The sequence below is a fragment of the Burkholderia sp. ABCPW 111 genome, assembly GCF_000773065.1.
In the GTDB taxonomy this organism is placed as follows: Bacteria; Pseudomonadota; Gammaproteobacteria; order Burkholderiales; family Burkholderiaceae; genus Burkholderia; species Burkholderia savannae.
On the sequence record NZ_JPWT01000056.1, the window covers coordinates 1 to 86,938 of the forward strand.

75 protein-coding genes and 2 pseudogenes are annotated in these 86,938 nt (G+C 66.6%); 33 read left to right on the plus strand and 44 right to left on the minus strand.

Annotated elements, in window-relative coordinates:
* Positions 1–185: 185 nt before the first annotated feature.
* From X946_RS33550 to tssJ, 7 genes are all read right to left on the minus strand, one after another.
* Positions 186–773 (minus strand): hypothetical protein, encoded by a 588-nt coding sequence (locus X946_RS33550; RefSeq protein ID WP_052145045.1) that lies wholly within the window; start codon positions 771–773, stop codon positions 186–188.
* A 454-nt stretch (positions 774–1,227) separates the two neighbouring features.
* A complete protein-coding gene (locus tag X946_RS09660) occupies positions 1,228–2,829 on the minus strand; it encodes an alginate O-acetyltransferase AlgX-related protein (protein WP_152611671.1) in 1,602 nt (533 codons plus the stop codon).
* Positions 2,830–2,836: 7 nt separating this feature from the next.
* Positions 2,837–4,288 carry an MBOAT family O-acyltransferase gene (locus X946_RS09665; RefSeq protein ID WP_200886426.1) on the minus strand — a complete coding sequence of 484 codons (1,452 nt, stop codon included), beginning with the start codon at positions 4,286–4,288 and terminating at the stop codon, positions 2,837–2,839.
* Positions 4,289–4,707: 419 nt separating this feature from the next.
* Positions 4,708–5,040: a hypothetical protein gene (locus X946_RS09670; protein WP_052145046.1), complete on the minus strand. Its 333-nt coding sequence runs from the start codon at positions 5,038–5,040 to the stop codon at positions 4,708–4,710.
* A gap of 297 nt (positions 5,041–5,337) precedes the next feature.
* Positions 5,338–6,123, minus strand: a complete 786-nt coding sequence (locus tag X946_RS09675; protein ID WP_038746362.1) for a DotU family type IV/VI secretion system protein — start codon at positions 6,121–6,123, stop codon at positions 5,338–5,340.
* On the minus strand, positions 6,120–7,466 hold the full coding sequence (tssK, locus tag X946_RS09680) for a type VI secretion system baseplate subunit TssK (protein ID WP_038746364.1): 1,347 nt from the start codon (positions 7,464–7,466) through the stop codon (positions 6,120–6,122). Before tssK ends, X946_RS09675 begins: the two co-directional genes overlap by 4 nt.
* 108 nt (positions 7,467–7,574) lie before the next feature.
* Positions 7,575–8,189, minus strand: coding sequence for a type VI secretion system lipoprotein TssJ (gene tssJ, locus X946_RS09685; RefSeq protein WP_038746367.1), 615 nt, complete (start codon positions 8,187–8,189; stop codon positions 7,575–7,577).
* A gap of 375 nt (positions 8,190–8,564) precedes the next feature.
* On the opposite strand from tssJ, the gene X946_RS09690 reads away from it, so the two are divergent.
* From X946_RS09690 to tssA, 9 genes are all read left to right on the plus strand, one after another.
* On the plus strand, positions 8,565–9,236 hold the full coding sequence (locus X946_RS09690) for a tetratricopeptide repeat protein (RefSeq protein WP_052145047.1): 672 nt from the start codon (positions 8,565–8,567) through the stop codon (positions 9,234–9,236).
* Between the two features lie 39 nt (positions 9,237–9,275).
* Positions 9,276–9,794 (plus strand): type VI secretion system contractile sheath small subunit, encoded by a 519-nt coding sequence (tssB, locus tag X946_RS09695; RefSeq protein ID WP_038746373.1) that lies wholly within the window; start codon positions 9,276–9,278, stop codon positions 9,792–9,794.
* A gap of 16 nt (positions 9,795–9,810) precedes the next feature.
* Positions 9,811–11,301, plus strand: coding sequence for a type VI secretion system contractile sheath large subunit (tssC, locus tag X946_RS09700; protein ID WP_038746376.1), 1,491 nt, complete (start codon positions 9,811–9,813; stop codon positions 11,299–11,301).
* Between the two features lie 72 nt (positions 11,302–11,373).
* Positions 11,374–11,877: an Hcp family type VI secretion system effector gene (locus X946_RS09705; protein WP_038746378.1), complete on the plus strand. Its 504-nt coding sequence runs from the start codon at positions 11,374–11,376 to the stop codon at positions 11,875–11,877.
* A gap of 57 nt (positions 11,878–11,934) precedes the next feature.
* Positions 11,935–12,417 carry a type VI secretion system baseplate subunit TssE gene (gene tssE / locus X946_RS09710; RefSeq protein WP_038746381.1) on the plus strand — a complete coding sequence of 161 codons (483 nt, stop codon included), beginning with the start codon at positions 11,935–11,937 and terminating at the stop codon, positions 12,415–12,417.
* Between the two features lie 78 nt (positions 12,418–12,495).
* Positions 12,496–14,334 carry a type VI secretion system baseplate subunit TssF gene (gene tssF / locus X946_RS09715; RefSeq protein ID WP_038746384.1) on the plus strand — a complete coding sequence of 613 codons (1,839 nt, stop codon included), beginning with the start codon at positions 12,496–12,498 and terminating at the stop codon, positions 14,332–14,334.
* Positions 14,298–15,398, plus strand: coding sequence for a type VI secretion system baseplate subunit TssG (tssG, locus tag X946_RS09720; protein WP_038746387.1), 1,101 nt, complete (start codon positions 14,298–14,300; stop codon positions 15,396–15,398). The genes tssF and tssG overlap by 37 nt, the downstream gene beginning before the upstream one ends.
* 33 nt (positions 15,399–15,431) lie before the next feature.
* A complete protein-coding gene (tssH, locus tag X946_RS09725) occupies positions 15,432–18,095 on the plus strand; it encodes a type VI secretion system ATPase TssH (protein WP_038746391.1) in 2,664 nt (887 codons plus the stop codon).
* 85 nt (positions 18,096–18,180) lie between these two features.
* Positions 18,181–19,305: a type VI secretion system protein TssA gene (gene tssA / locus X946_RS09730; protein WP_038746394.1), complete on the plus strand. Its 1,125-nt coding sequence runs from the start codon at positions 18,181–18,183 to the stop codon at positions 19,303–19,305.
* A gap of 192 nt (positions 19,306–19,497) precedes the next feature.
* On the opposite strand, the gene X946_RS09735 is transcribed toward tssA, so the two are convergent.
* The 4 genes from X946_RS09735 to X946_RS09750 form a co-directional block, all read right to left on the minus strand.
* A complete protein-coding gene (locus tag X946_RS09735; protein ID WP_038746397.1) occupies positions 19,498–20,424 on the minus strand; it encodes an OmpA family protein in 927 nt (308 codons plus the stop codon).
* A gap of 4 nt (positions 20,425–20,428) precedes the next feature.
* Complete coding sequence (gene tagF, locus X946_RS09740) at positions 20,429–21,418, minus strand: type VI secretion system-associated protein TagF (RefSeq protein WP_038746400.1); 990 nt, start codon at positions 21,416–21,418, stop codon at positions 20,429–20,431.
* A complete protein-coding gene (gene tssM, locus X946_RS09745; RefSeq protein ID WP_038746402.1) occupies positions 21,415–25,338 on the minus strand; it encodes a type VI secretion system membrane subunit TssM in 3,924 nt (1,307 codons plus the stop codon). The genes tagF and tssM overlap by 4 nt, the downstream gene beginning before the upstream one ends.
* Before the next feature lie 297 nt (positions 25,339–25,635).
* Complete coding sequence (locus tag X946_RS09750) at positions 25,636–26,487, minus strand: M15 family metallopeptidase (RefSeq protein ID WP_038746405.1); 852 nt, start codon at positions 26,485–26,487, stop codon at positions 25,636–25,638.
* Between the two features lie 125 nt (positions 26,488–26,612).
* Between X946_RS09750 and X946_RS09755 the strand changes: the two genes are divergently transcribed.
* Positions 26,613–27,590, plus strand: a complete 978-nt coding sequence (locus X946_RS09755; protein WP_038746408.1) for a hypothetical protein — start codon at positions 26,613–26,615, stop codon at positions 27,588–27,590.
* Positions 27,591–27,792: 202 nt separating this feature from the next.
* On the opposite strand, the gene X946_RS09760 is transcribed toward X946_RS09755, so the two are convergent.
* The 6 genes from X946_RS09760 to X946_RS09785 all read right to left on the minus strand — a co-directional run bounded on the left by X946_RS09760 (position 27,793) and on the right by X946_RS09785 (position 37,158).
* Positions 27,793–29,241: a TolC family protein gene (locus X946_RS09760; RefSeq protein ID WP_038746411.1), complete on the minus strand. Its 1,449-nt coding sequence runs from the start codon at positions 29,239–29,241 to the stop codon at positions 27,793–27,795.
* Complete coding sequence (locus tag X946_RS09765; RefSeq protein ID WP_038746414.1) at positions 29,238–31,475, minus strand: peptidase domain-containing ABC transporter; 2,238 nt, start codon at positions 31,473–31,475, stop codon at positions 29,238–29,240. The genes X946_RS09760 and X946_RS09765 overlap by 4 nt, the downstream gene beginning before the upstream one ends.
* Positions 31,476–31,489: 14 nt before the next feature.
* Positions 31,490–32,758 (minus strand): HlyD family secretion protein, encoded by a 1,269-nt coding sequence (locus X946_RS09770; RefSeq protein ID WP_038746416.1) that lies wholly within the window; start codon positions 32,756–32,758, stop codon positions 31,490–31,492.
* A gap of 626 nt (positions 32,759–33,384) precedes the next feature.
* On the minus strand, positions 33,385–33,615 hold the full coding sequence (locus X946_RS09775) for a hypothetical protein (RefSeq protein ID WP_038746419.1): 231 nt from the start codon (positions 33,613–33,615) through the stop codon (positions 33,385–33,387).
* Positions 33,616–33,719: 104 nt separating this feature from the next.
* Positions 33,720–33,956, minus strand: a complete 237-nt coding sequence (locus X946_RS09780; RefSeq protein WP_038746422.1) for a hypothetical protein — start codon at positions 33,954–33,956, stop codon at positions 33,720–33,722.
* Positions 33,957–34,998: 1,042 nt separating this feature from the next.
* Entirely contained in the window at positions 34,999–37,158 is a 2,160-nt protein-coding gene (locus X946_RS09785; RefSeq protein WP_038746424.1) for a M1 family metallopeptidase, read from the minus strand.
* A gap of 606 nt (positions 37,159–37,764) precedes the next feature.
* On the opposite strand from X946_RS09785, the gene X946_RS09790 reads away from it, so the two are divergent.
* The 4 genes from X946_RS09790 (at position 37,765) to X946_RS09805 (ending at position 42,206) form a co-directional block, all read left to right on the plus strand.
* On the plus strand, positions 37,765–38,271 hold the full coding sequence (locus X946_RS09790) for an LEA type 2 family protein (RefSeq protein ID WP_038746544.1): 507 nt from the start codon (positions 37,765–37,767) through the stop codon (positions 38,269–38,271).
* Positions 38,272–38,716: 445 nt separating this feature from the next.
* Positions 38,717–39,835: an acyltransferase family protein gene (locus X946_RS09795; protein ID WP_038746426.1), complete on the plus strand. Its 1,119-nt coding sequence runs from the start codon at positions 38,717–38,719 to the stop codon at positions 39,833–39,835.
* A 202-nt stretch (positions 39,836–40,037) separates the two neighbouring features.
* Complete coding sequence (locus X946_RS09800; protein WP_038746547.1) at positions 40,038–41,177, plus strand: methyltransferase; 1,140 nt, start codon at positions 40,038–40,040, stop codon at positions 41,175–41,177.
* 135 nt (positions 41,178–41,312) lie between these two features.
* Positions 41,313–42,206 (plus strand): class I SAM-dependent methyltransferase, encoded by an 894-nt coding sequence (locus X946_RS09805; protein ID WP_038746429.1) that lies wholly within the window; start codon positions 41,313–41,315, stop codon positions 42,204–42,206.
* A gap of 75 nt (positions 42,207–42,281) precedes the next feature.
* Here the strand turns inward: X946_RS09805 and X946_RS09810 are convergent, their stop codons facing one another.
* On the minus strand, positions 42,282–42,887 hold the full coding sequence (locus tag X946_RS09810; protein WP_038746433.1) for a DUF1415 domain-containing protein: 606 nt from the start codon (positions 42,885–42,887) through the stop codon (positions 42,282–42,284).
* Positions 42,888–43,040: 153 nt separating this feature from the next.
* A complete protein-coding gene (locus tag X946_RS09815; protein ID WP_038746436.1) occupies positions 43,041–43,670 on the minus strand; it encodes a TetR/AcrR family transcriptional regulator in 630 nt (209 codons plus the stop codon).
* A 161-nt stretch (positions 43,671–43,831) separates the two neighbouring features.
* On the opposite strand from X946_RS09815, the gene X946_RS09820 reads away from it, so the two are divergent.
* From X946_RS09820 to X946_RS09830, 3 genes are all read left to right on the plus strand, one after another.
* Positions 43,832–45,115, plus strand: a complete 1,284-nt coding sequence (locus X946_RS09820; protein ID WP_038746439.1) for an MFS transporter — start codon at positions 43,832–43,834, stop codon at positions 45,113–45,115.
* A 230-nt stretch (positions 45,116–45,345) separates the two neighbouring features.
* On the plus strand, positions 45,346–45,951 hold the full coding sequence (locus X946_RS09825; protein WP_038746441.1) for a nitroreductase family protein: 606 nt from the start codon (positions 45,346–45,348) through the stop codon (positions 45,949–45,951).
* Between the two features lie 639 nt (positions 45,952–46,590).
* Positions 46,591–47,853 carry an Hsp70 family protein gene (locus X946_RS09830; protein ID WP_038746445.1) on the plus strand — a complete coding sequence of 421 codons (1,263 nt, stop codon included), beginning with the start codon at positions 46,591–46,593 and terminating at the stop codon, positions 47,851–47,853.
* A gap of 214 nt (positions 47,854–48,067) precedes the next feature.
* Here the strand turns inward: X946_RS09830 and X946_RS09835 are convergent, their stop codons facing one another.
* The gene (locus X946_RS09835; RefSeq protein WP_038746448.1) at positions 48,068–48,271 is read right to left on the minus strand and encodes a cold-shock protein; all 204 of its coding nucleotides are present in this window, start codon (positions 48,269–48,271) and stop codon (positions 48,068–48,070) included.
* Between the two features lie 431 nt (positions 48,272–48,702).
* Between X946_RS09835 and X946_RS09840 the strand changes: the two genes are divergently transcribed.
* Positions 48,703–50,304 (plus strand): APC family permease, encoded by a 1,602-nt coding sequence (locus X946_RS09840; protein WP_038746450.1) that lies wholly within the window; start codon positions 48,703–48,705, stop codon positions 50,302–50,304.
* 165 nt (positions 50,305–50,469) lie between these two features.
* Here X946_RS09840 and X946_RS09845 read toward each other — a convergent pair whose 3' ends face one another.
* From X946_RS09845 to hemA, 6 genes are all read right to left on the minus strand, one after another.
* On the minus strand, positions 50,470–51,258 hold the full coding sequence (locus tag X946_RS09845) for a DODA-type extradiol aromatic ring-opening family dioxygenase (protein ID WP_038746453.1): 789 nt from the start codon (positions 51,256–51,258) through the stop codon (positions 50,470–50,472).
* 266 nt (positions 51,259–51,524) lie between these two features.
* Positions 51,525–52,121 carry a UbiX family flavin prenyltransferase gene (locus tag X946_RS09850; protein ID WP_038746456.1) on the minus strand — a complete coding sequence of 199 codons (597 nt, stop codon included), beginning with the start codon at positions 52,119–52,121 and terminating at the stop codon, positions 51,525–51,527.
* 13 nt (positions 52,122–52,134) lie between these two features.
* Positions 52,135–52,443, minus strand: a complete 309-nt coding sequence (grxD, locus tag X946_RS09855; RefSeq protein ID WP_004186955.1) for a Grx4 family monothiol glutaredoxin — start codon at positions 52,441–52,443, stop codon at positions 52,135–52,137.
* A 79-nt stretch (positions 52,444–52,522) separates the two neighbouring features.
* Positions 52,523–53,380, minus strand: a complete 858-nt coding sequence (gene prmC, locus X946_RS09860; RefSeq protein WP_038746459.1) for a peptide chain release factor N(5)-glutamine methyltransferase — start codon at positions 53,378–53,380, stop codon at positions 52,523–52,525.
* A gap of 22 nt (positions 53,381–53,402) precedes the next feature.
* Positions 53,403–54,485, minus strand: coding sequence for a peptide chain release factor 1 (prfA, locus tag X946_RS09865; protein WP_038746461.1), 1,083 nt, complete (start codon positions 54,483–54,485; stop codon positions 53,403–53,405).
* Between the two features lie 66 nt (positions 54,486–54,551).
* Positions 54,552–55,850 carry a glutamyl-tRNA reductase gene (gene hemA / locus X946_RS09870; RefSeq protein WP_038746464.1) on the minus strand — a complete coding sequence of 433 codons (1,299 nt, stop codon included), beginning with the start codon at positions 55,848–55,850 and terminating at the stop codon, positions 54,552–54,554.
* Between the two features lie 550 nt (positions 55,851–56,400).
* Here hemA and X946_RS09880 point away from each other — a divergent pair.
* The 5 genes from X946_RS09880 (at position 56,401) to X946_RS09900 (ending at position 60,168) form a co-directional block, all read left to right on the plus strand.
* On the plus strand, positions 56,401–56,655 hold the full coding sequence (locus X946_RS09880) for a hypothetical protein (RefSeq protein WP_038746469.1): 255 nt from the start codon (positions 56,401–56,403) through the stop codon (positions 56,653–56,655).
* Positions 56,656–56,673: 18 nt separating this feature from the next.
* On the plus strand, positions 56,674–58,488 hold the full coding sequence (locus X946_RS09885) for an aminopeptidase P family protein (RefSeq protein WP_038746472.1): 1,815 nt from the start codon (positions 56,674–56,676) through the stop codon (positions 58,486–58,488).
* Positions 58,489–58,632: 144 nt separating this feature from the next.
* Positions 58,633–59,184: an isochorismatase family protein gene (locus X946_RS09890; protein ID WP_038746475.1), complete on the plus strand. Its 552-nt coding sequence runs from the start codon at positions 58,633–58,635 to the stop codon at positions 59,182–59,184.
* The gene (locus X946_RS09895; RefSeq protein WP_038746478.1) at positions 59,181–59,804 is read left to right on the plus strand and encodes an HAD family hydrolase; all 624 of its coding nucleotides are present in this window, start codon (positions 59,181–59,183) and stop codon (positions 59,802–59,804) included. The genes X946_RS09890 and X946_RS09895 overlap by 4 nt, the downstream gene beginning before the upstream one ends.
* Before the next feature lie 58 nt (positions 59,805–59,862).
* A complete protein-coding gene (locus X946_RS09900; RefSeq protein WP_152611672.1) occupies positions 59,863–60,168 on the plus strand; it encodes a hypothetical protein in 306 nt (101 codons plus the stop codon).
* Here X946_RS09900 and ettA read toward each other — a convergent pair.
* Both ettA and X946_RS09910 read right to left on the minus strand, forming a co-directional pair.
* Positions 60,158–61,825: an energy-dependent translational throttle protein EttA gene (ettA, locus tag X946_RS09905; protein ID WP_038746484.1), complete on the minus strand. Its 1,668-nt coding sequence runs from the start codon at positions 61,823–61,825 to the stop codon at positions 60,158–60,160. The genes X946_RS09900 and ettA overlap by 11 nt on opposite strands.
* 510 nt (positions 61,826–62,335) lie before the next feature.
* Positions 62,336–62,650: a DUF3761 domain-containing protein gene (locus tag X946_RS09910; protein ID WP_038746487.1), complete on the minus strand. Its 315-nt coding sequence runs from the start codon at positions 62,648–62,650 to the stop codon at positions 62,336–62,338.
* A 134-nt stretch (positions 62,651–62,784) separates the two neighbouring features.
* Between X946_RS09910 and X946_RS09915 the strand changes: the two genes are divergently transcribed.
* The 4 genes and pseudogenes from X946_RS09915 (at position 62,785) to gabP (ending at position 66,567) form a co-directional block, all read left to right on the plus strand.
* Complete coding sequence (locus X946_RS09915) at positions 62,785–63,780, plus strand: glycerophosphodiester phosphodiesterase family protein (RefSeq protein ID WP_038746490.1); 996 nt, start codon at positions 62,785–62,787, stop codon at positions 63,778–63,780.
* Positions 63,781–64,175: 395 nt separating this feature from the next.
* A pseudogene (locus X946_RS36120) lies at positions 64,176–64,307 on the plus strand (MFS transporter); the annotation flags it as partial.
* A gap of 3 nt (positions 64,308–64,310) precedes the next feature.
* A pseudogene (locus tag X946_RS36125) lies at positions 64,311–64,648 on the plus strand (MmcQ/YjbR family DNA-binding protein).
* Between the two features lie 515 nt (positions 64,649–65,163).
* Positions 65,164–66,567 (plus strand): GABA permease, encoded by a 1,404-nt coding sequence (gene gabP / locus X946_RS09925; protein WP_038746491.1) that lies wholly within the window; start codon positions 65,164–65,166, stop codon positions 66,565–66,567.
* Positions 66,568–66,732: 165 nt separating this feature from the next.
* Here the strand turns inward: gabP and ychF are convergent, their stop codons facing one another.
* The 3 genes from ychF to X946_RS36535 all read right to left on the minus strand — a co-directional run bounded on the left by ychF (position 66,733) and on the right by X946_RS36535 (position 69,269).
* Positions 66,733–67,827: a redox-regulated ATPase YchF gene (ychF, locus tag X946_RS09930; RefSeq protein WP_038746494.1), complete on the minus strand. Its 1,095-nt coding sequence runs from the start codon at positions 67,825–67,827 to the stop codon at positions 66,733–66,735.
* Between the two features lie 479 nt (positions 67,828–68,306).
* Positions 68,307–68,672, minus strand: coding sequence for a hypothetical protein (locus tag X946_RS09935; RefSeq protein WP_038746496.1), 366 nt, complete (start codon positions 68,670–68,672; stop codon positions 68,307–68,309).
* A 474-nt stretch (positions 68,673–69,146) separates the two neighbouring features.
* Positions 69,147–69,269 (minus strand): hypothetical protein, encoded by a 123-nt coding sequence (locus tag X946_RS36535; RefSeq protein WP_081989481.1) that lies wholly within the window; start codon positions 69,267–69,269, stop codon positions 69,147–69,149.
* 301 nt (positions 69,270–69,570) lie between these two features.
* On the opposite strand from X946_RS36535, the gene X946_RS09945 reads away from it, so the two are divergent.
* From X946_RS09945 to X946_RS09960, 4 genes are all read left to right on the plus strand, one after another.
* A complete protein-coding gene (locus tag X946_RS09945) occupies positions 69,571–70,752 on the plus strand; it encodes a UbiH/UbiF family hydroxylase (RefSeq protein WP_038746501.1) in 1,182 nt (393 codons plus the stop codon).
* 105 nt (positions 70,753–70,857) lie between these two features.
* Positions 70,858–71,586 (plus strand): DsbC family protein, encoded by a 729-nt coding sequence (locus tag X946_RS09950; protein ID WP_038746504.1) that lies wholly within the window; start codon positions 70,858–70,860, stop codon positions 71,584–71,586.
* 97 nt (positions 71,587–71,683) lie between these two features.
* Entirely contained in the window at positions 71,684–73,513 is a 1,830-nt protein-coding gene (locus X946_RS09955; protein WP_038746550.1) for a M61 family metallopeptidase, read from the plus strand.
* Between the two features lie 138 nt (positions 73,514–73,651).
* Positions 73,652–74,248, plus strand: coding sequence for an FMN-dependent NADH-azoreductase (locus X946_RS09960; RefSeq protein WP_038746553.1), 597 nt, complete (start codon positions 73,652–73,654; stop codon positions 74,246–74,248).
* Between the two features lie 393 nt (positions 74,249–74,641).
* Here X946_RS09960 and X946_RS09965 read toward each other — a convergent pair whose 3' ends face one another.
* From X946_RS09965 to X946_RS36130, 9 genes are all read right to left on the minus strand, one after another.
* Positions 74,642–75,430: a uracil-DNA glycosylase gene (locus X946_RS09965; protein WP_038746507.1), complete on the minus strand. Its 789-nt coding sequence runs from the start codon at positions 75,428–75,430 to the stop codon at positions 74,642–74,644.
* Between the two features lie 46 nt (positions 75,431–75,476).
* Positions 75,477–76,118, minus strand: a complete 642-nt coding sequence (locus tag X946_RS09970) for a CYTH domain-containing protein (protein WP_038746511.1) — start codon at positions 76,116–76,118, stop codon at positions 75,477–75,479.
* A 12-nt stretch (positions 76,119–76,130) separates the two neighbouring features.
* Entirely contained in the window at positions 76,131–76,916 is a 786-nt protein-coding gene (gene trpC, locus X946_RS09975) for an indole-3-glycerol phosphate synthase TrpC (protein ID WP_038746513.1), read from the minus strand.
* A 50-nt stretch (positions 76,917–76,966) separates the two neighbouring features.
* Positions 76,967–77,998 (minus strand): anthranilate phosphoribosyltransferase, encoded by a 1,032-nt coding sequence (gene trpD / locus X946_RS09980; protein WP_038746517.1) that lies wholly within the window; start codon positions 77,996–77,998, stop codon positions 76,967–76,969.
* A 17-nt stretch (positions 77,999–78,015) separates the two neighbouring features.
* Complete coding sequence (locus X946_RS09985; RefSeq protein ID WP_038746520.1) at positions 78,016–78,606, minus strand: aminodeoxychorismate/anthranilate synthase component II; 591 nt, start codon at positions 78,604–78,606, stop codon at positions 78,016–78,018.
* A 13-nt stretch (positions 78,607–78,619) separates the two neighbouring features.
* Positions 78,620–80,113, minus strand: a complete 1,494-nt coding sequence (gene trpE, locus X946_RS09990; RefSeq protein ID WP_038746522.1) for an anthranilate synthase component I — start codon at positions 80,111–80,113, stop codon at positions 78,620–78,622.
* 359 nt (positions 80,114–80,472) lie between these two features.
* Positions 80,473–81,189, minus strand: a complete 717-nt coding sequence (locus X946_RS09995) for a phosphoglycolate phosphatase (protein ID WP_038746555.1) — start codon at positions 81,187–81,189, stop codon at positions 80,473–80,475.
* A 5-nt stretch (positions 81,190–81,194) separates the two neighbouring features.
* Positions 81,195–81,881: a ribulose-phosphate 3-epimerase gene (rpe, locus tag X946_RS10000; RefSeq protein WP_038746524.1), complete on the minus strand. Its 687-nt coding sequence runs from the start codon at positions 81,879–81,881 to the stop codon at positions 81,195–81,197.
* 45 nt (positions 81,882–81,926) lie between these two features.
* The gene (locus X946_RS36130) at positions 81,927–82,136 is read right to left on the minus strand and encodes a hypothetical protein (protein WP_081989475.1); all 210 of its coding nucleotides are present in this window, start codon (positions 82,134–82,136) and stop codon (positions 81,927–81,929) included.
* Between X946_RS36130 and apaG the strand changes: the two genes are divergently transcribed.
* Entirely contained in the window at positions 82,062–82,436 is a 375-nt protein-coding gene (gene apaG, locus X946_RS10005) for a Co2+/Mg2+ efflux protein ApaG (RefSeq protein WP_038746527.1), read from the plus strand. The genes X946_RS36130 and apaG overlap by 75 nt on opposite strands.
* A gap of 41 nt (positions 82,437–82,477) precedes the next feature.
* On the opposite strand, the gene X946_RS36135 is transcribed toward apaG, so the two are convergent.
* Positions 82,478–82,621 (minus strand): hypothetical protein, encoded by a 144-nt coding sequence (locus X946_RS36135; RefSeq protein ID WP_038746530.1) that lies wholly within the window; start codon positions 82,619–82,621, stop codon positions 82,478–82,480.
* A 28-nt stretch (positions 82,622–82,649) separates the two neighbouring features.
* Here X946_RS36135 and mltA point away from each other — a divergent pair, with 28 nt between their 5' ends.
* Complete coding sequence (gene mltA, locus X946_RS10015; RefSeq protein WP_052145048.1) at positions 82,650–83,768, plus strand: murein transglycosylase A; 1,119 nt, start codon at positions 82,650–82,652, stop codon at positions 83,766–83,768.
* 304 nt (positions 83,769–84,072) lie between these two features.
* Here the strand turns inward: mltA and paaK are convergent, their stop codons facing one another.
* The 3 genes from paaK to paaG form a co-directional block, all read right to left on the minus strand.
* The gene (gene paaK, locus X946_RS10020; protein WP_038746536.1) at positions 84,073–85,371 is read right to left on the minus strand and encodes a phenylacetate--CoA ligase PaaK; all 1,299 of its coding nucleotides are present in this window, start codon (positions 85,369–85,371) and stop codon (positions 84,073–84,075) included.
* 36 nt (positions 85,372–85,407) lie between these two features.
* Complete coding sequence (paaI, locus tag X946_RS10025) at positions 85,408–85,800, minus strand: hydroxyphenylacetyl-CoA thioesterase PaaI (RefSeq protein WP_081989482.1); 393 nt, start codon at positions 85,798–85,800, stop codon at positions 85,408–85,410.
* A 73-nt stretch (positions 85,801–85,873) separates the two neighbouring features.
* Positions 85,874–86,665, minus strand: coding sequence for a 2-(1,2-epoxy-1,2-dihydrophenyl)acetyl-CoA isomerase PaaG (paaG, locus tag X946_RS10030; RefSeq protein WP_038746542.1), 792 nt, complete (start codon positions 86,663–86,665; stop codon positions 85,874–85,876).
* Positions 86,666–86,938: the final 273 nt, after the last annotated feature.

The following is an 86,938-nucleotide window of genomic DNA, read 5'->3' on the forward strand; positions in this document are numbered from 1 at the left end:
TCCATCACTTCCTGCCTGGTGTTAGTCAAAAACACAGTCTTATGCCTACCCGCTAGTTTAAGTGAGAGGCTATGTCCGGTGTTTCAGGGGGCTGCTCCAGCATCCGAATTCATTGCCTTGCTCTTGGTGGTGTCGACCTGACGAGCGCGGCCGGCGTACGGAACGCATGTTTCCTTGGCGGTGCGTCACGGAAAGGCGAAGGGAAATTCCGCGAAGCAGCCATCGCGCAATTTTTTCGATAGCTGTTCAGCATGCTCCGGCTCACCCTCTTCGTGCGTGGCGAGATCCAAGTAATAGTTCGTGCCATCGTGTTTCGCGTAGATGATCCAATCGCCAGTTAGTCCCCTTTGGGCTCGTTCCTTGAACCCGCCGACTACTAGGCGGTGCGCGAGGTAGGCTTGCCACAGTTCGGGATCTTCGCCGTATGTCTCCGCGACTTCGCGCAGCATTCGATCTAGATCTCTGTTTCCGCCGTCGGCGAGATTCCAGCGGATTCCGATATTTCGGACAAGGTGCCGGCCCGACCAGAAGTGCTTATGCCAAAAGGGTTGGAGGTGAGGTCCCTTGAATGGCGATTCACGCTTTGTTTTGGATGTCGGGCGGATGCCTTCGAGATAGTCGAGTTCGTCCAACACGGCGAACGGGTCGAAGTACCGATCGCTCTTATCCAGAAGCCGGATCGCGAGGGCGATACTGATGCGGGGCGCGTATGGTCGTTCGCGCACTGCCGTTGTCTTGAGCTTGGCGATCGCGTCCGGGGTCAAACTGACCATCGTTCTTGATTTTTCCACTGCCGGTGTGTGCATGACGTTGACGCCTGTAGCATACACATATGCTTCGTGAGGACGCTCTCGCAGGTCTCCCGGTGTATGGGGTACGTTTGGGGGTGTGTCGGATCTTCATATGAGGTGATTCTTATTGGAATCAGACTGTTAAGTCGTAAATCCCATTCCTGCAGCCATACCGAAGCGGGTCCCAGAGATGGGGCCCGTTTTTTTTTGTTCTACAAAATCACGCACGTTCTACAAAACGACAAAAAGCACATCGGGATGGCATACTGCCCATGTAAGTGACCGACCAACAATTGATAAGCGTCATCGACATGGCAGAGACCTACAACATCGGGGAAATCGCGACGCGCGTACGGATAGCAGTCGTCAATGAAATCAAGAAATGAGCGGCAATCAAGACTTCGAATGTCGCCCGAGTTTTGAACGAGCGATCGTTTCAATTGATCGGCATGCCGATGGGCGCAGCCTTATTACCATTCACTGCATAGAGACGGACCTGGGGATGCGTAAAGTCATTAGGAATCTCGAAGGAAAAGCCCGATCGCAGAAGCAAGTCGGAATCGTAGTGAGTGGCGACGTCGCGGCGCTCGAACTGCTGTGAGGGTGCGACGTTGATGACGCGATTTCCCGAGGTGGCGACGATGAACTCGGCGGCTAGCCCACCGTCTCGAAGTGCCGCCCAGCCGGAGTATGTGATGCCTGTTGCCGTTGTGGTCACGGCGTCAATGTTGCCGCCCGCCCCTTGAGTGCCGGAAGCCGACGCTAGCATTCGGCCCCCGGCCAGGAATTTGATCGATCCTCCATTCGAGACGACGCGGACGTCGGCTCCGAGGAATTCGTTGCTTCGGCGATGTGTATCCCTTTCCGTGGTGGTGAACTTTCGGTCGTGATGAATTCTGTCGATCGTTTCGTATAAGTCGGGCTTGGGGACTGCGTACATCGATCGCTCGACGCGTTCTTCAATGACGAGTTCAGGTTTTTCCTGAGCCACCATTTTTGCGAGGATGTCGGAGTTCGGTATGGTCCATGCGTACACGACTCGTCCATAATTCTGCGAAAAATACGGAATGACGGAGTTGAAATACGAATCTCTGAATACCAGCACAGTTCCACTTTTGCCGGGGCAGGTTGTCGCGAAAAGGCTCGTCGGATAGTTCGGCATCGAGAAGCCCAACGGCCATTGAGCTTGGCGATGGATCGTGCATTCGGGCGAAAGGAGCTTCTTCGGCTGATACGTCGTTTCCACGACAGGAATCCGGATCATTCGCGACATATCCGTGCTTCCAATGTCCGATTGAGCCGAGGGCGCCACAGTCATAAAAGTCGTGTTTTCGTACGCATAGGGATGGGGTGATCCGATGGACTGCATGAGATCACGGTATCCAATATAAGCGCCGTACGGGGTCCAATGGGTATCGGTATGGAAGAAGAGATCTGGGTTTCCATCCGATTTGTGGGCAATCAGTGACTGGCTTGGATTGATGAAATAAGGTGTCTCTCCAAGATAGCCTTCGAGTTCTTGCAGTCTGGACGGCCCTTTCCCTTGCACCTGTCGTGGCAGGTATTCCGGATAGATCGTGTTCTTGTCAGGGCCGACCATGAAGCGATAGCCGATACCTTGATCTTTGAGCCACGTGTAACGCTGCTCAAGAGCCAGCTTCCAATCACGGAGCTCAGTGCCCGAAAATCGAGCCCTACGCTCGATATCCGGGCGGCTTCCCACGTCGGAGATAAAAAGCCAGTCGCCGTGGCCGGCGATCACCTGCTGTGTTCCAGACAGATGGAACACCTTATACATCAAGTAGCTGTGCAGGCTGAGGAAGACATTTCGGAACCCGAAGCGATCATTAACGTATGCGTCGAGGTCTTTGGGGAAGCTTTCAAGCCCGTGAGTGCTGAACTCCATGGAAGGAAACGTCGCTAGCCTCCGTTCCTCCGAGTTCTTTCCGTCGCTGAACCACATGGTAACGAACGGGACGGAAATGGCCGCTACGAAGGCGGCGGCCATGATCAGATTGACCAGTCTCTTGCGGCGCATACTCAAGTCAAAAGCGGAAATAGATGAACGGGTTATACGTTCCGGCGGCCATCTCGGCGGCGCAGATCGTCAATATAGCAAGCACCGCGATCAAGCGAATGTAAGCGTAATTCGGATTCTGTGCGAATGCCGATAACGCCAGAATGTTCGCCGGCAGCGGTTCATTCGAATGCGAAGGAAATCTTCGTTCGCGCCAATCTCTCGCAAGCGAAATTGCAAGCGGAGTCGACAGGATGGCACCCAGGGCGATGGTTGCAAAAACCTGCGCATTCAAATAGAAGCCAATTTGCGGAGTGAACCAACTGGCTTTGGTAAATCCGAACATGGCGGCCACGTAAGAGCATGCGTAAGAGAAGCTGTCCGCCCGAAAGAACACCCAGCCAATCATTACCATCATGATCGTGTAAATCCAGCCGACAAATTTCGGCATCGCATCCAGCCATTTACCGATTCGGGTGCGTTCCAGCACAAGCAATGATCCGTGGAACGCGCCCCAGAAGACAAAGTTCCAGCTTGCTCCATGCCACAGCCCGCACAGCAGAAAAACCGTGAACAAATTGATTCGCATGCGCAATGGAGATGTGCGGTTACCGCCAAGCGGGATGTAAAGGTAGTCGCGAAACCACGTGGATAGCGAGATATGCCACCGGCGCCAGAATTCTCGTACCGAGGTTGAGATATAGGGGTAATTGAAGTTCTCGGTGAGTTCGAATCCGAACATTCGGGCGAGCCCGATTGCCATATCGGAATATCCTGAAAAATCAAAGTAGATCTGAAGCGTGTAGCAGACGATGCCGAACCATGCCATGGGCGTTGAGATGCCCTCCGGCGGAAGGGCGAAGATGCTGTCCGCAGCCTGCCCCAGGACGTTTGCGATCAATACCTTTTTGCCCAGTCCGAACGCGAAACGCTCGACTCCCGAACTGAAGCGTTCGAGTGTGTTGCGTCGATGCAAAATCTGCTCGGCTATATCGTGATAGCGAATGATCGGCCCGGCAACCAGTTGAGGAAATAGGGAGATATAAAGCCCCATGTCAAGAGGGTTGCGTAGCGCGTCTGCTTCCTTACGATATATGTCTACAATGTATGAAATCGAGTGAAAGGTGAAAAAAGAAATGCCGATGGGCAATACGGTTTCGACGATGCTGGTATGCTTTCCGAGTAGGAAATTGATTAGACTATCTAAATTGCTTGTTAAAAAGAATGCATACTTATAGTAGATGAGTGCGAGAAGATTGATCGTGACGCCGAATGTCAATATCACGAACTGTATCTTGCGTGAACTAGCACGGGCGATAAGGAGGCCGATGATCCAGTTGAAGATGATGGATGCCGCCATCAACAGCAGATATTTTGGCTCGCCCCATGCGTAAAAAGTCAGGCTTGCAATCAGCAGCCAGATGTTGCGAAGCCGGTATGTCAGTGCCCAATAGAGCCCCAGCGTGATGGGCAGAAACACGTAGAGAAATATTGCCGAGCTAAAAACCACGTGGTCCCCGTATTTCTGAGCTAGGCGAGCGGGCCTCGTTGCCGGACGCCAGCGGTTGAAAATGTTGGCGGATTATAATACACGGCTGGTTCCTGCGACTCGAACCAGGCAGCGACGTATCCGGCGGGCTGTCCCGGACGTGCGATCAAGCGTTTGCCGTCGAGTCTTTTGATTTCCAATAATTGTCGGATTAATGGTGTCCGCTCGAGGTTGCGGCATCATGCATGTCGCTTGATGCGTCGATGCTTGGGACTCCGGTGGTGTTGGACGGAGCGGCGCGCAGTTCAACACAGCAGGAAGTGCAAAAAGCACTCCGTGACCGCCGCACGTACTTTCGCGACCGCCGCGTTTCGCATCGAACTGTTCCGCCAATCCAATTCGATCGGATATTAGGAAAGACTCACCGGACTCGCAACGAGCCGAAGCCCCGTCACGGCCGCGATTGCCGCCGCGGCATGCGCCGGAATGGTCGCGAAGGTCCGCGGTCCTTTGAGCAGAAAGGGCAGCGCGGCAAAGTGCGCCGTCGGCGCGATCACATTTCGCTTGAGCCCGAGCGCGGCGAGCGCTTCGTCGACGATGCCGACCACGCCGCCGGGCGACACGAGAACATGTCCCGGCGAAACGTATTCGTCGAGCGTCAGTGCCTGGCCGACGCTCGAGAGCATGTCGCCGTCGAGCGGGCACGCATAGCCGCCGTACGCCAGAGCCTGATCGCCGAGCAAGCGTGAGCCGAGGCCGCCGTCAAGGACATGGGCGGATACTTTATGCGTGCGGCCCCATGCGGCTTCTGGAAAATCGGGGATTCGGCGGGAAGTGGAAAGGCTCGATGCCGTCGGGGTAGTGTCGACTGCGAGCTATCGTTCAATCATAGACGACGACACGTTAGCGCGCGTCGAACGGCGATTCACGGAGTACGAGCCTTGGTGGTAGCGGTTGCTTTCGAAGACGCGTTCAGTATCGATGGTCGAGAACTTGCGTCGACAGAATGAAAAGCCCGGCATCCCCCGGGCTCCCCACGATCAAGGCAACGAAATCGTCAAATTAGCGGACTCCGGCCCGACCTTGATGACCTGCGAATAAGGCGCGAGCGCTCGCACCGTGCTGCCCTTCAGGTACGTATTGAGCCCGACGAACGCGAGCAATCCGACGAGCGTGAACACCGCTCCGATCGCCCATAGCGGCACCTCGCGCTTGAGCCGATGCGAGATCTGGTCCGGCAGCGGCCAATGCGGCGCGAACGGCGCGCGCTTGCCCTTCATGTTCGCGATTTCGTCGCCGAGCCGCGCGGTCAGATACGCGAGCTTCTCCGGTCCTTCGAGCAGGTACTTGCCCTGAAACCCGAGCAGCAGGCACATGTGGAACACCTCGAGCGATTGCAGCCGCGCCGCGCCCTGCGCACGACATTCTTCGAGGTACTGATAGAACTTCTCTCCCGCGAGCTGCTCGCCGAACAGCACGAGCTGAAGCGGCCGGCGTTCCCAGTCCGCGCGGATCTTGAACTGCGACGACAACACCGATTCGTCGATCGCCGCGCAAAACGCGAACTTCGCCGCATACACGTCGTCGGCGGCGATGTTGAGCTTCTTCGCGCCGCGCTCGAAATCGCCGAGGAATTCCTGGATGCGCGTGCCGAACTCCGACGCGTTGCCGGGCTCGCGGCCGTTCTTCAGCAAGAACAGCATGAAGAAGCCGTCGTACAGCAGATCGAGGAGCGAGCGCGCCTGGAAGCCGGCGTCGGTCGACGACACCGTTTGCGGCGCGGGAGGCGGCGTGTTGCCGCCGAAGAGGGAGGGCGCGTAGCTCATGACGTGACGGCGATCAGTTCAAATTTGAGATCGTTGATTCCGGACGGCGCGTAGATCATCGCCGACTGGGCCTGCAGCATCCGCTCATAGAGCGGGCTGCGCGCATCGAGTGCGAAATAGCATGCGCCCGGGCGCACGGGAATCGCGGGCGGCACCTGCGGCGTGTACGAAAGGCGCACGCCCGGCATCGCGGACAGCACGAGCTTGTCGACGTCGTCCGGCGCGCCCACCTTGAAGCGCGCGGGCACGGCCTCGACGAGCTCGACCGACGGCATGTCGGCCGACACCGCGAGATAGAACGCGGTCTTGTCGTCGATCTTGCCGGAATCGAGCCGCCCGACGTGGAACGACGGCCGCACTTCCTCGAGCGTGATCGCGAAGTAGCGCGTCGAGATCACGGTTTCGAGCAGGTCGCGCAGGATCGTGTCGAGGCGCGCGAAGCCGGGGCCCGGATCGTCGTGCCGATAGGCGGGCAGATCGGCGAGCACGTAGCCCTTCGAAAACGTCATCAGTTGGCCGGCGAGGCGCAACAGCTCCTGGAACAGCCGCTCCGGATGCAGCGCCGAATGCTGATGCAGGTGCGCGAGCGCGGCGAACGCGGCGCTCGCCGTGTGCAGCAGCCAGAACGAGGCGATGTCGCCCGAGCGGAATTCGATGATGTTCTTCGTCGGCTCGCGATGAAAGCCGTACAGCGCGTTCACCTTCGCCTGCAGCGCGTCGATCAGTTGGCGCAGGCGCTGATGCAGGATCGGCGACGCCTCGATCGCGAGGCACGGCGGCACGAAGCTGTCGTCGATCTCGAAGCCGGACGTCGCGGTGCGGCGCACGCGCACGAGCGGAATCGACAGCAACTGATCGCGCGGCTCGCTGTGCGCAATCAGCTTGACGTTGGTCTTCAGGAACGTGATGTCGGCTTCGGCTGCATCGGTGAAGTGGTCTGCGACGCTCGCGCGATCGCTGACGAAGCGCGACACGAAGCCCGCGTCGCGGCTCTCCGCGTAGTTCGAGCCCGTCTCGCGCAGCGGGTGCAGCGCCAGGTAGAACGTGAATTCGTTGATGCCCTCGGGTAGCGTGTCGAGCGCGATGGGCGGCGGCAGCTCGTCGGCTTGCGGCGCCGAGTAGAGCGCGCCATCCGGGAACACGAGCGACAGTTCGCTTGCGCGCAGCACGTTGCTGCCGAGCGCGTCGCGATCGAACCGCACCGAACGCACGCCCCAGTTGTACGGCTGGATCGCCTGAATCGATTCGAAGAGGCGCGCCTCGTGATACGCGTCCTGCCGCTGAAAGTGCTGCGGCCTCAGAAAGAGGCCTTCCCCCCAGAGCACCTTGGCCGAATAACTCATGTCAAATCCGCTTAAATGTGATTGGGCCGTTGGTCGGTTAATTCGCGCCGCATTCGGCGAGCGAATCGTTAATCTTTGTCAAATGACTTTTAAATGTCATCTCGAATTTCACCCGCAGTTCACCGACGAGAGCAAGTCGAGCCGCTCGGTCGGCATGCCTTGCTGCGAAGGAATGACGGTGCCGCCCGTCACGGTCATCGCGCAATTGTGCAGGCCGATGATTATGCCGGATTTCTCGGATTTCGCAGGATCGAAAGTCAGCTTCCAGCGCTGCAGCGCCGGGTCGCGAAAGAGTGCGACGACGCCGAACGCCTGCGCTTCGCGCGACACCTTTTCGGTCGCGTTATAGCGCTGTCCGGGAATCAGCGTGATTTCGCGCACGCTCAGCAGATCGGCGCCGAGCGCGGTCTTTTCCTTCGCCGGATCGGTGAAGCTGTCGAACGGCGCCTGCTGGAACGACGTCGGATCTTTCAGCGCGTAGAGGCGCACGACGAGCGCGAGCGGGCGGCTGTCGTTCGCGGCGTTGAGGTTCGGCGCCGCGTAGAGCGTCAGGCCGAGATTGCGCGGCGGCTTCTGCGAATCGGGCACGTCGGGCTTGCCGACGCCCACCATCTGCAGCGCGGCGCTGCCCGCCGAGCCGAGGAGCGGCACGGCGGCCGCGCAGCCGCCGAGCAGGATGCAGGCGGCGAGCGGCAGCGCGTAACGAGTCACAAGCGGATTCATCGATTTTTCCGGGCGCGGCGCCCTTTGTTCCCTGTCAAAACTATCAGTTGCTTTGCCGATTTGGCGGCACAAAAATTCTGCCTCTTCAAATGCCCGACGGATCGCGATCAATGCCGCGACATTCGGAAAAATTTTCCACTGAATGGGCAAAATAGAATTGCTTTGCGGCAATAATTGCATTGGAAGCGGTACACGTGCGATTCCCCGAGCGTGCGCGGCCGTGTCGGGCGGCGCGCTGCGCGGCTTTTAAAACGGCCGCCCTTCACGCGAACATTGAATTATGAAAAATTGATCGGTACTATACCCGCGCGCTTGTAGCAAAGCAAAATCACGAATTCTCAACGATTTAAAACTCCCGCGCCGGGGATATAAACGATGAAAGACCGTCTCTTCGCAAAATTTTCTGGGGTAGTGTTGGCCTGCGGCATCATCGCCGGTTGCGCGTCGCAGCCGACGCCGCCGACGGCCGAAGCGTTCAACAAGTCGTTGGCGGATGCCGACGCGGTGGCGAAGGCAGGCGATCAGGACCGCGCGATCGGTCTCTACCAGCAACTCGCGAAATCCGATCCGACGCGCGAAGAGCCGTGGTCGCGGATCGCGCAGATCCAGTTCCAGCAGGGTCACTACGGTCAGGCGATCGTCGCCGCACAGGAAGCGTTGCAGCGCGACAAGACCGACCGTCAGGCGAAGAGCGTGCTCGCCGTTGCGGGCCTGCGCATCGCGACCGAATCGCTCGGCGAGCTGCGTCAGGATTCGTCGCTCGCGGGCGACGCGAAGTCGGACGCGCAAGCGCTCGCGAAGCAGTTGCGCGATACGCTCGGCGAGGCCGCGCTGTTCCCGCCCGAGCAGCAGCTGACGAAGCCCGTCGTGAAAAAGCGCCGTATCGTGCGCCGCGCGAAGCCCGTGCACGAGGCCGCGCCGGTCGAGAACGCGACGGCGGCAGCGCCCACGGCGCCCGCCGCCCCCGCCGCGCCCGTCGCGCCTCCTGCCACCACGTCGGCGCCCGCCAAGGCGGCGGGCGGCGATCCGTTCAGCGCGCTGCGTTAAGCCGCCGCGCTCGATCCACACACCAAACGGGAGCCGTCGATGGCGAAGAAAGAAAGCATTCAAAAGCGCTTGCAGAAAGTGCGGCCGCCCCGCGTCCAACTGACGTACGAAGTCGAACGGGGCGACGCGATCGAGATCAAGGAACTGCCGTTCGTCGTCGGGGTCGTCGGCGATCTGGCCGGGCAGTCGGAAGTCGAGCAGCCGAAGCTGCGCGATCGCAAGTTCGTCAACATCGACCGCGACAACTTCGACGACGTGATGAAGGCGATCGAGCCGCGCGCGACGTTCCAGGTGGAGAACCGCCTGAGCGACGCGGGCGGCAAGTTCGCGGTCGATCTGAAGTTTCGATCGATCAACGATTTCAATCCGGACGAGGTCGTCGGGCAGGTCGAGCCGCTGCGCCGCCTGCTCGAGGCGCGCTCGAAGCTCGCCGACTTGCGCAACAAGCTCGCCGGCAACGACAAGCTCGAAGATCTGCTGAGCGAGGTGCTGTCGAACACGCAGCAGCTCGAAGCGCTGAAGAAGAGCGCGGACGGCGGCGATAAGCAGGGCGAATGAGTAACGGGGTGGCGATATGAACCAGCAAACGGCTGCGGCCCAATCGACCGGCGCTCAAGCCGGCACGGAATCCACGCTGCTCGACGAGATCGTCGAGAAGAGCAAGGTTGCGAAATCCGAATCCGAGCATGCGCGCGCGAAGGACCTGATCGGCGAGCTCGTCAATCAGGTGCTCGACGGCACGGTGGTCGTATCGGACAACCTGTCGGCGACGATCGACGCGCGCGTCGCGGAGCTCGACCGCCTGATCTCGTCGCAGCTCTCGGCCGTGATGCATGCGGCCGAGTTCCAGCGTCTCGAGAGCACGTGGCGCGGGCTCGATTATCTGGTGAAGGAAAGCAACACCGGCTCGACGATCAAGATCAAGGCACTGCACGCGCCGAAGCGCGATCTCGTGCGCGACTTCAAGAACGCGACCGAGTTCGATCAGAGCGCGCTCTTCAAGAAGGTGTACGAAGAAGAGTTCGGCACGTTCGGCGGCTCGCCGTTCGGCGTGCTGGTGGGCGACTACGAGATCTCGCGCCAGCCGGAAGACCAGTATTTCATCGAGCAGATGTCGCACGTCGCGGCGGCCGCGCACGCGCCGTTCGTCGCGTCGGCGGCGCCCGAGCTGCTTGGCCTCGAGTCGTTCGCGGATCTCGGCAAGCCGCGCGATCTCGGCAAGGTGTTCGACACCGTCGAGTACGCGAAGTGGAAGTCGTTCCGCGATTCCGAGGATTCGCGCTACGTCGGCCTCACGCTGCCGCGTTTCCTCGGCCGCCTGCCGTTCAATCCGAAGGACGGCGCGATCGCGGAGAGCTTCAACTTCGTCGAGGACGTCGACGGCACCGATCACGACAAGTACCTGTGGTGCAACGCCTCCTGGGCGTTCGCGGCGCGCCTGACGGCCGCGTTCGACGACTTCGGCTGGTGCGCGGCGATTCGCGGCGTCGAGGGCGGCGGCCTGGTCGAGGATCTGCCGACGCATACGTTCAAGACGGACGACGGCGAAATCGCGCTCAAGTGCCCGACCGAAATCGCGATCACCGACCGCCGCGAGAAGGAGCTGAGCGACCTCGGCTTCATCCCGCTCGTGCATTGCAAGAATTCCGATTACGCCGCGTTCTTCGCCGCGCAGTCGGTGCAGAAACCAAAGAAATACAGCACCGACAGCGCCAATGCGAACGCCGTCCTGTCCGCTCAGCTGCAGTACATCTTCTCGGTATCGCGCATCGCGCATTATCTGAAGGCGATGATGCGCGACAAGATCGGCAGCTTCGCGTCCGCGCAGAACGTCGAGACGTTCCTCAATCGCTGGATCTCGCAGTACGTGTTGCTCGACGACGACGCGACCCAGGAACAGAAGGCGCAGTTCCCGCTGCGCGAAGCCTCCGTACAAGTGTCAGAGATTCCGGGCAAGCCGGGTGCGTATCGTTCGGTCGCGTTTCTGCGTCCGCACTTCCAGCTCGACGAATTGTCGATTTCTCTGCGCCTTGTCGCTGACTTGCCCAAACCGGCAAATTCATAAGCGAGCTGAGATCGCCCGGGCGGGCCGCCTGGGTAGGACGTTAAAACCACCTCTTTGGGGAGTCGAAAGACCATGTTACACATGCATCTGAAGTTCGGTAATCCGGCCATCAAGGGCGAGTCCGCGGACAAGGACCACGCCGGCTGGATCGAACTGAAATCCTGGGATCACTCGATCGTTCAGCCGCGTTCGGCAACCGCTTCGACCGCGGGCGGCCACACGTCGACGCGCTGCGAGCACGGCGACATGGTGTTCACGAAGGAAATCGATTCGTCGAGCCCGCTGCTGTATCAGCACGCGTCGGGCGGCACGACGTTCGACGAAGTGACGATCGATTTTCTGCGCGCGGACGGCGAAGGCGAGCGCGTGAAGTATCTCGAGATCAAGCTGAAGTACGTGATCATCTCGAGCATCGCGCCGAGCGTGCATAACGAGGGCCTGCCGATCGAGACCTTCTCGCTGAAGTATGCGGCGGTGCAGTGGAAGCAGACCCAGCAGAAGATCGGCGGCAACCAGGGCGGCAACACGCAGGGCGCCTGGAGCCTCACGAAGAACGACAAGACCTACGCGGTCTAAGTTCGATGCGGGAACGGGGCACGGCGCGTGCCCCGTTCCCGTTTTGCGTGGAGCCCGATGAAACGCTTCGAACCGAGCTTCCTCGACAAGCTGTTCGACGACGAACCGCATGTGCCGGCACCCGCCGCAATGCGGCAATTGTCGCTGGAAGAACTGAAGAACACGGTCGCGCGCGACGTCGAGGCGATCCTCAACACGCGCATCGCGCTGACCGAAGAAGACCTCGCCACGCTGCCGGAATGCCAGCGTTCGGTGTTGACCTACGGGCTGAACGATTTCGCCGGCCTGAGCCTCGCGAGCCACTACGACCGCACGTTCATCTGCAAGTCGATTCAGCAGGCGATCGCGCGGCACGAGCCGAGGCTGCAGCAGGTGTCGGTGACGTTCGAGCTGAACGAGCAGTCGACGAACGCGCTCTACTTCGCGATCCAGGCGCTGCTCGTCGTGCATCCCGCCGAGGAGCCGGTGACCTTCGATGCGATGCTGCAGCCGTCGACGTTGCAATATTCGGTGACGCGTTCGCGCGCCGCCAAGGTTTGAGCCGTGTCGCGTGAGCCGCCGGGCGCCGCGCGGCAGTGAGACGCCCGGCAAGAGGGCGTCAGGTTTCGGGGATCGTCGATGGAAGAGTTGTTGCCGTATTACGAGCGCGAACTGTCGTTTTTGCGGCGCTATTCGCTCGAATTCGCGAACCGGTACCCGAAGATCGCCGCGCACCTGTCGCAGACAGGCGAGCATTGCGAGGACCCGCACGTCGAGCGGATGATCGAATCGTTCGCGCTCCTCGGCGCGCGGATCAACAAGAAGCTCGACGATGAGTATCCCGAATTCACCGAAGCGCTCGTCGAAGTCCTCTATCCGCATTATCTGCGGCCGTTCCCGTCGTGCTCGATCGCGCAGTTCGGCGCGCCGCAGTCGTTCGCCGAACTGGCCGGGCCGCATGTCGTCGAGCGCGGCACCGAGCTGAGGAGCCGCGCGATTCGCGGCGTGCAATGCCGCTTTCGCACCGCGTACGACGTAACGCTTGCGCCGATCAGGCTCGCCGACGCGCGCTACGGATCGATCGCCGCGGCGCCCGTCACGACGCTGCTGCCCGGCAACGCGACGGGCGTGATCTCGATTGCGTTCGAATCGACGTCGCCGCAGTTCGATCTCGCCGCGCTGAAGCTCGGCACGCTGCGCGCGCATCTGCACGGCGAGCAGTCGTTCGTCGCCGCGCTTGCCGATTGCCTGTTCGCGCACGCGCTCGCGTTCTACGTCGAGCCCGAGCGCAGCGGCCGCTGGATTGCGCTCGACAAGGCGCCGTACGAGCACGCGGGTTTCGACGAGGCCGACGCGCTGATCGACTATCCGGCACGTTCGCATCCGGCGTATCGTCTGCTAACCGAATATTTCGCATTCCCGGACAAATTCAATTTCGTCGACTTCGACCTGGGCGCGCTGACGCGCCGCGCGGGCGGTTGCCGGCAACTGACGCTGCATGTCGTGCTGCGCGACGTGCGCAGCGATTCGCATGTCGCGCGGCTGCTCGATCTGCTGACCGCGAGCCACTTGCGGCTGTTTTGCACGCCGGTCGTCAACCTGTTCCGGCAGCACGGAGAGCCGATCCGGATCAGCCATCAGGCGGTGTCGTATCCGGTGATCGGCGATGCGCGCCGCGCGTTCGCGTATGAGGTGTATTCGATCGATTCCGTGCATCTCGTGCGGCAGCGCGCGGATCGCGAAACGGTTGTCGAATTCCGGCCGTTCTATTCGCTGCATCACGGCGAGGCCGCGCAGGCCGGCCACTACTGGTTCGCGCGCCGCAACGACGGCGTCGCGCGCAAGAGCCCCGGCTATGAGACCGAGATTTCGGTCGTCGACATCGATTTCGAGCCCGGCGCGCCGCAGACCGACACGCTGAGCCTCGAGCTCACCTGCACGAACCGCGACTTGCCGGCCTCGCTCGCGACGGGGCTCGACGGCGGCGATCTCTTCATCGACGGCGGCGAGCAGCCGGGCCCGATCGCGCTGCTGCGACGGCCCACGCCGAGCGCGCGCTTCGAGCGCGGCCGCGCCGCGCACTGGCGTCTCGTGTCGCATCTGGCGCTCAATCACGTGTCGCTCGCCGACGAAGGGCTCGCCGCGTTGAAGGAAGTGCTCGTGCTGTACGATCTGAGGCGATCCGCGGTGTCGACGCGCCACATCGACGGGATCGTCGGCATCGAGCAGAAGAGCGCCGTGCAGTGGCTGCCCGGCAAACCGTTCGCGACGTTCGTGCGCGGCGTCGAGATTCGGCTCACGATCGACGACGAGCATTTCGTCGGCTCGAGCCTCGCGACGTTCGTGCGGATGATCGATGCATTCTTCGGGCTGTACGTGCACCTCAACAGCTTTGTTCAACTGATCGTCGTGTCGAAGCGCACCGGCGAGGAGATCATGCGATGCGAACCGCGCAGCGGCGAATCGATCCTGGCGTAGTCGAGCGGCTGCTCGACGAGCCGCATCGCTTCGAGTTTTTTCAGGCGGTGCGGCTGCTCGAGACCTGGTTCGCGAAGCGCGATCCGCAGCGCCATGCGGCGAGCCGGCCGGGCGAGATCGTCGCGCGCCGGATCGGTTTTCGAAACACGCTGTCGCTCGGTTTTCCGCCAAGCGAGATCGAGCGCGCGCAGTCGTACGACGAAGCGGGCGACGCGCTGAAGGACGATGCGCAGCGCAACGCGGCGCTCGCGGCGGGCGCGCTGTCGCGCGTCGAGCTCACGCCGGCGTTCTTCGGGCTGCTGGGCGGCCAGGGCGCGCTGCCGCTGCATTACACCGAGCAGATCATCGCGCGCGAGCAGTTGAAGCGCGATCACGCGGCGCGTGCGTTCTTCGACGTCTTCTCGAACCGCGCGACCGCGTTGTTCTATGCGGCCTGGAAGAAATACCGGCTGCCGCTGCATTACGAGCTCGACCGCGACGAGCGCTATTTGCCGCTGCTGCTCGCGCTCGCGGGCGTCGCGAACGACGATGCGCGCTCGACCGTGCAGGAAGGCCGCGGCGCGCTGCTCGACGAGGCGATCGCGGGCTATGCGCTCGCCGCGCGGCATCGGCCCGTGTCGGCCGCGTATCTGCAGCGCACGCTGTCCGAGTATTTCCGCGTGCCGATCCGCATCGAGCAGTTCGTCGGCAAGTGGTACGACGTGCCGCCCGATCAGTTGAGCGTGCTCGGCGACGTGAACGTGACGCTCGGCGCGACGGCGCTCGTCGGCGAACGCGTGTGGCAGCGCGACATGCGCGCGCGGCTCGTCGTCGGCCCGCTGTCGAAACGCGACTACGAAGCGTTCCTGCCCGGCGAGGAGCGCGCGGTCGCGCTCGAGCGGATGCTGACGCTGCTCGCCGGCGTGACGCTCGAATACGAGGTGTCGCTCGTGCTGCGCCGCACGGAAGTCGGCGCGAGCATCCTCGGCGCGGGCGCGCGGCTCGGCTGGGACGCGTTCCTCTGCACGCGAGAAGCCGAGCGCGATCGCGCCGACGCGCGCTACGAGCTGCACGTTATTCATTGATAACAACGATCGAACCTGAGTGGACCGTAACCGATGAGCACGCCCCTGAAGACCCTGATCGCGAAACTGAATCCGGTGTGCCGGAAGGCCGCCGAGCGCGCCGCCAGCCACTGTTTCGCGCGCGGTCACTATGAAGTGGATCTCGAACACCTGTTTCTCGCGCTGCTCGACGAATCGACCGGCGACGTGCCGCTCGTGCTGCGCGCGAGCGGCGTCGATCCGCACGCGCTGCGCGCGGATCTCGAGCGCGAGCTCGACGGACTGAAGACAGGCAACACGCGTACGCCGGTGTTCTCGGTGCATCTGACGGAGCTGTTCGAGCAGGCGTGGCTGATCGCGTCGCTCGATTCGCAGATCGGCCGGATTCGTTCGGCCCACCTGCTGCTCGCGCTGCTGACGGGGCCCGATCTCGCGCAGTTCGCGCAGCGGATGTCGTCCCAGTTCGCGCGCGTGCGCGTCGACGACCTGAAGCACAAGTTCGACGAGATCACGGCGGGCTCGCCCGAAGCCGAGCCGCGGCACGCGGAGGCCGACGTCGCGGTGCCCGACGGCGCGGCGGCGAACGCGCCGCGCGGCCCGTCGAAGACGCCGGCGCTCGACACGTACACGACGAACCTCACGCAGCGCGCGCGCGAAGGCAAGATCGACCCCGTGATCGGCCGCGATGCGGAAATCCGCCAGGCGATCGACATCCTGATGCGCCGCCGGCAGAACAATCCGATCATGACGGGCGAGGCGGGTGTCGGCAAGACGGCCGTGGTCGAAGGGCTCGCGCTGCGCATCGCGGCCGACGACGTGCCGCCGCCGCTCTCCGGCGTCGCGCTGCACGTGCTCGACATGGGCCTGCTGCAGGCGGGCGCGAGCGTGAAGGGCGAGTTCGAGAATCGCCTGAAGAGCGTGATCGACGAGGTGAAGAAGAGCGCGCACCCGATCATCCTCTTCATCGACGAAGCGCACACGATCATCGGCGCGGGCGGGCAGGCAGGCCAGAACGACGCGGCGAACCTCCTGAAGCCGGCGCTTGCGCGCGGCGAGCTGCGCACGATCGCGGCGACGACATGGAGCGAATACAAGAAGTACTTCGAAAAGGATGCGGCGCTCGCGCGGCGCTTCCAGGTCGTGAAGATCGAGGAGCCGAGCGAGCCGCTCGCCGCCGCGATGCTGCGCGGGATGGCGGGGCTGATGGAGAAGCACTTCAGCGTGCGCATTCTCGACGACGCGATCACCGAGGCGGTGCGGTTGTCGCATCGCTACATCAGCGGCCGCCAGTTGCCGGACAAGGCGATCAGCGTGCTCGACACCGCATGCGCGAAGGTCGCGCTCGCGCACAGCGCGACGCCCGCCGCGATCGACGACACGAAGAAGCGCATCGAGCGGATCGATGCGGAGATCGCGGCGCTCGAGCGCGAAGCCGCGAGCGGCGCCGCGCACGACGAGCGCCTCGCCGCGCTGCGCGACGAGCGCGACGCCGATTCGACGGCGCTCGCCGATGACGAGGCGCGCTACGAAGAGGAGCGCGCGCTCGTCGCCGAAATCGGCGCATTGCGCGCCGAGCTCGACGCCGCGCGCGAGCCGTCCGCCGACGGCAAGCCGGCGGACGCCGACGCGACGCGCGCAAAGCTCGCCGGGCGCGTCGATGCGTTGCGCGCGCTGCAGGGCAACCAGCCGATGGTGCCGCTGCAGGTCGATGGGCATGTCGTCGCGGAAATCGTCGCGTCTTGGACGGGCGTTCCGCTCGGCCGGATGGTGAAGGACGAAATCGAGACCGTGCTCAATCTGCGCGATCTGATCGGCGCGCGCGTGATCGGCCAGGACCACGCGCTCGACGCGATCGCGCAGCGCGTGCGCACCGCGACCGCGAACCTCGAGGACCCGAACAAGCCGCGCGGCGTGTTCCTGTTCGTCGGGCCGTCGGGCGTCGGCAAGACCGAGACCGCGCTCGCGCTCGCCGACGTGCTGTACGGCGGCGAGCGCAAGATGATCACGATCAACATGAGCGAGTATCAGGAGGCGCACAGCGTGTCGGGCCTGAAGGGCTCGCCGCCCGGTTACGTCGGCTATGGCGAGGGCGGCGTGCTGACGGAAGCGGTGCGCCGCAATCCGTATTCGGTCGTGCTGCTCGACGAAGTCGAGAAGGCGCATCCGGACGTGCTCGAAATGTTCTTCCAGGTGTTCGACAAGGGCGCGATGGACGACGCCGAAGGGCGCGAGATCGACTTCCGCAACACGCTGATCATCCTGACGTCGAACGTCGGCTCGTCGGCGGTGATGCAGGCGTGCCTGAACAAGACGCCGGAGGAGTTGCCCGACGCCGAGGCGCTCGCCGAGACGCTGCGCCCGCAGCTCTACAAGACGTTCAAGCCCGCGTTCCTTGGCCGGATGAAGGTGATTCCGTACTATCCGATTTCCGACGACGTGCTCGCCGAGATCATCGAGCTGAAGCTCGAACGCATCCGCGGCCGGATCGAGGCGAACCACAAGGCCGCGTTCGAGTGGGACGAGTCGCTCGTCGACGCCGTGCTCGCGCGCTGCACCGAAGTCGATTCGGGCGCGCGCAACGTCGATCACATTCTGAACGGCACGCTGCTGCCGGAGATCGCCGAGCACGTGCTGTCGCGGATCGCCGACGGCGAAGCGATCGCGCGCATCGCCGCGCGCGCGGCCGAGACGGGCGAATTCGAGTACGCGGTCGAGTAAGGCCGCCGCGCGGCGCGCGCGTCACGCGCCGCGCGTGTCTTCAAGCAACGATGGACGCCGCAACGCACTGACATAGCATTCGACCATGCCGATCAACCTCACCGAGCTGCTGACGCCGATCAGCGAAGCGTCGCCGTGCGGCGACGATCTCCTGTTCTCCGCCGAATTCGACGCGATCCAGCACGCGCGCAAGTTCGACGATCCGTCGCTCGACCAGGGCGAGTGGATCACCGACATCAAGGAAGCGGACTGGGGCTTCGTCGTCGAGCAATCGAGCGCGCTGTTGCGCGAACGCACCAAGGACCTGCGGCTCGCGGTGTGGCTGACCGAGGCGCTCGCGCTCGAGGACGGCATCGGCGGGCTCACGCAGGGCTACGAGCTGCTGGCGAGCCTTTGCCGGCAATTCTGGGATCACGTGCATCCGCTGCCGGACGGCGACGACGCCGAATACCGGCTCGGCAACGTCGCGTGGCTCGCCGGGCGCACCGCCGATCTGCTGCGCGCGGTGCCGCTCACCGACGGCGCGTCGAACGCGTTCAGCGAGCTCGACTGGGACGTCGCGCAGCACGTCGTGCAGGCGATCCGGCGCGACCCCGAGCAGGCGGACGAGATCGCGCGCGGCAAGCCGTCGGTCGAGCAGATCGAGGCGTCCAAGCGGATGACGTCCGTCGCGTTCTATGCGCGCCTGCTCGGCGAGCTGAACGCGTTCCGGACGGCGCTCGACGCGCTCGAGCAGGAGCTCGACCAGCGCGCGGGCGAGGCGGCGCCGAGCTTCAGGCAGGCGCGCGACGCGTACGAAACGGTCTACCGGCTCGCCGAGCGCTTCGCGAAAGAGCAGGGCTACTCGGCCGACGCGCAGCCGCAGGCCGGCGCGCAGAATGCGCCGGGCGCGCCGCCCGAGCGCGCGGAGCCGAGCTTCAGGACGCCGCTTTCCCAGGAGGAGCACGTGCAGAGACATGCGCCGTCAGCGCCCGCGCCGATCGTGATCGCCGGCATTCAGAATCGCGCGCAGGCGGTCGAGCAACTGCGCGCGGTCGCGAAGTATTTCCGTGGGACGGAGCCGCACAGCCCGGTTGCGTATCTCGCCGACAAGGCCGCCGAGTGGGCGGACATGCCGCTGCATCTGTGGCTCGCGTCGGTCGTCAAGGACGACGGCTCGCTCGCGCACATTCGCGAGCTGCTCGGGCTGAAGCCGGACGACAACGCGTGAGCGCGGGCCGGCGCGCGAAAAGCCGGCCCGCAAAAGAAAAAGCGACGGGAGGCTCGAAGGGGCCGTCCGTCGCTTTTTCATTGTGCCGTGCCGCGTGCCGCGTGCCGCGTGCCGCGTGCCGCCGTAACGCCCGTACCATCACATGGATCACATGGCGAGCGCTTCGCCCGCCGCCGTTCGCGCCCGCGCCGCTTACTGCCCCGCGCGGAATTCGATCCGGCGGTTGCGCGCGCGGCCGTCGCTCGTGTCGTTCGACGCGATCGGCTGATCGGGGCCGACGCCCGTCGTCGTCAGTTGCTGCGACGCGATGCCCTTCGTCACCAGGTAGCCCTTCACCGCGTCCGCGCGCGCCTGGCTGAGCGCGATGTTCGACGCGCGGTTGCCCGAGTTGTCGGTGTGGCCGATGATCTCGACCGTGCGGTTCGTCATCTTCGCGAGCGCGCTCGCCATCTGATCGAGGATCGCACGGCCCTGCGGCGTGAGCGTCGCGCTGCCGGTCTCGAACTCGATCGTGCGGTTCGCGAGCGTCTGGTCGAGCAGGCCCTGCTCGGATGCGCTTACGCGCAGCCCGTTCTTGATCGTGTAGGTCGGGTTCAGCGCGTTCGCCATGTCGCTCGCGAGCTGCTGACGCTGCGCCTCGTTGTGGACTTCGCCCTTCACGTCGATCTGCGTGCCGTCGATCTTCAGCTGTCCTTTGCTGATCTGTTTCAGTTGCGGGCCGATCAGCTTCTGCACGTTCGCGGACCAGTTCGGCGGCGTTGCGACGTCGCCGACTTCGATCTGGTCGACGACGTTCGCGGCGCCGTAGGCGTCGCGCAGGCGCTGCAGCACGGCGGCCTTCGTCGCTTCGTCGGCGACCTTGCCGCCCGCGACGACCTGACCCGGCGCCGCGTTCGCGGGCGGCGGCGACGACACGGTCGCGCCGCCGCCCGCGCCGCTTGCCGCGGCGATGGCGGGTGCGGCGAGCGGCGTCGATCGTACGGGCACGCCGCCCGCGTCGATCGGCGTGACGGTCGCGGGGCCGACGTTGTCGGCGAGCGCCGCGCCGTTGAGCGCGCCGCCGAGCATGAGCGCGGCGAGCGCGAGCCTGAAGCGGGAGGAGGCGAGCGGCTTCGTCATTGCGTCACGCTCCGATGAACGCTTCATGGAACGTGTCGATGCACACGCGCAGCGACAGTTGCGATTGTTCGAGATAACTGACGAGCTTGCTGATCCCATGGTCGTTTTGCGCATGTGCGTCGATCCATTCCGGATCGTCGATGTCGATGTTGTGTTCGGCGTAAGTCTGCGGATCGACCACGCTGTGCAGGGTTTTCGCGGATGCGCCGTTGAAGCCGATGATGAGCCGTTCGCGCTCGGCGATCGTGCCGATGAAGATCGCGAGCTCGAAGTCGGCGCGCGACACGAACGGCGCGACGAGCTCGAGCCAGAACGCGGCGACGAGGCTCCGGTAGAACGGATCGGTCGGCAGCGGCAGCGTGAGCCCGCGCTCGATGTGCGACGTGCCGCTTTGCATCACCGGGCGCAGCAGCGAGCCGAGCGCGAGCATCGCGCCGCGCAGCTTCACCGGGTGCCCGCTCGCGAGCAGCATCTGCTCGAGGCCGTACAGGGTCTGGTGCTCGACGAAATCGTTGAACGTGCCGTCGTGCGCGCTGCCGGGGCCGCCCGTGTCGATCGGAACCTGCGTGTCGCCGAGCGCCTGCAGCGCGCCGGGCGGCTCCTGCGGGCCGAGGAGCGACTGCATCTGCGCGGCGGCGCGCGACCAGAGCCGCGCGAACGCGAGCGGGCTGCGCGCGAGGAACGTGAGCGGCCGCTCGACTTCGAGCGCCGTTGCCGCGAGGAACGGGAAGCGCCGGTTCGACGCGTCGTGACTCGCGATCATGTGGCCCGCGATCGCGAGCCGGCTCTTCGAGCCGAGGAACGCGAAGTGCATCGGCTTCGCGCTTTCGTAGACGATCTTCCAGCGCGGGTCGTCGGCGAGGAGTTCCATCGCGCGCGCGATCCAGTGGTCGAGCGTCTGCAGAAGCTGCGGATTGTGCGCGCTCTTGACGAAGTCGCCGCGCGACGGGATCTTGCCGAAGTACGCGATCTGAGCCTGGACCGTTTGCGTCATTGCGCCCCCTGTGCGTTCGATGCGGAAGCCGCCGCGACGGCGGCCTGCGGCGCCGCGGCCACGACGCCCGGGCCCGGCTGCGCGGCCGCGTTGGGCGCGCCGCCCGCGCTCGCGTCGGCGACCGACGACGGCAGGCGCAGGCCGCGCAGGCTCTGCTGCTGCGGCTGGTCGCCGCCGCCGCCCGTCGGCTGCGACGTGCTGATGATGCGCATCGTCACCGACACGCTGACGTTGCCTTGCGTCCACGTCAGATCGAACGTGCCGTCCGGGCGGCGCTTGCGCTGCGCCGAGTTGATCAGCTTCTCGAGGCCGTAGCGGCCCGGCTCGTTGACGAGCTGCACCGTGCGGCCGTCGAACGTCGTCGCGGACAGCGTCGCGCCGGGCGAGCCCTGCGGGTTCGGCCACACGAAGTTCGTCCATTGCGGCGGCGTGTTGCGGTAGCGCAGCTGCTGGCCGTCGATCGCGATCGTGTACTCGGTCGTGCCGCTGCTCGGCTGCGGCAACACCTGGAACACGGTCTGCGGCTCGGACGACGCGGCGGCGCTTGTTGCCGCGCCGCCCGCGAGCGGTGCGACCCAGCGCGCGAAGCCGTTCGTGAAGTCCGGCGTGAGCGCGAGGCCCATGTCGCCCCAGGTGCGCGCGGACAGCGTGTCGCCGCGGCGCACCGCGAGCGGTCCGAGCGTCGTGCCGACGAACTTCGCGATCGAGCCGTCGGGGCCGAACACCTGCGCGATTTCGCTCGCGCCCGCCTCGACCTTGGCGCCGGCGGCGAACGGATACTTGCTCGCGAGCGAGCCCTGGAACGGCTGGTAGACCTGCGCGTTCCACACCTTGTTCACCTCGACGCTCGCCGGCTGGATCACGACCGCGAACGCCTGCATCAGCGGGCGCACGAGCAGCGGGCGCAGCGACTTGCGTTGCGAATCGGTCAGGCCCGTCAGCATCTGCTCGTCGACGAACTTCAGCGAATCGGCGAGCTCCGAGCCGTTGCCGTCGAGCGTCTGCTGCATCAGCTGGCGCGCGCCGGGGCCGGGGTCGCCCTGGTTCTTGATCACGTTGAAGCGCGTGCGGACCTTCGACAGCGTATCCATGTAACCCTTGAGCATCGACGTGCCGTCGTGCGTGGCGACGATCCGGCCGAGCCCGACGAACTCCTGGCCGATCGGGCCCATCGGCGCGTCGGCGGGATTGCCGTTGATGTCGACGTTCGCCGCGATCTGCCCGCCCGGTTGACGCGTGAACCACTGCTTGACCCAGTTCACGACGCCCGTCTGCGCCTTCTTGATCGTCGCGTTCGCGAGCGACGGGTTGTCCCACGACGTCTGGTCGTACGCGGTCTCGAGCACCTTGCGGATCGGCGAATCCTGCGGGTCGCCGAGCTTGTTCATCGCGTCCACCGCCTGCGTGAAGTTGCCGAAGCCCTGCACCGCGATGCCCTGCATGAACTTCTGCCAGTGCTGCGCGTACTCGGTCTTGTACATCGCCACGAGCGTCTTCTGAATCTGCTCGGGGCTGCCCTCGAGCGTGAGGTCGTCGGCCGTCGCGGTGTTCAGCACCCAGTCCTTCGCTTGCAGTTCCTTCGTCGCGGCGTCGCGGATCGCGGGCTGCACGTACTGGAACCACGCCTCGCGCGTGAACGTGCCGGGAATCGCGTAGCTGCCCGCGACGAGGCCCGTGTTGCCTTCGCCGACGATGCGCGCGATCGTCATCGGCGCGAAGCGGGTCGACGCGCGCGCCTTGATCTCTTCATACACGCGCTGGCGGGCCGGCATGCCGCGCACGACGCGGCGCAGGTTCTCGCGGGTCTGGTCGACGAGCGCGAGGTTCGCCTCGATCATCGGCCAGTCGTTGTCGGACACGCGCGACAGGTAGAACGTGATCATCCGCTCCGCGCTCTTGATCATCTCGTCGCGCGGCATGTTGCCGCGATTCGTCTCGAGCCAGCCGCGCCAGAAGCGCGCGACCTGGTCGGTCAGGTGCGCCTGCTCGACGTGCCGCTTGTCGGACAGCATCAGGTAGGTCTTCAGCGCGTTGTATGCGTCCTCGACGTTGGTCGGCGACGCGTCGTTGTAGAGCCCGCCTTGCTGCCGATTCTGCGCGACGGCGGAGGAGGGCGCCGCGCCCGGCGCGGCGGCGTTCGCCGACACCGCCATCGGGCCCGCCGGTGCCGCCCCCGCTCCCGCCTGAACGGCGCCGGATTCCGGCGCGCGCGTCATCGGCGCGAGCTGGTCCGGATGCGTATTCACGTCCTTCAGGAACGATGCGAGGTTGTCCGACACCGGGTTCAGCAGGATTTGCCGCACGCCGTTGTAGTACTCGGTCAGCAGGTGTTGCTCGAGCCGGTCGCCCTGATACAGGCCGAGCGATACGGACAATGGCTTGTCGCGGCGGAACTGCTCGAGCTGCTCGATCCGGTCTTCGAGAATGTCCATCGCCTGAAGGCGCGATTGCAGATCGTTGCGGTTCTGCTGCAAGCGGGTCACGTTGTCGAGATCGGCCTGCACGTTCGACACGAGCTGCTGGTTGCCGATCGTCGACCACGTCCAGCCGCCGAGCGCGAGCGCGAGCGCCGCGACGAAGCCGAAGAACGTCGCGTAGCGCATGCGCGTCTTCGTCGGGCTCGCGAATTGGCGCACCGTCTGGCGGTCCGCGAAGATCACCTTCGAGAACAGATCGCGCAGGAAGAAGCCGTTCTTCGAGAACGCGCTGTGCGGCTTCGGCAGGCTTTGCGCATCGAGGCCGAAGCGATTCGCGATCCGCTGCGCGGCGGCGCTGTTCGTTTCGCCTTCCTGCAACGCGCTCGTGAAGTAGAAGCCGCGGAAGATCGGCTTGTACTGGAACGGATTGTCCTCGAACAGCGTCGCGAGGAACGAGCGCAGCGCGGGCTTGATCGTCGAGAATTCGAGCGGGAAGCTCAGTTGGCCGGGCGAAAGCTTGTTGCCGCGGCTGAGCGACAGTTGCGCGACGCTGATCTCCTTGAGCCCTTCGTACAGTTCTTCGAAACGCTCGTCGAACAGCGCGACCACGTCGCGCTTCTCGTCGGGCTCGTACGGCAGGGTCGCGCCCCACACGCGGTCGTATTCCTGGCGGTCGCTGCTGCTGAAGAATTCGGTGAAGCCCGTGATCAGATCGGCCTTCGTGAACATCACGTAGACGGGCGCGAACACTTCGAGCTTCTCGGTGAGCTCCTGCACGCGCTGGCGCAGGTTCTTCGCGAGGTTGATCGCGAACTCGGGACGGTTGCCGGTCAGCTCGGCGATGCTCGCCGTCACGATGATCCCGTTGATCGGCGCCTTCGGACGATGGCGCTTCAGCAGATCGAGGAAACCGAGCCATTCGCTGCGGTCTTCCTCGTGCACCGAATAGCGGCCCGCTGTGTCGAGCAGAATGCCTTCCGTCGTGAAGAACCAGTCGCAGTTGCGCGTGCCGCCGATCCCGTGGATCACCGCGCTGTTCTTGTCCGCGAACGGAAACTGCAGCCCCGAATTGATGACGGCGCTGCTCTTGCCGGCGGCCGGATTGCCGATCACGATGTACCACGGCAGCTCGTACAGCGCCGAGCCGCCCGACACCTGGCCGATCTTCGACGTCTTGATCGTCTTCACCGTGTCGGAGAGGCGCAGGCGCAGCACGTCGAGATCGGCCGGCTTCGAGGGCTCGGCCGCGGCGGCGGACACCTTGCCCGTTTCGGCCTGCTGCTCGAGGATGTCGCCGAGCTGGCGGTTCGCGCGGCGCACGCGCGAGCGGCGCCAGAGCTTCGTCGCGAGCCACAGCGCGAGCGCGGCGGCGAACGCGGCGGCCGCCCACACGAAGCCGGTCTGTAGCGCATCGGCCGCGATGAACAGAACCGCCGCGAGCGCGGCGAAGCCGACGATCGTGAGCGTGCGAGGGTGAGTCAACACGTTGAGGAAGCGTTGCATAGGACGTTCAGGTTCCGGTGCGATTCAGATTCAATAAGGCGAATTAGGCGACGACGCGGTCCGCGTGCGCGCGCGGTGGGCGCATGCCGCGGCGACAAGCGTGACGGCTTCGAGTGACGTCACGTTGTCGCGAATGCATGTGGGGAGAGGAAAGGCCGCCGCAGCGAGGCCGGCGACGACGCGTTCGTGCGCGGTGCGATCGTCGGCCGGCGCGCGCCGATCGAATGAATGCAGGATTGTGTTCCTGTCGCGATGTTCGGTTGCCCCATGCCGCCCTCATTATTTCCTGCTCGTCCTTTATCGAGCGGACGAGCGCCCGAGCTTGAAGCCGGGCTTATGGTATTCGACGTGTCCGAGGTCCATCATTTTCCATCGGCCACCCCAGGTCAAGCCAACCTCTTCGGCGACTTGTCCGTACAACTGATAGCCTCGCATGGCCCACGGATCTTTTTCCGAGATGACGAGCTTGCCGTCGCGCAGGAACGCGTTGTCGGCCGCCAGACCGTATTGGTGATAACTCTGGAACGCCGCCGCATTGGTGACGTTGCCGCCCATTTGCGCCAATCGGTTTTGCCGCTCGGGGCTGCGATAGCCTTCGAGCAGCGCCATTTCATAGCCGTATCGCTCGTGCATGATCTTGTAGGCGAGCAACAGGCGCGTTCTGAAATCGGTATCGAGCAAATTCCAATCGCGGCTTGCGTCCTTCAGCGCGGGCCGGACCTGCTCGACCTCGCGAGTGGCGAAGACTTCGGGCGGCAGCGGCAACGGCGGAACGAGCTGCTCGCCTTTTAAAAGCGCGGCAATTTTCTCGTCCGGCGCGCGTAAAGTGTCGTCGTATTGGAATAGTTGCCGACCGCGTAACGCGATAGCAATCAATGGAGGCGTCGCAAGAATACCTGTCGTGGTCGCAATCAGCAAGCGCCGCCGCACTAGTAAATTTTGCATGCCGCTTAAAGTCGAGCGCGACATTTTTGCCGATTGCTCGAGACGCGCGCGCGCACGGGCGGCAAGATCGGATGCGCGCCGGCTGATTCGGCCGTGGAATTGGGCGACCGAATCGAATACCGTTGCGCGCACTGCCGGTAATAACAGCAGCGCAGCGGCGAGGACGGCGACGGCGAAATATGCGACTAGAACGACGGCAATCAAAGAAAACCCCGGAATATGGAATCGATTGTAATTTGCAATGCTTGATCTTAGAATCAGGCCTGCTTCCGCGAAGGCCGGGACAATATTATTGCGGCGAATTAAACCAGGATTCAACGAGACACTGAATGAGCGCGCCGGACGATTCGAATTCGAAAGCCCCGCCTAGCCTGCTTTCCTCCGATGCCGGCAAAGAAAGCGGTGCGAACAACTCGCGTATTCTCGCGAATCTTGAAGGTCGCGTCTCCCCCCAGCCCGAAAACGCATCGCGTTCGCGCAAAGGCCCGATCGCGCTCGTCGCGCTCGCAGTCGTCGCCGTAGCCGGGTGGGGTGCATGGCGATTGCAGCAGTCTTCCACTGAACAAGGCGAAGTCGCGGCCGCCGCGTCGGCGCCCGTGGCGGCGGCCGCGCCAGCGAGCCATGCTGCGACCGCGAGCGTGGCGCAGATCGCGCAGGCATCGGCGCCGCAGCCCGCGACGATCGTCAACGACGACAGCGTCGCGAACGACGTGAAGCCGGCCGCGTCGGCGGCGGGCGAGAGCCGTTTGTCGCGCGCGCTCGCGAACGGCGCATCCGACGTGTCGGCGACCGAGGCCGCCGCAGGAGCGGCCACGGCCGCTGCCGCGATTGCGGCGGTGAAGCCGGCGAAGAGCGCCGAGAAGAGCACGCTGAAGAGCAGCACTGCGAAGCAAGATGCGGCGCACGCGAAGGCGGAGGCCGCGGCGCGCAAGCGTCGCGAGAAAGCGCAGGCCGTCGAAGCCGCGCAGGCGAAGAAGCCGCGACGCGAGGCCGTCGCGAAGAAAAGCGGGAAGAACGGGAAGGACGATCCGGATGCCGATCTGCTCGCCGCGCTCGTCGCGCGAACGAAGCCGGCCGATTCGGCGAAGCCGGCCGCCGACGCGGCGAAATCGAGCGCGAATGCGGCGACGAAAACGGTAGCGGCGGCGACGTCCGCATCGGCCGATGCGTCGCTCGCCGCGCGCGTGAAAGCGTGCGGCGAGCGCGGTTTCTTCGAGGATCAGCTTTGCCGCTGGCGCGTGTGCGAGAACCACTGGGGCAAGGACCCGGCGTGCCCGACCTCCGCGACGCAGAACCGTCAACCGTGATGCGCGCGTGACGTCCGGCGTGCTCGCGGCGACACGCATGTAATGTGCCGCGCGTCAGCCCGGAGCCCTGCGGCGGTTTTTCAATCTTTCGTTTTTCAAGATCGATGCCGAATCGCGGCGCGCGTCGTCGCGCTAGGCGATTCGTTCGGCAATCGTTTCGCCATCCTGATCATGCATGCGGCGGCATCGCGGCCGCGTTCGTTCAATGCGCGGACCACAAGCCGATGCTGCCGAGGCTCGCCGCGAGCTTGAGCCGCGCGGTGCGCCATTTCGATAGCGCCTGCACGCGCTGCTTCTGCGCGTCGGCGAGCGCTGTCTGCGCATTGAGCAGCTCCGTGAACGTGCCGACGCCCGCCTTGTAGCGGCCTCGCGCGATGTCGAGCGAGTGCTGCGCGTCGCCGAGCAGGTCCTTCGAGTTATCGAGATTCGCGGTGTCGGTCTGCAGGCTCTGATAGCTCTTCCACACGTCGAGCGATACGTTCAGCTCAGTGTTCTGCACGTCGGCTTCCTGCGCGTCGGCCTGTGCCTGGGCTGCCTCGACGCGGTAGCCGGACGCGAAACCCTCGAAGAGCGGGATCGTCACCTGTACGCCGATCATGCTGCCGTGACTTCCGGTGGTCTGGATACCGAACTGCTGCTGATATGAAGGACTGTTGCGACTGAGGCTGCCGGTCAACGAGATGGTCGGGCGGCCCTGCGCGCGCGCCGCGTCGACGTTCGCGCGCGCCGCGTCGAGCTTCGCGCGCGCGGCGACCAGCTTCGGGTGCTGCCGCTTCGCTTCGTCGATCAACTGCGCGACGCCTTCCGCGAATTCGTTGCGATTGACGGCCGCCTCGGCGGGCGCGATTTGCAGCGGCGTGTTCGCGTCGAGCCCCATTGCAACGGCGAGCGTGCCTGTTGCGTTCTGCACGTCGCCTTCGGCGCTCACGCGATCGAGCACCGCGCGGCGGTAGCTCGTCTGCGCCTGCAACTGGTCGCTCAGCGTGCCCGCGCCGGCGTCGTGCTTCGCTTTGGATTCGGTGAGACTGTCCTGCGCCGCGCGTTCGATCGTGCGCGCCGCATCGACCGACGCCTGCGCGTCGCGCAGGGTGTAATACGCTTGCGCGGCGTTGAAGAGGATCGTCTGCAGCGTGTCGTCCTGCGTTGCATTGGCGGCGGCGAGCAGCTCGCGTGCTTGCCGCAGCGCCGCGCTGCGCTTGCCGAAATCGAACAGCACCCAGCTCAGGTTCAGCGCGCCGTAGCGGCTCGTTTGGGTTTGCCTTTGCGTATCGCTCGCGGTGATGGAGCCGAAATTCGCTTCATAAGTCGTCGATTGCCAGTTGCGCTGAACGCCGGCCGTTGCGTTCAGTGCCGGCAAATACGCGGCTTCCTTAACGCCGACCTGCGCGGCCTGCGCGCGCGCGTTCGCCCATGCCTGGCGCGCCTGCGGATTCGCGCAGATCGCCTGGAGCATCGCGTCTTCGAGTTCGATCGGACGGTTCGCCAGCTCGGGCTGGCACGTGGCGTTCTTCAGCATCGGCGCGGCGGGCGACGCCGACACGTTCTTTCGGGTTCCATAGATATCGAGCCACTGCGCGTGCGCCGCGTGCGACGCGAAGAGCGCGAATACGCCGGCCGTGACGAGGGTGCGTGCGGATTTCATCGCGATCATCGTCCCGTGACGGGTTGCGTTGCTGCCGGCGCGGGCGCCGCGGCCGGAGCCGATGCCGTCGCCGCAGCGGGTGCCGTGCCCGGAGCGGCCGCCGGCTTCGGCGCCGCGGCGAGCGCGGCCGTCGGCTTGTCGAGCGCGACCTTGCCCGCGTCGAGCATGATCACGCGCGACGCGGACGCGATCGTCTCCGGACGGTGCGCGACGATCACACGCGTCATCTTCAGCGCGCTGACCGCGGCGTTCACCTGCCGTTCGCGCTGCAGATCGAGATGGCTCGTCGCCTCGTCGAGCACGAGAATCTTCGGGCGCTTGTAGAGCGCGCGCGCGAGCAGCACGCGCTGCTTCTGCCCGCCCGACAGCACCGTGCCCATGTCGCCGACGAGCGTGTTGTAGCCCATCGGCATCGCGACGATGTCCGCATGCACGGCGGCGAGCTGCGCGCATTCGGCGACCCACTTCGGATCGGCATCCGGATCGAAGAAGCTGATGTTGTCGGCGATCGAGCCCGCGAACAGCACGTCGTCCTGCAGCACGGTGCCGACGAGCGAGCGCAGCCGGTCGAGGCCGAGGCGCTCGACGTCGACGCCGCCGATCTTGATCTTGCCGCCCGTCGGCTCGAGGATGCCGAGCAGCACGTTGACGAGCGTCGTCTTGCCGCAGCCCGACGCGCCGATCAGCGCGACCGATTCCCCCGGCTCGATCTTCAGCGACACGCCGTCGAGCACGGTCGGCTCGCCTTCGGCGTAGCGGAACATGAGGCTGTCGGCTTCGATGCTGGCGCTGAGATTCTCCGCTTCGCCCGGCACGTGCCGCTCGCCCGCATCGGATTCGCTTTTCGCGAATACGATATCGGAGAGCCGCTCGCCCTGAAGCTGCAGCATCTTCACTTCGAAGAACTTGTCGATCAGGCTGCCGACGCGGCTGTCGAACTGCCCTTTGTATGCGTTGAACGCCATCAGCACGCCGACCGTGAATTCGCCGTCCATCACGAGGCGCGCGCCGAGCCAGATGATGACGAGCCCTTCGATGCCGAACAGCAGGCCGTTCAACTGCTGATACAGCAGTTGCAGTTTCTGCACGTGAAGGCCCGCGTTGATCTGCTCGACGAGCAGCGTGAGCCAGCTCGAACGGCGCTCGGTCTGGCGGTTGAACAGCTTGATCGTCTTCACGCCGCGCACCGTTTCGAGAAAGTGGCTCTGCTGCTTCGCGGTGTGAATGATCTGGTCCTCCGTCGCGCGGCGCAGCGGCCGATACCAGAGCCAGCGCAAGAGCGCATACAGCGCCATCGCGCCGAGCGCGACGAATGCGAGTGTGCGGTTGTAGACGAACATCATCGCGAGCGTGACGATCGTCATCAGCCCGTCGATCACCGCGGACAGGAACGACGTCGTCATCGTCTGCTGGATCGTGTCGATCGAGCCGAAGCGCGAGACGACGTCGCCGAGATGGCGGCGCTCGAAATACTGAACGGGCAGGCTCAGCAGGTGCGTGAAAACGTTGGCGCGCCATTGCACGTTGAGCGTCGTGCCGAGATACATCAGCGCCCACGCGCGGATCGCGCTCGTCGCCTGCTGCATCAGCAGCAACAGGCCGAAGCCGAGCGCGAGCACGGTCAGCAGGTCGCGATCGGCGCTGACGATCACCTCGTCGATCACCCATTGCAGGAAAAACGGCGACACGAGCGTGAACACTTCGAGCGCGATCGCGAGCACGATGATCTGACCGAGCGAGCGCGACAGCCCGGACACGGGGCCGAGCAGTTGGCGCAGCTTCACGGCGGGCGACGCCTCGCGCGGCTTGAAGCTGCCCGTCGGCCACAGCTCGAGCGCGACGCCCGTGAACGAACGCGAGACTTCGTCGAGCGACAGCTTGCGCACGCCCTGCGCCGGATCGTGGATGATCACGTGCTTGCCGCTGACTTCCTTCAGCACCACGAAGTGGTTGAAATTCCAGTGCAGCACGCAGGGCACGCGCAGTTGGCCGAGCTGATCGAGTTCGAGCTTCAGCGCGCGCGTGCCGAGATCGAGGCGCTGCGCGATGTCGATCACGCGGCCGAGGCCCGCGCCTTTGAGCGACACGGGGAAGCGGCTGCGCATCGTCGCGAGGTCGACGTGATGGCCGTGAAAGCCGGCAACCATCGCGAGGCACGCGAGGCCGCATTCGGCGGCTTCGGTCTGCAGGAGCATCGGCAGTTTGCTGCCGACGCCGAACGAGAGACGATCGAGGAGTGACATAGGCTGGGATCGCGTCAGAGTTTGCCGGTCAGGCTGTAAAGAGGCTCGAGCACCCACTCGTACAGACGGCGGCGCTCTTGCAGGACGTCGGCTTGCAGCGCCATGCCGGCTTGCAGCGGCTGCGCTTTACCGTAGGCCGTCACGCTTTGCGACTTCAGCGCGACCGTGATCCGGTAGTACGTGCCGCTCGCCGTTTGCGCGGTGGGGCCGCCGCTCGTCGCGAGCTCGGCCGCCGACAGCGCGGTGCGCGCGATCGACACGACGCTCGCTTCGTACTGGCCGAACTTCTGATACGGGTACGCTTGATAGCGAACGAGCACGCGATCGCCGACATGAATGAAGCCGACCGCGGCGCTCGGCACGAACAGATACGCCTGCCAGTGCGCGTTCGTCGGCACGATGCTCGCGAGCGGGTGCGACGTGTCGGCCGTCTGGCCCGGCTCGGCGATCACCGCGGTCGCGGTGCCCGTTTCCGGTGCGGTGACGACGAACTCGCGCTTCGCTTCGCTTTCGATCAGCGTGCGATCGACGTCGATCACGCTGCGGTCGATTTGCGACAACTGGTTCTGCTGCTTGAGCGACAGCCCCGACATATCGTTGAGCGCTTCCTTCAGCGTCTGCGCGGTGCTCGCGCGATCGCGCATCAGGCTGTTCAGCTTCGAACGCTGATCGAGCAGATCCGCCTGGCGCTGCTGCGCCTGATCCTTCGAGATATAGTCCTGCGCCAGCAGGCCGGCGTAGCGCGACGCCGCATCCGCCGCGATCGACGCGCGCGTGCGTTGCGCGGCAATCTGATCGTCGATGCCCGAGAGTTCCGCGCGCAGGCTCGCGATCTTCGATTGCAGCGTGTCGCGCTCGTCCTGCTGCAGCCTCCTGGTCTTGTCGAGCTCCTGCTGCAGCGATGTCTTGCGTTGCTGCGCCTGTTCGATGAGCGCCGCCTGAGTCTGCCCGGCGGCCGCGCTTTGCAGATCGGTGGACACCGTGTAGAGCACCTGTCCGCGCGTGACGTGCTGCCCCTCGACGACGTTCTTCTTCAACACGACGCCTGTCTGCTGCGCATAGACTTTGACGAGGCCCGTATCCGGCGTGAGCACGCCGTCAACCGTCGTGCGGCGCGTATAGGTGCCGAACGTGAAGAGAAGGATCACGCCGAGCGCCATGCTCGCGGCGGCGGTCGCGAGCACGGCGAACGTCACGGGGCGAATCAGCACGATCTCGCCGAGTGTCTGCGTGCGCTGCGCTTCCTGTGCGGCGGTACGAAAGAGTGGAGTATTGGGCGTCATGAAAGGACTGCCGAAAGTAGCGTGTAGGTCGGCTCGAAGTTGCGTCGCGGCGGCGTCATGCCGCTCGAGCGCCGCGGCAAATGGGCGTGCGTTTCGCGTCGAGTGGGCGGTTGCCGCGCGTGGTGGCTTCGAGTCGTGCTCGAGTCGGGTCGTGCATGTCTAGCTCGTCATGGATGTCGTCACGATCTCGCGGCGAACGAAGCCGCAAAGCGATGCGGTGCTCGGCGTGACATCGGCGAATCGTCCGCAGCGGTCGCTCGCTGAAGCGCGCGGCCCTGGCCTCGGATGCGGGCGATTCGAAATTCGGTGGCGTCGCATCAGAAGTTATCGGAGCGGGGCCGAACAGGAAAGCGCGTTGGCCTACGTTTTGACCATCTTTGAAGTCTTTCCCCCAACGTGCGCGATGATTCGAGCGGATGGGCGATGGGAGGGGCGGGTGCGATTGCCGTTGGCTGCGGATCGCGTGTGCGTTGCGCGTGACGTATCGCGCCGGGCGCGATGTGAGGGCGTTCGGACTGCGTGCCCGGTGACGGGACCGGGCACGCACTAAGCATGACTAATCAAGTGGTCGACGACTGTGAATCGTTCGTCGTCGTCGCTTCGATAGTCGTCGCGTCGAGACGCGATCAGTTGCCCGTCAGCACGCCTTGGATGATGCCGACCGTGCTGGTCAGCGCGCCGGCGATGCCGTCGACCGTGTGCGTCAGGATCGCGCCTGCGCTGTCCGTCAGGTTCCCACCGAAGTTGTAGGCCGACTGACCGAGCAGCAGCACTTCGTTGCCGATGGCGCTGACCAGGTTGGTCAGCAGCGATGCGCCGCCGACCATGGCGATTTCTTGGTGATTGAGTTCTTGCATTGTGAATCTCCGAATGATGTGCAGGTGGCTGGAAAATCCATCGAGCGGCCGAGAGAAGGAGAGAAGTGTCCGTCGGCGCTCAATTGATCATCGGTGCGCCGCTATTACGCGGACGGGCCGGTGATGATGCTCGCGATGTTGGCGAGCGTGCCGCCGACGAGCGTTTCGCCGATCTGGACCACGCCCGTCGCGAAGCCAACGAGATCGTTCGTCAGGTTTGCGCCGAGGTCGTACAGCGCGCCGCCGTAAGCGCCGATCAGGCCCGTGAGGCCGCCGATCAGGCCGCCGCCCACCGTTGCGCCGCCGACGAGATCGATCTCTTGTTGGTTGAGTTCTTGCATTGCTTTTCTCCAAGTAATTGCCAGATGGCCCATCTGGCGGGGCAGATCTGCGACGCCGTTCGTGAAGCGCTGCAAATCAATCCGGTCTTCGACCATCGCTCGTCGCGGCGAGCGGATCGATGCATCGTGCACCGATCCGCTCGCGACGCCCGATGGTCGACTCATCTTCGTATCCGGCGCATCGTCGACGCAGGTCGCGATGCGCCTAACGCCTGACCCACGCTGTCTTCCCATGCCTTCGTCATCAGTCGGCCCCCGAACATGCTCTTGGATGAATAGCAACGTTCGTTCGTCGTCGAGCATTGCAGGTCGATCGTCGACGAACGGCGCCGAGCCGGAGGCAACGCGTATCGACCGGTTGCGACGCGGCCGTCGTGCGGCACGTCGCGCGGGATCGAACGAATGCGGTTGCGCAGGTTCAGCGGATTCGCTACGACACGGCGGCATGTTTCGATGCTCGCGTGGTCGTGGGGCAATTATCAAAGTTCGGTTTGATCTGTTAAGTTCGCTAGCGTACTCATCAACGCGGTGCGCTCGGCGGTTTAATCGTTGTTTAAAGCAGGTCAAAAAACACGATGAACGAGTTCTAACGATCGAACGATTCGAGATTACGCGCGGATGAAGTTGCGAGACCGGCATCGGAGCGTCGAGCGTGCGATCCGTGCGGAGCGGCGTCGCTCGGCATCGCCGCGTGTCAGGGCCGTGACGCGTGCGTAGAGGGGTTATTCGAGCGAGTGACCGATAGGGTGGCAGGGAGATTCGATTCACCCGTCGCAAGAATAATTGTTAAATATTTTAAAATAAGATCGTATTCCGAAAATAGGCGAGCGCCGAGTCGATTCGTATTCGCGCGACGCGCGCATCGGTTTTGTTTCGGCATGCCGCTCGAGCGTCGATTTTGACGAAATGGCGAAGATAAAAAACGGGCCTCCGATCGGAGGCCCGCATGGCGCACATTGCGTCGTGCGCCGCCGCTTCGCGGTTGCCGTCGCCGCGTGCTGCGCGGCGACGGGCGATGCAGGCGGCGACGTTCGCGTTCGGCTTATTGCGTCCGTTGTTGCCGCGGCGTGAACTCGCCCTGGTAACGCAACTGCGGACGTTCCTTCGGCGTCTCGAAGATCGACGGCACTTGACGCAGCTTCATCGCGGCCGGCGAGTTGATCGACGAGATGCTCGTCTCGCGCGACGGCGGCGCGAGATTCGACGCGACGAGCAGCGCGGCCTCGCTCTTCAGGTTCAGGAGCAGCACCGGGTCCGTCGACGCGTTGATTTGCGTGAGGAGTGCGCTCCATGCGGCGTCGCTGTAGTCCGTCACGTAGTAGTCGAACCCGCTCGGATTCGCGACGACGGCCGAGCAGCCGTCGAGGCGGATCTGCGTTTGCGTATCCTTCAGCGCGAGCGTCTTGCGATTGACGAGGCCGTTGCCGTAACCGAGCGTCACGGGAATCGTCCATTGCGCGCCCGGATACTTGTTCTTGTTCGGGAACGGCGACTGCTTGAGCGTCACGACGTTCTGGTTCTTCGTCAGATCGCACTGCGTATCGAGCGTCAGGAGCGGCACGCCGGTCTGACGCACGAAGCTGTCGCCGATCGGCCCGACCTGCTGCCCGCTCGCCGCGGAGAGCGTGTCCCACAGACGCTTCGGCGTGCCGTTGCCGAACGCGTAGTCGTTCAGGTATTGCTGAAGGCCCTTGCGCAGCGTCTCTTCGCCGAGATAGCCCTCGAGCATCTTCAGCACCATGCCGCCCTTGTTATAGACGAACGAACTCGCGCTCACGACGAAATCGTTCGACGCCCAGCCGTTGAAATTCGGCTGAATCGGGAACGCGTCCTGGCTGATGTCCTTGTTGATCACGCGATACTTGGAGCGGATGTGGTCGAGCCAGTTGAACTCGTCCGGGAAGAACTGGATCGTCGTCTTCGTTTCGAAGAAGCGCGCGAACGATTCGTTCAGCCAAACGTCGTCCCACCAGTCGGTCGTCACGAGATCGCCGAACCATTGGTGAGCGACTTCGTGCGTGAGCACCTGGTTGCCGTAGCGCGACATCGGCTTGCCCGGTTCGGGCAGGATGTCGTCGGCGAACTCGAGAATCGAGCCCCAGTTCTCCATGCCGCCGAAATTCAGGCCCTTCTGGTCCTTGAAGGCGTCGTTCGCCGCGACCGTGTCGAACTTCTTGAGCGGCAGCGGGATGCCGGTGTAACGATAGTAGTAATCGAGCGCCTGCTTCGTGCGTTGCATCGCGGGGCGCGCCCATTCGCGCATGCCGGGCGGCGTGAAGATGCGCAGATGCAGGCCGCGGCCGTCAGGCAGCGGGCTCGAGAAGTCGTCTTCGAGCACGTCGAACAGGCCGCCGCCGAAGAACACCAGATATGACGGCATCGGCGGCGTCTTCTCGAACGACACCAGCTTGTAGCCGCCGCCGACGTTCACCGCCGGCAATTCGGCCGCGTTCGACACGACGCGCCAGGCCTGCGGCACCTCGGCCGTCACTTCATAGGTCGGACGGAACGCGGGCTCGTCCCAGCCCGGGAACCATTGGCGCGACAGGTTCGTTTCGCCTTGCGTGAGGATCGCGCCGCTCGTCGTGCCGTCGGTGCTCTTCAGATCGACGCGGAAGATCCCTTCCGCCGCCGAGCAGCCCGGATACGGATCATTGCCGCAGCTGCCGCCCGTGTGGTTGACGGGATCGTCGTACGACTTGAAGTTGATGATCCCTTGCCACTCCATGTGCAGCGAATAGTTGCCCGGGGCGATCTGGCCGCTCGCGGGGCGCAGCTGATAGAAGTCGCCCTTGTCCTGCGGCGTCGCGATCAGTTGCACGTTGCCGGGCTGCAGCGTGATCCTGCCGTTCGCGAACTGGATCCGGTGGCCCGCGACGACGATCGCGTTGACGGGCTTGAGCACCTTGATCTCGACGTCCGCGCGGCCGTTGAACTGGTTCAGGTCCGCGTTCGGGCGGAACCATAGCTTGTAGTTGACGGGCACGACGGTGTCGGGCATTTCGACGGGCTTCGTGCTCTTGTCGACCGCGGCGGCGGGCGCCGTCGCGTTGCCGTTCGCGCTGTTGGCGCCGTTCGACGGGCTGTGCGCGGCGCCGAGCGACACGGCCGAGCCGGTGCCGCCGTCGTCGCCGCCGCAGGCGGCCAGCGCGAGCGCACCGAGCAGGGACAGATATCGCAATCTACGATTGTTTATCCACATACTGAACCTCGAATTGAAAAGATAATCATTCGGTCCTGCATGAATTCGACGGGCAATAGTTCGCCTTCGCCGTCAATCGACAGCGAAATGAATTACCCCGGTTATATTCGGAAAGATTGCTGCGTGCTTACGTGAAAGTAATCATGGTTGGGTGCCCCCTTCGGATTCTGGTTTGTGAAGAATGGCCGGTGCGGCGGGAAACGCTTGCCGGCGGCTTTCGTCGCCCGTACGACCCCGCTCGGCCGGGCGAGGCGGGCTTTTCCGCCTCCAGGCGGAACGTCAGCTTCGTCATGCGGCTTTAAGGAATGTCAGGCGATTCGAAAGATTGCTCAATATACTTGATGGATTAACGTAAAGGAATCAAAAAAAATTTGATGGGAAGTGGTTTTTCGATTCCTTCTTCTAATTCCGTTTTTGGAATGTTTAATCCTCAAATAAAGCTAATTGAGTATTCGTAGTGCGCGGCCGGAAGGCGCGGAAAGTCGATCGAAGGACTACGAAAGATGAGCGTTGCGCATCGGGGGCGGCGCGGGCGGTTCGGCGGTCGTCGAGCCGCCGCTGGTTACAATGGCCGCTCCCGTGTCTTGCCCCGAGGAGTTGCCGTCGATGCATGCCTTGCACCGTTCCCACTCGTTCGTTGGTCGATTGTTCGCCGCATTCGTCGTGCTGCTCGCGCTCGGCGGCTGCGCGGCGTTGACCGCGCGTGATCCGGTGCGCGTGAGCGTCGTCGGTATCGAGCCGCTCGTCGGGCAGGGGCTCGAAATGCGCTTCGACGTGAAGCTGCGGCTCCAGAATCCGAACGATGCGCCGATCGACTACGACGGCGTCGCGCTCGATCTCGAGCTGAACGGCAGGCCGTTCGCGAGCGGCGTGAGCGACGTGCGCGGGACGGTGCCGCGTTTCGGCGAACAGGTGCTGAGCGTGCCCGTCACGGTGTCCGCGTTTGCGGCCGCGCGGCAGGCGTTCGGGCTCGCTGACGTGACGGAATCGGGCAAGCTGCCCTACGTGCTGCGCGGCAAGCTCGCCGGTGGAATGTTCGGCAGCGTGCGTTTCACCGATTCGGGCACGCTCGCCTTGCCCGCATCGTCGGGCGGTTACGGGCGCGGCTATTGAAATTGGATGCGAAGTGCGAGAGTCGCGGGCGATTGAGCGCGGGCACGCATCGATTGCCGTGCGCGTGAGAGTTCGTCCGCCGTTCGAGGCCGCCGCAATGCAAGCGCGCGAGTAGTGCGCGCGCTGTTTCGGCAGCGTTGTCCCGATCGGCCGACGTGCGGCGCGCAGCGCGCCGCGAGACGCATCTTACGCAGCCAGTCGTATTGCATGCCCGTATCACGTGATGCGACGTGCCGCGCGCATGCGTCTTCGAACGCGACGCGTCATGGGCCCGCCGATCGATCGCATCGACCGGCTCGCTGCGTGCGGTGCCGCACGGAAAGTGCGCGCGCGGCGCGCTACGTTAGCGTGACGAGGCGGCGATGCCGCTCGGCGCGCTTGTGTGCGTCGGGTTCGCGCGCGTCGCCGTTTTGCGCGCAGCGCCAGCCGTACGATCTATCCTGCCATGTCCGATTCCACCAGCCCGAGCCGCTTCGCGCATGTCGATGCGATGCGCGCCGTCGCCGTGCTGTTCGTCATGTGGACGCACTACGCGGAGCTCTTCGACAAGCTCGCAGGCTCGCAGCACGTGCTCGACGCGGTGCAGCGTTCGGTGAACTTCGGGCGCATCGGCGTCGTCATCTTCTTCTGCATCAGCGGGATGCTGATTCCGACGAGCCTGCGAGGCGCGCCTGCGGAGGGCACGCGCCGCTTCGTCGTGCGTCGCTTTTTCCGGCTCTATCCGGCGTTCTGGCTGTCGCTGCCGCTCGGCTATCTCGTGTACTGGCTATTGTTCGGGCTGCGAATGGAGGCGTCCGGCCTGCTCGCGAACGTGACGATGATTCCGACGGCGTTCGGCAGCGATCCGGTGATGGGGCATTACTGGACGCTCGAAACCGAGCTGTATTTCTACGTACTGTGCGTGCTGCTGTTCAGCATCGGCGCACTGCATCGCATGCGCGACCTTTGCGCGGTGTGCGCGGGGCTGTGCGTGCTCTTCGTCGTCACGTCGGCGCTGCGGATCGTTCCGGCAAGCGCGCTCGGCCAGTACAAGGGGATGCTCTTTCACCTCGCGATCATGTTCTGGGGCGCGTGCTTCCGGCAAGCGTACGAGACGCCGTCGAAGACGTTCGACCTGATGCGCGGCCGCTTGCCGGTCTCGTATCGCGCGGCGACGATCGCGCTCGGCCTGCTCATCGTCGCGATCTCGCTGCTGATGGCGGCGGCGAACTGGCGACACCGCGATTTCGTGCACATGTCCGCATCGTTCGGCTACGTGCTCGGCATCGCGATTTTCGTTGCGCTCGCAACGGTATTGAAGATTCGCCTGCGGTTCTTCGCGTGGCTCGGCGAGATCAGCTACTCCATCTATCTGCTGCACGGCATTCCGCTGTATCTGTTGCTGTGGGTGTGCGAACGATACGGAATCACGGACCAGCCGCTCGGCGTGTACATGGCCTTGCCGATTCTGCCGGCGATCGCGCTGTCGTGGGCGAGCTATCGATTCTGCGAGGCGCCGTTCGTGCGCTTCGCGCATGCGTTGACGCCGAAGCGCCGCGCCGAAGCCATGACGGCGAAGGTCTGAGCGGCGAAGGTCTGAGAAAAGGGGCGCTGCGAGCGACGCGCGTTGCTCGCCTTCGTCGATCGCCGCGCCGATTGTCGACGCACAACGGCGTCGCGATCCGCCGCCGCGCGCCCGATGCATTTTGCCGGCCGGCGCAAAGCGCGGTACTGTGTCGTCCGCGGCGCGTCGCGCCGCCCATCGACTCAACGATTTCCGATTCCTCGTGACCGCTTTTCCCGAATTCCAATGGACCGACGCCGACGGCGTCGAGCACGCCGTTCGCTGGCGCTCCGAAGCCGGCTCGCCGCCGCCGCGCCGCGCGGTCGCGGCCGACGATCGCATGACGGCCGATGCCGCCTACCGCCTCGCGTGCGAAGGCACGGCGCTCGTCTGGCAGGGCGACTTCCAGAACGCGCGCCAGTTGCTGCAGGCGCTCGCGCGCCGCATCGATCGCAAGCCGAAGAAGGCGAAGCCCGCGGCGACGCCCGTCGATGCGTTCAATCTCCACCGGATGGCGCAGGCGCAGCGCGCGCGCACGCTCGGGATGCTGCTGATCCTGCTCGAAGCCGACTATTCGATCGCGCTGCGACGTGCGCCGGATCTGCGGGCCGCATGCGAAGAAGCCTATGGCGCGGCGGGCGGCGAGCGCTCGATCGCGTCGCTGCGCGAGCTGCTCGGCATCGTCGGCGCGCACGAATGGCGCAAGAAGGGCGTGCCGCTCGCCGCGCTCGGCGGCGAGCGGATTCATCCGCACTACGGCGTGTTTTCGCCCGTGCGGGGCGAATACGTGGATCTCGTCGCGCGTGCGCCGCTGCCGTCGACGTCGCTCGCGTTCGACATCGGCGTCGGCACTGGCGTGCTCGCCGCGGTGCTCGCGTCGCGCGGCGTCGAGCGCGTGGTCGCGACCGATCAGGACGCGCGCGCGCGCGCCTGCGCGGCGGAGAACGTCGCGCGGCTCGGCTACGCGTCGCGCATCGAGATCGTCGAAGCCGATCTGTTTCCCGACGGGCGCGCGCCGCTCGTCGTCTGCAATCCGCCGTGGCTGCCCGCGCGGCCGAGCTCGCCGCTCGAATACGCGGTCTACGATCCGGACAGCCGGATGCTGAAAGGCTTTCTCGCGGGGCTCGCCGCGCATCTTTCGCCGGGCGGCGAAGGCTGGCTGATCCTGTCGGATTTCGCCGAGCATCTCGGCCTGCGCACGCGCGACGAACTGCTCGGCTGGATCGACGCGGCGGGCCTGAGCGTCGTCGGCCGCGACGACATCAAACCGGTGCATCCGAAGGCGTCGGACCCCGCCGATCCGCTGCATCGTGCGCGTGCGGCCGAGACGACGTCGCTCTGGCGTCTCGCCGCATGCGGCTGAGCCGGCCGGCGCGCGCGGCTCGGCACGAGGGGCGAGGCGGCCGGTTTTCGGTAAACTGTGACACTTCCACGCACGCTTTGATGCCGTCTGCCGCCGCCTGACTTCGGTCCTGAACGGCAGCCGGCCTGTCTCCCGATGTCGACCAAGACTTACGAAATCCGCCCGAACCAGTCGATCGAACTGCTGAAGGAACTGCACATCCTGACGCGCGACGGCAAGATGAATCAGGACAGCCGCCGCAAGCTGAAGCAGGTTTATCACCTGTTCCAGTTCATCGAGCCGCTTCTCTCGGACGTGGCGCGGGAAAAGGGCGGCGTGACGCTCGTCGATCACGGCGCGGGCAAGTCGTATCTCGGCTTCATCCTGTACGACCTGTTCTTCAAGGAGCGTCCGCTCGCCGGCTCGCACGTCTACGGCATCGAAACGCGCGAGGCGCTCGTCGCGCGCTCGACCGAGCTCGCCGCGCGGCTCGGCTTCGGCGGGATGTCGTTCCTGAATCTGTCGGTTGCCGATTCGATCACGTCGCCGCAACTGCCGGAAACGGTCGACATCGTCACCGCGCTGCACGCATGCGACACCGCGACCGACGACGCGATCCGCTTCGCGCTCGCCAAGCACGCGCGGCACATCGTGCTCGTGCCGTGCTGCCAGGCGGAAGTCGCGGGCGTGCTGCGCAAGAGCAAGGGGAAATCGCTCGCGAACGCGCTGACGGAAGTGTGGCGGCATCCGCTGCACACGCGCGAGTTCGGCAGCCAGATCACCAACGTGCTGCGCTGCCTGCAACTCGAGGCGCACGGCTATCAGGTGAGCGTGACCGAGCTCGTCGGCTGGGAGCATTCGATGAAGAACGAGCTCATCATCGCGCAATACAAGAACCTGCCGCAACGCAAGCCGGGCGAGCGGCTCGGCGAGATCCTCGACATGTTCGGGCTCGCGGAGCTGCGCGAGCGCTTCTTCGCGCCCGCCGCGCAGGCGGCCGCCGGCGCGAGCGCAAAGCCGGACGCCGCCGAATCCGAGCCGCGCGCGTGATCTTCGCCGCGTGACGCGGCGCTCGCGGCGTGCGGGGCGAGCGCACGGTGCGCCGGCGTTTCGCGCCGCATCGCGCTACTTCGCTTCTTTGTTCCCTTCGTTCTCTTCGTTCCCTTCGTCTGCGTCGCGCCGGGCCATCCAGTCGCGCCAGCCCGCATGGCCGAGGCGGCGCATCGTCGCCTGATTGCGTTCGTAGATGTCGGCCGCGTCCGGGAACGCGTCGGCGGCGCGTTCGATGCTCGCCTCGCGCAGCAGGTGCAGGATCGGATACGGCGCGCGATTCGTGTAGTTCTCGATGTCGTCGGGCCCGGCGCCGTCGAACTGATAGCGCGGGTGGAAGCTCGCGATCTGCAGCGTGCCTTCGAGCCGCAGTTGCTGAAGCAGGCGATCGGCGAACCAGAGCGCGTCGTTGTAGTCGAGAAAGTCGTCGAACGTGTTCGGAAAGATCACGAGCGTCGTGTCGATTTCGTCCGGATCGGCGGCCTCGAGGCGCCGCAGCTCGCTTTCGAGATCGGTCAGCGCCGCTTCCAGCGACGCCGCGCGGCTGATCGCATAGCGAATCTGCCGCTTCACGTGCACGCCCTTCGCGAACGGGCACAGATTGAGCCCGATCACCGCGCGCGTGAGCCAGTGGCGCGTGGCGGCGAGGATGTCGGCGTCGGGCGGAGAGACTTCGATCATGGCGGAAACGGCGTGGCGGTCAAGCCGCGATTGTAGCGGGCGCGGGCGGGGCGCGATGCGTCGGCGCCGCCGGCCGCATCGATCGGCTGCGAAGCGGCGATTGCGCGAAGATCGTCGCGCGTCGCGCGTGCGCCTGCCGTGCGCGCCGCCGCATCATGCGCACGCCGCGTCGATCAACTGCCGCGCGGCGCGCGGCGCGCCGCCGATCGGCGATGCGCCCGGCCGGTACGTCTGGCTCGCCGCGTAAATGCCTTCGATCAGCAGCGCGAGCGCGTCGGCGAGCGCCTGCGGCTCGCGCGCGCCCGCGGCTTCAGAAAGCGCGACAAGCCGCGCCATCAGCCGGCCCTTGTTGTCGGCGACCGCGAGCCGCGCCGGGTGCTCGAGATTCGAAAACTCGGTCGCGACGTTGAGGAACGGGCAGCCGCGATAGCCGGGCTGCGACGCGCGCTGCGCGAGGTCGTCGAAATACTGGACGAGCTGCGCCTTCGGATCGCCCGGATGCTTCGCGGCGCTTGCGTCGAAGCGCTCGAAGAAGCATGTGTCCATCCGGTCGAGGTACGCGAGCACGAGCTCGTCCTTCGACGCGAACTGCCGGTAGAGGCTCATCTTGTTGACGCCCGCGCGCTCGACGACCGCCTCGACGCCCACCGCGCGAATCCCTTCCTGATAGAACAGCTCTTGCGCTGCGCGCAGCAGGTGCTGCTGCGCTTCCGAACCCGCCATCTGCGTGCTGCGTGTGCGACGGGCGGCCGGCTTGGCGGCCTTGGCGACGATGGTGGTCATGCTCGATCCCGACTACGAAAATTGAATGCTTGACATGTTACCGATCGGTCACTAGGATCGCAACGACTTGTGACCGACTGGTAACAAAGATCGGCGCGATTTCCCCTCAACCTCCGGCATGCCGATGCGATCGGCGGCGTGCCGCGTCAGGAGCGATTCGAATGAACTGGGCGGCAAAGCGGATAGGCGGGCGTTTCCATTACGGCTGGCTTGCGGCGGCGGTGGTGTTCCTCGTCCTGCTTGCGGCGGCGGGCACGCGCGCGACGCCGAGCGTGCTGATGGTGCCGCTCGAGCACGAATTCGGCTGGAGCCGCGCGGCGATCTCGCTCGCGATCTCCGTGAACATCGCGCTCTACGGGCTCATCGGGCCGTTCGCGGCGGCCGCGATGCAGCGCTTCGGCGTGCGTCCAACGATCCTCGCCGCGCTCGCCGTGATGGGCGCGGGCGTCGCGCTGTCGTCGACGATGACGGCGACGTGGCAGATGGTGCTGATCTGGGGCGTGCTGGTCGGCGGCGCGACGGGCGTCGCGGCGCTCACGCTGTCGGCGACGTTCGTCACGCGCTGGTTCGTCGCGCGGCGCGGCCTCGTGATGGGGCTGTTGACCGCGAGTTCCGCGACGGGGCAGCTCGTGTTCCTGCCGATGCTCGCGGCGATCGCGCAGCGTCACGGCTGGCGGCCCGTCGTGCTGACGGTCGCGATTGCGGTGGCCATCGCGGTGCCGCTCGTCGCGCTGCTGTTGCCCGAGCGGCCGTCCGACGTCGGGCTGCGCCCGTACGGCGAGCCGGCCGGCGCGCCGCGCGCGGACGACGGCGCGAAGCGCAACCCGATCGCGGTCGCGTTCGGCACGCTCGCGACGGCGTCGAAGACGCGCGACTTCTGGCTGCTGTTCTTCAGCTTCTTCATCTGCGGTGCGAGCACGAACGGCTACGTCGGCACGCACCTGATCGCGATGTGCAGCGACTACGGGATGACGGAGGTGCAGGGCGCGTCGCTGCTCGCGGCGATGGGCGTGTTCGACCTGATCGGCACGACGATGTCCGGCTGGCTGTCCGACCGCTATGACAGCCGCATGCTGCTGTTCTGGTACTACGGCCTGCGCGGGCTGTCGCTGATCTATCTGCCGCACGCGTTCGGCATCGACTTTTTCGGGCTGCCGCTCTTCGCGGTGTTCTACGGGCTCGACTGGATCGCGACCGTGCCGCCCACGGTGCGCCTCGCGACCGACGTGTACGGCAAGGACGCGGCGCCCGTCGTGTTCGGCTGGATCGTGGCGGGCCACCAGCTCGGCGCGGCGTTCGCGGCGCTCGGCGCGGGCATGCTGCGCGCGAGCCTCGGCACGTACACGGTTGCGTCGATGATTTCGGGCGGGCTGTGCATCGTCGGCTCGCTGATCGTGCTGCGGATCAATCGCGGGACGGCGCGGGTGTCGGCGAGCGCGGCGTGAACGGCCGGGCGGCGGCGGATGCCCGACATGTTCTTCGGCGTGCCCGGCGTGCCCGGTTTGTCGACGGTCCGACGCCGTTTCGGCGGCCGAGCGGCCGCGCCCGGCGCCCCTTTGCGCAAGCGTCGATTTGCATTTGCGCGCGCGACCCGGCAAGTTCATCGACAAGCGGTTATGCTGGCGTTTCTTTTTCCGGGCGACCGAGCCCTTTTTTCAAATTGGTGAGGAAACGCATGTCCGTCAAACCCGCTCCCACTTCCGTTTCGATCCACGATCTGATCGCCGGCCGCTGGAGCCCGCGCGCCTATTCGAGCGAACCCGTCAGCGCCGAGCATGTGCATGCGGTGCTCGAGGCCGCGCGCTGGGCGCCGTCCGCGTACAACGCGCAGCCGTGGCGCTTCATCGTGTTCGACCGCAGCAAGGACGAGGTCGCGTTCAAGCGAGCATTCGCGACGCTCGTGCCGTTCAACCAGGGCTGGAACGCGCCCGCGCCGGTGCTGATCGCGGTGACCGCGCACACGCTGACGTCGAAGGGCGAGCCGAGCCCGACGGCGCTCTACGACGCGGGCGCCGCCGCGATGTCGCTCGTGCTGCAGGCGCATGCGCTCGGCCTCGCCGCGCACCAGATGAGCGGCTTCGACGCGAAGGCGTTCCGCGACGCGTTCGCGATCCCCGCCGACGTCGAGCCGCTCGCGATCATCTCGATCGGTCACTACGGCGATGCCGACAAGCTCGATCCGGTGCTGCGCGAGCGCGAGCGCGCGCCGCGCACGCGTCATCCGATCGGCGAAGTCATCTACGAGCACGCGTGGCAAAAGCCGTTCTCGTCGGCGGCGTGACGTAGCGGAACGCGTATCGGGCGCGTGCGGCGTGCGCAGCGGCCCGGCTGTGCGCGTCGTGCGTTGCCGATGCGGGGCGGCCGCGTTCGGCGGCGGTCATGACCGGCGGCGGGCGTATTCGCGGCGGGCGTGCCGCGCCGCGGCCCGTGACGGCGGAAGCCGGCGCCGATGTGGCTGGCGGCTTCGGGGCGGCCGATGCGGTGAAGCGGCCGTCGAGCGGCGCGGCAACTTGTTGCGCGCCACGGTTTCGCGCCGCGATCGCCCCGCGGAGGCCGCTGCGCCGATGTCGGGGCAATCCCAGTGGGGCGATTCGGGGCCGGCGGCGGCGCCACGCGCCGCATTTGTCCGATTCCGAGTCCCGATCCGGCTGCGGCCGAGCGCGCGTTTCGCTTTGCGTCCGGGTCCGTCCGGGTCTGAACGGGAAGCCGCCTTCGATTCCGGCGAGCCGCGCGCACGAACGCCGGAACACGGGCTTCCCTCTCTCGCCGCCGCGCGCGTCCGCGCCTGCCCGCCGGCGTCGGGCGCATCGTCCCGCCGCATGCCCCCTGCATCCGGCCGCGCCCCGGTTGTGACGCGCGGCGGTTTCGTGATAAAAAGCCGGTCCTTCCGTTTTCGCACCGCCATCCGGCGGCCCGCCCCATGACTTACTGCGCGATCGACTTCGGCACGTCTAATTCCGCGGTCGCTTTGCCGCGCGACGGCGGCGCGGCCGGGATGCGGCTCGCCCCCGTCGAGGGCGAGCATCTGACGCTGCCTACCGCCATCTTCTTCAACACCGACGAAGGCAACCGGGAATACGGCCGCTCGGCGCTCGCGTCGTACATCGACGGCTTCGACGGCCGCCTGATGCGCTCGATGAAGAGCATCCTCGGCTCGCCGCTCGCGGAAACGACGACCGATCTCGGCGACGGCTCCGCGATCGCGTACACCGACGTCATCGCGCTCTTCCTGATGCATCTGAAGCACAAGGCCGAGGCGTGCGCGGGCGGCGCGATCGGCCGCGCGGTGCTCGGCCGTCCGGTGTTTTTCGTCGACGACGATCCGCGCGCCGACCGCCTCGCGCAGCAGCAGCTCGAGGCGGCCGCGCACGCGGTGGGGCTCGCCGACGTGCAGTTCCAGTACGAGCCGATCGCCGCCGCGTTCGACTACGAATCGCGGCAGGACGCCGAGCGGCTCGTGCTCGTCGCCGATATCGGCGGCGGCACGTCGGATTTCTCGCTCGTGCGCGTCGGCCCCGAGCGGATGCGCCGGCTCGAGCGCAAGGACGACGTGCTCGCGCATCATGGCGTGCACGTCGCGGGCACCGATTACGATCGGCGCGTCGAGCTGACGGCGGTGCTGTCCGCGTTCGGCTACCGCGCGCTCGATCCGGAAGGCCGCGAACTGCCGAACCGGATCTATTTCGATCTCGCGACCTGGCACCTGATCAACACCGTCTACACGCCGAAGCGGGTGGGCGAGCTCAAGCTGATGAAGCATTTGTATGCGGATGCGCGCCATTTCGAGCGCCTGCTGCGCGTCGTCGAGCGGCGGCTCGGCCACGCGCTCGCCGCGCGCGCGGAGGAGGCGAAGATCGGCGTGTCGGCGGGCGGCGAGACGATGATCGATCTGAACGACGTCGAAGAGGATCTGCTGATCGCGTTCGACGCGGACCAACTGATCGACGCGAGCCGCGACGAGACTACGCGAATCGTCGACGCCGCGCGCGAGACGGTGCGGCTCGCGGGGATATCGCCGCACGACGTCGGCGCGCTGTACTTCACGGGCGGCTCGACAGGGCTCGCGTTCCTGTCCGGCGCGCTCGCGGCGGCCTTCCCGGACGCGCAGCCCGTGTACGGCGACCGCCTCGCGAGCGTCGCGACGGGGCTCGGCATCCACGCGCAGCGCGTGTATGGCGGCTGACGCGGCTCGCCGGCGCGCGTTCGACGTCGGGCGTCTCGAGCGCTGAGCGCGCGGCGGGCGTTCGAGCGACCAAAAACGCCGGAACGCCCCGAACACCGCGCGGGCGCGCGTGTCGCGCTGCCCGCAGGCGCGCCGGACACGCCGGCGAGCCGGACAAATAAAAAGCCCCGCCTGAGCGGGGCTTTTTACTGTGCTGCGAAATCTCGTGCTGCGCTTACAGCGGCTTGATGTTCGCTGCTTGCAGACCCTTCGGGCCGGTCTTCACTTCGAATTCGACCTTCTGGTTTTCTTGCAGCGTCTTGAAGCCTTCGGTGCGGATTTCCGAGAAATGCGCGAAGAGATCCTCGCCACCGCCTTCCGGCGTGATGAAACCAAAACCCTTAGCGTCGTTGAACCACTTGACGGTACCGGTTGCCATAACTTGTTCCTAAAAATGTAAAACAGGGCCAAAGCCCGGGGAGCGCATGAAAATCAAGGAAGGGGTAATGGGACCAACCGGAGTACCGTTGATGGGCGAACTACGAAAGAACCTATTCACTCGCCGCTTGAAATCCTGCCCCATCGTTTATACGACTATTCGATTCGGCGGTCAATCCTCTTCCATCATGTCTCAGGGTTATTGCCTAGTAAACGAGACATTAGAGCTTACAAAGCTTGCCATTGTCATGAATTTTTTGTAGGCGCGATCGATTTTTTGCGTCCATCGACCGGTGCAACCGTTAAACTACGCGCCGCGCGCGGATGGGTTGCTCCCGATCGGGCAACCTGTCCCCCAAGAATGCATGCGCGGTGCCGTCCGGCTCGATCCCTGGCGGCGCCGACCTTGCTTGTTGAGACATAGGAGAGGTTGTGAAGAGTTCTATTCAACGGAACATCGGCCCGTTCGCCTTGATGCTGACCGGGCTGGGATCGATCATCGGATCGGGCTGGCTGTTCGGCGCGTGGAAAGCCGCCAAGATCGCCGGGCCGGCCGCCATCTGCGCGTGGATCATCGGCGCGGTCGTGATTCTCGCCATTGCGCTCACCTACGCCGAACTCGGCGCGATGTTCCCCGAATCGGGCGGCATGGTTCGCTATGCGCGCTACTCGCACGGCTCGCTCGTCGGCTTCATCAGCGCGTGGGCGAACTGGATCGCGATCGTCTCGGTGATTCCGATCGAGGCCGAGGCGTCGATCCAGTACATGAGCACCTGGCCGTATGCGTGGGCGCACGCGCTGTTCGTCAACGGCGAACTCACGACACCGGGGCTGCTGTTGTCCGCCGTCCTCGTGGTCGTCTACTTCCTGCTCAACTACTGGGGCGTGAAGCTCTTCGCGCGCGCGAACACCGCGATCACGATCTTCAAGTTCCTGATTCCCGGCGTCACGATCCTCGGCCTGATGCTGTCGAGCTTCCACGGCGAGAACCTCGGCACGTCGGGCGGCTCGTCGAGCTTCGCGCCGTACGGCTGGTCGGCCGTGCTGACCGCGGTCGCGACGAGCGGCATCGTGTTCGCGTTCAACGGCTTCCAAAGCCCCGTGAATCTCGCCGGCGAAGCGCGCAATCCGTCGCGCAGCGTGCCGTTCGCGGTGATCTCGTCGATCCTGATCGCGCTCGTGATCTACGTGCTGCTGCAAGTCGCGTACATCGGCGCGGTGAATCCGGCCGACGTCGCGAAGGGCTGGGCGCACTTCAACTTCGCTTCGCCGTTCGCGGAGCTCGCGATCGCGCTGAACCTGAACTGGCTCGCGATCCTGCTGTATGTCGACGCGTTCGTGAGCCCGAGCGGCACCGGCACGACCTACATGGCGACGACGACCCGCATGATCTACGCGATGGAGCGCAACAACACGATGCCGAAGATCTTCGGCAGCGTGCATCCGCTCTACGGCGTGCCGCGCCCCGCGATGTGGTTCAACCTGTTCGTGTCGTTCATCTTCCTGTTCTTCTTCCGCGGCTGGAGCTCGCTCGCGGCGGTGATCTCGGTCGCGACCGTGATCTCGTACCTGACGGGCCCGATCAGCCTGATGGCGCTGCGCCGCGCGGCGACGGACCTCGAGCGTCCGCTGTCGATTCCCGGCATGAAGCTGATCGCGCCGTTCGCGTTCGTGTGCGCGTCGCTGATCCTGTACTGGGCGAAGTGGCCGCTGACGGGTGAGATCATCCTGCTGATGGTCGTCGCGCTGCCCGTCTACTTCTATTTCCAGGGCAAGTCCGGCTGGAGCGGCTGGGGCCGCGACCTGAAGGCCGCGTGGTGGCTCGTCGCGTACCTGCCGACGATGGCCGTGCTCTCGCTTATCGGCAGCAAGGAGTTCGGCGGCCGCAATGTGCTGCCGTACGGCTGGGACATGCTGGTCGTCGCGGCGATCTCGCTCGTGTTCTACTACTGGGGCGTGAACACCGGCTATCGCACCGAATATCTCGACGAGCGCGAATCGCGCGACGAGATCCTCGAAGGAGTCGGCGCGTAATCGCACCGTCCGCCGCCCGCGATCGGCGGCGGCGGATGCCGGATCGCTTGCGCGAAGCCCGCCTGGGGTGCCCCGGGCGGGCTTCGTCGTTTACGGGCGATTCTCGGAGCGCCGCAGCCCGCAAGCCCGAGCTTTCCGGAACGCCGGAATTCGGCGCCGCGCCCGTCAGGCCGCCGAGTCGAACACGTAATTCGTCATCGCGAGCATGCGCTGGTACGTGCCGAGCGACTGGATGCGCAATCGGTAATCGTCGTCCGCCGCGCCGAGCGCCGCGAACACGGGCAGCAGGTGCTCGTCGGTCGGATGCATCAGCGCCGCGTGCGGCGCCTGGCGGCGGTAGTCGAGCAGCGCGTCGACGTCGCGCGCGGCGAGCTTCTCCTCGAACCAGCCGGTGAATTCGGCGACGCGCGGGTCCGCGTCCTCGGGCGCGGCCGAGAAATCCGCCGCCCGCAGGTTGTGCGTGATCTGGCCCGAGCCGATCACCATCACGCCTTCGTCGCGCAGCGACCGCAGCGCGCGACCGACGCGAAAGTGGTGCGCCGCGTCGGCGCGCGGCTGGATCGACAACTGCGCGACCGGCACGTCGGCGTCCGGGAACATCAGCAGCATCGGCACCCACGCGCCGTGGTCGAGGCCGTGCGGCGTGGCCGCGGTCTCGATGCCCGCGTCGCCGAGCAGCGAGGCTGCGCGGGCGGCGACGTCGGGCGCGCCGGGCGCCGGATAGCGGATCTCGTAGAGTGCGCGCGGAAAGCCGTAGAAATCGTGGATCGTGTCGGGCCGCTCGGCCGTGCTGACGACGGGCTGCTGCGTGAGCCAGTGCGCGGACAACATCAGCACCGCGCGCGGGCGCGGCAGCTCGCCGCCGAGCGTGGTGAATGCGCCCGACGGCAGCGTCGGATCGATCGGCAGCGTCGGGGCGCCGTGCGACAGGTAGAGGGACGGAAGGCGGTTCATGGCGATCGGGACTTCTGCGAAGTGATATTGCCTACGACTATAGGCTCGCACCGTTCATTGATAAATATGAAAAACGGATTTGATTGTGTATTGAGTGTTGTTAATCGCGGGAGGCGATAACGCGGTGGCCAGTGGCGGCGAGTGGTCGCGACGCCGCGACGCGGGATTGCGCGCCAATGAGCGCGATGGGCGCAACAGGCGCGGCGCGCGCCCGCTTGATGCGCCGACGCGGAAAAGCGTCGCCGGGCCGGCCTCCGCGCCCGACGTCAACCGGGCTCGCGCAACCCCTGCCACGGCGCCGTGCGCGGCGCGCCGAGCGCGAACATGTCGAGCACGCGCGCGACCGTGTGGTCGACCATGTCGCCGATCGTCTTCGGCATCGCATAGAACGCGGGCAGCGGCGGAAAGATCACGCCGCCCATTTCGGTGACGGCCGTCATGTTGCGCAGATGCGCGAGGTTGAACGGCGTCTCGCGCACGAGCAGCACGAGGCGGCGGCGCTCCTTGAGCGTGACGTCGGCGGCGCGGGTGATGAGATTGTCGGACAGGCCGTGCGCGATGCTCGCGAGCGTTCTCATCGAGCATGGCGCGACGACCATGCCGTCGGTCGCGAACGAGCCGGACGCGATGCTCGCGCCGACGTCGCGCACCGAATGGACGACGTCGGCGCGCGCCAGGACGTCGTCCTTCGGCAGTTGCAGCTCGTGTTGGATGTTGAGCCAGCCGGCGCTCGAGATCAGCAGGTGCGTCTCGACGCCGCCCGACGCGCGCAGCATGTCGAGCATGCGCACGCCGTAGATCGCGCCGGTGGCGCCCGTGATCGCGATGATCAGGCGTCGCGGCGGCGCCGGACGAGGCTCCATCGAAGGGGATGGGTCAGGCGGTGAAGAGCTGCTGCAGCTCGCCCGACTGGTACATCTCCATCATGATGTCCGAGCCGCCGACGAATTCGCCCTTCACGTAGAGCTGCGGGATCGTCGGCCAGTTCGAGAATTCCTTGATGCCCTGGCGGATCTCTTCGTCTTCGAGGACGTTGACCGTCTTGAACTGGTCGACGCCGCACGCCTTCAGCACCTGGACGGCGCGGCCCGAAAAGCCGCACATCGGGAACTGCGCGGTGCCTTTCATGAAGAGCACGACCGGGTTTTCGTCGACGATTTGCTTGATGCGTTGTTGGGTGTCCATGAGTGACCTTGCTGTAGCGGGGCGTGAGAAGAGAAATGATACTGGATTTCATCTGGAGCGGCGGGCGCCGCCCGCGGCGTCAGCCGGGCAGGCGGCCGCCCGTGGCGCGCTCGATCGACGCGAGATCCGCGAGCGATTCGACGTCGGCGAAGCCCGCCGCGCCGAGGAGCGCGCGCACCGCGGCCGCCTGATCGTAACCGTGTTCGATCCACAGCGCGCCGCCCGGCGCGACGAACGCATGCGCACCCGCAACGATCGCGCGGATCGCGGCGAGCCCGTCGTCGTCGTCGGTGAGCGCGCCGCGCGGCTCGAAGCGCAGATCGCCCTCGGCGAGGTGCGGATCGTGCCGCGCGATGTACGGCGGGTTGCTGACCACGACGTGAAAGCGCAGGCCGGGATCGAGCGCCGCGTACCAGTCGCTTTCGAGAAACTGCAGCGGGCCGCCCGGCCGCGCCGGATCGAGCAGCTTGCGCGCGTTGCGGCGCGCGACGTCGAGCGCCGCGGCCGAGCGGTCGAGCGCCCATACGCGCGCGTCGGGCCGCTCGGATGCGATCGACACCGCGATCGCGCCGCTGCCCGTGCCGAGATCGAGCACGCGCGGCGACGGCACGCCGTCGATCGCGTCGAGCGCGGTCTCGACGAGCAGCTCCGTTTCCGGGCGCGGGATCAGCACGTCCGGCGTCACGTCGAATTCGAGGCCGAAGAACTCGCGCGCGCCGGTGAGCTGCGCGACCGGCTCGCCCGCCGCGCGGCGCGCTTGCAGCGCGAGGTAGCGCTCGAGCGCGGCTGCGTCGAGCGGCTCGTCGGCGCGCGTGATCAGCTGCGTGCGGGTCCAGCCGAGCGCGTGCGCGAGCAGGGCCCGCGCGTCGACCGCGTCGAGCGGCGACGTGCGCAGCAGCTCGGCGGCGGTGGCGGGCGTGGGCTTCGTCGTGGTCATCGTGCGCGCTTGGCGGGCCGCGTCATTCGGCGTCGCCGAGCGACGCGAGCAGCTCGGCCTGATGCTCGCTGACGAGCGCGGCGATCAGCTCGTCGAGATCGCCGTCCATGATCTGCTCGAGCTTGTACAGCGTCAGGTTGATCCGGTGATCGGTCATCCGGCCCTGCGGGAAGTTGTACGTGCGGATTCGCTCGGAGCGGTCGCCCGAGCCGATCAGGCTCTTGCGCGTGGCCGCTTCCTTCGCGTGCTGCTCGTGATACTGCTTGTCCTTGATTCGCGCGGCGAGCACCTTCAGCGCGCGGTCCTTGTTCTTGTGCTGCGAGCGGTCGTCCTGGCATTCGACGACGATCCCCGTCGGGATGTGCGTGACGCGCACCGCCGAATCGGTCTTGTTGATGTGCTGGCCGCCCGCGCCCGACGCGCGGAAGGTGTCGATCCGCAGGTCGGCGGGATTGATCTCGACTTCGCCGATCTCGTCGGCTTCCGGCATCACCGCGACCGTGCACGCGGACGTGTGGATGCGGCCCTGCGTCTCGGTCGCCGGCACGCGCTGCACGCGGTGGCCGCCCGATTCGAACTTCAGGCGCGAGTACGCGCCGTAGCCCGCGATCCGCACGATCACTTCCTTGTAGCCGCCAAGATCCGACGCGCTTTCCGACATCATCTCGACCTGCCAGCGCTGCCGCTCCGCGTAGCGCAGGTACATCCGCAGCAGATCGCCCGCGAACAGCGCCGATTCGTCGCCGCCCGTGCCCGCGCGGATTTCGACGAAGATGTTGCGCTCGTCGTTCGGGTCCTTCGGCAGCAGCATCGTCTGCAGTTCGCTCGCGAGGCGGCCCATCCGCTCGCGCGCGCCGCGCAGCTCGTCCTCGGCGAAGTCGCGCATCGACGCGTCGCCGAGCAGCTCCTGCGCGGCGAGCTCGTCGGCGCGCGCCTGGCGCCACTGCGCGTAATGCTCGACGACGGGGCCGATTTCCGCGTGCTCGCGCGTCAGCTTGCGGTACTGGTCGAGGTCCGCGGTGACGTTCTCGCGGCTCAACAGGTCGTTCAGTTCGGCCAGCCGGGTTGTGAGCTGGTCGAGCTTGCTTTGCATGCTCGTCTTCATGGTGCGGAGCGACGCTCCCGGGGAAGAGTTCGAAAGGGGAAGGAGGGGACGGACTGGCAGGCGCCGCTAACGGCCCGACGAGTCCGACGAGCGGGGCGCGTGCTGGTAGAAGCCGCGCATCAGCTCGATCAGCGAATCGCGATCGGCGCCGTTCGCGCGGTTCAGCGCGCTCGTCGGGCCGTGGATCAGCTTGTTGGTGAGCGCCTGCGACAGCGCGTCGAGCACGGCGGCCGGATCGTCGCCGCGCGCGAGCATCTTCTGCGCACGCTCGACTTCCGCGCGGCGCAGCGCGTCGGCCTGCGTGTGCATGTGGCGGATCACGGGCACGATGCTGCGCGCGTCGAGCCACTGCATGAAATTCTGCACGCGCGTCTCGATGATCGCCTCGGCCTGCGCGACGGCCGCCTGCCGCGACGCGTTGCCTTCGCGAACGATCGCGCCGAGATCGTCGACCGTGTAGAGGAACACGTCCTTCAGCTCGCCGACTTCGGGCTCGATGTCGCGCGGCACCGCGAGGTCGACCATGAAGATCGGCCGGTGGCGGCGCGCCTTCACCGCGCGCTCGACGGCGCCGAGGCCGATGATCGGCAGCGTCGACGCGGTGCACGACACGATGATGTCGAACTCGTGCATCCGCGCGGGCAGGTCGGCGAGCGGCATCGCGCGGCCGCCGAAGCGCTCGGCGAGCTTCGCGCCGCGCTCGGCGGTGCGGTTCGCGACGACGAGCTCGCGCGGGCCTTGCGCGGCGAAGTGCGTCGCGCAGAGCTCGATCATCTCGCCCGCGCCGATGAACAGCACGCGCTGCTGCGCCACTTGCTCGAAGATCCGCTGCGCGAGCCGCACGGCCGCGGCCGCCATCGACACCGACTGCGCGCCGATCTCGGTCGTCCCGCGCACTTCCTTCGCGACCGCGAACGTGCGCTGGAACAGCTGGTTCAGGTAGGTGCCGAGCGAGCCGGCCTCGGACGCGGTGCGCACCGCGTTCTTCATCTGGCCGAGGATCTGGGTTTCGCCGAGCACCATCGAATCGAGCCCCGACGCGACGCGGAACGCGTGGCGCACCGCCTCGGACTGCGGCAGCGCGTACACGTGCGGCGCGAGCTCGTCGGCGGGAATCCGGTGATAGTCGGACATCCAGCGGATCGCGGCGTCGCGCGCCGCGCGATCGTCGGTCGCGCAGTACAGCTCGGTGCGGTTGCAGGTCGACAGGATCGCCGCTTCGGGCGAATTCGGCGCCGGGTGGCCGAGGAGGACGCTCTTGAACGTCGCGAGTGCAGGCTTGATCTGTTCGAGCGGAAACGCCACGCGTTCGCGCAGGGCGACAGGCGCAGTGTGGTGGTTGATTCCGATCGTGAGGAGCTGCATGTCCAAGAGGCTATCGTTTAGTCCCATATTATAGCGTTTTGACGGCAAATCCATGGCCGGCATGCGCGGCGACCCATTTCCGCGGGCCGCGCGGCCCGCGCGCCGTCTTCGCGTCCGCGCGGCGGGCACGGCGAACCGCGCCCGCCGCGCTCGGCCGGGGCCGCGCCTGCCCGCCGCAGGCGGGCGAAACCGCGGTCGCGGCGGCGAATCGTCTGCCGGGCGCGACGTCATGCCGCGCCTTTTTGAAAAGCGACCCCGAAACGGTGCGAAAATGATGGTCTGCGAAACGGGGGCGCCGCTGCGGCGGCGCGCGGCGCGGGATCGAACGAGCGGCTCGGCGCGTCGGCGCCGCCGCAACGAGCGGTGCCGCGATCAGGCCGGATCGCATCGGACGTTGTTCCGTCGTCGCGTCGTGCGGGCGGCCTGCACGGCGGGTGGGCGGCGGTCGTTTCGTGCGCCGCCGCGCCGCCGGCCGTCGATGGCGCGAAGCATGGCGTTTGCCGCGCCGCTCGTGCCGATGGGGCGAGTCCGACAGCAGAAGAGGCGTTGAATGAACTGGTTTGGAATCGTCGTGCTTGGCTTTGCCGTCGGCTTGCTCGGCTGGGCGCTCAACCCGCTGCGCCGCCTGAGTCGCGCGTCGCTGTGGCTCGCCGTCGCGGCGGGCCTGCTGGGCGCCGCGGCCGCGAAGATGGCCGGCAATGTGACAGGACTCTTTTACGACGGCGAGACGCTCGAATGGCCGGTTTGTACGGCCGCCGCGCTTCTCGCCGTTGCCGTGACGGTGGGCCTTCTGGCCCGCCGCTGAACGTTTGCAGGTGAAATCATGAATGCCCGACTCCCCGACCCGTCGCCCGTGCCGGCGCGTCTTGCCCTGCTGCGCGGCGCGATGGCGCGCGAGGATCTGGCCGCCTACGTGGTGCCGTCCGCCGACCCCCATTTGTCCGAGTATTTGCCCGAGCGCTGGCAGGCGCGGCAATGGCTGTCGGGCTTCACCGGCTCGGTGGGCACGCTTGTCGTGACCGCCGATTTCGCCGGCCTCTGGCTCGACAGCCGCTACTGGGTGCAGGCCGAAGCGCAGCTCGCCGGCACGGGCGTCGAGCTGATGAAGATGATGGGCGGCCAGCAGACGCAGCCGCACGTCGAGTGGCTCGCCGAGCACGTGCCCGAGGGCACGACGGTCGGCGTCGACGGCGCGGTGCTCGGCGTCGCGGCGGCGCGCGCGTTGACCTCGGCGCTCACGCCGCGCGGCATCGTGCTGCGCACCGATCTCGATTTGCTCGACGCGATCTGGCCGCAGCGCCCGTCGCTGCCCGCCGACGCGGTGTTCGAGCACGCGGCGCCGCAGGCCGACACGGCGCGCGCGGGCAAGCTCGCGCAGGTGCGCCGCGCGATGCAGGAGCAGGGCGCGCAGTGGCACTTCGTCTCGACGCTCGACGATCTCGCGTGGCTCTTCAATCTGCGCGGCGCAGACGTGAACTACAACCCGGTGTTCGTCGCGCACGCGCTCGTCGGCCTCGAGCGCGCGACGCTCTTCGTCGCCGACGGCAAGGTGTCGGCCGAACTCGCGACGTCGCTCGCGCGGGACGGCGTGGACGTGCAGCCGTACGACGCGGCGGCCGCGGCGCTCGCCGCGCTGCCGGAGGGCGCGGGGCTTCTGATCGATCCGCGCCGCGTCACGTACGGGCTGCTGCAGGCGGTGCCGCAGCAGGTGCGCGTGATCGAGGCGGTGAATCCGTCGACGTTCGCGAAGTCGCGCAAGACGCCCGCCGAGATCGAGCACGTGCGCGCGACGATGGAGCTCGACGGCGCGGCGCTCGCCGAGTTCTTCGCGTGGTTCGAAGGCGCGCTCGGCCGCGAGACGATCACCGAGCTGACGATCGACGAACAGCTCACCGCCGCGCGCGAGCGCCGGCCGGGCTACGTGTCGCCGAGCTTCGCGACGATCGCGGGCTTCAACGCGAACGGCGCGATGCCGCACTACCGCGCGACGCGTGCCGCGCACGCGACGATCGAAGGCGACGGCCTGCTGCTGATCGATTCGGGCGGCCAGTATCTGAGCGGGACGACCGACATCACGCGGGTCGTGCCCGTCGGCGCGATCGGCGACGCGCACCGGCGCGATTTCACGATCGTGCTGAAGGCGATGATGGCGCTGTCGCGCGCGCGCTTTCCGCGCGGCATTCGCTCGCCGATGCTCGACGCGATCGCGCGCGCGCCGATGTGGGCGGCCGGGCTCGACTACGGGCACGGCACGGGGCACGGCGTCGGCTATTTCCTGAACGTGCACGAGGGGCCGCAGGTGATTTCGCACTACGCGCCCGCGGAGCCGTACACGGCGATGGAAGAGGGGATGATCACGTCGATCGAGCCGGGCGTGTACCGGCCGCAGAAGTGGGGCGTGCGGATCGAGAACCTCGTCGTGAACCGCACGGCGGGGCAGACCGAATTCGGCGACTTCCTTGAATTCGAGACGCTGACGCTCTGCCCGATCGACACGCGCTGCGTGCTGCCCGCGCTCCTCGACGACCACGAGCACGCGTGGCTGAATGCGTACCATGCGGCGGTGCGCGAGCGGGTCGGCAAGCACGTGTCGGGCGACGCGAAGGCGTGGCTCGACGCGCGCACGCAGCCGATCTGACGCGCGCGGCGCTTGATGCCGGCCGATGGGGCCGGCGGCTGGCAGTTGAAAACCGGCGATGAGCGATCCGCAACCGGCGGCCGGCAACGAGCGCCCCGCAACCGGCGGCCGGCACGATCGAACGACAACGACGGAGGGCGACGGATGGCGAACGTAGCGGTGATCGTGGTCGACATGCAGCGCGGGCTGCTGCAGCGGGCGAATCCCGCGCATCGGCTGGACGAGGTCGTCGCGGGCATCAACCGGCTGACGGCGGCGGCGCGCGCGGCGGGCGCGCCCGTGTGCTTCGTGCAGCACGACGGCGACGCGGCCGACGACATCGTGCCCGACACGCCCGGCTGGCGGCTGCACGCGGAGCTCGTGTGCGCGGATGCCGACTGGCGGGTCCGCAAGCGCGAAAGCGATGCGTTCCACGACACGCCGCTCGCCGCGCAGCTCGACGCGCACGGGATCGACGCGGTCGTGATTTGCGGTTACGCATCGGAGTTCTGCGTCGATTCGGCGGCGCGCCGCGCGGCGCTCCTCGGCTACCGGACGACGGTCGTCTCCGATCTGCACACGACGAACGATCGGGCGCACCTGAGCGCGGCGCAGGTCATCGCGCATCACAATTTCATCTGGCGCAACTGCACGTTCTCGGGCAACGGCGTCGCGCCGCGGCCGCTCGACGATGTGCTCGTCACGGAGTTCGCATGACCATCAAGGCAGTCGTGTTCGATTTCGGCGGCGTGCTGATCGACTGGAGCCCCGAGTATCTGTATAAGCAGTTGATTCCCGACGAAGCCGAGCGGCGCTGGTTTCTCACGCACGTATGCGGGATGGACTGGGTCATCAAGCAGGACGGCGGCCAGACGCTCGAAGAGGCGACCGCGGAGCGCGTCGCGCAGTTTCCCGAGCACGAGGCGCTGATCCGCGCGTTCTACGCGCGCTGGCACGAGATGATCGGCGGCGTGCTCGCGGGCGGCGCCGCGCTCGTCGACAGGCTCGATGCGCGCGGCATGCCGCTTTTCGGCCTCACGAACTGGTCCGCGCAGACGTTTCCGTACGCGTGGGAGAACTTTCCGGTGCTGCGGCGCTTCACGGACATCGTCGTGTCTGGGCGCGTGAAGCTCGTGAAGCCCGATCCGGCGATCTACCGCGAGATGCGCGCGCGGATCGAGCCGCATCTGCCGGGCGTCGCGCCGCACGAGCTCGTCTTCATCGACGACAACGCGAAGAACGCGGCGGCCGCGACCGCGCTCGGCTGGCACGGGATTCACCATACGAGCGCCGGGACGACGGAGGCGCGGCTGCGCGAGCTGGGCGTGCTCGGCTGACGAAGCGACGGCGTGGCGGCGTGGCGGTTCGGGCCGCTGCCGCGGCGGGCTGTTGCGCGTGGGCGCCGTCGGCGGGCGCGTCGGCGATGCGCATGAAAAAACGGGCGACGTGAATTGCACCTCAAAAAGGTCGATCGCTGATCGAACCTTCGGGTTGCAATTCACGTCGCCCGTTTTTTTGTTCGGCGATGTGTCGCGTTGCGCGCGATACGGCGCGCGCGTCGTGGCGTCGTTCCGTTGCGCATTGCACGCCGGCCGTTGCCGCGGCGTTCGCCGCTCGCCGGCCGCGGGAGCGTTCGCCGCCCGCGCGGCGTCGATCCCCGCGGGCGGCGAACGCGTTCGCGCGCCGTTCGTTACCGGCTGATCGGCCTGTAGCGCAGGCGCTTCGGCTTCGCCGCTTCTTCGCCGAGACGCGCGCGCTTGTCGGCCTCGTACTCCTGGTAGTTGCCGTCGAAGAACGTGACCTGCGAATCGCCTTCGAACGCGAGGATGTGCGTCGCGATCCGGTCGAGGAACCAGCGGTCGTGCGAGATCACCATCACCGAGCCCGCGAATTCGAGCAGTGCGTCTTCGAGCGCGCGCAGCGTTTCGACGTCGAGGTCGTTCGACGGCTCGTCGAGCAGCAGCATGTTGCCGCCCGAGATCAGCGTCTTCGCGAGGTGCAGGCGGCCGCGCTCGCCGCCCGACAGGTTGCCGACGATCTTCTGCTGGTCGCCGCCCTTGAAGTTGAAGCGGCCGATGTACGCGCGCGACGGCGTTTCGTACTTGCCCACCGTCAGCACGTCGGCGCCGCCCGAGATTTCCTCGAACACCGTCTTCGAGCCGTCGAGCGCGTCGCGGCTCTGGTCGACGTACGCGAGCTTCACGGTCGGCCCCATCACGACTTCGCCCGAATCCGGCTGCTCCTTGCCCGTCAGCATCCGGAACAGCGTCGACTTGCCGGCGCCGTTCGGCCCGATGATGCCGACGATCGCGCCGGCCGGGATCTTGAAGCTCAGGTTGTCGATCAGCAGGCGATCGCCGTACGCCTTGCTGACGTTCTTGAACTCGATCACTTCGTTGCCGAGGCGGTCGCCGACCGGAATGAAGATTTCCTGCGTCTCGTTGCGCTTCTGGTATTCCTGGCTGTTCAGCTCCTCGAAGCGCGCGATGCGCGCCTTCGACTTCGCCTGGCGGCCCTTCGGGTTCTGGCGCACCCACTCCAGTTCCTTCTTGATCGCCTTCTGGCGCGCCGATTCCGACGCCTCTTCCTGCTTCAGGCGGTCTTCCTTCTGGTCGAGCCAGCTGCTGTAGTTGCCCTTCCACGGAATGCCGTGGCCGCGGTCGAGCTCGAGAATCCATTCGGCCGCGTTGTCGAGGAAGTAGCGATCGTGCGTGACCGCGACGACGGTGCCCGGGAAGCGCGTGAGGAACTGCTCGAGCCAGTCGACCGATTCGGCGTCGAGGTGGTTGGTCGGCTCATCGAGCAGCAGCATGTCGGGTTTTTCGAGCAGCAGCTTGCAGAGCGCGACGCGGCGCTTCTCGCCGCCCGACAGGTGCTCGATCTTCGCGTCCCACGGCGGTAGGCGCAGCGCGTCGGCCGCGACTTCGAGCTGCTGCTCGGGGCTGCCGCCGTCGCTCGCGGCGAGGATCGCCTCGTATTTCGCCTGCTCGGCGGCGAGCGCGTCGAAGTCGGCGTCCGGCTCGGCATAGGCCGCGTAGATCTCGTCGAGCTTCTTGTGCGCCTGGAACAGGTCGCCCAGGCCTTCCTCGACCGCTTCGCGCACGGTCTTGGTCGGATCGAGCTGCGGCTCCTGCGGCAGGTAGCCGATGTTCAGGTTCGGCATCGGCGTGGCTTCGCCTTCGATGTCCTTGTCGACGCCCGCCATGATCTTGATCAGCGTCGACTTGCCCGAGCCGTTCAGGCCGAGCACGCCGATCTTCGCGCCGGGGAAGAACGACAGCGAGATGTCCTTCAGAATCTGGCGCTTGGGCGGCACGATCTTGCCGACCCGGTTCATCGTGAAAACGTATTGGGCCATCTGCGTGATTGAAAGAGTGGAAGTAGTTCACGCGGCCGCGCGCCGGCTGGCGGCAGGCGGCGGCGTGTGCGATTCGGTTCGGTTCGTGGAAGCGGCCGCGGCGCGTGCCGGCGGTGCCGCCGCAGCTGCGCGGCGCGAACCGCCATTGTACTTCGACGCGGTGCGCTCGCGCGCCGGGCGCGCTTTGGGGCCGCTTCAATCGGGCGCGGGGAGCGCGGCGGCGGCGCGCACGCGCGACGCCTTGCGGCGACGCCGGTGTGATGCGCGAGCGGCGGCGCCATGCGCGGCGGGCGGCTGAATCGGCGTCGAAGTCGGCGTCGAAGGCGAAGGCAAAGGCAAAGGCAGTGCCCATGTCGGCACCGGTGTCGAGAAGATGCGTTGCGGCTGCCGGGCGCTGCCATGATGTCGCCCGTCGCGGATGCGGCGCGTCGAGCGTGCATCGCGGAGCACGATACCGATTCCGCGATGCTCGGACAGCGCCTCGACCGGTTTGCGACGTCGCGCCGCCGCCTAGAGCCAGGCGGCGACGCCGCCGTGCCCCGAGCACGTGCCGCGTCGATGCCGGCTGAAGCTGTATGCGCCGTCGCGACAACGGGCCGTCGCACCTTCGGGGGCGCGGCCCGATTTCGAATGCGCGGGCGCGTGCACGGTTTCTCCGTCGCGGTTTCGGTACGTGTCGTGGCGGTCGAGGTCGGCTTCGCCGCCGACGGCGGGTGCGCTCGGCGAATAAGTGAAGGCGGGGGCGAAGGCGGGGGCGAGCGCAAGCGCCGCGATCGTCAGCGCGACAGCGATGCGCCGCGCCGCGTGCGGCAGCGGATTGAACATGGTCTCTCTCGATTGTCGTTGTCGATGGTGGCCGATGGCCCGACGGCATCTTAACCGCGGCGAAGCGCTGAAGAAAATCCGCCGCGCATCGTCAGATCAAGAGGGGGAGGCATTTTGATGGGGGAAGCAAGCCGATGAGTCGATTGATCAGCTGGATGGGATGGCGGGCGGCGCTCGCGGGCGTCACCATCGGGCTCGCCGCGTGCGCGGGCGGCGGGCCGATCGGCGAAGCGCCCGCGGCGCTGCCGCTCGTCGTCGCGCACCGCGGCGGCACGGGCGACGCGCCGGAGAACACGCTCGAGGCGATTCGCGAGGCCGTGGCGAATCGCGCGGACGCGATCTGGCTGACCGTTCAACTGAGCCGCGACGGCATCCCGGTGCTGTACCGGCCCGCCGATCTGTCGGCGCTCACGCAGTCGAGCGGCCCGGTCGCCCGGTACACCGCCGCGCAGCTCGCCCGGATGAACGCCGGCTGGAATTTCCGCGACGCGAGCGGGCGCTATCCGTATCGCGCCCGTCCGGCCGGCATTCCGACGCTGCGCGACGCGCTGCGCGCGATTGCGCCCGCGCTGCCCGTCGTGCTCGACATGAAGGCGTTGCCCGCCGGGCCGCAGGCGAAGGCGGTCGCGGACGTGCTGACGAGCGAGGCCGCATGGCCGCGCGTGACGATCTATTCGACCGACGCGGCTTACCAGGCGGCGTTCGTGTCGTATCCGCAGGCGCGGCTCTTCGAGTCGCGCGATGCGACGCGAGCGCGGCTCGTGAGCGTGCTGCTCGGCGGCGCGTGCGAAGGCGCGCCGCAAGCGCCCAGTGCGCCCGGCGCGCCCGGCGCGCCCGTGTGGACCGGTTTCGAGATGCACCGGAAATTGACGGTGACCGAGCGCTTCACGTTGGGCGAAGGCGTATCGGACGTGACGGCGACGCTATGGACGCCAGCGACCGTCGCGTGCTTCAGGCGGCGTGCGAACGCGCGCATTCTCGCGATCGCTGTGAACGACGCCGACGACTATCGTGCAGCGGCGTGCCTCGGGATCGATGCGGTGCTCGCGGATTCGCCGCGCAAGATGGCCGAGATCAAGTCGGCTCTGAAGGCGCGGCCTTTGCAGTGCGAGCGGGCGGCATCGCGATAGGCGAGTCGCCCGGCGGCCAGCGGCGCGCGGCTGGCCGCGGCGGGGGCACGCCGGATCGCTCGGTCGGGAGCGGGCCGTATCGCAATGTCGGCAAATGGGCGATTTCGTTGGGCGATTCGATGGTCGTGGCGCGGCGTTGCTTTCCCGATTTTCTCGAACGACGCGCGCTCGCGGCTCGCGAAACGGTCCGGGAAGCGCATGATCCGCACGGCGGCCCGGTCGCGCTCGGACCGATGTTTTTCGACAGAATCGGCCGACATGATGCGGTTCGTTGCGGCTTATGGCTGGTTCCTCGTCTTCGGCGGCTCGTCGTTGCGATGTGGCTGGCGACGGGCTGCGCGCCGGGCGGCCGCGCGATTCGTCTTCGGTCCGTCTCCGTCGCGGGCGTTCGATGGTATGCGCTTTGCGTCGCGCGCTCGTTCGGCGTGTTCGCGGCGTGCGTTCACCTCGCGCCCCATGTGCTCGACCACGGTGTGAAGCCCGCGGCGGCGGTGATGTTGCTCGGCGCGATCGGCGTCGGCAGTACGGAGATCGCGCTTGCGTGGCGCGGCGTCAAGGACGACACGCCGTACGGCACGCCGGCGCTCAAGGCGCGCGGCAGGCTGCTTGCGCGATGGTGTGATGGTGCGTGCGATGACGTGATGACGCGATGACAGCGGCGCGCGTCGTCAAGGGCGTCAGCTCCGACGAGCGCACATGGGTGATCGAGTCGGCGTCGGACGAGTTCCACGTGACCGATCAATACGTCGGATGGCCGATCGTGTGGGTACGCCGGTCGGCCGCGCACCTCGGCACCGTGAAGGCGCTGCTGCTGCGCGAGTGGCGTGCGCTCGTGCCGGTGAAATGGCGCGACGGGATGGTGGCGTGACGAGAGGGTGCGGCGACAGGGCGAGACGACAGGGCGCACGGGTCCGCATGATCGGATTGTCGATGACGCGCGTTTTCCGCTGCTGTGACGTGTGTTTCACGAAACATCGCGCGCGGGCGTCCGGCGCGTTTTGCGCACGGCTTTTCGGGCCGCGCGGCCGCGTCGAACGGGCCGCTCGACGTTCGCGCGCATGGCGATGCGGCAAGTGGTTCTATCGAAATTCGTTAATTGGTTCTTAGTCACAAACCGTTTGATGCTTACACTGCTGCTTCGCTTCGAAGGCGGCCGATCACGATGCCGACGACAGGCGCGCCGCAATGCGCCGCCGCATGCGCGGCGCACTGCAAACGCGGCCTCGCAGCTCTGCGTGGCGAACCTGTCCGAGTGGCCGCAGGCATGACGTCCGATCGACGCGCGACGCCCGCCGCGCCGCGCACGGTTCGATAACAACAAAGCCCCCGCGCCGCCTTCACGCGATGCCCGGCCATACCGGAACCGTTTTTTTGGAGGGAGACATGGAAGGAAGACAGACAGGCCTCGGAACCGGCCTGAAGCCGCGGCACGTCACGATGCTGTCGATCGCGGGCGTGATCGGCGCCGGGTTGTTCGTCGGTTCGGGGCATGCGATCGCGGAGGCCGGCCCGGCCGCGCTGATCGCCTATGCGATCGCCGGGCTGCTCGTCGTGCTCGTGATGCGCATGCTCGGCGAAATGGCGGTCGCGCAGCCGGACAGCGGCTCGTTCTCGACCTACGCCGATCGCGCGATCGGCCACTGGGCCGGCTTCACGATCGGCTGGCTGTACTGGTGGTTCTGGGTGCTCGTGATCCCGATCGAGGCGACGGCCGCGGCGACGATCCTCAACGCGTGGTTTCCCGGCGTCGCGACATGGATCTTCGCGCTCGGCATTACGTCGTTGCTCACCGTGACGAATCTTTTCTCGGTCAAGAACTACGGCGAATTCGAATTCTGGTTCGCGCTCATCAAGGTGGTCGCGATCGTCGTGTTCCTCGTGATCGGCGGCGCGGCGATCGTCGGCGTGCTGCCGGGCTCGAACGTGTCGGGCGTGGCGCGGCTCGTGAACGCGGGCGGCTTCATGCCGAACGGTGTCGGCGCGGTGCTCGCCGCGATGCTGACGACGATGTTCTCGTTCCTCGGCACCGAGATCGTCACGATTGCCGCGGCCGAATCCGAGCATCCGGAGCGCCAGATCGTCCGCGCGACGAATTCGGTGATCTGGCGCATCTCGCTTTTCTATCTCGGCTCGATCTTCGTCGTCGCGGCGCTCGTGCCGTGGAACGACGCGCTGTTGCCCGCGCACGGTTCGTATCAACGCGCGATGGAGCTGATCGGCGTGCCGCATGCGAAGGCGATCATCGACGTGATCGTGCTGGTATCGGTCGCGAGCTGCCTGAATTCGGCGCTCTATACGGCGTCGCGGATGATCTTCTCGCTGTCGACGCGCGGCGACGCGCCCGCGCTTTTGCGCCGCACCGACGCGAGCGGCACGCCGCGCGCGGCCGTGCTCGCGTCGACCGCGTTCGGCTTTCTGACCGTGATCGCGAACTACGTGATGCCCGAGCAGGTGTTCGGTTTCCTGCTCGCGACGTCGGGCGCGATCGCGCTGCTCGTCTATCTCGTGATCGCGATTTCGCAATTGCGGATGCGCTCGACGCTCGACGCGACGGGCGAGCGCCTGCCGCTGCGGATGTGGTGCTTCCCGTGGCTCACGTGGGCGGTGATCCTGTTCATCTGCGGTGTGCTCGTCGTGATGCTGCTGCGCGACGATCACCGGATGGAAGTCGGCTCGACCGCGGTGCTCGCGCTCGCCGTCGTCGCGGCGTCGTGGATGAACCGGCGTGCGCGCGGCGGCGGCGAGCCGGCGCCCGCGGCGTCGCGAGTGTCGGCGAATTTGCGGTGAAGCGACGTCTGGCCCGGCGGCGGCGCGCCGCCACTGCCGGCGTGCCGGCCGCACTCGGCTCGACGATCTGAGTCGCGCGATGCGCGCGAATGCGAAACGGCCCGGCGGCCGCAGGCGGCGGGCGATGTCACGCGCCGCCTGCGGCCGCCGGGCCGGCGATGCGGCTCAGACGTTGAACAGGAAGTTCATCACGTCGCCGTCGTGCACGACGTATTCCTTGCCTTCCGCGCGCATCTTGCCCGCTTCCTTCGCGCCTTGCTCGCCCTTGTACGCGATGAAGTCGTCATAGGCGATCGTCTGCGCACGAATGAAGCCGCGCTCGAAATCCGTGTGGATCACGCCCGCCGCCTGCGGCGCGGTATCGCCGATGTGGATCGTCCACGCGCGCACTTCCTTCACGCCCGCGGTGAAGTACGTTTGCAGGCCGAGCAGCTTGAAGCCCGCGCGGATCACGCGGTCGAGGCCCGGCTCGTCCATGCCCATGTCGGCGAGGAACGCTTCCTTGTCGGCGTCGTCGAGATCGGCGATCTCCGCCTCGATCGCCGCGCACACGGCGACGACCGGCGACTTCTCGCCGTCCGCGTACCGGCGCACCGCGTCGAGGTGCGGATTGTTCTCGAAACCGTCTTCCTTCACGTTCGCCACGTACATCGCCGGCTTCGCGGTGATCAGGCAGAACGGCTTGAGGAGCGCCTTCTCGTCGTCGGACAGATCGAGGCCGCGCACCGCCTTGCCCTGGTCGAGATGCGCGCGCGCCTTCTCGAGCACCGCGACGAGCTTCGCCGCTTCCTTGTCGTTGCCGGACTTCGCCGCCTTCGAATAGCGGGCGAGCGCCTTCTCGACGGTGCCGAGGTCGGCGAGCGCGAGCTCGGTGTTGATTACCTCGATGTCGTCGAGCGGGCTCACCTTGCCGGCGACGTGAATGACGTTCTCGTCCTCGAAGCAGCGCACGACGTGCGTGATCGCGTCGGTTTCGCGGATGTTCGCGAGGAACTGGTTGCCGAGGCCCTCGCCCTTGCTCGCGCCGGCGACGAGGCCCGCGATGTCGACGAACTCGACGACGGCCGGGACGACGCGCTCGGGCTTGATGATGTCGGCGAGCGCCTTCAGGCGCGCGTCAGGCACTTCGACGACGCCGACGTTCGGCTCGATCGTGCAGAACGGGTAGTTCTCGGCGGCGATGCCGGCCTTCGTCAGCGCGTTGAACAGGGTGGACTTGCCGACGTTGGGCAAGCCGACGATGCCGCATTTGAGGCTCATGGGTTCCTTCGGGATTCAATGGGTTGTGCGTGATGCGGGGGCGCTTCGGGCGCGGCGTGGGGCGCTCGTCCGCGCGCTTTGCGGGCCGCACCGGGGCCGGGCATGAGCGCCCGGCCGGACGCCCGGGCGCGGGCAAGACCTGCGTTGCCACCAAAAGCGGCAATTGTAACTCGTTCGACCGCGCATCAAGGCAACCGGCGGCTCGAGCGGCGGCGCGCGTCGGCCGGCCGATGCGAGGCAGGCGGCCGGCGGCGCGGCGACTTTGGCGCACGGAGGAACGCGCATCACGCGGGGCAACGTGGGAGGCAACCGCAAAGATGCGCTTCGAGGGAGGGCCGGCGGCGCTATCCGACGGGCGGCGGCGCCACGCGTCGGTGTCGGCCTTGGCGTTGGTGCGCCGCCGGCCGTGCGTCGGCCGGCCGATGCATGCCGCGTTACGAGCGAGCCTTTGCGGCCCTTCGCGGTGCGTGCCCGGCGAGTCAGTCGGCGATTCGCCGGTCGGCTAGCGCCGCGCGGCAGTCGTCCAGCACCAGCTGCGCGAGGCGCGCGCCGTAGTTCAGATCGTCGGTGTCGATGATTTCTTCCACCGCATCGCGCGCCCACGACGCGTTGACGAAGTCCGCATGCCTCTTCGCGATGTCGAGCGCGATGAGCGAGAGCTTCGCGAGCGTCAGCCAATCGGCCTCGCGCGCGTGGCGGTCGAGCCATTTGTGCGCGGACTGGACCTGAAAGGCTGCGCCTGGCCAGCTCTCGTTCAGGTAGAAGGCGCCGAGATTTCCGACGACGAGCCAGCAGAGCAGCTCCACTCGGTCCTGTTGATTGAGATGGTGGCGCAGGTCGCTCATGGCCGGGCTCACGAAGATGGTTGAGACCTGTTTTTCCGGCGCTTTCGGGGTGATCGCGTCGTCACTGAAACGATAGCACGCGATGGGCGGAATCAGACAAGCGTTCGGTGGGGTGGAACGCACATGGCGTTCGAGCGCGGCGGCTTGCGCAGGGCGGGTGCGGCGGCGCGCGACGCGTCGCATGCGGGACCGGTGCGGTGGCGGATCGGAGGGGGAGAGGGCGCTCGCTCGTGCGGCCGTTTCCGGCGGCGGGCGCGTGCGTGCGCGTCGGTGCTCGGGCATCGGCCCGGCGAGATCGCGTCGGACTCGGCGCGGCGGCGCGCCGGTTCTCGGCCGCGCGCCGAATGCGCCGGCACGCGCGGGCGTTCGCGTCGCCGCTCATGCGCGATGCGACCGGCGACGCGCGTCGCGAGCGGCGCGCCGCCGAATCGCAGCCGAATCACAGCCGAATCACAGCCGACGCCGAACGGCGCATCAATACCGGTAGTAGTAATCGCGATGATGATAGTAGCCGCCGCCTTCCGGCACCACGATGCATCCTCCGAGCACGCTGCCCAGCACGACGGCGAGGGCGGCGAGAGCCGCGATCCGTTTCATCGACATCTCCTGTTGTTGCGTCGGCTCACTGTAGCGGCGGCCCGCATGACAAGCGGTGTGCGTTTGTAAGGAAACGTGTGACGCGTAATGCGCGCTCCCGATAGCGTGCGGCGGCGAGCGCGCGCCGGTTACATCGCCGCGCACGTGCGGCGCGCTAGCCGCGGCGCGCGGCGTTCGTCCTTACGTGAAAACCCGCGGCGAACGATCGCCGCGGAACCGGTCCGGCGCGTGCGTCGCCGTGTCGCGTGCCCTGATTCACCGCAAATTCCCCGAGCGAAACGGCCTGGCCCTCCCGGCTATAATGCCCGCCATGACTGCCTACCATCAGACCTTCGACGTCGCCGTCGTCGGCGGCGGCCTCGTCGGCAAGACGGCCGCGCTCGCGCTGACGCAGGCGGGCCACAAGACCGCGCTGCTCGCGCAGCCGGCCGCTCCGCGTCCCGCCGATCTCGCGTTCGACTCGCGCATCTACGCGCTGTCGGCGAGCTCGCAGGCGCTTCTCGAGCGGCTGCGCGTGTGGCAGGCGCTCGACCACGGCCGGCTCGCGCCCGTCTACGACATGCGCGTGTACGGTGACGCGCACGCCGAGCTGCATTTCTCCGCGTTCCAGGCGGCGGTGTCGCAGCTCGCGTGGATCGGCGAATCGTCGCTGATCGAATGCGCGCTCGACGCCGCGCTGCGCTTCCAGCCGAACCTCACGTGGTTCGACGCGCGCGCGCAGGGCTTCGACGTGAAGCCGGACGCCGCCACGCTCGCGCTCGCGAACGGCGACGTGATCGAGTGCGATCTCGTCGTCGGCGCGGACGGCGCGCATTCGTGGGTGCGCTCGCAGATCGGCTCGAAGGTCGAGCGGCGCGACTATCGGCAGACGGGCGTCGTCGCGAACTTCAAGGCCGCGCACCCGCATCGCGAGACCGCATACCAATGGTTCCGCGACGGCGAGATCATTGCGTTGCTGCCGCTGCCGGACGGCCACGTGTCGCTCGTCTGGTCCGCGAACACGGCGCACGCCGACGAGCTGCTCGCGCTCGATCCCGCGAAGCTCGCGGCCGAGGTCGAGCGCGTGACGATGAGCCGCCTCGGCGCGCTCGAGTGCGTGACGCCCGCGAAGGGCTTCCCCCTCGCGCTGCAGACGGTGGACCGGCTGATCGCGCCGCGCGTCGCGCTCGTCGGCGACGCCGCGCACCTGATTCACCCGCTCGCGGGCCAGGGGATGAACCTCGGGCTGCGCGACGTCGCCGCGCTCGCGGACACGCTCGCGAATCGCGAAGCGTTCCGCGATCTCGGCGACACCGTGCTGCTGCGCCGCTACGAGCGTGCGCGGCGCGAGGACATTCGCGCGCTGATGATCGCGACCGACGGCCTGCAGCGGCTCTTCTCGCTGCCGGGCGCGGTTGCGCGCATCGTGCGCAACACGGGGATGGCGCTCGTCGGCGCGCAGCCGCTCGTCAAGCGCTGGCTGGTCGCGTCGGCGCTCGGCTGACGGACCGGCGCGTCCGGCGAACCTTCGCGCGGCGCGGCGGTCCGACTCTGCTTGACCACGGTCGTACACTGTGACGGTGCACGCACGCTTTGAAGGATGATTTGCATGAAAAAGACAATTCGTATCGCCGCGCTCGCGCTGGCCGCCGCGACGGCGACGCTCGGCTGCACCGCGCAGGCCGATCAATCCACCGACAAGCTGAAGGCAGCGCTGCAGTCGCGCCTCGGCGCCGACGCCCCGATCAAGAGCGTGACGAAATCGCCGATCGCGGGCTTGTACGAAGTCAATCTCGGTTCGCAGATCGTCTACAGCGATGCATCGGGCGACTACGTGCTGCTCGGCGAGCTCGTCAACACGAAGACGCACAAGAACCTGACGGCCGAGCGCCTCGCCGAAATCAACAAGATCGATTTCGCGAGCCTGCCGCTTTCGAATGCGATCAAGGTCGTGAAGGGCAACGGCGCGCGCAAGATCGCGGTGTTCTCCGATCCGAACTGCCCGTACTGCAAGAAGCTCGAGACGACGCTGCAGTCGGTCGACAACGTGACCGTCTACACGTTCCTGTACCCGGTGTTGTCGCCCGATTCGACTGTGAAGTCGAAGTCGATCTGGTGCGCGAGCGACCGTGTGAAGACGTGGCAGGCATGGATGCTCGAGCATCGCACGCCCGCGGTGGCGGCGGGCTGCGACACGACCGCGCTCGACAAGAATCTCGCGCTCGGCCGCGGGATGAACGTGACGGGCACGCCGACCGTGTTCCTCGCCGACGGCAGCCGCCTGCCGGGCGCCGTGTCCGCAGACGAACTGAATCAGGCGCTCGCCGGCGTCAAGTGACGCGGCATTTCTCGCATCGCGAAGGAGGCGTCGGCGCTCGGCCGGCGCCTCTTTTCGTATCCGTATCCGTTCCCGCTTGCCCCGACCGATTCCGACGATGAAGCCGATTCGCTACACGATCGTTCCGAAAGACCCCGCCGCCCACCTGTTCGAAGTGACGCTCACGCTCGCCGATCCCGATCCGGCCGGGCAGCGCTTCTCGCTGCCCGTTTGGATTCCGGGCAGCTACATGGTGCGCGAGTTCGCGCGCAACATCGTGACGCTGCGCGCGTTCAACGAAGCGGGCCGCAAGCTGCGGATCGGCAAGCTCGACAAGCAGACCTGGCAGGCCGCGCCGACGTCCGGATCGATCACGCTGCGCTACGACGTCTACGCGTGGGATCTGTCGGTGCGCGCCGCGCATCTCGACGACACGGGCGGCTTCTTCAACGGCACGAGCGTGTTCCTCGCGCCGCTCGGCCATGAAGACGCGCCGTGCGAGGTGACGATCGAGCGCCCGGCGGGCGACGCGTACCGGCGCTGGCGCGTCGCGACCGCGCTGCCGCAGGCGCACGGCACGAAGCGCTACGGCTTCGGCGCGTACCGCGCGGAGAACTACGACGAGCTGATCGATCATCCCGTCACGCTCGGCGAATTCGCGCTCGCGACGTTCGAGGCGCACGGCGTGCCGCACGACGTCGCGATCGCGGGCCGCGTGACGGGCCTCGATCTCGAACGGCTCGCGGCCGACCTGAAACGCGTGTGCGAAGCGCAGATCGCGCTCTTCGAGCCGAAGACGAAGCGCGCGCCGATGTCCCGCTACGTATTCATGACGCAGGCGGTGAGCGACGGATACGGCGGGCTCGAGCATCGCGCGTCGACGGCGCTCATCTGCAGTCGCGCCGATTTGCCGGTGAAGGGGCGTCCGGAGAAAACGGAAGGCTATCGAACGTATCTCGGCCTGTGCAGCCACGAGTACTTTCATACGTGGAACGTGAAGCGGATCAAGCCGGCCGCGTTCGCGCCGTACGATCTGTCCGGCGAGAGCTACACGTCGCTGCTGTGGCTCTTCGAAGGCTTCACGTCGTACTACGACGACCTGATGCTCGTGCGCAGCGGCCTCATTTCGCAGAGCGACTACTTCGCGCTCGTCGGCCGCACGATCGCGGGCGTGCAGCGCGGCGCCGGCCGGCTCAAGCAGAGCGTCGCCGAAAGCTCGTTCGATGCGTGGATCAAGTATTACCGGCAGGACGAGAACGCGACGAACGCGATCGTCAGCTACTACACGAAGGGCTCGCTCGTCGCGCTCGCGTTCGATCTCGCGATTCGCGCGCAGACTCGCCATCGCAAGTCGCTCGACGACGTGATGCGGCTGCTCTGGCAGCGCTTTGGGCGCGACTTCTACCACGGCAGGCCGCACGGCGTCGGCGAGGACGACGTGAAGGCGCTGATCGCCGAAGCGACGGGCGTCGATCTCGGCCGCTTGTTCGACGATGCGGTGTCCGGCACGCGCGACCTGCCGCTCGCCGAGCTGCTGGAGCCGTTCGGCGTGACGCTCGCGCCCGACACGGGCGCGAACGGCTCGGCCGATGCGCGCCCGTTGCCGACGCTCGGCGCGCGCACGCGAGGCGGCGCGGAATGCACGCTCGCGGCCGTGTACGAAGGCGGCGCCGCGCATCGCGCGGGGCTGTCGGCGGGTGACGCGCTGGTCGCGGTCGACGGGCTGCGCGTGACGGGCTCGAACCTCGACGCGCTGCTTGCGCGCTACCGGCCCGGCGACAAGGTCGAGATCCACGCGTTCCGGCGCGACGAGCTGCGCGTCGCACAGCTCAAGCTCGACGGCCCCGAAATCGCGCGCTACAAGCTGACCGCCCAGCCGAAGCCCGCCGCGACGCGCGCGCATCGCGACGCATGGCTCGGGCTGCCGGCGGCGCGCGACCGGCGATAGGCGCACTGAACCGGGCGCGGATTGTTTCGCTATTGCAACAATCCGTCACCCGGCCGCCGCTTTTTCGCGGCGGCGGCAATCCGCACAATGGCGTCACTCGCGCTGCACTTGGCGCAAACCAAACCCACGGAGCCCGACATGACGACCATTCTTCAGATCAATTCCGCCGCCCGCTCGCAAGGCGCCCAGTCGACTTTGCTCGCCGACGAACTGACGGCCAAGCTGCAACGCAGCAACCCCGGCGCGACCGTCAAGGTCCGCAACCTGCTTGCCGACGCGCTGCCGCACCTCGACGACGCAGTCCTCGGCGCGTTCTTCACGCCGGCCGATCAGCGCACCGCCGAGCAGAAAGCGATCGTCGCGAAGAGCGACACGCTGATCGACGAACTGAATTCGGCCGACGTGATCGTGATCGGCGCGCCGATGTACAACTTCGGCGTGTCGTCGCAGCTGAAGACGTATTTCGACTGGATCGCCCGCGCGGGCGTGACGTTCCGCTACACGGCGCAAGGTCCGGAAGGGCTGATCAAGGGCAAGAAGGTGTATGTGGTGTCGGCGCGCGGCGGCAAGCACGTCGGCATGCCGACCGACAGCCAGACGCCGTTCCTGAAGACGTTCCTCGGCTTCATCGGCATGTCCGACGTGACGTTCGTCTACGCGGAAGGTCTCGCGCTCGGGCCGGATGCGGCGACTGCGGCGCTCGCGAGCGCGCGCGAGGTGATCGCCGCGGTTTGAGCGTCCTCGCTCGATCGCCGAAAAAAACGCCGCGGACCGGAAGGTTCGCGGCGTTTTTGCTCGTGCCGACGAAGGCCGGATAGCGGGCGCATCGCGGCGCGGCGTATGTTCGCGCGCGGCGTGAACGAATCGTCGCGTATGGCGGCTTGCGTGCAAGCCGTCGAGCGGCGGCGCGACGGTTGACGAAGGGCTGGCGGCGGGAGGGGCGGGCGGCATCGAATCCGGTATCGCGGTGAATGGTGAAGCGCGGCGCGTCGGATCATCAGCGCGTCGGCACGTCGCCGTCGCGCCTGCATCGAATCCGGCCGACGCCGCGCACGGGCTGGCGCGCGCCGGGCCTTTCCTTCGCCGGCGCTCCGGACGAAGCGGAATGCGCAATGCGAGCTTCGATGCTCAAGCGAGCGTCTCGGGCTCGTCGGGCAGCCGCCAGTCGATCGGCTCGCGTCCGTGCCGCGTCAGGTAATCGTTCGCGAGCGCGAAATGGCGGCAGCCGAGGAAGCCGCGATGTGCGGACAGCGGCGACGGATGCGGCGCCTCGAGCACGCAATGCTCGCGCGCGTCGAAGAGCGCGCGCTTCGCCTGCGCGTGCGCGCCCCACAGCATGAACACCAGGTGGCGATGCCGCGTTGCGAGCTCGTGGATCAGCGTGTCGGTGCACTTTTCCCAGCCGCGCTTCGCATGGCTCGCGGCCGACGAGCGCTCGACCGTCAGCACCGTGTTCAGCAGCAGCACGCCCTGGCGCGCCCACGAGTCGAGGCAGCCGTGGCGGGGCGTGTCGTAGCCGAAGTCGGCCGAGATTTCCTTGAAGATGTTGCGCAGCGACGGCGGCGGCCGCACGCCGGGCGGCACCGAGAACGCGAGCCCATGCGCCTGCGCAATCCCGCGATCCTCGCCGTGATACGGGTCCTGGCCGAGGATCACGACCTTCACGTCGTCCGGGTGCGTGAGCCGCAGCGCGCGGAACACGTCGGCCGGATAGACGGCCTTGCCCGCCGCGCGCTCGCCGTCGACGAAGCCGCAGAGCGGCGCGTACGCGTCGCTCGCGATGAACGGCTCGAGAATCGCGCGCCAGTCGGGCGGCAGCGCGTCGAATTGCGATTCGAGGGGCGACGCGCAGGCGCCGTCGTTCGCCGGGGGCGGAGCAGGTACGGCGGGTTCGTCGAATAGTGAGGATTGTCGCATCGGGCGGGGGGGCGAGGTCTTTTTGGTCATGCGGGAAGCAGGGCGGTCAGTCGGCGCGCAGATCGCCGCCGCGCAGCCGGTAGCCGCGCTGCGCCTTGCTCAGGTTGTCCGGCGCGACGTCGGACACCGCGGCGGCGACCGCTTCGGCGAGCGACGTCAGCGCGGCCGCGTCGCCTTCGACGAGCTCGAGCTCGATCTCGCAAATCGGCTCGCGCCGCACGTCGCCGTTCACTTGCGCGACGATCTCGCCGCGATCGAGCGCGGCCTCGATCGTCGCGCCCGCGTGCTCGATGTGCCACAGCGTGCGCGAGAAATCGGTGCGAAAGAGCGCGATCAAATGCGGCGCGGCGGCGCGCAGCGCGTCGGCCGCGCTCGCGACGTCGCACGCGGCGCAGAGCGCGTCGACCTCGAGCGCCTCGCCCGCGACGGGCATCTCCCACTCATGGCGGCGATGCAGCCCGCCGACGGCCGCGCCGACCGTCTTGAAGGTCTGCAGCCAGCCTTGCGGCGCGAGCCGCAGCCGCAGCGCGCTCTTCGCACGCGCGAGCGCGAGCGCCGGCGTGTCGAAGTAGACGTTCACGAGCGTGATCTCGCGGCCCGGCGCGCCGGCGCGCGCGTCGAGGAAGCGCCGCGCCGCGTCCACCTGCGCGGCGGGCAGCGCGAGCTTGATCTCCTGTTCGATCGCCATCGTGCGCCGCACTCAGAAAAACATCCGAGCGAGCTCCGCGCCCGGATTCTCGGCGCGCATGAACGCCTCGCCGACGAGGAACGTGTGCACGCCCGCCGCCTCCATCCGCTCGACGTCCGCGCGCGACAGGATGCCCGATTCGGTGACGACGATCCGGTCGCCGGGAATCGCGTCGAGCATGCCGAGCGTCGTATCGATCGTCGTCTCGAACGTGCGCAGGTTGCGGTTGTTGATGCCGATGAGCGGCGTCTTCAGCGTGAGCGCTTCGTTCAGCTCGTCGCGGTTGTGCACTTCGACGAGCACGGCGAGGCCGAGCGAATGCGCGTACGCCTCGAGATCCTGCATCAGCGGCGTGTCGAGCGCGGCGGCGATCAGCAGGATCGCGTCCGCGCCCATCGCGCGCGCTTCGAGCACCTGATACGCATCGACGATGAAGTCCTTGCGCAGCACGGGCAGGCTGCACGCGGCGCGCGCCTCTTCGAGATAGCGCGCGCTGCCCTGGAAGAACTGCTCGTCGGTGAGCACCGACAGGCAAGCGGCGCCGTGCGCGGCGTACGCGCGCGCGATGTCGGCCGGCACGAAGTGCTCGCGCAGCACGCCTTTCGACGGGCTCGCCTTCTTCACTTCGGCGATGACGGCCGCGCGCCCCGCCGCGTGCTTGTCGCGCAACGCGCCGACGAAGTCGCGCGAATCGCGCGCCGACGCCTGCAGCTTCAGTTCTTCGAGCGGCGCGCTCTTGAGCGCGGCGGCGATCTCTTCGCGCTTGACCGCGATGATTTTGTCGAGGATGTCGCTCATGGGTGTCCTGCGTGCTTGATACGGATTCGGTTGAGGCGCCAGGCGCCGGATCAGCGCTTGAACTGCTGCGTGAAGCGCACGAGCGCGTCGACCTTCGCGCGCGCGCGGCCGCTCGCGATCGCTTCGCGCGCAAGCTGGATGCCGTCGGCGATCGAGCCCGAGACGTTCGCCGAATAGAGCGCGGTGCCCGCGTTCAGCGTGACGATCTCGCGCGCGACGCCCGGCTTGTTGCCGAGCGCCTCGAGCAGCATCGCGCGGGACTCTTCGGCGTTCTCGACCTTCAGCGTGCGGTTCGACACCATCTGCATCCCGAAGTCCTCCGGGTGGATCTCGTACTCGCGCACTTCGCCGTCGCGCAGCTCGCCGACGAGCGTCGCCGCGCCGAGCGACACTTCGTCCATCCCGTCCTTGCCGTAGACGACGAGCACGTGCTGCGCGCCGAGGCGCTGCATCACGCGCACCTGGATGCCGACGAGATCCGGATGGAACACGCCCATCAGCTGGTTAGGCGCGCCGGCCGGATTCGTGAGCGGCCCGAGGATGTTGAAGATCGTCCGCACGCCGAGCTCGCGGCGCACGGGCGCGATGTTGCGCATCGCCGGATGATGGTTCGGCGCGAACATGAAGCCCATGCCGGTTTCGGCGATCGACGCGGCCACCTCGTCGGGCTGCAGATCGATGTTCACGCCGAGCGCCTCGAGCACGTCGGCGCTGCCGGACTTGCTCGACACGCCGCGGTTGCCGTGCTTGGCGACCTTCGCGCCCGCCGCCGCCGCGACGAACATCGTCGCGGTCGAGATGTTGAACGTGTGCGAGCCGTCGCCGCCCGTGCCGACGATGTCGACGAAATTCGCGTTGTCCGCGACCTCGACGTGGCGCGCGAACTCGCGCATCACGGCCGCGGCGGCGGCGATCTCGCCGATCGTCTCCTTCTTCACGCGCAGGCCGGTGATGATCGCGGCCGACATCACGGGCGACATGTCGCCGCGCATGATGAGCCGCATCAGGTGCAGCATTTCGTCGTGGAAGATCTCGCGATGCTCGATCGTGCGCTGCAGCGCTTCCTGGGGAGTGATCGTCATGATTCGGTCCGCCGTCGTCAGGCTGAATGAGCGGCTGCTTGCCGCGCCTCTTTCAGGAAATTCTCGAGGAGCGCGTGGCCGTGCTCCGACAGGATCGATTCCGGGTGGAACTGGACGCCTTCGATGGGCAGCGTCTTGTGGCGCACGCCCATGATCTCGCCGTCGTCGGTCCACGCCGAGATCTCCAGGCAATCGGGCAGCGATTCGCGCTCGATCGCAAGCGAATGATAGCGGGTCACGTCGAAGTGCTTCGGCAAGTCGGCGAACACGCCGCGGCCGTCGGTCTCGATCCGGCTCACCTTGCCGTGCATGATCGTCTTCGCGCGCACGACGCGGCCGCCGAACGCCTCGCCGATCGCCTGATGGCCGAGACACACGCCGAGGATCGGCTTCTTGCCGGCGAATTCGCGCAGCACGTCGAGCGTGATGCCCGCGTGCTGCGGGTTGCTCGGGCCGGGCGACAGGCAGATCGAAGCGGGGTTCAGGCGCGTGATCTCGTCGAGCGTGATTTCGTCGTTGCGATAGGTGCGCACGTCTTCGCCGAGCTCGCCGAAGTACTGAACCAGGTTGTAGGTGAACGAATCGTAGTTGTCGATCATGAGCAGCATGGTCAGTCTCCGGTCAGAAGTCGGAATCGAGGCCGTCTTGCACCTGTTCGGCCGCGCGCAGCACCGCGCGCGCCTTGTTCTCGGTCTCCTGCCATTCGGATTCGGGCACCGAGTCGGCGACGACACCCGCCGCCGCCTGCACGTACAGATTGCCGTTGTGGATGAGGCCCGTGCGGATCGCGATCGCGAGATCCATCTCGCCCGAGAACGACAGATAGCCGACCGCGCCGCCGTAGAGCCCGCGCTTGACCGGCTCGAGCTCGTCGATCAGCTCCATCGCGCGCACCTTCGGCGCGCCGGACAGCGTGCCCGCCGGGAACGTCGCGCGCAGCACGTCGTAGTTCGTCATGCCGGGCTTCAGCTTGCCTTCGACCGAACTCACGATGTGCTGCACGTGCGAGTACTTCTCGATCACCATCTTGTCGGTCACACGGACCGAGCCGATCTGGGCGATGCGGCCGACGTCGTTGCGCGCGAGGTCGATCAGCATCACGTGCTCGGCGATTTCCTTCGGATCGCCGAGCAGCTCGGTCGCAAGCGCCGCGTCGCGCTCGGGCGTGTTGCCGCGCGGGCGCGTGCCGGCGAGCGGGCGAATCGTGACGATCTGGTCGTCGCCGCGCTTTTCCTGGCGCACGAGGATCTCGGGCGACGCGCCGACGACGTGGAATTCGCCGAAGTTGTAGTAATACATATAGGGCGACGGGTTCAGCGAGCGCAGCGCGCGGTACAGCGACAGCGGATTGTCGCGATACGGCTTCGTCAGGCGCTGGCCGACCTGAATCTGCATCAGCTCGCCCGCCGCGATGTATTCCTTCGCCTGGCGCACGGCGGCCAGATAGTCTTCCTTCTTGAACTCGCGATAGATCTCGGTGCGCACGCTTGCCGACGTGACGGGCGGCACGACGCTCGCGCGCAGCCGGTGCTTGAGCTCGCGCAGCCGCTGCTTCGCCTTCGTGTACGCCTCGGGCTTCGTCGGATCGGCATAGACGATCAGGTAGAGCTTGCCGGCGAGATTGTCGATGACGGCGACTTCCTCGGTCAGCAGCAGCTGGATGTCGGGCAGGCCGAGATCGTCGCGAGGCGCGGTGTGCGCGAGCTTCTTCTCGATGTAGCGCACCGCGTCGTAGCCGAAATAGCCGGCGAGGCCGCCGCAGAAGCGCGGCAGGCCGGGGCGCTGCGCGACCTTGAAGCGGCTCTGGAATGTCGCGATGAACGCGAACGGATCGCCTTCATGCGTTTCGGCGACTTGCCCGTCCGTCACGACTTCCGACACGCCGTTCTTCGTGCGCACGAGCGTATGCGCGGGCAGGCCGATGAACGAGTAGCGCCCGAAGCGCTCGCCGCCCACGACCGATTCGAGCAGGAAAGAGTTGGCGCCGCCGCGTTCGGGCTGCGCGAGCTTCAGATACAGCGAAAGCGGCGTCTCGAGGTCGGCCAGCGCTTCGGCGATGAGCGGAATGCGGTTGTAGCCCTCGTTGGCGAGCGATTGGAATTCGAGTTCAGTCATGTTCCGGTCCTGTCGTCGGGACGATCGGCGCGGCGCGCCGGGAATCGCGTGGCGCTGCGCTCGCGCCCGGGGCGCCGCCCCTCGCGGGGCGGGTCGGACGAACCGGCGGATGCTGTGCCTGGCGATCGTGCGCCGCGTGCCGGCGTCAGCCCGAACGCAAAGCGTTCGACGGCGGCAACACCGGCAAGTTGGACGACGATCGGGGCGCGGACGCGCAGCGAAACAAAAAACGGGGCTGAAGGCGAGCTTCAGCGTACCTCATCGAGGTTGGCGCGACCAGCGACGCCAGGGCCAGGCTCCCCGGTCGATGCTGCTCAGACTCCGTTTTCTGTTCAGAAACATGCGGATGGAAGAAAAAGTCAGACGGCTGATTTTGCCGAATTGTGCGCGATGACGACCTGCGCGGCGGCGAAAAGCGAATCGACTATACCATCCGATTCGATCGTTTGTATAGCGTTGCCATGGTTGTAGCCGTACGGCACGGTGAGCGTCGCCATGCCAGCCGCGCGGCCCGCGAGCGCGTCGTTCTCCGAATCGCCGATCGCGACCGTCGCGCGCGGCGCGACGCCGAGCGCGACGCACGCGGCGAGCATCGGCGCCGGGTCGGGCTTCTTGCGCGGCGCGCTGTCGCCGCCGAACACCGCGCCGAAGTAGTCGCGCAGGCCGTACTGAGCGAGCAGCTCGACCGCGAACCGGTGCGGCTTGTTCGTCACGCATGCGAGCTTGACGCCCGCGTCGCGCATCGCGTGCAAGCCTGCCTCGACGTCCGGGTAGAGCCGCGTGTGGCGGCCGTTGATTTTCGCGTATTCGGCCTGGTAGAGCGCGAGCGCCTCGTCGAAGCGCGCTTTCGCCTCGTCTTCCGAAAAACGCGGCGTCAGCACGCGCTGGATCAGGTTCTCCGAGCCTTTGCCGACGTAGCGCATCACCTCCTCGCGCGTCGTTTCTTGCGCGTCGAGCTGCGCGAGCATCGCGTTCAGGCCGGCCGTGAAATCGTCTGCGGTATCGACCATCGTGCCGTCGAGGTCGATGAGCGCCGCGTCGATGCGCGGCGCGCCGAAAAGGGGCGTCGTCGTCATCGTGCTCACGCGCGCTTGACGGTCGCGAGCGCGTCGCGCATTTCGCCGATCACCTGACGATAGTCGGGCTTGCCGAAGATCGCCGAGCCCGCGACGAACGTGTCGGCGCCCGCCGCGGCGATTTCGGCGATGTTGTCGGCCTTCACGCCGCCGTCGACTTCCAGATGGATCTCGCGGCCCGTCCGCGCGGTGTACGCGTCGATTCGCGCGCGGGCGTCGCGCAGCTTGTTGAGCGCCTCGGGAATGAACGACTGGCCGCCGAAGCCCGGGTTCACCGACATGATGAGCACGAGGTCGACGCGGTCCATCACGTGGTCGAGATAGTTGAGCGGCGTCGCCGGATTGAACACGAGGCCCGCCTTGCAGCCGTGATCGCGGATCAGGCTGAGCGTGCGGTCGACGTGATCCGACGCCTCCGGATGAAAGCTGATCAGGTTCGCGCCCGCCTTCGCGAAATCCGGCACGATCCGGTCGACCGGGCGCACCATCAGGTGCACGTCGATCGGCACCTGCACGTGCGGACGGATCGCCTCGCAGACGAGCGGGCCGATCGTGAGGTTCGGCACGTAGTGGTTGTCCATGACGTCGAAGTGGATCCAGTCGGCGCCGGCGGCGACCACGTTGCGGACTTCTTCGCCGAGCCGCGCGAAGTCGGCCGACAGAATGCTGGGGGCGATGCGGAATTGCGTCATGAGCGGAAAGCGCGTGGGGAGCGTTGCGATACGAAAAACGTCATTCTACCGCCGCGGCGCGCGCCGCCCGGTTGCGGGCCGCGGCCTCATCAAGCAGAATGCCGAACCAAAGCGGCGCGTCGGCCGCACGGGGCGGGCGCCTCGGCGTCGGCTGCGGCGGGCGACCTCGACGGGACCATCATGAGCCAGTATCGATTCAGCGTGTCGGTGAAGACCAGCTACCTGCCGGAACAATCCGACCCCGAGAACCGTCAATACGCATTCGCGTACACGCTGACGATCCGAAACACGGGCCAGGTCGCGGCGCAGCTGATCGCGCGGCACTGGATCATCACGGACAGCGAGAACCAGGTTCAGGAGGTCAAGGGGCTCGGCGTCGTCGGCCACCAGCCGCTGCTGCAGCCGGGCGAGCAGTTCGAGTACACGAGTTGGGCCGTGATCGCGACGCCGGTGGGCACGATGCGCGGCGCGTATTTCTGCGTCGCGGAGGACGGCGAGCGCTTCGAGGCGCCCGTCGACGAATTCGCGCTGCACATGCCGCGCACGCTGCATTGAGCGTGCGGCATCGCGGGGGCGCGGGAGATTCAAAGGTGTTTTCAGCGCTGGGGCTTGTCGTGCCGGCCGGGCTGCTTCTTCTTGCCCGAAGCCGTCCAGACGACGATGAAGACGAGCAGGGCGAGCGCCAGCAAAGATTCCAGCGCGAAGATGAGCATCGGGTATTGGTCGAGCAGATCGGACATGGCGGTTTCCATCATCAACGGACATTGTATGGGTTTTAGCCGGCGGCTTGCCGGGTGGGCGGCGGCCGTCGCGGCCGCGGCGCTCCTCGCCGCGTGCGGCGGCACGCCGCTGCGGCAGGCCTCGCGGCCCGCGGGTGCCGCGATCGTACCAGGGCAGATCGCGGCTGCGCGGCTCACGCCCGTCGCGTGGCAGCAGGTGCCGGGCTGGCAGGACGACAGCCTGATCGGCGCGACGATCGCGCTGCGCGAGAACTGCGCGCGCCTCGCGCGGCAGGCGAACTGGCAGCGCGCGTGCGCGGCGGCCGCGCGGATCGACGATCTCGACGTGGGCAGCGCCCGCAGCTTCTTCGAGACGTATTTCACGCCGTTCCAGTTCGCGAACAACGACGGCACGCTCGACGGCCTCGTGACCGGCTACTACGAGCCGCTGCTGCACGGCTCGCGGGTGCGGCGCGGCCCGTATCAGTACGCGCTCTACCGCTGGCCCGCGGGCTATCGCGCGGGCGCGTCGATGCCGGCGCGGGCGCCACTCGTGCGCTCGGGCGCGCTCAGCGGCAACGAGCTCGTGTGGGTCGACGATCCGATCGAGGCGTTCTTCCTGCAGGTGCAGGGTTCGGGCCGGATCGTTCTCGACGACGGCTCGGTGATGCGGGTCGGCTACGGCGGCACCAACAACCAGCCGTACCGTTCGATCGGCAAGTGGCTGCTCGACCGCGGCGAACTCGGCGCAGGGCAGGCGACGATGCAGGGGATCAAGGCGTGGGCGCGCGCGAATCCGTCGCGGGTCGACGCGCTGCTCGACACGAATCCGCGCTTCGTGTTCTTCCGCGAGATGCCGTCGCAGGAAGACGTGCCGCACGGCGGCGCGGACGGCCCGGTCGGCGCGCTTGGCGTGCCGCTCACGCCGGAGCGCTCGATCGCGGTCGATCCGTCGTCGATTCCGCTCGGCACGCCGGTGTTCCTGCAAACGACGCGTCCGATGACGAATGCGCCGCTCAATCGCCTCGTGTTCGCGCAGGACGTCGGGACGGCGATCAAGGGCGGCGTGCGCGCCGACTACTTCTGGGGGCTCGGCGACGACGCGGGCGATCAGGCCGGCCGGATGAAGCAGACCGGGCGGATGTGGTTGCTCTTTCCGAATTCATGATCCGAACTTGATCCGGGCGCGAGCGTGCTGGCGGTGAGCGTCGATTCGTCTCGCGCGGCCGCTGGCCGCGTGGGCGTGCGATCTCATGATCGCGTCGCGCAAACGTTGCGTTCGGGCATTGCGTTCGGTAGGCGCCGGATTGCGCAGGTAGGCCCCCAAATTGCGCACTGCGTTTGCCTGCTCGCCGGGCGGTGCGGCATGCATTGCTTTGTGCGTCCGGCGATGCGGGTGCAAGCCGCGCGAACGGCGCGCGACGGACGGCAGCGCCACGCTTGGAGGCCCGCCCCGCCGTCGCACACGATCGTCACGGCCGCCGCTTGTCGACCACCCGCCGCGCCTTGCCGACAGAGCGCTCGATGCCGTTGACGGGCAGCACGTTGACGATCGCCGTCACGCCGATCAACGATTTGATGTCGTGCGCGAGCGCCTTGCGCGCGGCGTCGATCATGGCCGCGTCCGGCGCGGTCTCGGGGCAGGGCTCGACGTTGAGCGTGAGCACGTCGAGCGGCCCGTCCTTCGTCAAGACCACCTGATAGTGCGGCGCGAGCGCGCGCTGCTTCAACAGCTGTTCCTCGAGCTGAGTCGGAAACACGTTCACGCCGCGCACGATCATCATGTCGTCAGAGCGGCCGGTGATCTTTTCCATCCGGCGCATCGTGCGCGCGGTGCCGGGCAGCAGGCGCGTGAGGTCACGGGTCCGGTACCGGACGATCGGCATCGCCTCCTTCGTGAGCGACGTGAACACGAGCTCGCCGAACTCGCCGTCCGGCAGCACTTCGCCCGTGTCGGGGTCGATGATTTCGGGGTAGAAGTGGTCTTCCCAGATCGTCGGACCGTCCTTCGTTTCGACGCATTCCGACGCGACGCCCGGGCCGATCACTTCGGAGAGCCCATAGATGTCGACTGCGTCGATGCCCATGCGCTTCTCGATCGCGGCGCGCATGTCGTTGGTCCACGGCTCCGCGCCGAAGATGCCGATTCGCAGCGAGCACCGAGCCGGATCGAGGTGCTGGCGCTCCATCTCGTCGGCGATCGACAACATGTAGCTCGGCGTCACCATGATGATGTCGGGCCGAAAGTCCTGGATCAACTGCACCTGCTTTTCCGTCTGCCCGCCGCCGAACGGAATCACTGTGAGTCCGGCCCGCTCCGCGCCGTAATGTGCGCCGAGCCCGCCCGTGAAAAGGCCGTAGCCGTAGCTCACGTGAACCTTGTCGCCCGGCCGTGCGCCCGCCGCGCGAATCGAGCGGGCGACGAGATTGGCCCACGTATCGATGTCGTGCGCCGTGTAGCCGACCACGGTCGGCTTGCCCGTCGTGCCCGACGAAGCGTGAATGCGCGAGATGCGTTGTTGCGGCACGGCGAACATGCCGAACGGGTAGTTGTCGCGGAGGTCGTTTTTCGTCGTGAACGGAAAACGGCTCAGATCCGCGAGCGTTTTCAGATCGTTCGGATGAACGCCCGCCTCGTCGAACTTGCGCCGGTAGACCGGCGAATGCTCATACGCATGCGCGAGCGACCATTTCAAGCGTTCGAGCTGAAGCGCGAGCAGTTCGTCGCGGCTCGCTCGTTCGATCGGCTCGAGCGGAAGCGAGGTTGCCATGATGTCTCCAATATATTTATGTGGGCTGCGTGGACGCTAATGGTCTGCAGGGATCACCGTCCCTTTGATTTGAGTCGATTTGCCGCGGAACATCGCGACGGGCTCTCCCGCCCGGTTCGTCACGCGGATATCGTAGATGCCGTGCCGGCCGTTCAGTGTCTGCTCCGTCGCCTCGGCGGTGAGCACGTCGCCGCATGCGACCGGCCGGAGGAATTCGATCGAGCAGCCGGCCGCGACCGTATTGATGTTGTACGAGTTGCACGCGAACGCGAACGCCGAATCCGCGAGCGCGAAGATGAGCCCGCCGTGGCAGATCTGGTGACCGTTCAGAAAATCGGGGCGCACCGGCATGCGCAAGCGAGCATAGCCCGGCCGCACTTCGAGCAGCTCCATGCCGAGCTCGCGGCTGCACGCGTCTGCTGTATACATCGCTTCCGCGGTCGCGCGGGCGAGCGCTTCGGCGGAGCGTTCGGCGGCGGCCGATGGGGTGTGCGCAGCCATCTCAGCGCCCCTCGAAGCGAGGCGCGCGCTTTTCGATGAACGCGCGCACGCCTTCCGCGTAGTCGTACGATTGCCCGAGCTCGCGCTGAAGATCGCGTTCGAGATCGAGCTGCTGGTCGAGCGTGTTGGTGATGCCCGCGCGCATCGCCTGCTTGATCGCGGCGATCGCGCGCGTCGGCTGTTGTGCGAGTTGTCGGGCGAGCTGGGTGGCGGTGCCTGGCAGCTCGGCGTCGTCGACGACGCGCCACACGAGCCCCCAGCGCTCGGCCTGCTCGGCGCCGAGCTTGTCGCCCGTCAGCGCGAGGCCCAGCGCGCGGGCGAAGCCGACGCGTTGTGGCAGGAACCACGTGCCGCCCGAATCGGGAACCAGGCCGATTTTCACGAACGACTGGATGAAGCTGCTCGATTTCGCCGCGATGACGATGTCGCATGCGAACGCGAGATTGGCGCCCGCGCCCGCCGCGGTGCCGTTCACGGCGGCGATGACGGGCAGCGGCAGCGCTTGCAGACGGCGAACGAGCGGATTGAAGTGCTCTTCGATCATCGTGCCGAGGTCGGTCGTCGCACCCGGCGTGAAATCGAGGTCGGCGAGATCCTGGCCCGCGCAGAAGCCGCGCCCCGCGCCTGTGAGAATCAGTGCGCGCGCGTTCGCGGCCTGCACGTCGCCGAGCGCCGATTGCAGCTCGCGATGCATGTCGCGCGTGAAGCTGTTGAGCTTGTCGGGGCGATCGAGCGTGATCGTCGCAACGTGTGTCGCCTGATCGATTTCGATGCGAATCGCTTGGTAGGACATCGGCTGTCTCCTTATGTTTTCGATTCGGTTCAAACTTCAGAAGTCTGAGCGGATGTCGCGGGGCGCGCTCGAACCGGCTGGTCGCCGTGGCTCGGCTTGCGTCTCCTGCGAGCCTGTGAGCCGTCTGCCTTCGAAATGAACCGGATGAGCACTTCGTCGGTTTGTCGGCCCTACACGCGCTCGATCGCGATGGCGATCCCCTGACCGACGCCGATGCACATCGTGCAGAGCGCGTAGCGGCCGTTCGTGCGATGCAGCTGGTACGTCGCGGTC

Excerpts from the sequence above, each read along its gene's own strand:
- X946_RS33550 (WP_052145045.1), bottom strand. The coding sequence starts at position 773 with ATGGTCAGTTTGACCCCGGACGCGATCGCCAAGCTCAAGACAACGGCA.
- X946_RS09660 (WP_152611671.1), bottom strand. The coding sequence starts at position 2,829 with ATGCGCCGCAAGAGACTGGTCAATCTGATCATGGCCGCCGCCTTCGTA.
- X946_RS09675 (WP_038746362.1), bottom strand. The coding sequence starts at position 6,123 with ATGAGCTACGCGCCCTCCCTCTTCGGCGGCAACACGCCGCCTCCCGCG.
- tssK (WP_038746364.1), bottom strand. The coding sequence starts at position 7,466 with ATGAGTTATTCGGCCAAGGTGCTCTGGGGGGAAGGCCTCTTTCTGAGG.
- tssJ (WP_038746367.1), bottom strand. The coding sequence starts at position 8,189 with ATGAATCCGCTTGTGACTCGTTACGCGCTGCCGCTCGCCGCCTGCATC.
- X946_RS09690 (WP_052145047.1), top strand. The coding sequence starts at position 8,565 with ATGAAAGACCGTCTCTTCGCAAAATTTTCTGGGGTAGTGTTGGCCTGC.
- tssB (WP_038746373.1), top strand. The coding sequence starts at position 9,276 with ATGGCGAAGAAAGAAAGCATTCAAAAGCGCTTGCAGAAAGTGCGGCCG.
- tssC (WP_038746376.1), top strand. The coding sequence starts at position 9,811 with ATGAACCAGCAAACGGCTGCGGCCCAATCGACCGGCGCTCAAGCCGGC.
- X946_RS09705 (WP_038746378.1), top strand. The coding sequence starts at position 11,374 with ATGTTACACATGCATCTGAAGTTCGGTAATCCGGCCATCAAGGGCGAG.
- tssE (WP_038746381.1), top strand. The coding sequence starts at position 11,935 with ATGAAACGCTTCGAACCGAGCTTCCTCGACAAGCTGTTCGACGACGAA.
- tssF (WP_038746384.1), top strand. The coding sequence starts at position 12,496 with ATGGAAGAGTTGTTGCCGTATTACGAGCGCGAACTGTCGTTTTTGCGG.
- tssG (WP_038746387.1), top strand. The coding sequence starts at position 14,298 with ATGCGAACCGCGCAGCGGCGAATCGATCCTGGCGTAGTCGAGCGGCTG.
- tssH (WP_038746391.1), top strand. The coding sequence starts at position 15,432 with ATGAGCACGCCCCTGAAGACCCTGATCGCGAAACTGAATCCGGTGTGC.
- tssA (WP_038746394.1), top strand. The coding sequence starts at position 18,181 with ATGCCGATCAACCTCACCGAGCTGCTGACGCCGATCAGCGAAGCGTCG.
- X946_RS09735 (WP_038746397.1), bottom strand. The coding sequence starts at position 20,424 with ATGACGAAGCCGCTCGCCTCCTCCCGCTTCAGGCTCGCGCTCGCCGCG.
- tagF (WP_038746400.1), bottom strand. The coding sequence starts at position 21,418 with ATGACGCAAACGGTCCAGGCTCAGATCGCGTACTTCGGCAAGATCCCG.
- tssM (WP_038746402.1), bottom strand. The coding sequence starts at position 25,338 with ATGCAACGCTTCCTCAACGTGTTGACTCACCCTCGCACGCTCACGATC.
- X946_RS09755 (WP_038746408.1), top strand. The coding sequence starts at position 26,613 with ATGAGCGCGCCGGACGATTCGAATTCGAAAGCCCCGCCTAGCCTGCTT.
- X946_RS09760 (WP_038746411.1), bottom strand. The coding sequence starts at position 29,241 with ATGATCGCGATGAAATCCGCACGCACCCTCGTCACGGCCGGCGTATTC.
- X946_RS09765 (WP_038746414.1), bottom strand. The coding sequence starts at position 31,475 with ATGTCACTCCTCGATCGTCTCTCGTTCGGCGTCGGCAGCAAACTGCCG.
- X946_RS09770 (WP_038746416.1), bottom strand. The coding sequence starts at position 32,758 with ATGACGCCCAATACTCCACTCTTTCGTACCGCCGCACAGGAAGCGCAG.
- X946_RS09775 (WP_038746419.1), bottom strand. The coding sequence starts at position 33,615 with ATGCAAGAACTCAATCACCAAGAAATCGCCATGGTCGGCGGCGCATCG.
- X946_RS09780 (WP_038746422.1), bottom strand. The coding sequence starts at position 33,956 with ATGCAAGAACTCAACCAACAAGAGATCGATCTCGTCGGCGGCGCAACG.
- X946_RS09785 (WP_038746424.1), bottom strand. The coding sequence starts at position 37,158 with ATGTGGATAAACAATCGTAGATTGCGATATCTGTCCCTGCTCGGTGCG.
- X946_RS09790 (WP_038746544.1), top strand. The coding sequence starts at position 37,765 with ATGCATGCCTTGCACCGTTCCCACTCGTTCGTTGGTCGATTGTTCGCC.
- X946_RS09795 (WP_038746426.1), top strand. The coding sequence starts at position 38,717 with ATGTCCGATTCCACCAGCCCGAGCCGCTTCGCGCATGTCGATGCGATG.
- X946_RS09805 (WP_038746429.1), top strand. The coding sequence starts at position 41,313 with ATGTCGACCAAGACTTACGAAATCCGCCCGAACCAGTCGATCGAACTG.
- X946_RS09810 (WP_038746433.1), bottom strand. The coding sequence starts at position 42,887 with ATGATCGAAGTCTCTCCGCCCGACGCCGACATCCTCGCCGCCACGCGC.
- X946_RS09815 (WP_038746436.1), bottom strand. The coding sequence starts at position 43,670 with ATGACCACCATCGTCGCCAAGGCCGCCAAGCCGGCCGCCCGTCGCACA.
- X946_RS09820 (WP_038746439.1), top strand. The coding sequence starts at position 43,832 with ATGAACTGGGCGGCAAAGCGGATAGGCGGGCGTTTCCATTACGGCTGG.
- X946_RS09825 (WP_038746441.1), top strand. The coding sequence starts at position 45,346 with ATGTCCGTCAAACCCGCTCCCACTTCCGTTTCGATCCACGATCTGATC.
- X946_RS09830 (WP_038746445.1), top strand. The coding sequence starts at position 46,591 with ATGACTTACTGCGCGATCGACTTCGGCACGTCTAATTCCGCGGTCGCT.
- X946_RS09835 (WP_038746448.1), bottom strand. The coding sequence starts at position 48,271 with ATGGCAACCGGTACCGTCAAGTGGTTCAACGACGCTAAGGGTTTTGGT.
- X946_RS09845 (WP_038746453.1), bottom strand. The coding sequence starts at position 51,258 with ATGAACCGCCTTCCGTCCCTCTACCTGTCGCACGGCGCCCCGACGCTG.
- X946_RS09850 (WP_038746456.1), bottom strand. The coding sequence starts at position 52,121 with ATGGAGCCTCGTCCGGCGCCGCCGCGACGCCTGATCATCGCGATCACG.
- grxD (WP_004186955.1), bottom strand. The coding sequence starts at position 52,443 with ATGGACACCCAACAACGCATCAAGCAAATCGTCGACGAAAACCCGGTC.
- prmC (WP_038746459.1), bottom strand. The coding sequence starts at position 53,380 with ATGACCACGACGAAGCCCACGCCCGCCACCGCCGCCGAGCTGCTGCGC.
- prfA (WP_038746461.1), bottom strand. The coding sequence starts at position 54,485 with ATGAAGACGAGCATGCAAAGCAAGCTCGACCAGCTCACAACCCGGCTG.
- hemA (WP_038746464.1), bottom strand. The coding sequence starts at position 55,850 with ATGCAGCTCCTCACGATCGGAATCAACCACCACACTGCGCCTGTCGCC.
- X946_RS09880 (WP_038746469.1), top strand. The coding sequence starts at position 56,401 with ATGAACTGGTTTGGAATCGTCGTGCTTGGCTTTGCCGTCGGCTTGCTC.
- X946_RS09885 (WP_038746472.1), top strand. The coding sequence starts at position 56,674 with ATGAATGCCCGACTCCCCGACCCGTCGCCCGTGCCGGCGCGTCTTGCC.
- X946_RS09890 (WP_038746475.1), top strand. The coding sequence starts at position 58,633 with ATGGCGAACGTAGCGGTGATCGTGGTCGACATGCAGCGCGGGCTGCTG.
- X946_RS09895 (WP_038746478.1), top strand. The coding sequence starts at position 59,181 with ATGACCATCAAGGCAGTCGTGTTCGATTTCGGCGGCGTGCTGATCGAC.
- ettA (WP_038746484.1), bottom strand. The coding sequence starts at position 61,825 with ATGGCCCAATACGTTTTCACGATGAACCGGGTCGGCAAGATCGTGCCG.
- X946_RS09910 (WP_038746487.1), bottom strand. The coding sequence starts at position 62,650 with ATGTTCAATCCGCTGCCGCACGCGGCGCGGCGCATCGCTGTCGCGCTG.
- X946_RS09915 (WP_038746490.1), top strand. The coding sequence starts at position 62,785 with ATGAGTCGATTGATCAGCTGGATGGGATGGCGGGCGGCGCTCGCGGGC.
- gabP (WP_038746491.1), top strand. The coding sequence starts at position 65,164 with ATGGAAGGAAGACAGACAGGCCTCGGAACCGGCCTGAAGCCGCGGCAC.
- ychF (WP_038746494.1), bottom strand. The coding sequence starts at position 67,827 with ATGAGCCTCAAATGCGGCATCGTCGGCTTGCCCAACGTCGGCAAGTCC.
- X946_RS09935 (WP_038746496.1), bottom strand. The coding sequence starts at position 68,672 with ATGAGCGACCTGCGCCACCATCTCAATCAACAGGACCGAGTGGAGCTG.
- X946_RS36535 (WP_081989481.1), bottom strand. The coding sequence starts at position 69,269 with ATGAAACGGATCGCGGCTCTCGCCGCCCTCGCCGTCGTGCTGGGCAGC.
- X946_RS09945 (WP_038746501.1), top strand. The coding sequence starts at position 69,571 with ATGCCCGCCATGACTGCCTACCATCAGACCTTCGACGTCGCCGTCGTC.
- X946_RS09950 (WP_038746504.1), top strand. The coding sequence starts at position 70,858 with ATGAAAAAGACAATTCGTATCGCCGCGCTCGCGCTGGCCGCCGCGACG.
- X946_RS09955 (WP_038746550.1), top strand. The coding sequence starts at position 71,684 with ATGAAGCCGATTCGCTACACGATCGTTCCGAAAGACCCCGCCGCCCAC.
- X946_RS09960 (WP_038746553.1), top strand. The coding sequence starts at position 73,652 with ATGACGACCATTCTTCAGATCAATTCCGCCGCCCGCTCGCAAGGCGCC.
- X946_RS09965 (WP_038746507.1), bottom strand. The coding sequence starts at position 75,430 with ATGCGACAATCCTCACTATTCGACGAACCCGCCGTACCTGCTCCGCCC.
- X946_RS09970 (WP_038746511.1), bottom strand. The coding sequence starts at position 76,118 with ATGGCGATCGAACAGGAGATCAAGCTCGCGCTGCCCGCCGCGCAGGTG.
- trpC (WP_038746513.1), bottom strand. The coding sequence starts at position 76,916 with ATGAGCGACATCCTCGACAAAATCATCGCGGTCAAGCGCGAAGAGATC.
- trpD (WP_038746517.1), bottom strand. The coding sequence starts at position 77,998 with ATGACGATCACTCCCCAGGAAGCGCTGCAGCGCACGATCGAGCATCGC.
- X946_RS09985 (WP_038746520.1), bottom strand. The coding sequence starts at position 78,606 with ATGCTGCTCATGATCGACAACTACGATTCGTTCACCTACAACCTGGTT.
- trpE (WP_038746522.1), bottom strand. The coding sequence starts at position 80,113 with ATGACTGAACTCGAATTCCAATCGCTCGCCAACGAGGGCTACAACCGC.
- X946_RS09995 (WP_038746555.1), bottom strand. The coding sequence starts at position 81,189 with ATGACGACGACGCCCCTTTTCGGCGCGCCGCGCATCGACGCGGCGCTC.
- rpe (WP_038746524.1), bottom strand. The coding sequence starts at position 81,881 with ATGACGCAATTCCGCATCGCCCCCAGCATTCTGTCGGCCGACTTCGCG.
- apaG (WP_038746527.1), top strand. The coding sequence starts at position 82,062 with ATGAGCCAGTATCGATTCAGCGTGTCGGTGAAGACCAGCTACCTGCCG.
- X946_RS36135 (WP_038746530.1), bottom strand. The coding sequence starts at position 82,621 with ATGTCCGATCTGCTCGACCAATACCCGATGCTCATCTTCGCGCTGGAA.
- mltA (WP_052145048.1), top strand. The coding sequence starts at position 82,650 with ATGGGTTTTAGCCGGCGGCTTGCCGGGTGGGCGGCGGCCGTCGCGGCC.
- paaK (WP_038746536.1), bottom strand. The coding sequence starts at position 85,371 with ATGGCAACCTCGCTTCCGCTCGAGCCGATCGAACGAGCGAGCCGCGAC.
- paaI (WP_081989482.1), bottom strand. The coding sequence starts at position 85,800 with ATGTATACAGCAGACGCGTGCAGCCGCGAGCTCGGCATGGAGCTGCTC.
- paaG (WP_038746542.1), bottom strand. The coding sequence starts at position 86,665 with ATGTCCTACCAAGCGATTCGCATCGAAATCGATCAGGCGACACACGTT.